This is a genomic window from Desulfovibrio piger (assembly GCF_900116045.1).
Classification (GTDB): domain Bacteria; phylum Desulfobacterota; class Desulfovibrionia; order Desulfovibrionales; family Desulfovibrionaceae; genus Desulfovibrio; species Desulfovibrio piger_A.
Genome location: NZ_LT630450.1, coordinates 273,167 through 388,509, shown reverse-complemented (window position 1 = coordinate 388,509; position 115,343 = coordinate 273,167). Strand labels below are relative to the sequence as shown.

The following is a 115,343-nucleotide window of genomic DNA, read 5'->3' as shown; positions in this document are numbered from 1 at the left end:
CCGTCAGCATGGCCCTGAACCTTTTCATGGCCACGCTCATCGGCTGGAACCCGCCGCTGGAAGTGCTGGCGGCCGTGGACGAATTCTACCAGGAGATGAAGTAGCCCCGCGGAGCCACCTCCGGGGCGGACGATACACGAAAGGCGTGCCGGAACACGGTACGCCTTTCGTGTTTGCCGGGCTCCGCGCTCCCGCGCAGGCTTTTCTCTCCGCCTCTCTTCTTCTGTCTCCCGTGTGGCCATCTCCTCTGCCTGTTGCCCGCAGCGTGCGCACACCGGGCATTTGCGGGACATTTCCACTTTTTTTGCACTGATCTCACGATCTGGAACGATGCGCCTCCATACTGCTGCCAGCAGCGCCTGCATCAAGCCCGGCGCCTGCACAGGAGGATGGATATGACGCCTCAGCACCCCCAAGATTCACGAAATACTGCCGGGATCTGCCCCTGCTGCCCCAGGGAGGAGCCCTGCCGGCGGCAGCATGTGGTGCACTGCCGGGACACCAGCGGAAAAGACAGTGTCCGGCCCGGGATGACGCGTGGCACATCCCTGCGGCGGCGTCCCTATATGAAGCCGCTGTCCTCCTTACTGGAGCAGGCTCCCCCCTCCCTGGTCCTGGACCTGATGGACACCTGCCGGCTGGAGACCAGGCACAGGGACTTTCTCTGGCGGCAGGGCCCCCAGGAGATCCGGCAGGCCCTGCTCGACTGTGACGGTTTCCTCATCGGCCTGACTGAAAGCCAGGCGCGGGATATCCTCACGACCGGGAACGTCCCGCTGCTCTGCCGCCTGGCCACCCTCCTTCCGGGAAGAGCCCAATCCCCCTACCGCCTTTCCCGGGCCACACACGAAAAGCTGTGGCGGCATCTGCGCGGGCACCCCGACATGCGCATCCGTGAAGCGCTGGCCGGCAATGACGCCCTTCCTCCGGCATTTGCCATCTCTTTTGCCGATAGGATACGCCAGCATCTGCCGTTCTGCCGGACGACCTTCCGCGATCTTCGTCAGGAGGACGTGGGCCTTTTGCTCCAGGGCCCCTATCAGCGGCTGGTCGAAGCGCTCCCTTTCGTGCCGTGCATCCGTGACGGGAAGGTGCGCAGGACCTTCATCCAGGGAGTGCTGGACCATAAGGATCCTGTCGTCCGTCTGGAGCTGTCCGGCATGGCACGGCACCGCTCCCATCCCCTGCGCCCGTACGGCCCGATGCTTTTTTCGGATGTCCCGCCGGAAGGATCGGCCGCCAGGCAGGACATATTTGCCATGCCGGTCTGGAGCGATCATGCCGTGAAGGGCGGCGCTTCCTTGCGGCTCGCCACGTCCGGGCAGCATCTTCCGCTCACCTACAGGCAGCTGGCCGCCCTGGCGGCCTCCCTTGCCCCCTGCCAGCGGGAAGTGGCTGATGCGCTGCTGGCGCTGGAGATCCCCTCCCTGACCGAGACCATCATCGCCACCGCCTGCCTGTCCTGCGAGCAGATGGACAGCCTCTGGAGCTCGGGAGGGCTGGAGGTGCGCCGGGCCCTGCTGGGCCAACAGCACTTCATCCAGCACCTGGATGCCGGGCAGGTCCGTGACATCCTGAAAGCCGACGACGTTCCCATGCTGTGGCAGCTTGCCCTGTGCATGAGGGAGGAAGTGCAACCCCTCCTGCCCGAAGCTGACCCCCTATTGGACAGGCTGTGGCGGCACCTGCGCCAGCATCCCGACATGCGTGTCCGGGAGGCGCTGGCCTGCAATCCCCATATATCGCCGGATTACGCCTTTTCCGTGGGCGAGCGATTCCGGCAGGACCTGCCGTTCTGCACGACCGCGTTCAGCCGCTTGCAGCAAAGCGAGCTGGGGCTGCTCTTCAAAGCGGCGCATACCCTGCTGCTCCAGCTCATCGGCGAGATCGGGGGCATCGAAAAGCCCGGCGTACGCAAAAATGTCATCCGCTATCTGGCCCGCCATCCAGATCCCCTTGTCCGTCAGGCGCTGGCCGGGCGTGGCGGTACAGATCTCTGCCTCAGCGAGGACAAACGTCTTTTCCACGCCGTCCTCATGGATCTGTGCGAAGATACGGACCTGCGGGTCTGCGCGGCTGCCCGGGAACGCCTGCTCCTGTGGGAACAGCGTACGCCCCCCGCATGAGCCGGACATGGGGCAGCAGCCCCTCCGGCCGCGGCCCGGTCCGTCCACAGCGGACGATACCTGTCAGCCTGTCCCGCATGGACGGTTCCTGCACGGAAGCGCGGCTCGACCGGCAGCGCCCGGCAGGCCGGAGCCGGCAACCACATGCAGACCAGATACCGTCATGCGTACCGGCACCATGCTGGCTGCCCCTTCTTTCCCCTGTTCCGCAAGACGGCAACACAAAGGAAATCGGCATATTATTTTTACCAACACATATTTTTTCATAGTCTCCATATTATGGAACACTATACCTGCATACTGCCCCTATCAGGAGGTCCGTCTGCCCCCCTGCGACAGAGCGTTCCCGTACGGAACAGGCTCCGGTGGTCTTTTGCCTGCCCCCGCAGGGCCAACCGCGGATGCCCGGATCACCGTGATGCGGCCCCTCCCCGGCACAAAGGGACAAAAACGGCCTGCCGCCGGACATCCAGACAGGCCCCTGCCCATGATCTTAACCAAGGAGAACGACATGATGTATCTGCGTCTGCATGAAAACAGCCCGGAATTCCCCATCGGCCATGACCTTTTGCTCGGTCTGGCCAGAGCCCTGGGACGACGGGGCGGCTACCCGGACCTTGTTTCCGCCCTGCTGGAACTCCATATCCCGTCCCTGGCCATAGAATTGCTCGACGGATCTGCTCTGGAAACGGAGCACAGGGACCGCCTTTGGGCATCCGGTGATCTGGAAGTCCGGCGCGCCTTGGTGGATGGCATGGATTTCATCAGGAATCTGACGGACAAACAGGCAGAAGACATCATCGAGGCCGATGATGTCTTCATGTTGCGCCGTCTGGCGCACTGGATCGAACTGCTGGAAGGCGATCTTTCGGAACAACGCATGTCCCCTGCCAGACGTGATGCCTTATGGCTGCACCTGCGCCAGCATCCCGACATGCGTGTTCTGCAGGCCCTGGCTGCCAACAGCGCCCTGCCTGATGCCATCGCCATCCCGGTGGGCGAACGGCTCCGGCTTGGTCTGACCTTGAACAGCAGCGCCTTCCGGAGCCTGCGGCTGGACGAGATCCCTGCCCTGCTTACGGTCTCCACCTCGGCTCTCATCAACCTTGCCAGGCACGTGGAAGACATCCCCAACCAGGAAGTCCGGCATGCCGTTCTGGAAGCATTGCTTTCCTTCCCTGATCCGGCCGTGCGTATGGAGCTGGCGGGGTATACGACCGAGGATGCCGCCATCCTGACGAGGCTCCTTGCCGACACTGATCCCGGCGTCAGAGCGGCTGCCAGGGAAAACCTGGAAGAACTCCGCAGGATCGAGGAGGAAGAGGACGAGGACGAAGAGGAAAGAGAAGACGACTGATCCCCGTCCCGCATGATGGGCATACTCTGCCGGGAAGGAAAAGGCTCCTTCCCGGCAACAGCGCCTCACCCGAAACGAGGCAAGACAGGCTACAGGAGGCCTTATGGGAAAAAAATGGTCAGAGAGCCGCCCGGCGGAAAAGATGCTCTCGCTCTACACCCTGCTGCTGACATCGTCCCAGCCTGTACGGCTCACGGAGCTTTCCCGGCTCCTCAACTGCGCCAAGCAGTCCGTGACCCGGCTCATCGACCAGCTGGAAAGCTCCCATTTCGGCAAGATCGTCCGGCATCAGCTGGGGCGTCAGGTGGCCTACAGCCTGGACAGACCCAGGCACCGCCCCTGTACGAGCCTCGATGCCGAGGGGCTGCGCCAGCTGGCCCTTTGCCGGGAACTGCTGCTGCACTTCCTGCCGGACGACATGCACCGGGTCATGCGTGACAGTCTGTATCAGGCGGCCGCCCTGCTGCCGGACACGGAAAGCCTGCCGCCCGGCGGTATCGGCGGGCGCTTGAGCAAGGGCCATATCGACTACGGGCCCTTCGCGGCCACGCTGGACTGTCTGACCGGGGCCATGCGGGAACGCCAGATCTGTACCGTGAGCTACCGTGCCGCCCTGCACCGGCAGGAAAAGACCTGGCAGTATGCGCCGCTGCGCCTGCTGGCCTACCGCGAGAGCCTGCTCGTGCAGGGCTATATGGTCACGGATGAAGGGCCGGTGGAACGCCTGTTCCATGACCCCACCCTGCTGGCACTGCATCGCATCACCGCCTGCCGCGTCACCGGACGCAGCTCCGTCGCCCTGCCGGACATCCCCGCACCGTCCGGCGAGGGACTGGGGATCATGGCAACGGAAGAAGAGCCTTTCGCTGTCAGCGTACGCTTTGCCCCTGAGGCCGCCACCTACGCCGCGGAACGCCGCTGGAGCCGGGATCAGCGTTGTGAGCCCCATGACGATGGTTCCGTCACGCTGCATATCAAGGCACACAACGAGGCGGAATGCCTTTCCTGGGTGCTGGGCTTTGGCGACCGGGCCCAGGTGCTGGCTCCTGACTGGCTGCGCAGGGAGGTCAAAAAAACGGTCCATGCCATGACCCGTCTGTACCGCAGCCCGCGCAAGCTGGCGAACATGGCTGAAAGCGGTGGTTCACCCGCTGCGGACTATCCCCTGTGACCGGGGACGCACCACAGGGCAACAGGGCCCGCGCCGCATGGCCTTGCCGTATGATCCTGCGCCGACAGGCCGCTTTCCCCGACCCCTGCGCGGGCATGAGGACGCCAGGCAGCCCGTGCTCTCCTCACATGCCTGTTTGCCGCATGGGAGAACGGCCCCGCCGGGGCCCCATGCGCCGCACCCGGGGGTGATTCCCCCTTCCTATCACGGGCAATGGGAAAAAAGTATTTTGCGGCATCGGCAGTCTGTGGCATAGGTATTGTGGAAATGAAAATAAAATTCTATTCCAAAACGAAGGACGGACTGCATGACCATTCATTCCACATTCGGCAAACTGGCCGTGTCCCTGGCCCTGGCGGGGGCGTTCCTGTTGCCCGGCCTTGATGCCCGGGCCGCGGACGACACCCTGAATTTCGTCAATTACCGGGATGTCCGGGATCTCAATCCTCACCTGTATGCCGGTGAGATGTACGCCCAGGAAATGCTCTTCGAGACCCTGGTGGACATCACGGCCGACGGCTACAAGCCCTGCCTGGCCGAAAGCTGGGATATCTCCGCCGACGGCAAGGTCTACACCTTCCATATCCGCAAGGGGGTCACGTTCACCGACGGGACCCCGTGCGATGCGTTTGCCGTCAAGGCCAACTTCGACGCCATCCTTGAGAACCGCGCCCGCCATACCTGGCTGGAGATGATGCATCTGCTGGAAAAGGTGGATGCCCCCGATGCCCATACATTCCGCATCTTCATGAAAGCCCCCTACTGGCCCATGCTCACGGAACTGGGCGTGACCCGCCCCTTTGCCATCATCTCGCCCAAGGCCATGAAGAACGGCTCCACCAAGGACGGCGTGACAGCCTATGTGGGCACCGGGCCCTACAAGCTGACCAAGGTCGTCACGGACGAATACACCGTGTTCGAGGCCAATGAGACCTACTGGGGCGAACAGCCCAGGATCAAGCGTGTGGTGGTCAAGGTCATCCCTGACAACCAGACGCGCATCCTGGCCCTGGAAAAAGGCGAGATCGACCTGATCTGGGGCAAGAACATGCTGGATGCCGATGCCCTGAACAAATACAGGGACAGCAAGGGATTCGGCGTCGCCCTTTCCGCCCCCACCTCCACCCGGCACATCGTCCTCAACGGCCAGAATCCCGTACTTGCCGACATCCATGTCCGCAAGGCCCTGCAGCATGCCACCAACCGCGTCGCCATCGCCAGGGGCGTGTTCCACAATACCGAACTCCCCGCGGACACGCTGTATGCCCGCAGCGTCCCCTATTGCGACATCGACCTGAAGCCCTATGAATATGACATGGCCAAAGCCGCCAGGATACTGGACGAGGCCGGCTGGAAACCCGGCTCCGACGGCATTCGCCGGAAGGACGGCAAACGCATGGAGCTGGGGCTGCTCTACAACAGCAACAGCGTGACGGAAAAGACCATCGCCGAATACCTGCAGCATGAATACGGCAAGCTCGGCATCAGGGTGAGCCTGCGCGGCGAGGAAGAACAGTCCTATCGCGACAACATGAAGAACGGCCTGTTCGACATGATCTTCAACATATGCTGGGGCATGCCTTACGACCCGCAGTCTTCCATGGCCGCCATGCGCCAGCGCGTCTACGGCGACTATGCCGCCCAGCTCTCCCTGCCCGACAAGGCCCAGATCGATGCGGCCATCACGGAGATCATGTCCTCCACCGACCCGGTCCGCAGGCAGGAGCTTTTCACCTTTGCCCTGACCCATCTGCATGAGGACGCCATCTACATCCCCCTGACCTACGAGACCAACAAGGCGCTCTTCACCAAGCGCCTCAAGGGGGTGGGGTTCAACCAGACCCAGTACGAAGTGCCGTTCACCAGAATGTACTTTGAAGGGAAATAGCGGGACGCAAGTCCCCGCAGGGAAGGGCTATCCCGCCACAGGCCAGCCCTTCCCTGCCTTCCCGCCCGGATCGCCTCATGAAAAACTACATCATCATGCGCCTGCTGGCCACCGTGCCCCTGCTGCTGGGCATCTCCTTCCTGTGCTTCGTCTTCATCAACCTCATCCCTTCCGACCCTGCCGAGGTGGCCCTGCGCATCCGCCAGACCCCCATCATCACGGAAGAACTCATCGCCCAGACCCGTGCGGAACTGGGCCTGGATCAGCCATTTCTGGTGCGCTATGCCCACTGGCTCTGGGACTGCCTGCACTTCGACCTGGGCGTGAGCTACACCAACCCTGCGCGGACGGTGCTGGGCGAGATAGGCCGCTGTCTGCCGGCCACCCTGGAACTGGCCGGGCTTTCGCTGGTCTATGTCATCGTGCTCAGCCTGCCCATCGGTTTTTTGAGCGCCGTCTACAAGGACACGTGGTTCGACCGCATCATGCGCGGCGTGGTCTTTGCCACCACGGCCATGCCTGTCTACTGGGTGGGCCTGCTGCTCATCTGGATCGTCAGCATCAGGCTGGACCTGCTGCCCACCAGCGGCTACGGCGGCTTTTCCAGCCTCATCCTGCCGGCCTTCACCGTGGCGCTGAGCTATATCTCCACCTATATCCGCCTGATCCGCAACAACATGCTGGAAAACATGCGCGAGGATTATGTGCTCTATGCCCGGGCCCGCGGCCTGAAGCAGCGCAGCATCCTTGTGCGCCATATCCTGAAGAACTCCCTGCAATCCTGCGTGACCGCCATCGGCATGAGCATCCCGCAGCTCATCGCCGGTACCATCGTGGTGGAGAACGTGTTCGCCTGGCCGGGGGTGGGGCGCCTGTGCATCGCCTCCATCTTCAACCGGGACTACCCGGTCATCCAGGCCTATGTGCTGCTGGTAGGCGTGCTTTTCGTCTTCTTCAACCTGTTCTTCGACATCCTGCAGTATGTGGCCGACCCGCGCCTGCGCGAAAGGAAAGCGTAAATGTTGCAACAACTTTTCAAGAATCCCATGGCGCTGCTGTGCATGGGGATCGTCCTGGTCACGGCCCTGCTGGGCATCTTTGCCCCGTGGGTGGCACCCAACGATCCCTACGCCAACGACATCCTCAACAAATTCGACAGCCCTTCCTGGCACTATCCCCTGGGCACGGATCATCTGGGACGCTGCGTGTTCTCGCGCATGCTCTTCGGCATACGGCCCACGCTTTTCCTTTCCCTGCTGACCATGCTGGGCACCATCGGGCTGGGCGTGATCATGGGCATCACCGCCGGCTACTTCCGCGGCACGGTGGACGAGGTCATCATGCGCGTGGTGGACGTCATGCTCTCCTTCCCCAGCCAGATCATCATCCTGGCCGTGGTCGCCCTGCTGGGCGTGGACATCCGCAACGTGGTCATTGCCAGCATCTTCATCAAATGGGCCTGGTACGCCCGCATGATCCGCACCGCCACCATCAAGTACACGGGCATGAACTTCGTGCTCTTCTCCCGCAGCATCGGCTCGGGGAACTTCTACATCCTCACGCGGCACATGCTGCCCTGCATCGCCGCGGAACTGGCCGTGCTGGCCTCGCTGGATACGGGCTGGGCCATCCTCAACATCTCCACCCTCTCCTTCCTCGGGCTGGGCGTCCAGGCCCCCGTGCCCGAATGGGGTGCCATGCTCAACGAGGCCAAGAACGTCATGGTCTCCAATCCCGAACAGATGATCGTCCCCGGTATCGCCGTGGTGGTGCTGGTAGGGGCCTTCAACATGCTGGGCGACTGCCTGCGCGATGCCCTTGATCCCAAGGCGGTGCGCCAATGAATGCCATCCTCACCGTCAGGGACCTGTCCGTGCATTTCCGGCAGGGAAAACGTCTGGTGCAGCTGGTGGACCGGGTCTCCTTTTCCGTGGCCAGGGGCGAATGCCTGGGCATCCTGGGAGAATCGGGCAGCGGCAAGAGCATGACCTGCAAGGCCCTGCTGGGCCTGCTGGACGACAACTTCCAGGTCACCGGCAGTTCCCGCTTCGAGGGCAGGCCCCTGCTGAGCCAGACAGCGGAACAGCTGCGCCGCCTGCGGGGGGGCAAGATCAGCATGGTCCTGCAAAATCCCATGTCCTGCTTCGATCCCCTGTACCGCATCGGGGAGCAGATGGCCGAGACCCTGCAGGAGCACACCGCCCTGAACGGCAGGGCCCTGCAAAAAAGGATGGAGGCCATCCTCCGCCTGATGCGCATCCACGACCCCGCGGACGTGTTGCGCAAGTATCCGCACCAGCTTTCGGGCGGCATGCTGCAGCGCGTCATGATCGGACTGGCCATCTGCATGCAGCCTTCGCTAATCATCGCCGACGAACCCACCACAGCCATCGACTCCATCAGCCAGTACGCCATCATGCAGGAATTTCTGCGTATCAAGCGGCGGGGGGAAGTCTCCATGATCTTCATCTCGCACGATCTCGGCGTGCTGTCGCTCATCGCTGACAAGGTCATCGTCATGCATGACGGCAAGGCGGTGGAAAGCGGTACGGCGCAGGAGATCTTCGACAACGCCACGGACACCTATACCCGACACCTCATCAAACAGCACAGGGCCGTCATGCACCGCTTTCTGGATGCGCTGCACGCCCCTGTCCCGGGGAGGATACCCGCATGAACACACTGCTCCACGCAGACGGCATCCATGTCTCCTTCAAAAAAGAGAACCAGAAAAGCCTGTTCGGCCGGGAACGGCAGCAGGTCTTGCGCGGCATATCCCTGAGCCTCCGCGAGGGGGAATGCCTGGGCATCATCGGCGAATCGGGCAGCGGCAAGAGCACTCTGGGACGTGTGCTCGCCGGGCTGCTCAGACCGGAGCGGGGCACGGTGCGCATCGACGGCCTTGATCTGTACGCCAGACGTTCCGCCCGCGAGGCGTCCACCCTGCATCACAGCCTTTCCGTGGTCTTTCAGGACTATACCTCTTCGGCCAATCCCCGCTTCCGGGTAGAGCACATCATCGGAGAATCCCTGCGGGCCCTGGAGCGCGGCACGGGCCGGCGCATGGATCGCCGCGCCCGGACCTGCGAACTGCTGGAGCAGGTGGGGCTGCCGGCCGCCTTCATCTCACGCTATCCCCATGAACTGAGCGGGGGGCAGTTGCAGCGCGTATGCATCGCCCGGGCCCTGGCCATCCGGCCGCGCATCCTCCTTCTGGACGAGGCCATCAGCTCGCTGGACGCCTCCACCCAGGTACAGATCATGGATCTGCTCATCGGCCTGCGCCGGGATCTGGGCCTTTCCTACCTGTTCATCACCCATGACCTGACCAGCATCACCTATCTGTGCGACCGGGTCGTCTTCATCAATGACGGCACCATCGTGGAACAGGTGGACGATATCCGCCGCATCGCCATGATCCGCAACGACTATGCCCGCAAGCTGCTGGAGTCCGTCATGGGCATCGGTGTGGAACACGGCAGCGGTACGGCCCGCACCGGACAGGAACGTTACGCGGCCATCGCCTGAGCAGGAAAGGAGCGACTCCGTGCCTTTTGCCCCCGCGCAGACGGCCGCCACCGTGCCAGGCCCTTCCCGCAAGGAATATGCGGCCATGCTGCTGCCCTTCATCCTTTCCACGGTGACGCAACCGCTCATCGGCGCCGTGGATACGGCCGTCATGGGGCGCCTTTCCGACCCCGCCTATATCGCGGGAGTGGCCGTGGGGGCGGTCATCTTCAACACCCTGTACTGGCTGCTGGGCTTCCTGCGCGTGGGCTCCACGGGGTTCAGCGCGCAGGCCCTGGCCACCGGGGATACGGAGGCCGCCTGGAAGGCCTTTCTTCTGCCGGGCATCATGGCCCTGCTGCTGGGCACCGGCATCCTCCTGTGCCGGGATGCCATCCTTGCCGGTGCCATGCTCCTGTTGCGCCTTGATCCGGCCGCCGGAGAAGTAGCCGGAACCTATTACGATATCCTGATCTGGACGGCTCCCCTCACGCTGCTGAACTACGCCATACTGGGATGGCTCATGGGGCAGGCCCGCATCAGGGCCTCCCTGTTCATGCAGATAGGCGGCAATGCGGTCAACATGCTGCTCGACCTGCTGTTCGTGAGTCTGTTCGGCTGGGGGGTGCCGGGGGTGGCCGCGGCATCGGTGCTGGCCTGCCTGTTCTCCACCATCACCGGGCTGGCCGCCATGCGCAGGGCCCTGCCCCCCCTCCCCGCGCCGCTCCCCAGCCTTGTGCATGCGGGGGAAATGCTGCGCATGGCACGGGTCAACGGCCATCTGTTCCTGCGTACGGTCTGCCTGCTGGCCCAGACCAACATCTTCATGATCACCACGGCGTCTTTCGGGACCCTGACCATCTCGGCCAATGCCGTCATCCTCCAGATCATGCTGATATTCTCCTATGTTTTCGAGGGGATCGCCAATACATCGAGCGTGTTTGCCGGCAAGGCCGCCGGACAGGGCTGTGCCGCCATGCTGGAAAGGACGCGGCGCCATACCCTGCGCTGGTCCCTGGCGCTCCTGCTGGGCATGACCCTAGTCTATGCCCTGGGGCACGCGTCCCTGCTGCGTCTGTTCACCGACCTGCCGGAAGTCCTGGCAGCCGCGGGACGGTACGCGGACTGGGGCATATGCTTCCCGGCATGCGCGGCCCTGGGCCTGACCTATTATGGCCTGTTCACGGGCAGCAGCCTGACCCGCCCGGTCTTCCTCTCCACCCTGCAGGCCCTTGCGGCGTTCGGCCTGGCCTGGCTGGCGTTTGTCCCTTTCTGGGGCAACCACGGCCTGTGGGGCGCGTACCTGATCTTTTACGCCGGCAGGTCGTTCTTCCTGCTGCGCTACTGGCCCCGGCTGCGCAACGCGCCTTTTTTCAGGCATGACAGCGCGGCCCTCCGCTGAACCTTATCCCGACACAGGAGACCCGCATGGATCTTCATCAAGCTTCACGGGCGGAGCCCGCCCCGGGACGGAAAACGACCACCCTGCTCCGCGACCGTGACCTTGCCCTGCCCGTGACCACCATCCACGGCAACAGGCCGGGGCCGCGCGTGCTGCTCACCGCCGGCGTGCACGGGTGCGAATACTGCAGCATACAGGCAGCCATAGAACTGGCTTCCGAGCTGGACGGCGATGTCGTGGCCGGACGGCTGACCATCGTGCCTCTGGCCAATACTTCGGGCTTCACCGAGCGCCTGCCCGAGATCGTGGCGGAAGACGGCAAAAACCTGAACCGGGTCTTCCCGGGCAGGGCTGACGGCAGCCGGGCCGAACGGCTGGCCCACCTTATCACCGGCCTGCAGGACGACGCCGATTTCTATGTCGACATGCACGGCGGGGACCTGCACGAAAGCATGCACCCCCTCGTCTTCATCCCCGGCGTGGCCGGGGAGCAGGTCACAAGCAGGGCAAGAGAGGCTGCCCAGGTCCTGGATGTGGACGTACGCGTCCTCTCGTCGGCCACCACAGGGGCCTACAACTCCGCCGCCCTGCGCGGTGTGCCCTCCCTGCTCATCGAACGGGGCGGCAACGGTGTCTGGTCCCGGGCCGAGGTGGACGCCTACAAGCGGGACATCCGGGCACTGCTGGCCCATCTGCAGCTGCTGGCGCCCCTGGCGGGACTGCCGCACCGGGAACAGCGCGAGATCCGCGATGCCGTCTACCTGACGGCGAAGGACCAGGGGTGCTGGTACCCGGACGTCACCCCCGGCGCCCCTGTCAGCCGGGGAGAGACACTGGGGACCGTATGTGACATCTTCGGGCGTGTCATCGACTGCTACCGGGCCGAAAAGGACGGCATCGTCCTGTACATAACGGTCTCGCTGGCCGTGAAGGCCGGTACGCCCCTGGTGGCTTACGGCTAGGCCGGGAGCTTCCCGGCCCATGCCCCCATGCCCGCTTTCCCGGACGGCGCCCGCGCTCCGGGAGGGCAGGCCACGGGCATGCGGCATGCCCCGCCGCAGCCCTGCCAGCGGCACGAAAAAACGTTGCCGGCGCCTCCCTGCCCGGGCAGGCCGCCCTTTCCACACACCCTACACGCCCTTCCGGCAGGCACCAGCATGGAACTGCGCCAACTCGAACACTTTGTCACCACGGCGGATTTCGGCAGCACACGGCGTGCCGCCGAGACCCTGTACACCTCGCAATCCAGCGTGAGCAAAAATATCAGCATGCTGGAAGAAGAGCTGGGGGTCACGCTGTTCGTCCGCTCCAACCGCGGTGTTTCCCTGACGGAGGCGGGCAGGGAATTCTACGGCCAGGCCCACACCGTGCTGCAGAACGTCCGCCTCATGAAGCAGATGGGACGGCAGAAAAAATACAAGAAGATCAACATATCCTGCTATCCATCCACCATGATCTCACGGCTGTTCTGCTTTTTGTACAACACCATAAACCATGATGAATACAAGATGTCATTTCTGGAAGGGACGGTGGAGGATATCGTGGACAATGTCCATACCGGCATTTCCGATATCGGCATCGTCTACTTTTCCAGGGACCAGCAGAAATGCTTCTCCCATGTCCTTGCCCACAAGGACATCGAGTTCATCGAGATCTCGCAGCACGAGCCCTGCATCTATGTCGGTCCCAAAAATCCCCTGTATGACCGCAAAAGCATCAGTTTCGCGGATCTTGATGACAACAGCTTCATCCAGCCTGTCAATGACTTCTTCTCCATAGAGCATCATCTGGACAGGATCAGCGTCGGCATGGCCAAGGCAGCCGACTTCAAAAGCCTTTTCTCCACCAACAGCGACAACCAGATCATCGAGATGCTGCTGCACACGGACATCTGCAGCTTCGGCATCCGTCTGATGAATGATTCTTTCAGGAAGTATGCCATACGGGACATCCCCATAGACGGTTGCGGGAAATGCCTTTCTTTTGGCTATATCAAAAAACGCAACACGGTCCTTTCCAGGGAATACGAAATCTTCCTTGACCTGGTCAGGAAATATCTTTGCGATCCCCAAAACGGCAAAACAGCATGACAACCCATTGTCAAAGGAGTGAGGAACATGAAAAAACATCTGGCCATCCTTTTTCTTGCGGCCGGTCTGCTTCTGGGGGGAGCGCAGCAGGGCCAGGCCGTGGACTTCAAGGCCAGGGGCGTATGGATCAATATGCTCGAATACGGCGGAGGGGGGAATTTCGTCAAAAATGACCGTAACGGCCATCATGTGACCGGCTGGGGACGCTGGGGAGAGGATGAATTCGAGGCCAAGACACGTGTCCGCCTGCAGCTGGAGGCCATCGCTTCGGAAAGCCTTTCGGGGACAGTCTATTTCGAGATCGGTGCCGCCACCTGGGGCCGCTCCGCCAAGGGCGGCGCTCTGGGTGCCGACGGGAACATCGTCAAGATAAAGCACAGTTATCTGGACTGGGTCGTCCCCGGTACGGCCGTCAAGACCCGCATGGGCATCCAGCGCATCTTCCTGCCGGACTACGCCTCCGAGGCTTCGCAGGTCTTCGATGCCGACGTGGCAGGCATCAACGTCTCCGCCCCTCTCGGTGACCATGCCGCTGTGACGGCGTTCTGGGCACGGCCGTTCAATGACAACTGGAGCGGCGGGACAGACGGGACGAACCGCTACCTGGACAACGTGGACGTGTTCGGCCTGCTGCTGCCCCTGACCTTCGAAGGGGTACGCCTGACCCCCTGGGCCATGCTGGGCATGGTGGGCACCAATGCCTTCCGCTCCGGCGATGATTACTATGGCAGCGGCTACGGTTCGGGCATGGGGCCTTCGTGGTATGCCCTGCCCGCCCGCAAGGCGGACGGGACCTCGGCCAATGCCTACGGAACGGCGTTCTGGGCAGGTCTGACCGGCGAGATCACGGCTGCCGATCCCTTCCGCCTGGCCTGGAGCGTCAACTACGGCAGCTTCAACTCCGGTGAGGAGGCCCTGGACCGCAGCGGCTGGTATGCCTCTCTGCTGGCCGAGTACCGGCTGGCCTGGGGCACGCCCGGCATCTATGCCTGGTACAGCAGCGGTGATGACGACGATCCGACGAACGGTTCCGAGCGGCTGCCGTCCTTCGATTACAACAACGAATGCACCAGCGGATTTTCCGGCTTCGGGACGCTCGGGACCTGGACCATCGGCCGCGATGCCGTGCTGGGCTATACCCTGGCCGGCACATGGGGCTTTGGTGCGCGCATCAGGGACCTGAGCTTCATCGACAAGCTCAGCCACACCATCCGTGTCAACTTCTATAACGGGACCAACGCCCCCAGGATGGCCCGCTACATCAAGGGAGAGCTGGACGTCCCCGGTCATGCGGGCCGCAGCCTGTACGGCACGGCTTCGGATTTCAACAACGTCAACACCAACGGCGGCATCTACCTGACGCAACGGGACTATGCTGCGGAATTCGGCATCATGAGTTCCTACCAGATCTATGACAACCTGCGCCTGCTGGTGGAAGCCAATTATATAGCCCTCTGGCTGGACCAGTCGTCCCGTGTCTGGGGCGGTTTCAGCAAGGACGGCAGCTGGCACCGCGCCAACAGCATCGAGGATGCCTGGAACGTCAACATGAGCTTCATCTACAAGTTCTAGCTCCCGGAAGGCGCAGTCCGGTTCCGGTCGCCGCCGTCACCGGACCGGCCCGTTTCACAGGGCCCCTTCCTGCCGCAGGCGACCCGCCCTTCGGGGCAGTTGCCTGCGGCATCCTGCGCGGACACCCGTCCACAGCCGGGCATAGCCCGCAGCACTGCTGCGCTGGGCGATATACAGCAGGCCCCGCAGGGGGGCAGGCAAAACATGCAGCAGCACGCCCCGGCAAGCCTCCCGCAGACGCAGCGAAAGCTGCTGCTCCAGTACCTGGCACAGTATCCTGTCATTGTCGCTCATATGCTTACCTCCGCATATGCCGACAGTCTGGCTCCCCTTGGCTGTCGGGATGGTGTCGGAAAGCCGACATTTTCCCGACAACCCGGGCGGGCCAGATGATACGCGGCCTTCAGGCCCGGACGGCCGGGATCTCAGGCCGACATGGGACAGAAGCGCTCCGCCCCCAGGATACGCGCCGCCCCGGCGCAGGACGTGCCGAAGAACAGCACGGGCTTGCCGATATCCAGGAAATTGACGAACGAACCATTGCAAAGCGTACTGCCCGTGCACAGCACCAGCTCGGCCCAGTCCCGCACCACGCCCTGATAGGCCGACATGCCGTCTTCCACCAGCACGCCGGAACGCACCGTCCCCACTATCTCGGGATTAAGGTCCAGCACCCGCACATCGAATTCCTTTGCCAGCCGTGCCAGCAGCGCGGGCTGGAACCCCACCAGGGCGATGCGCGGCGTGCCGAAACGCTCCCGCACGAGGGCGGCGTAGCGTTCCGCGCACTGCTCCGGCCCGTCGTCGCGGCAATGGACCGTGTTGCCGATGTCGCCCACGGCCCGCAGGACGGCATTGAGCGTGGCCACCAGCATCCCGCCTGCCTGGGGATCATGCGCCGTGTCCAGTGCCAGCACATCGGCCAGCGAGCCCTCGAAATCCACCGGCGCGCTGGTGAAGGCCTGTCCCAGGGCCCCGCCGAAGCGGGCCTGGAGCATGACTTCCCTGCCGTTGAGGATGGGATAGTCCGTGCGTGCCGTCCGGCCTATGGCCTCTTCCGGGGTGAGGCCGCGGCTTTTCAGGCTGATGCTGCGTTCGTCCAGATGGTGCCGTGCGATGGCATCGCGCAATGCCTCCCTGAGCCGTGCATACAGGGCTTCTTCCGTCATCATGCTCCATACCTCCGAAGGGTGGTGGAAAAGGCGCTAAACGAGGCGACGGGCGGCTTCCTTCCTGAAAGGCGCCCTCCCCAAACATACCGGCATCATGGTCACGGCCGGCGCGCCCCCTCTTCCTGCGTCCGGCATCGTTGCCGGGCAAACTCCGCGCACCGGCCCGGACACCCGCATCCAGGCAGCAGGCAGGTCCGGGCCCCTCTTGCCTGGTGCGTCCGCCGGTGCTCCGCCGGGACAGCGTTTTTTCGTTGCTGCGCATCCGGTCATGCCCGCGGGGCGCTCCGGCCCTCCCGCCCCGCCAGTGAAAAGGGCTGCCCCTTGCCGGGACAGCCCCAGATGCCTCGTTTTCAGGCGCGCGGAGCACGCCCGGATTGCAGGTTGCGTTCCTGCAGACGCTTGCGGGCCCTCAGACTGACCCGGACGATCCACGAAGCCAGGACCACGACGGCGATGCCCACATCGGCCAGAAGGACGCGCGAGGCATTGAAGTGCTGCTCAAAGCCCCACAGGGCGGCCCTGTCCCACGCAGGATGGTAAATGAACCAGCCCAGGCCCATGGCCAGGCCCAGGGCCGCGAAGGCGAGGACCAGCCAGTGCGCGGGGATGGCTTCTTCCCAGAAGAAGGAAGAGCGGTAGAAGCGGCGCCGGGAGAGCCAGACCGTTATCAGCACCACCAGGGCGGCCCCGGCCGCCAGGAAGGACAACCCCTTGAGCAGGGCCCCGGCTATGCCCAGCAGCAGCAGGATCACCGCCATCCAGAAGGCACGGTTCTGGCGCCGCTCCAGTCCATAGGCCACAAAGAGCAGCAGGGCCCCGGAAAGCGCGCAGACCAGATGCCCCCCCATGAGCAGGGGCCGGGGAAGGAAGTCGAGCTGCGCCACCACGGCGGGCAGGGTCGGCAGCATGGCCGAGACCAGCAGGATGCAGCCGCCCACGAAGGTGGTGTAGGCCGCGATGGAATGGGAAAGCACGGAAAGCCAGCGGCCCGCTTCCCGCAGGGTATTGCGGCTCTGCCGGGCCTCGTACACGGCCAGCAGGGCCGCTGCGGCCAGCAGCGGCAGGATGAAGTAGATCAGGCGGAACAGCAGCACCGCCGCGAAAACGGCCTGCTCGCGCGGGGTATGCGTCAGGTGCAGGATGACCAGCTCGAAGACCCCCACGCCACCGGGCACATGGGTCAGCACCACGGCCACCTGCGCCATGAGATAGCTGGGCAAAAAGTCGATGAAACCGATGCCCAGGTCACCGGGCAGCAGCACATACATGCAGGCGGCGGCGGCGATCAGGTCCACCCCGGCCACGACCATCTGGGCCACGGCGATGCGGGGGACGGGGAAGACGAATTCCTTGCCGAAGACATGCACCGGCTTGCGGATGGTGAAGCACAGCACCAGATAGGAAAGGGCGATGGCCAGCAGGATGCCTCCCAGGAAACGCACGTCATGGATGGGCATCTTGGCCAGCAGTTCGTCGGGGATCACGGGCGGCGCCAGCAGGAAGACCACGCCGCACAGGCCCAGGGCGCCCACCCAGAACGTGACGGCCAGCATGAGCACCAGGCGGACGATCTCCGCCAGGGAAAAGCCCCATGCCGAATAGAAGCGGTAACGGACGCTCGTGCCGCCCAGCAGGGCCCCGAAGTTGTAGCTGACGGCCTGCCCCACCAGGGAGACCAGCCCCACGCGGGGCAGGGGCAGGGACTTGTGGATGGCCTTCAGGGCGAGCCAGTCATAGCCCACCAGGATAATGTAGTTGACGATCATCAGGCCGATGGAGAAACAGATGCTGCCCGTGGAGACCTGCTGGATGCTCTCCCTGATCTGGGCGATGCTGTAAGCTTTGAGCTTGTGATACAAAAGATATATGGCCAGCACGAAAAGTGCCGTTATGAGTACAGGCCCCAGGTAACGCAAGTATTTTTTCATGGCGTTCCGGCAAGGTAAGAAGTTGTTCAAATTATCTCCACCATATACGCAGCCGCCTCCCGGTGCAAGCATCAACATGCCCGGCGTCATCCCGGCGGACGGGTGATCCCCTGCCGCACAGGGCTTGACCAATGCCGGAGCAACGGATATAGTCCACAGAACAAATGCAATCTTCACGCGCTCCGCTGCCCGCGCAGCGGACGCTTTTTTTTCATCTGACGAACAGAGGTGGTGTACCATGGCCGTGACCAATATCCCCATTTCCAAGCAGGGCTACAAGCGTCTGGAAGAAGAGCTGGCCCGCCTGAAGAGCGAACGCCCCGCCATCATCCAGGCCATCAAGGAGGCCCGTGAAGAAGGCGACCTGCGTGAAAACGCCGGTTATGATGCCGCCCGCGAACGCCAGGGCATGGCGGAAGCGCGCATCAAGTACATCGAATCCCGCATGGCCCTCTACCAGGTGATAGACCTGGACAAGCTGAGCGGCGACAAGGTCATCTTCGGGTCCACCGTGGAAGTGGAAGACGTGGATACCGAAGAAAGCCGCACCTATACCATCCTCGGCCCCGATGAGGCCGAACCCGCCAAGGGGTCCATCTCCTTCCTCTCGCCCGTGGGCCAGGCCCTGCTGGGCAAGGAAGTGGGCGACGAAGTGAGCGTGGACATCCCGCGTGGCCGCGTCACCTACGAGATCGTGGACATCACCTTCCGCGGCTCCAGCATCTTCGACTAGCCGCCGGCACCGTGACCTGCACAAGCCCTGCTGCACTCCTGCACAGGGCTTTTTTTCGGCTCCTGTCCTGTACTCGTCCCCCTCTCCCCGGGGAGCTTGGCAGCCCAGGCCCCGCGTGCTATCCTTGCCCAGATCATTCTGCCGTCCAAAGGTTCCCGCATGCCCAACATGTTGCCTCGCCTCCTGTACATCCTTGCAGCACTGGCCTGGTTCCTGCTGCTCCGCCCCAACCCTGTCACCATCGTCATGGCCGGATGTTTCGCCTGCCTGACGCTGCCCGTCTACCGCCGCATGCGCTGCGCGATCCGGCACTGGCGCAAGCGGCTGCGCCGCCGCCATCCGGGCAGGCTCGGGCATATCGCGGCCTCCTGCTCCCATCGCCTGCCGCTGTACGGCTACATCGTCATGGTCATCTCCGCCGTGCTCATCCCCATCGGCACGCTGGTGCTGCTGGTGTCGCCCCAGGTGGCCGGCGGCCTGGCCCGGCTCCGGGAACTGCAGGCCAACAATTTCCAGCTGCCGCCGGAATGGGTCATGCGCTTCCAGGAGCTGCGCCACAGCCTGGCGGACTACCCCAAAGTGGACAAGATGATCTCGGACTTCCTCAGCAACCTCGATGCCATGCTGGCGGACACCATGGGCCTGCTCATCAACCGCGGCGTGGACGTGCTGGGCGGCACCATGACCGTCCTCTGGACCCTTTTCCTCTTCGTGACGCTCACGGTCATCTTTGCCGCCTACGCGAGCCGCATCAATCTGGTCACGGCCCGCATCTTCCACATCCCGGCCACCATGCTGCGCCGTTTCGTCCTGGCCATCCGCAAGGCCCTGCAGGGCGTCATGCTGGGCATCGTCCTGGTGGCCATCGCCCAGGGGGTCCTGTGCGGCATGGGCTTTGCCGTGGCGGGCATCAAGCAGCCTGCCTTCTGGGGCCTGCTGGCCACGGTCGTGGCGCCCATCCCCTTTGTGGGCACAGCCCTTGTCTGGGGCCCGCTCTGTCTTTCCCTCTGGTTCTCCGGCGCCACCATGCCCGCCGTGGGCCTGGCCCTCTGGGGCACCCTGGCCGTGACCAGTGTGGACAACATCCTGCGTCCCCTTTTTCTGCAACAGGGCATCAACGCTCCCTTCTTCGTGCTGATCATCGCCATCCTCTGCGGTCTTGGCAGTTTTGGTCCCATGGGGCTCATCATCGGTCCCGTGCTGCTGGCCATCGCCATGCAGGCTGTGGAAGAAGCCCATCAAACCTACCACCATACGGCCTGAACACATGCACCACTCCCCTTCCCTCCCGGGGCGCTGGCTGTGCGTCCTGCTGCTCGTCCTTGCCATGCTCTCGCTGCCCGCCGGTGCCGACGCGGCCCGCAGGGCACGCGCCGCCGTCATGATCAACCTGAACACCGGCAAGGTACTGTACGAGTACAATCCCAACCTCTCCATCCCGCCTGCCTCCCTGACCAAGGTCATGACCATGTATGTGGTCATGGACCGCATCAAGATGGGCCGGCTGAAACGCACCACCAGCATCCGCGTCCATCCCACGGCCCGGGTGGGCGGCTCCAGCATGCGTTTGCGCCCCCGCCAGAAAGTCACCGTGGACCAGCTCCTCACCGGCATGGCCGTGGCTTCGGGCAATGACGCCGCCATGGCCATATCCCAGCATATCAGCGGCAACAGCCGCAACTTCACCCACCTCATGAACCACAAGGCACGCCAGCTCGGCATGACCCGGACCGTCTTCAAGAACCCCACGGGCCTGCCCGCGGCGGGCCAGCGCACCACGGCCCGCGACATGGCCACCCTGGCCCGCGCCTATCTGCGCAGCCATCCCCAGGCCATGCGCTATCACAGCCTGCGCTCCTTCCGCTTCAACGGCCGCACCCTGGGGGCCACCAACACCCTGCTGGGCATCCCCGGCGTCGACGGCCTGAAAACGGGCTGGACCGTGGCCTCGGGCTACAACATCATCGTCACGGCGCGCCGGGGCAAGACCCGCCTTCTGGTGGTGGTCATGGGCGGCAGGAGCCGTGCCGCCCGCGACATGGTCGCCCGCAGCCTCATCGAGGCGGGGTTCAAGTCACCGGCTTCGCCCAAGCAGGTGCGCAGGCTCATGCGGGGAGTCCTTTAGCGCCGCACGTCTTGACCTTGGCACCTTCACGTCGTATGTTTTTCAAATCAATGGCCTGAAAGGCTCAACATTCAAGGGAGGCCCCCATGTTCGGCATCGGCATGCAGGAACTGTTACTTATTTTGATCGTAGTGCTGCTCATATTCGGCGCCAACAAACTGCCGGAGATCGGTGGCGGGCTGGGACGGGCCATCCGAAATTTCCGCCGGGCCTCGTCCGAGCCTGACGAGATCGACATCACCCCCGGCAAGGACAAAAAGCCCACCTCGGGCGACGATGCCCCCAAAGCGTAGAGGATCCTGCCATGAAAGCTGAACAACTTTCCGTTTTTCTGGAAAACCGCGCCGGCCGCCTGGCCGAAGTGACCCACACGCTGGCCGAGGCCGGCGTCAACATCCGCGCTCTTTCCCTGGCTGATACCTCCGATTTCGGTATCCTGCGCCTCATCGTTGATGACCAGGAAAAAGCCAAGTCCGTCCTCAAAGAGCACAGCTTCACCCTGGGCCGCACCAGCGTGGTCGCCGTGCAGGTGCCCGATACGCCGGGCGGGCTGGACAGCGTGCTGCAATTCGTCTCGCAGCACGGCATCAATGTGGAATACATGTATGCCTTCATCACCCGCGAGGCGGACTGTGCCATCATGATCTTCCGCTTCGACAAGACCGACCAGGCCGTGGATCTGCTCAAGGGCAACGGCTTCACCGTCCTGCCGCCGGACCAGCTGTTCGGCAACAAAGACTAGGCTATCTTGCAGATAACTGTTTCAGGCCCCGCCCATGCGGGGCCTTTCTTTTTTCAGCCCGCAGCCATCCCGGCGCTGTCCCCGATGCGCCCGGTATTCCCCGCCTCAGCCCTCCGGCTTGCCTGTGCGGCACGGGGCTGCCGGCAGGCTTGCCGCCACATCCTCCGTTCTTTTCCATCCTGATCCCGCCGCACTTTTCCCGGCCACCTTCACCGCCACCCGGGCAAACAGCTGGGAATAAAAGTTTTTTATTTTTATAATATATTGATATTATTTACTTTTATTCAAAAAAACGACTTTTCTGCAAAAAAAATTCCTTTCTGCCCCTTTTCAAGCGCAAAGAGTGTCTTATCTACTATCCCGTTGCGGGACCGCAGCAATGGTTTACGGCGGTCATGACGCGATAATTTCAGCTCCGCCCCGCGGACGCTGTGCATGCCACCCAAGCGTGGCCATAAAAATTTTTGGAGGATCTGACACCATGAAACTGCAGCCCCTGAACGATCGTGTGCTGGTCAAGCGCCTGGAAACCGAAGAAAAGACCGCCGGCGGTCTGTACATCCCCGATACCGCCAAGGAAAAGCCCTGCAAGGGCCAGGTGATCGCCACCGGTCCCGGCAAGGTCCTGGAAAACGGCACCCGCGTTGAACTGGCCGTCAAGAAGGGTGATCAGGTGCTCTTCAACAAGTACGCCGGCACCGAAGTCAAGCTGGACGGCATCGACCATCTGGTGATGCGCGAAGAAGACATCCTCGCCATCCTGACCGACTAACGCACACGCACCGGTCATACACACTCTCCGCTTTTCGATTATTCCCAGGAGGAAAACATAATGTCCGCTAAAGAAGTTCTCTTCGACGTGAAAGCCCGCGAAAAACTGGCGCGTGGTGTTGATAAGCTGGCCAATGCCGTGAAGGTGACCCTCGGCCCCAAGGGTCGTAACGTCGCCATCGAAAAGTCCTTCGGCGCTCCCGTCATCACCAAGGACGGCGTGACCGTTGCCAAGGAGATCGAACTGGACGACAAGTTCGAGAACATGGGCGCCCAGCTGGTGAAGGAAGTCGCCTCCAAGACCTCCGACGCCGCCGGTGACGGTACCACCACCGCCACCATCCTGGCCCAGGCCATCTATCACGAAGGCGTGAAGCTGGTGGCCGCCGGCCGCAATCCCATGGCCATCAAGCGCGGCATCGACAAGGGCGTGGAAGCCCTGATCGCCGAACTGGCCAATCTGGCCAAGCCTACCCGCGACCAGAAGGAAATCGCCCAGATCGGCACCATCTCTGCCAACTCCGACGCCACCATCGGCAACATCATCGCCGAAGCCATGGCCAAGGTGGGCAAGGAAGGCGTGATCACCGTTGAGGAAGCCAAGGGCCTGGAAACCACCATGGACGTGGTGGAAGGCATGCGCTTCGACCGCGGCTATCTCTCTCCCTACTTCGTGACCAACGCGGAGAAGATGGAATGCGAGATGGACAACCCCTACATCCTGTGCACTGAAAAGAAGATCTCCAGCATGAAGGACATGCTGCCCGTGCTCGAACAGGTCGCCAAGGTCAACCGTCCTCTGGTGATCCTGGCCGAAGACGTGGAAGGCGAAGCCCTGGCTACCCTGGTGGTCAACAAGCTGCGTGGCGCCCTGCAGGTCGTGGCCATCAAGGCCCCCGGCTTCGGCGATCGCCGCAAGGCCATGCTGCAGGATATCGCCATCCTGACCGGCGGCCAGGTGGCTTCTGACGACACCGGCACCAAGCTGGAAAACATGACCCTCAACGACCTGGGCAGCGCCAAGCGCGTGGTGGTCAAGAAGGAAGACACCACCATCGTTGACGGCGCCGGCAAGGCCGACGAAATCAAGGCCCGCGTGAAGCAGATCCGCGCCCAGGTGGAAGAATCCACCTCCGATTACGACCGCGAAAAGCTGCAGGAACGCCTGGCCAAGCTGGTGGGCGGCGTGGCCGTGGTCCATGTGGGTGCCGCTACCGAAGTGGAAATGAAGGAAAAGAAGGACCGCGTGGAAGACGCCCTGAACGCTACCCGCGCTGCTGTGGAAGAAGGCATCGTGCCTGGCGGCGGTACCGCTCTGATCCGCGTGTCCAAGGTGCTCGACAGCATCAAGCCCGCTGACGACGACGAACTGGCCGGCGTGAACATCATCCGCAGCGCCATCGAAGCTCCTCTGCGCCAGATCGCCCACAACGCCGGCTTTGAAGGCTCCATCGTTGTGGAAAAGGTCCGCCAGGGCAAGGACGGCTTCGGCTTCAACGCCGCTACCGGTGAATACGAAGACCTCATCAAGGCCGGCGTCATCGACCCCAAGAAGGTGACCCGTACCGCCCTGCTGAACGCCGCTTCCGTGGCCTCCCTGCTGCTGACCACCGAATGCGCCATCTCCGAAAAGCCCGAACCCAAGAAGGATGCTCCTGCCATGCCTGACGGCATGGGCGGCATGGGTGGCATGGGCGGCATGTACTAAGCCGCCGCGAAGCCCCCGCTTCCGACTGAATAAAAAAGGCCCCGCTTCCGGCGGGGCCTTTTTTTGTATCTGGCGGCTGCCCGGTAGATGGTCAGGGCCGGCAACGCCCTGGAAACAGCAAGGCCGCCTGCTGCCAGCTCGCCCGGAAGGGGGCCGCAAGCATCGTCTGCCCTTGTGGGCCCCCTTCCCGACCGGCCTTTTTTGCAAGGGAACACGCCTCCGAGCCATGCCGCCAGGGGGCTGTCCTCAAATGGCAAGCAGCATTCCTGTCCCGGCCTGGCTGCCGCATGCGGCCTCCTTTCCCTGCGCTGAGGAGAGTAAATAGAGCCTGGACTTTTCCTTCCCTCACCTTGCCGACGAAAGGATACAAAAAAGCGGCCAGCCTGTTACAGCTGACCGCTTGCGTTTTTTGTGGTGCGCCCGAAGAGATTCGAACTCCTGGCCTACAGGTTCGTAGCCTGTTGCTCTATCCAGCTGAGCTACGAGCGCGTTGCGAGGATGTTCTTATAGAAAAGCGGACAGGCTGTCAACGCTTTTCCCCAGTAATAACTTTTTTTTGAAAGAAATACTTTTCAAGATCACCGGACCACTGTGGTCCGCCGTATTTCATGCAGGCCATCACCCTGCCGGGGCCATGCTGTGCCATGCGCCCTGCTGTCTGCCGCTGCGCACCCACATCAGGGAGGCATCAGGACACGGTTCCGGGACCGGCTATCCTTTTGCGGAAAAGACGCCGCAGGAAGGCCGTACTGCCCGAAGTGACCGTGTTCCTGTCCGGCTTTCCCATGCCCAGCAACCATGCCGTCCCCAGCATGAGAGCGGCACCGGCCAGGCAGGGGACCACAGCATACCAGAAGCCCAGTTGTCGTATCTGCTCGCCGCCAGTCACAGCGATAAGGGCCGTGGCCCCTCCCGGCGGATGCAGGGTCCCGCTCAGCAGCATGACGGCGATGGCCGTCGGCACGCAAAGGCAGATGGCCCAGAAAGGCGGCAGCCATTGCGCGCAGGCCACACCGACCAGGGCAGAAAGAAAGTGGCCCCCCAGCAGGTTGCGCGGCCGGGACAAGGGGCTTTCCGGCGCCGCGAACAGCAGGACTGCCGAAGCACCGAAAGAGCCTATCAGCATGGGCACGCCGTAATCCCCTGCGACGAACCTGTCCAGAGCCGCTACCAGCAGGAGGCTGCAGCAGCTCCCCAGCCAGGCCCGCCATACCTTGAGAGCGCTTGTGCCCCTCCATGCCAGCCATTGTTTTCCACGCATCATGATCTCCTTTCCTGTGTGGGAAGGTCGCTGCCTTCGTTCCTCATGGAGATAACCGCATACGGCCTGCGCTACCGTGTGCGGGCGCACGAAAAGGGATTTTTCCCGGAGGATGCTCCCCGCCCCGTGCAGCCGGGCTGTCCCCCCCCTGCGTCCGGCCCCTCTCACGGCACGTCAGTCCCCTGCGACTTTCCTTGCTCCGGGAGGAACGAGCCCGCCCCTGAAAAGGCGCCGAATCATGCCAGCCGGGCAGCCGGCCCGTTGTCCCTGTATGTCGACATCTTGGTATAAATTTAAAAAAAAGTAATAATATTAATATAATATATTTAAATAGATTGTGATTGTATGCTCAATCAGCTTTGGGGACAGCCATTTTCAACATCATGGTAGAAAAATGATTTGTTTGATATATCCCATTGATTTTTAAATGTATCATATTGCATATCCCCTTTGTGCCGCAAAGTACTGGACGGGCGGGTTCCTTTTTTCTACTATTCGGTAGAAACATTCTCTTGAAGATTGGCCTCTGCTCTCTTTGGCGCGGGCTTCCCCCTCTCAGAAAAATATTTTCATTAAATATATCAGTATATTATAAAAAAATAATTGTCTTTCATGCTTTTTTGGCATGGTCCTTGCTTTATTTCGTGGCGTCTGCCGCTGCTCGTTGTCTGAGAAACGGCAATCATGTTTACGCAGTGCTCCAGGATCCGGCTCCTGCTGTACTGCCAGACCACAGGAAGGTTTTCCATGAATCCCGCAGACACCGCGTTCATCCTTATTTGCACAACGTTCGTCATGCTCATGACTCCCGCCCTGGCCTTGTTCTACGGCGGGCTCGTCCGGTCAAAGAACATCCTCTCCACCTGCATGCACAGCTATGCGGCCCTGGGGCTGGTCTCCATCATCTGGGCCCTGGTCGGTTATTCCCTCGCCTTCAGCGGTGATATTTCCGGCATCATCGGCAATCTCAACCATGTGTTCCTCACGGGTGTGGGCGCCGAAGCCAACGGCCCGGCAACCAACCTGCCGCACAACGTCTTCATGGCCTTCCAGTGCATGTTTGCGGCCCTCACCGTGGCGCTCATTTCCGGTGCCTATGCCGAACGCATTCGTTTCTCGGCCATGCTGGTCTTCTCCGCACTGTGGACGATCTTTGCCTACTGCCCCATGGCGCACTGGGTCTGGGGCGGCGGCTGGATGGCCAAGCTCGGTGCCGTGGACTTTGCCGGTGGCGCCGTGGTGCACATGGCTTCCGCTGCGGCGGCCCTGGCCTGCGCCCATGCGGTGGGCCCCCGTACTGATCTCGGCAAGACGCCCATGATCCCCAACAACCTGCCCATGACGCTCTTTGGCGGCGGCCTGCTCTGGTTCGGCTGGTTCGGCTTCAATGCCGGCAGCGCCCTGGCTGCCAACGGCCTTGCGGGCCACGCCCTGGTCACCACGCATCTGGCCACGGCCGGCGGCATCTTCGGCTGGATGATCCTTGAATACCTGCGCTTCGGCAAGGCCACGACCCTGGGTGCCATCTCCGGAGCGCTGGCGGGCCTCGTCTCCATCACGCCCGCGGCCGGTTTCGTGGAAACCATGCCCGCCCTGTTCATCGGCTTTGCCGGCGGCATGATCTGCTACGGCGGCATCCTGCTCAAGAACCGCCTGGGCTATGACGACGCCCTCGACGTGGTGGGCATCCACGGTGTGGGCGGCACCTGGGGCGCCTTCGCCACCGGCCTGTTCGCCTCCGCCAGCATCAACGGCGTCAACGGCCTGTTTTACGGCAACCCGTGGCAGCTCGTGGTGCAGATCATCTCCATCGTCGCCACCTGGGGCTTTGTCTACCTGGTCAGCCGCATCCTGCTGAAGCTGACGGATTCCCTGGTGGGCCTGCGTGTGGATCCCGCTTCCGAAGTCAGTGGCCTGGACCTCAGCCTGCATAACGAACGCGGCTATACCCTGTAACCATCAAGATACCTCCACCTGCCGCTAGGAACATCTGGAGCCCCCTATGAAAAAGCTCGAAATCATCATCCGTCCGTCCAAGTTCGAAGAAGTGAAGCAACAGCTGACTGATATCGGCATCCACGGCATGAACTACAGCGAAGTCCGCGGCTTCGGCCGCCAGCACGGCCATACGGAAGTCTATCGCGGCTCAAGCTACGCCGTGGACTGCCTGCCCAAGGTCAAAATAGAGATCGTGGTCCATGACGAGGCGCTGGAAAAGGTGCTGCAGGCGGTTTCCGCAGCCCGCACCGGAGAGATAGGTGACGGCAAGATCTTCATCTATGACGTGCTGGATGCCATCCGCATCCGTACCGGTGAACGCGGCCCCGCAGCCCTGTAAGGAACAGCTGCCAGAAATTTTACCGTTTTCCTCCCCAATCAGGCCTGCCGCGGAAAGGTCTCACCCTCTTTCCTTTCCCGGCGGGCCTGAAAAAAGCGTATCAAGGAGTCCCCTTATGAATCCCCGCACTGACGCCATCCGGCAGATCGCCCAGAGCCACCCGGATCACCAGCCCCCCGCCGCTGATATCGACGCCATCTTCGGTTGCGACGTTTTCTCTCTCGACATCCTGCAGAAGCGCCTGCCCAAGCCCGTGTTCCGCACGCTGAAGGCCACCATCGCCCGCGGCGAACGCCTTGACCCGGACATCGCGGATACCGTGGCCTGCGCCATGAAAGACTGGGCCATCAGCAAGGGCGCCACGCACTACACCCACTGGTTCCAGCCCATGACCGGCCTGACCGCCGAAAAGCATGACGCCTTCCTGAGCCCCACCGGCGAAGGCCGCGTCATCAACGAATTCTCGGGCAAGATGCTCATCTGCGGTGAGCCCGATGCCTCCTCCTTCCCGTCCGGCGGCCTGCGCTCCACCTTCGAGGCCCGCGGCTACACGGCCTGGGACCCCACTGTCCCCGCCTTCATCATCGGCCGCACGCTGCATGTGCCCACCCTGTTCTACAGCTATTCGGGCGAGGCCCTGGACCGCAAGATCCCCCTCATGCGCTCCATTTCCGCCCTTTCCCGGCAGGCCATGCGCATCCTGCGCCTGTTCGGCAACACCACGGCCACCTTCGTGCGTCCCAGTGTGGGCCCGGAACAGGAGTACTTCCTCGTTGACCGCCGTCTGGCCGCCCTGCGTCCCGACCTGCTGCTGGCGGGCCGCACGCTGATGGGCACCCCGCCCGCCAAGGGCCAGGAGATGGAAGACCATTACTTCGGCTCCATCCCGGCGCGTGTCATGGCCTTCATGCAGGATGTGGAGGACGCCCTGTTCCGCCTCGGCATCCCGGCCAAGACCCGGCATAACGAAGTGGCGCCCGGGCAGTTCGAGATCGCGCCCATCTATGAGGACGCCAATATCGCCACCGACCACAACATGCTCATCATGAACCTGCTGCATGAGATCGCGCCGCGGCATGATTTCATCTGCCTGCTCCATGAAAAGCCCTTCGCCGGCGTCAACGGCAGCGGCAAGCACAACAACTGGTCCATCAGCGATTCCGAGGGCAACAACCTGCTCGATCCCGGCAAGACCCCGCTGGACAATGCCCAGTTCCTCGTTTTCCTGGCCGCCGTGCTGCGTGCCGTGCACAAGCACAGTGCCGCCCTGCGCCTGGGCACGGTGGGTGCGGGCAACGACCATCGTCTGGGTGCCAACGAGGCCCCGCCGGCCATCATCTCCGTCTATCTGGGCGACATGCTGACCGACGTCATCGACACCATCATGAACGGCGTGGCCCACAAGCCCGGCCGCACCAGCATGGAGATCGGCGTCTCCTCGCTGCCGCCCCTGCCCGTGGACCTTTCCGACCGCAACCGCACCAGCCCCTTTGCCTTTACCGGCAACAAGTTCGAGTTCCGGGCCGTCGGCTCTTCCCAGTCCATCGCGCCGGTGAACATCGCCCTGAACACGGCCATGGCCTGCGCCCTGGACGATATCGCCACCGAGCTGGAAGCCGCCACATGCGCCGGCACGAGCCTCAACGCCGCCCTGCAGGAGCTGCTGCCCCGCCTGTTCCGCGAGCATCAGGCCGTGGTCTTCAACGGCAACGGCTATTCCGCCGAATGGCCCGTTGAGGCGGCCCGCCGCGGCCTGCCCAACCTGACCACCACGGTGGATGCCCTGGAACGCTACAACACGCCTGAAGTGATGGACGTGTTCCTGCGCCAGAACGTGCTTTCCGAACGCGAGATGCTGGCCCGGCAGGAGATCCTGCTGGATACCTACGCCAAGACCATCGCCATCGAGGCCTCGCTCATGCTGGACATGGGCCGCACGCAGATCCTGCCCGTCGCCCTGCAGGAACAGGCCACTGCCGCGGATCTGGTGCTCAAGACCCGGGCCGTCAGCGATGAGGCCGCCGTGGAGGAAGAACGCTTCTCCGGCCTGCGCGGTCATGCCGTGGGCCTGAACGCCACCCTGGCTGCTCTGGAACAGCAGCTCGCCGCGCTGCGTGCCGCTGCGGATGCCCACACGGCCGCCCGCATCGCCCGTGACGCCGTGGTCCCTGCCATGCAGGCCTGCCGCGAGCACTGTGACGCCCTGGAACGCATGCTCAATGCCGCCGTCTGGCCGCTGCCCTCTTATGCGGAGATGCTCTGGCTGCATTGATCCTCTCACTGGTTCCTTTGTCTCCCCGGGCCGGGCATGAGCATCCCCGCCCGGGGACTTTTTCCCTCCACTCCCCAGCCTTCCCAGGAGTGACATATGAACGGTCTTTTCGATCCCCGCCGGGAGCACGATGCCTGCGGCGTGGGTTTTGTTGCCTATCTGGACGGCCAGAGCCGTCATGACGTGATGCACATGGCGCTCGGGGCCATGACCCGCATGGCCCATCGCGGCGGCGGTGACGGCAAGAACGGTGACGGCGCCGGCATCCTCTTCCCCCTGCCGCGCGGCTTTTTCCTGCGCCAGTGGCCCGCCCTGTCGGTCTGTGCCACGCCCTGGGCCGTGGCCCAGCTTTTCCTGCCCCGGGATGCGGCCCTGCGGGCGTCGTGCCTGCGACGCTTCCGTGACACCTTCACGGCCTGCGGCCTGCGCGTGGAGGACGAGCGCGACGTCCCTGTCCGTGAAGAGGTGCTGGCCCCCGCCGCCCGCCAGACCATGCCCGATTTTTTGCAGCTGCTCGTCCTGCCGGATACCAGCTCGCCGGAGGCCGCCGAGCTCCATGATCCTGAAGCCCTTGAACGCCGCCTGTTCCTTGCCCGGCACATGGCCGAGAACCTGATCTGGAAGGAACTGCGCCAACAGGGGCAGGACACCCGCCTGTTCTATGTGGCCAGCTGCTCCTGCCGGAGCATCGTCTACAAGGGCATGCTCCCCGGCTCCCGGATGGGAGAGTTCTATACCGACCTGACGGACGGGGACTGCGCCGCGCCCTTTGCCGTGTTCCACGAGCGTTTTTCCACCAATACCCTGCCTTCGTGGCCGCTGGCCCAGCCCTTCCGCCTGGCCGCCCATAACGGCGAGATCAACACCCTGCGCGGCAACGCGGCCCATATGGGCGTGCGCGAGGCCGTGCTCGCCTCGCCCCTGCTGGGGGCGCATCTGAAGGACGCCCTGCCGGTCATCAATCCCGATACCTCGGATTCCGGCACCCTGGACAACGTGCTGGAACTGCTCGTCCGCGCGGGCTACAGCCTGCCCCACGCCCTCATGATGATGATCCCCGAACCTTTCGGGCCGACCTTCGTCATGGGCGACAACAAGCGCGCCTTCTACGAATACCACTCTTCCCTCATGGAGCCCTGGGACGGCCCCACCTGCCTCGTCTTCACCGACGGCTGGCGGCGTGTGGGCGCCATGCTCGACCGCAACGGCCTGCGCCCCTGCCGCTGGAGCGTCTCCCGGGACGGCCTGATGGTGCTCGGCTCGGAAAGCGGCCTTGTGGATACGCCCGAAGAGGACATCATCCAGCGCGGCCAGCTCCAGCCCCGCCGCATGATCCTGGCGGACGTGGAACACCACCGCATCGCGCCTGATGCGGAGATCAAGGGCCAGGTCATCCGTTCCCAGCCCTGGCGCCGCTGGCTCCAGAAGCATGCCGTGCGTCTGGAGACCCTGAACAGCATGGGCGAAGAGGGCGATGCCGCGCATGCCCTGCCCCCGCTGGAGCGCCGTCTGCGCCAGGCCGGCTGCGACAGCGCCTGGCAGCGGCAGGTCCTCGTGCCCATGGCCGAAAATGCCCAGGAGCCCGTCTGCTCCATGGGGACGGACAAGCCCCTGCCCTGTCTCAGCGAGGAACCGCAGTCCCTGTTCCGCTGGTTCAAGCAGCGCTTCGCCCAGGTGACCAACCCGCCCATCGACCCGTACCGCGAACAGCTGTCCATGTCGCTCATGGGCCATGCCGGCCATGCCGGCAACATCCTGGAACCGGGCCCCGAAAGCTGCGCCGTCCTGCGTCTGCCGCATCCCTTCCTCACCACGGACGACATGCGCCGGATCCGGGCCTCCCGGCGTCCCGCTGTCCGGGCCGTCACCCTTGATGCCACCTTCCCGGCCCACGGCGACGGGGAAGCCCTGCGCACGTCCCTCGACCGCCTGTTCGCGGACGCCGAGACGGCCATCGCGCAGGGGGCCACCATCCTTGTGGTGAGCGATACGGCCATGACGGCGGACAGGGCGCCCATCCCCGCCCTGCTGGCCTGCGCGGGCCTGCATCATCACCTCATCCGTGCCGGGCTGCGCCACGCCTGCGGCATCATCGCCGAAAGCGGTGAAGCCTGCGAAGTCATCCACATGGCACAGCTCATCGGCTACGGCGTCAATGCCGTCTGTCCGCACGCCGCCCTGGATGCCGTCCGCCGCATGGCCCGGGAAGGCCGCCTGAGCACGGACGCCGGTCCTCTCGACGAGGAAGACGCCCAGGAACGCTACATCAACGCTCTGAAGAAGGGCCTGCTCAAGGCCTTTGCCCGCCTGGGCATCTCCACCCTGCGCTCTTTCCGCGGCTCGCAGCCCTTCGAGGCCCTGGGGCTGGCGCAGGATGTCATCGACCGCTATTTCACGGGCACGCCCTGTTCCATCACCGGCATCGGTCTGGAGACCCTGGCGCGCGATGCCGCCCTGCGGCACGCACAGGCCTGGGACGATGCCGCCGGGCCCGCTGCCGCCCCTGCGGCACGCCTCTGGGGGCCCCGTACCGTGCGTGCCCTGCACACGGCCGTCAATGAAGACGGCAGCGGCCAGGCTCCCTCCCCGGCCTGGCAGACGTTCACCGAGCTCTGCAACGGGCAGGAAGCCCGGGGCTTCACCCTCCGCTCCCTGCTGGAGATCGCTCCCGGCCAGGCACGCATGCCCGTCCCCCTGGACGACGTGGAGCCGGAAGAGGACATCCTGCGCCATTTCGTCGGCGCGGCCATCTCCTACGGTGCCATCAGTGACGAGGCCCACCGCACCCTGGCCGAAGGCTGCAATGCCTGCGGCGTGCCCTCCAACTGCGGTGAAGGCGGCGAAGACCCGGCCCGCAACCCCCCCTGGACGGATGCGGACGGCCGTCGCCATGACGCGCGCTCCCGCATCCGCCAGATCGCTTCGGGGCGCTTCGGTGTCACGGCGGAATATCTCGTCCATGCGGAAGAGATCCAGATCAAGGCGGCCCAGGGCGCCAAGCCCGGTGAAGGCGGCCAGCTGCCCGCCTACAAGGTCACGGTGGACATCGCCCGCGTCCGGGCCACCATGCCCGGTGTCTCTCTGGTCTCCCCGCCGCCGCATCATGACATCTACTCCATCGAAGACCTGGCGCAGCTCATCTACGACCTGCGTCACCTCAATCCTTCGGCCCGCATCTCCGTCAAGCTGGTGGCCGAAAACGGCGTCGGGACCATCGCCGTGGGCGTGGCCAAGGCCGGCGCGGACTGCGTGGTCATCTCCGGCCATGACGGCGGTACCGGTGCCAGCCCCCATTCCGCCATCCATTATGTGGGCCTGCCGTGGGAATCCGGCCTGTCCGAAGCGCATCAGGCCCTGGTGACCTGCGGCATGCGCCGGCGGGTGTCCCTCCAGACCGACGGCCTGCTGCGCACCGGCCGTGACGTCGTCGTGGCCGCGCTGCTGGGCGCCGAGGAATTCGCCTTCGGGACGGCGCTGATGGTCAGCATGGGCTGCGTCATGTGCCGCAGCTGCATGAAGGGCCGCTGCCCGGCGGGCATCGCCACCCAGGACGAAAAGCTGCGTGCCCGCTTCAAGGGGCGCCCTGAACATGTGATGCGCTTCCTGCGCCTGCTGGCCGGGGACGTGCGCCGCGAACTGGCCGCCCTGGGCTTCCGCTCCCTGAACGAGGCCGTCGGCCATGCCGATCTGCTGGCGCAGCGTACGGACATCACGGGCCGGGCGGCCTCCCTCGACCTCTCGCGCCTGCTCTGGACGCCCGACGCGGTCTGCGGACAACATCATGCCGGGGGCTTCCCCCGTGTCTGCGAGCCCACGGTGCTGGAGCAGGATCTGGATCAGGCCGCCGAACCCGTGCTGGCAGGCCAGTGCGATCATCTGCGTATCGAGCGGACCATCCGCAATGTGGACCGTGCCGTGGGTGCGCGCCTTTCCGGCAGCATCGTCCTGCGCCACGGGGCCGCCGGCCTGCCCCGGGACAGCCTGCATCTCCACTTCCACGGCCAGGCCGGGCAAAGCCTCGGCGCCTTCCTGGCCCCCGGCGTGACCCTTGAGGTGGAAGGCAGCGTCAATGACTACGCGGGCAAGGGCCTTGCCGGCGGCATCATCGTGGTCCGCCCCGATGCCGGGGCCCGCTTCGTGGCGGCGGAACAGGCCGTGGCCGGCAACGTGGCCCTGTACGGCGCCACCGCCGGCGAGGCCTATTTCTGCGGCCAGGCCGGGGAACGCTTTGCCGTACGCAACTCCGGTGCCTGCGCCGTGGTGGAAGGTGTGGGCGACCACGGCTGCGAATACATGACCGGCGGCACCGTCGTCGTCCTGGGACGCACCGGCTACAATTTCGCTGCCGGCATGAGTGGCGGCACGGCCTTCGTCTACGACCTGGACGAGCATTTCCAGAACCGCTGCAACATCGAGAGCGTGGATCTGGAATCCGTCTGGCAGGAAGAGGATCAGGCCCTGCTGCGCCGCCTGGTGGAACAGCACGCGGCCTGCACCGGCAGTGCCAAGGCCGCGTCCCTGCTGGCCAACTGGGATGCCGCCCTGCCGCTCTTCGTCAAGGTCATGCCGCTGGATTACAAGAACGTGCTCCGCCGTCAGGCGGAAGCCGCCCACGACGCGGAGACCGCCTCCGCCACCGAAGAAGTGTTCCACGCACGAGGAGAAAACGAGCATGCGTAAGATCGCCTTCACCAAGATGGAAGGCTGCGGCAACGATTACGTCTATCTTGACGGGTTCTCGAAAGACCTGCGGCTCACGGAAGCGGACATCCCCGCACTGGCCCGCGCCATCAGCGACCGGCATTACGGTGTGGGCTCCGACGGACTGGTGCTCATCCTGCCCCCCGCCTCGCCGGACAGGGCCGACATCCGCATGCGCATGTTCAATGCCGACGGCAGCGAGGCCGAGATGTGCGGCAACGCTTCCCGCTGCGTGGGACGCTTCGCCTGGGAGCACGCCCTGACCGGCAGGCCCGTCATCCGCCTGGAGACCCTGGCCGGGATCAAACTCCTGCAGCGTGTGGACGATGACGGGGGCTGCCCCTCCCGTGTCTGTGTGGACATGGGCACGCCGGAACTGGCCCGGCAGCGCATCCCCGTCCGCCCCGACGCGGCGTCGGATCCCGAAAGTCCGTGCATCGGGCAGCCCATGCGGGTGCTGGATCGTGAATGGGCCGTGACCTGCGTGTCCATGGGCAACCCTCATGCCGTGGTCTTTGTGGACGATGTGGACAGTCTGGACCTGCCTGTGGTGGGCCCGGCCTTCGAGCACCATACCTGGTTCCCCAGCCGCACCAATACCGAATTCGTGCAGCTCCTGGACGCGGGGCATGTGCGCATGCGTGTCTGGGAACGGGGCGCCGGTGAGACCCTGGCCTGCGGCACCGGAGCCTGTGCCGTGGCCGTGGCCTGCCACCTTACCGGCCGTACGGGAAGAGAGGTGGCGGTGCAGCTGCGCGGCGGCACGCTGGATATCCGCTGGGACGAACAGACGGGGCATATCCTGATGACCGGCCCGGCCCGCACCGTGTTTTCTGGAGAATACATCCTTGCCCAGGGGCAGGAGGACTAGTCATGATACGCAGCAACGAGCATTACGCCGGACTGCCCGGCGCCTATCTTTTCGCCACGGTGGCCGCCAGGGTCCGCGCGCACCGGGAGCAGCACCCCGCCCTGCCCGTCATCAGCCTGGGCATCGGCGATGTGACCCGCCCCCTGCCGCCCGCCGTCATCACCGCCCTGCATACCGCGGTGGACGAGATGGCCTCTGCCGCCTCGTTCAAGGGCTACGGCCCGGAACAGGGCTATGATTTCCTGCGCGAGGCCATCGCCGCCCATGACTACCGGGCCCGCGGCGTGCAGATGGACGCCTCGGACATCTTCGTCAGTGACGGATCCAAGTGCGATGTGGCCAACATCCAGGAGCTGTTCTCCCTTTCCTGCCGTGTGGCGGTCACGGATCCGGTCTATCCCGTCTATGTGGATTCCAATGCCATGGCGGGCCGCGCGGGCCGGTGGACGGGCGATCGCTGGAGCGACCTCATCTACCTGCCCTGCACGGAAGCCAACGATTTCGTGCCGGACTTCCCCGCTGCGGTGCCCGACATCATCTATCTCTGCTACCCCAACAATCCCACCGGCACGGTGCTGCACAGGGATGCCCTGGCCGCCTGGGTGGACTATGCCCGCCGCCACGGGGCCCTCATCATCTATGATGCGGCCTACGAGGCCTTCATCAGGGATACGGAAGGCGATGTGCCGCACAGCATCTTCGAGATCCCCGGTGCCGAGGAAGTGGCCGTGGAATGCCGCTCCTTCTCCAAGACAGCGGGCTTCACGGGCCTGCGCTGCGCCTTCACCACCATCCCGGCCGCGGTGACCATCCCCGGCCCGGACGGAGCCCGCATCCGCCTGCAGGACATGTGGAAGCGCCGCCAGAGCACCAAGTACAACGGGTGCCCCTACATCGTGCAGCGTGCCGCCGAAGCCGTCTACAGCCCGGAGGGACAGGAACAGGTCCGTGCCACCATCGCGGCCTACATGGCCAATGCGGCCCGCATCCGTTCCGGTATCGAAGGCATGGGCCTTGCCTGCTATGGCGGCATCCATGCCCCCTACATCTGGGTAAGGACACCTGACGGCATGGGCTCCTGGGAGTTTTTCGACCTTCTGCTGTCGCGCACGTCCCTGGTCTGCACCCCCGGTGCGGGCTTCGGCCCCAGCGGCGAAGGCTATGTGCGCTTCACCGCCTTCGGCAGCGAAGCGGACACCACCGAGGCCCTGGAACGTTTGCAGGAGCTGCGTTTGTAAGGAGCGCTTGGGGGAGGGCCCGGCGGCGTCAGCGGCCGGCGCCCCCCCCAGCGGTCATTTTTTCCACGGGCAGGCACAACGCCCGGCATTTTCCGCTCAAGCATACCGGAGCGCGGGGAAGGCACGAAGCGCTCCTATGCATAAGGCCCGCCGGAGTTTTTTCCAGCGGGCCTTTTTTATGCCGTTCCGTCAAGGGATCTGCGGCCATCAGCCATGTTGTGCGGCCGCATCCTGCCAGAGAAGATCCCCGCATCAATGCTGGCGGAATTCCTTGTAACTGATGCCGTGCTTCTTCATGCGCAGGGCCATGACACGCTCCGTGAGCCCCAGGGCCTGGGCCGCATGGCCCACATGTCCTTTGTGTCGGGCAAGGGCATCCGTGATGCAGGCCCGTTCCAGCTCGTCGAGGCGATCCTGAAGGCTGCCCGGCGCGGCATGGGGATCCGCTGCCGCCTTGTGCGCGGCCGCCCCGAACGGACAGTGCGTGCTGTGCAGTTCACGCGGCAGGTGCTGGGGCAGGATCAGGCCCTCCGGGCCGACCAGGAGCACCGCCCGCTCCATGACGTTTTCCAGCTCGCGGATGTTGCCGGGCCAGGCATAGCGCTGCAGCATGTCCATGACGGCCAGCGAGATGCGGATGCCTGTGCGCCCGTTGGCCGCAGCATATTTGTCCGCAAAGTAGGCGGCCAGCGGCTGGATGTCGTTCTGCCGCTCGCGCAGGGGCGGCATGTGGATGGGAAAAACGTTCAGGCGGTAATACAGGTCGCGGCGGAAGGTGCCCTCCTCCACCATGCGGGACAGATCCCGGTTGGTGGCCGTGATGATGCGCACGTCCACGGTGAGGCTCTCTGTCCCGCCCAGACGCTCGAAGCAGCGCTCCTGCAGGACGCGGAGCAGCTTGGCCTGCGTCAGGAGGGAAAGTTCCCCGACCTCATCAAGAAAGAGCGTCCCGCCGTCCGCCAGTTCGAACCGCCCCTTGCGCATGCCCGAAGCACCGGTGAAGGCCCCTTTCTCATGGCCGAACAATTCGCTTTCGATGAGATTTTCCGGCAGGGCCGCACAGTTCAGCGAAATGAACGGGCCCTTGTTCCGCTTGCCGGCGGAATGGATGGCATGGGCGGCCAGCTCCTTGCCCGTACCGCTCTCACCGTACAGCAGCACCGTCGTGGTGGAAGGCGCCACCTGTGAGATCTGTTCGTAAACAAGGCGCATGGCATCGGAATTGCCGACAAAACCATGCGGACGCAGCGGTGCGGACAGGGCGTTGCGCAGGCGCATGTTCTCTTCGATGGCCGCCACGCGCTCGTCCATGACGTTCTGCCGCGCCCTGGCCACATGCGCGATCATGGATGCGATGATGGTCAGGATGTGTTCATCCTCTTCCAGCGTCACGGCATCCGCGAAGACCCGGTCCACGGAAAGGGCGCCCAGGACCTCGTCCTCGAATTTGATGGGCACACAGATGAAGGCGATGGTATCTTTCTGCAGGTCACGGGAGCGGGTGCGGTTCAAAAAGATGGGACTGGCCGAGACATTGGACACGACCATGGGCTGGCCGCTCTGGATGACGCGCCCCGTGACGCCCTCGCCCAGGGCATAGTGGCCCCGCCGCTGTTCGGCTGGATTCAGACCGTGCGCCACCTCGATGCGTATCTCGCCGGTATGGGGGGACACGAGGGTGATCATGCCCCGCATCATGTGCAGATGTTTCGCCATCAGGGAGAGCGCCGCCTCCAGGCTGTGGCCGATGTCCCGGGAATGGTCGATGACCTGGGAAAGATCGAACAGCAGACGCAGACCGCTGTCCGTTTCGCGCACGCGCTGCCGGTGCGGCGGCGGCACGGGCGCAGCACAGGGAACAGTCCCTTCCCGGTCGGGGGCGTCAGGATCCGTCAGCGGCGTCTCATGGTGTCGTTTCATGGGCAAATCCTTCCCTTTCCGGTTGTCTGCGGGCATGCTGGCCCTTTTCCACGGTCCTCTGGGGGCGGCATCCGGCGCCGCAGGCCGGTGAGCGGCACCGATGCCTGCCGGGGCCCGCGGCCCTCCTGCCACCCGGCGCGGACCCGCAGGACATGCGCAAGGAGCCCGCTGTCCCGTGGACGGCGCGGCAGCACGGACAGGTCCCGACGGATGCCGGCCATGCCAAAGATCCGCAACAGGAGCAATGCAAAAAAGCGGCCGACCATAACAGCCGACCGCTTGTCTTTGTGGTGGTGCGCCCGAAGAGATTCGAACTCCTGGCCTACAGGTTCGTAGCCTGTTGCTCTATCCAGCTGAGCTACGAGCGCATGTTTGAAATATTACGTTACCCGGCCGTGCCCGTCAAGGACAAATAACGGCGACCGGTGCAGCCGTGCTACTGGGCGTCGATGGCGTTGACGGCGCGGGACAGGCGGGACAGCTTGCGGGCGGCCTTCTTCCAGTGCATGGCGCCCTTGCCGGCAGCCTTGGCCAGCACGGAAGCGGCAACAGTCAGAGCGCTGCTGGCCTGTTCCTTGTCGTTGCCGGTGATGGCGGCGCGCACAGCCTTGACGGCGTTCTTCACGCGGGTACGGGCAGCGCGGTTGCGGGCGGCGTGTTTCAGGCTCTGCTTATGACGCTTGATGGCAGACTTATGGTTAGCCACGGTATTCCTCCGATATTTTGGCCTGCAATGCAGGTATAGTGCCTTCGTGTGAAGACGGATTCTTAGCAGAGCATGGCGTATCTGTCAAGCTCTGCGGCCATATTGGCGCATTTTCATGCAAGGGGCGGTGCCCCTTGCCACATTTTAGATCTGCAGGGCGGCAAAATCCGCCAGCCGAGCAAACCGGGTGCCCAGGGCATTGAGCATGGCCAGGCGGTTGGCGCGCAGCGCCGCATCATCGCACATGACCATGACGCCGTCGAAGAAGGCATCCACCACGGGACGGACTTCCAGCAGCGTCTCGAGGGCGGCGGCATGGTCGCCGGCCTCCCACAGGCTGTCCAGACGCGGCAGCAGATCATCCAGCGTGGCGGCCAGGGCCTTTTCGGCATCTTCCTGCAGCAGGTCAGCCTGCCAGGCAGCGGCAAGCTGTTCAGCCGCGCCCTGCTTGCGGACGATGTTGGCCACACGCTTGAAGGTCTGCACGGCCTCGGCATAGCCGGCTTCCCTGCTGAACCGGGCAAGGGCGGCCAGACGGGCCCCGCACTGGCAGACATCAGCCACACCGGCGCCCAGGGCGGCATCCACCAGCAGGCTGTCTTCGCCACGGTTCTGCCAGTAATTGCGCACACGGCCCGCAAAGAAGTCCAGCAGCTTGTCCAAGGCTTCCTGCGGCGCCAGCTTCCACGGGCGGTCACCATAGAGCTCGTGTGCACGGGCGAACAGCTGACGGATGTCGAAGTGCAGGTCGAACTCCAGGGCGATGCGGATGATGCCCAGCGCACAGCGACGCAGGGCATTGGGGTCGGCGGCGCCGGTGGGGATCATGCCCAGGCCGAAGCAGCCCACCAGGGTGTCGGCCTTGTCGGCCATGGACAGCAGGGCACCGCACAGGCTGGCGGGCACGGGGCTGTCGGGACCGGCGGGCAGATACTGTTCGCGCAGGGCCTGGGCCACCACCGGGCTCTCGCCCTTGCGCCCGGCGTAGATGCCGCCCATGATGCCCTGCAGGGTGTCGAATTCGCCCACCATGCCGGTCACCAGGTCGGCCTTGGACAGACGCCCGGCGCGGGCGGCGTCTTCGGCGCTCACCTGGCCCCGGGCCACGTTGCCGGCCAGCCAGCGGCACAGGGCCTCCAGACGGCGGGTCTTCTCGCCCATGGTGCCCAGACGGCCGATGAAGATGACGTGATCCAGCTTTTCCAGCCAGTGGTCGAAATTGTCGCGCAGGTCGGCATGCCAGAAGAAGCGGGCATCTTCCAGGCGGGCACGCAGCACGCGTTCCCAGCCGTGCTTGACCAGGCTCATGTCCTCGGGGGAGATGTTGAGCACGGTCAGGAAGTGCGGCATGAGGCTGCCGTCGGCGGCCTCGATACCGAAGCTTTTCTGATGGCTTTCCATGCTGGTGAGCAGCACTTCGCGGGGGACTTCCAGATAGGACGGATCAAAGTCGGCCAGCAGGGGCACGGGATGCTCGGTCAGGCCCTGCACCTCGTCCAGCAGGCCGTCACGCCACAGCACCTTGCCGCCGATGGCGGCAGCCTGGGCGTCCCCGCCTTCCACGATGATCTTGCGGCGGTCGGCGGCATCGGGCGTCAGGCCGCCCTTTTCCTCCAGGACGGCCAGCAGGTCGTCGGCATGGGCCACGCTGAAGGGGCCATGACCGTGGATGCGGTGGCCCATGGTCTCGCGACCGGAAGCCACGGGCCCCACGGTGAAGGGCACCACGGCATCATCCAGCAGGGCCACGATCCAGCGCAGCGGGCGGGCATAGGCCAGGGTATTGCTGCCCCAGCGCATACGCTTGCCGAACGGCAGGGAGGTGATGACGGCGGGGCAGATCCCGGCCAGCAGGTCCGCCACGGCAGCGCCGCCGATGCGCTTGCGCACGGCCACATATTCGCCCTTTTCGGTGGTGATGCGGTACACATCGTCCACGCTCACGCCGTTGGTGCGGGCAAAGCCTTCCAGGGCTTTGGTGGGCGTGCCGTCAGCGGCAAAGGCCACACGCACCGGCGGGCCGGCCACTTCTTCCTCGCGCTCCTGCTGCACGGGGTTCACGTCCTCGATGATGACGATGGCACGACGCGGCGTGCTCATGGTACGCAGGGCGCCGTGTTCCACACTGGCTTCCTGCAGGGCCGCGGTGAAACGGGCGGCCAGTTCGGCTTCTTCGCCGGCCAAAAAACGGGCAGGCAGTTCTTCGCTGCCAATTTCAAGCACAAAGGTCGCCATGCCTTACCTCGCCTCGGTGTTGAGCATCGGATACCCCAGCTCTTCACGCTGGGCCACATACAGTTTGGCCACGCCTGCAGCCAGAGCGCGCACACGGCCGATATATCCGGCACGCTCCGTGATGGAGATGGCGCCGCGCGCATCCAGCAGGTTGAAGGTGTGGGAACACTTGAGGCAGTAGTCGTAGGCGGGCCAGGGCAGGTTCTGCTCCAGCATGGCCTTGCACTGGCCCTCAAAATCGTTGAAATGGCGCAGCAGCATCTCGGGGTTGCTGACCTCGAAATTGTGCTTGGACTGCTCCACTTCGTTCTGGTGATAGATGTGGCCGTAGGTCACGTTCTTGTTCCACTTCAGGTCATAGACGGATTCCACGCCCTGCAGGTACATGGTCAGACGTTCCAGACCATAGGTCAGTTCCACGCTGACGGGATGCAGGTCGATGCCGCCCACCTGCTGGAAGTAGGTGAACTGGCTCACCTCCATGCCGTTGAGCCACACTTCCCAGCCCAGGCCCCAGGCGCCCAGGGTGGGCGATTCCCAGTCATCTTCCACAAAGCGTATATCGTGCCGGGCAGGATCGATGCCCAGGGCGTTCAGGCTTTCCAGGTACAGTTCCTGCACATTGGCAGGGGAAGGCTTCATGATGACCTGGAACTGGAAATAGCGCTGCAGGCGGTTGGGATTTTCCCCGTAGCGGCCGTCAGTGGGACGACGGCTGGGTTCCACATAGGCCACGCTCCAGGGTTCGGGGCCCAGCACGCGCAGGAAGGTGTTGGGGTTGAACGTCCCCGCCCCGCACTCCACGCCTGAAGGCTGTTCCACGACACAGCCCTGCTCCGCCCAGTAGCGTTGCAGGGTAAGGATGACATCCTGAAAATACATGTGCAGTCCTTTTTTAACACATTTCGGCACGACGCGACGCTCGCGTCAGCTCCGGCGCCGCCAGTCCGACGCGTCCCCTTTTCCGTCTTTTGTCCCGCAGGCAGGACGGGCAGACTCAAACCCGGCGAAAATAGTTCCCCTCCCAGGCCAGCCCCAGATGATACTGGACAAAGCCGTCGATGGCCCGGGCGCAGGCCCGCCGCACAGGTGGCGGCAGCTCGCCGTCCGGCCACCCGGACGGGAAACTTTGCTGTACATGGCGCAGAAGGTCAAGCCCCTGCGCGGGGACCTCCACACCATAACGCTCCAGCTCGAAACGGCTGCTGCGGCAGGACGAGCAGCGCAGCTGGCCTTCATCGACCACGAAGAGCGCATCACCGCCGATGGACCGGCCGCACCGGCCGCACTGGCCCAGGTTGGGGGCAAAGCCCAGGGCCCCGGCCAGACGCAGGCGGAAATACAGGGGCAAAAGCACGGGCGGGGCCTTTTCCGCCTCCAGGACCGCGCGCAGATCCTCCACCAGCAGGAAGGCCTCCTCCGCGGCGTCCTCCCCCACGCCCATGGCTTCCACAAAGCGCAGGCAGTTGGCCGCCAGCCCCATGCGCCGCCAGTTGCGGCGCAGCAGGCGCGGTCCCTGCAGCAGGGCGGCTTCCTCAAGGTTGAGGAAACGGCCGTCCTTTGAAGAGCGCACACGGCACTGCAGGCTGTTCAGCACATCCAGGCAGCCGCAAAAGCGTCGCCTGCTGCGGCTGCCGCCAAAGGCGAACAGCGTCAGCAGGCCATGTTCACGGCACAGCAGCCTGAGCCAGAGGTCCGACTCGCGAAAGGCCCCCATGCGCAGCACGAGGGCCTGGTCGGTCCATTCCATCAGTTGGCGGCGGGCGGGAAGACCAGGGTCTTCACCTGACCGGCCTGACCGGGGGCGGGCAGCTCCGTCCCGTCATACGAGACCTGAACGCCGCCGGCGTTGCCCAGCTTGACTTCCAGGGCCTTGCTGAACTCCAGGGTGATGATGTCGCCCTTGTGCACCGAGAACTGGCGCACTTCGCCATCCACCGTGGCCCGCATCCAGCACTCGCCGGTGCCTGTCACCACCACACGGTGCATGCCCGCAGGCAGGGACGGATCCTGGGCCGCCGCATCCTGGACCGTGGCGGCATTGGCCGTCTGGCCCCAGGTCAGTTCCGCGGGCCGGGTATCCATCATGCCCGTATACACGGGCGCGGCACTGCGCTCGGGTTGCGCGGGAGCGGGCACGACGGGAGCGGCGCTCCCCGCAGGAGCCGCCGCGCCGCCAGCTCCCCGGGGGGCAGGGACGGCCTGTCCGGCGGCCGGAGCGGAGGCTGCCGGTGCCGCAGGTGTCGCGGCGGAAGGCGCCGGGGCCACCGGTTCAGGCACCGGGGCCACGGCCGCGGGCTCCGCGGTCGGCAGGCTTTGTTCCTTGCCGCCGGTCAGGTCCTTGAACACGCCCCGCTGCCACAGCATCCAGCCGCCACCGGCCAGCGCCACCAGCAGGATGAGCAGGATGAAGACGCGCAGCCAGCCGGCGATGCCATGCCGGGCGCCATGACGCAAAATGGCGGGATTGCCGCGCAGGCCCTCGTCGCCCCCCATGACGGTGCATTCCGTCACCGCCGCGGGATGCAAGGCATGCAGCACTTCGGCCACGCCCTCGGAATCCAGCGCCATATACGCGGCATAGGCCCGCAAAAAGCCCTTGGTATAGGCGGGATGGGGCAAGGCGGAAAGATCCCCGCTCTCCAGGGCCTGGATGAGCCGCGTGCTGATCTTCAGGTGCGCGGCCACATCATCAAGGCTCAGGCCGCGGCGTTCGCGTTCCGCGCACAGCGCCGCGCCCAGTTCTTCAAAAGTCATGCAAACCTCGATACGGGGAAAGCGGGTATCTGCCGGCCGGGTCTCCCCGTCTGGTTCCGGCCGGAAGCCTGTGTCCTACAGACGGATATCGATGACGGCCCTGTTGCGCAGCTGCTGGGAATACTCGTCAAAGCGTTCCATGGCCTTGGGCTGGCGCAGGATGTTGTCGATGACGGGCCGGGCTTCCTCGAAGGTCATGGGACGGCCGGGGCCGGTCTGCCCGGGACGGAACAGATGCACCTGGGCCTTGTGCCCCTGCACGGTGAAGATCTCGGTCACATCGCCGGGCTTCATCTTGTTCAGGCGGCCCTCCCACTCGGGATTGAGGCGTCCCCATTCCACCGGGCCCATGTCGCCGCCCTTCTCGCGATTGGGGGCGATGGAATACTTGCGGGCGGCCTCTTCGAACGAGAGGGACCCTGAAGCGATCTGCGCCGCGATGCTCCTGGCATTGACATTGGGATTGTAGACGATCAGGCCCATATGCAGGCCGTTGCGGTCATACAGGGTGTCCTTGTGCTTTTCGTAGTAGGCGCGGATCTCGTCATCGGTCACCACCACGCGGCGGCCCACTTCGGCCCCCATGACGCGCTGGCGCAGCATGTTGGTCTTCAGGGTCTTGCGCAGCTCATCCACGCTCATGCCCTGCTTTTTCAGTTCGGCTTCGAACTGGGCGCGGTTCAGGCGGCGCATCTTCATCATCTTGGTCAGTTCCTGGTCGATCTCGCTGTCGGAGGCCGTGATGCTCAGACGCTTGGCCTCCTGTTCCAGCAGGATGTCCATGATCATGGAATCCAGCACCTTGCGGAAGACCACATTGACCTTGTCGGCCTGCTTGGGGTCATTGGGATTGAGACGGGCACGCCCCAGTTCGGGCAGCGCGGCCTTCTGCAGGTCGAACATGGTGATGACCTGGCCGTTGACCACCGCGGCAATTTTGTTGAGCTGGGCAGCCTGGGCCGTGCAGGCCAGGCAGAGCCATGCCATCAGGATCAGAAGGGCAGATTTTTTCAAGGCAAATTCTCCCGTTATGCGCATAGGCTGTAGTAGCAGCCGAAAATAGCCAATATTTCCCGCTTTGGCAATCGCCGCGGCCTAGGCCGGGCCGCCCTGGGCCTCCGGTACGCGGATGCCTTCCAGGGCCTGGCGCAGCCCCCGCAGCCCCTGGGCAAAATCCTTGTCCGGCGGCAGGGGCAGCATGAGCGCCGCCGGGGGCAGCATCCGGGCCCCCTTCATGGAAGCCACCAGCTGCAGGATGCGCTCCGGCTGCACGGCGGTCTGCCCGTCGCCCCACACCAGCCGGACATGATCCAGATAGATGTCCGCACGCCGGACCTGCAGCCGGCTCAGGAATTGCTTGAAATCGAGCACGGCGATGAAATTGGCCAGCTCCTGCGGGAAACTGCCGAAACGGTCGCGCATGGAAAGGGCCACTTCCTCACGGGCCGCACCGCTGGTGGCCGACGTGAGCGCCTTGTAGCAGCGCAGGCGCTCCCGGCCGTCCTCGATGTAGGACTGGGGGATGTGGGCAGGCAGGCCGAGATTGAGCTCCGTCTCCACATCCTGGGTGACGGGCGTGCCCTTGAGGCGGGCCACGGCCTCTTCCAGCATCTCCAGGTACAGGTCGAGCCCCACCCGGCCCATATGGCCGGACTGCACCTCGCCCAGGATGTTGCCCGCGCCGCGCAGGCGCAAGTCTTCCATGGCCACCTGGAAACCGGCGCCCAGGTAGTCCATGTCCATGATGATGCGCAGCCGCTCCCCGGCCACCTCGCTCAGGTGTTCGGTATCGGGCACCACGAAGAAGGCGTAGGCCTGACGGTCGCTGCGGCCCACCCGGCCCCGCAGCTGATAGAGCTGGCCAAGGCCGAACAGCTGGGCCTGATCCACCACCAGGGTATTGGCACGGGGAAAATCCAGCCCCGACTCGACGATGGCCGTACAGACCAGCACATCCAGCTCGCCGTGCCAGAACTTGTGCATGTTGCTTTCCAGCTCGCTTTCCGACATCTGGCCGTGCGCCATGCCCACCCGGGCGGCGGGCACCAGCTTGCGCACATACTCGGCCACGCGCTCCAGGCCCTGCACCCGGTTGTAGACCCAGAAGACCTGGCCTTCCCGGGCCAGCTCGCGTTCCAGGACCGTGCGCAGGGTGGCGTCGTCACGCCGCAGCACGGCCGTGGCCACAGGCTTGCGGTCCTGCGGGGCGGTCTCGATGACGGAAAGGTCGCGGATGCCGGACATGGAGAGCTGCAGGGTGCGCGGGATGGGCGTGGCCGTCAGGGTCAGCACGTCCACATTCTTTTTCAGGGCCTTGAGCTTTTCCTTGTGCCGCACGCCGAAGCGCTGCTCCTCATCCAGGATGAGCAGGGAAAGATTGGGCAGGGAGACATCCGACGACAGCAGGCGGTGCGTGCCCAGCAGGATGTCGATCTGCCCCTCGGCCGCTGCCTTGAGGACTTCCTTTTGCCGGGCGCGGGGCACGAAGCGGCTCAGCAGGCCCACCGTGACAGGAAAACCGGCCAGACGGGCCCGGAAGGTCTGGTAATGCTGCTCGGCCAGCACCGTGGTGGGGCACAGCAGGGCCACCTGGCGTCCCTCGCTGGCCGCACGGAAAGCCGCCCGCAGGGCCACTTCGGTCTTGCCGAAGCCCACGTCGCCGCAGACCAGGCGGTCCATGGGCTCGGGCTTGTCCATGTCGGCCAGCACGTCCTCGATGGCCCGTGCCTGGTCCGGGGTCTCCTCAAAGCCGAAGGTCGCTTCGAATTCATGGTACAGCTCGCCCGGCGGATCGTAGCGGAACCCCTTGGCCACCTTGCGGTAGGCGTACATCTCCACCAGATCGGCCGCGATCTTTTCGATGGCCTTGCGGACCTTTTCCTTGCCGGAACTCCAGCTGGCGCCGCCCAGGCGGTCCAGTGGCGGTTCCGCGCCCTCGCCGCCCTTGAAACGCTGGATGAGCCCCAGACGGTCCACCGGCACATAGAGCCTGTCCTGCCCGGAGTACTCCACCAGCAGGAAGTCATTGCCCTGTCCTCCCTGCACCAGGTGGTGCAGACCGGCGAAACGGCCGATGCCGTAATCCCGGTGGACGAGCAGATCCCCGGCCTTGAGGTCGTCGAAGCTGTCCAGCCCCTTGAAGGCACGCGAGGAGACACGGGCCTTTTTTTCCGCACGCGGATAGAGGATGTCCTCGCCCAGCACGAGCACATCATCCCAGACCAGCTCCGCACCGGAACGCCAGGGGGAGACCAGGGCGAACAGTCCGCGCTGCTCCGGCGCATAGCGCAAGGCAGGCGTGATGCCTTCCTGCTCGGCCAGCTTGAGGAATTTGGCCCGGCTGCGCTGCGAGGAAAAGCTCAGCACCACCTGGCGGCGCCGGTTCTGCCATTCCTTCAGACCGGCAGCCAGATGCTGCCACGGCCGGTCGGCCGCCCCGGGAATGGGGAAAAGATCCGTGAAGGCATGGAGCGGGCGCTCCTGCACGTCGTCACCCGTGGCATCCACGCCCATGACCAGAGGCTCCAGATAGAAATGGCGGGCCCCTGCCCAGGGCAGCTCCTGCAGGCTGCCGCACAGGCACAGGGCGGACGGCTGCGGCAAGGGCGCATCGTCCTCTTCCAGCTGGTCGCGCAGCTGCATGGCCGTCCCGTGAAGGGCGGCGTCACAGTCAGCCTGTCCGGGCAGGAACCAGAGCGGATCCTCCGGCAGCCAGTCGGCTATGGTGCTGGCCTTTTCGTGCACCACGCCCGGCAGCAGGCCCAGACCGCCGGCATCCAGGGTCTTCTTGAAGGTATAGCAGTCGTTCTCGCTGATGCGCGCCCCGGCGAACAGGGCATCCATGCGTCCGCGGGCCGCGGCCAGGCCCTGCGCGTCCAGCACGAAAGGCAGGGCCGGCAGCAGGGTCATCTCGCCCAGGCCCTGCAGGGAGCGCTGGCTCTCGGCATCGAACAGGCGCAGCTCTTCCAGCGTGTCGCCGAAAAATTCCATGCGTACAGGACGCGGATAGCCGGCCGGGAAGATGTCGAAGATGTCGCCGCGCCGGGCCATCTGCCCCGGCCGGGTGACCAGGGGGACACGCTCGTAGCCCCATTCCACGGCCTGATCGAGGATCAGTTCCGGGGGGTAGTCGCTGCCCCGTGCCAGGTCGAGCGTATGCCCGGCAAAAAAGTCGCGCGGCACATGGCGCAGCAGCAGCGCTTCCGTGCTCAGGATGAGGCAGCGGGGCCCGCCCTGGGCAAGGCTGTACAGGGCCGCCAGCCGTCGTGCCCAGGAATCCCGGTCACGGCGCAGCAGAAGGCCGGCGGGGAGCGCGGCAAAGGGCAGTTGCCAGGCGGGGACATCAGGGGCCATGTCCGCCAGGGAAAGCGAGGGGGAGAAAAGGGTCAGCAGTGCGCGCGCCGCCGTGTACTCCTCACGGTCGCGCACCAGGATGACGCTGCTGCGTCCCCGGGCCAGCGCGGCGCAGGCAAGACGGCAACAGGACGCCATGCCGCTGCGCTGCCAGTGTCGGGCCTCGGCCGGCCCTGAAAGCAGGGAAAGGATATCTGCCATGACTGTCCGCCGGAAAAAGCAAAAACGACGCCACCAACGACGCCGAATCCTGGGAGTGGGTTCAAAAAAGGCGGCCCGAAGGCCGCCTTGCGGGATCTTTCATCTATGCTGTCGGGGGCCATGCTTCAAGCTACCCGGGGGGATGCGTGCACGCGCATCCCGGGCGGAGTGGGAACATTTCCCCGCACGGACAGCCGACGGATCACGATCCGCCTAGTGACTGCCGCAGCTGCTGCCGCAACTGCCGCAGCTGCTGCCGGAAGAGGCCAGCGGCACCTCGGGATCCACGGTGAATCCCATGTAGGTCATATCAATCGCGACGCCCTTGATCTGCGCCACCAGTTCGGTGGCCATGCAGAAGGTGAAACCGTCAACTTCCTCGGTGCTGTCCTGTGCGTTAGGCTCATCCAGAGCCAGGGCGAGACGCGGGCCGCTTCAGCCGCCGGGGGCAAGAAACACGCGGATGGACTGGCGTTCCTTGTCCGCGAAGTAGGCTTCCAGCTCTTTACGAGCGTTTTCAGACAGAGTGATCATTCCTATTCCTCTCTGGGCCGTATCCGCGGAACATCCTGCCCGTCAGGAAACGGGACCGGTGCCCGGGGGCACCCGACCCTCTCCGCCGGTAACGGCAGTTGATGGAAACAGAAGACGGGACCTTCTGTTATGACAAAACCGGCCGGGCCGTGACAGCCGGCCCCACCGGTCAGGGACTACTGATGACTGCCGCAGCTGCCGCAGCAACCGCCGCAGGAACTGCCGCCCGACGAAGGCAGGGGCACTTCGGGGGTCACGGTGAAGCCCAGATAGCTCAAGTCTATGCTGATGCCCTTCACCTGTTGCAGCAATTCGTTGTTGATGCAGAACGCGAAGCCGTCCTGTTCGAACCGGGCGTCCTCGTCACCGGGTTCGTCCAGAGCCAGGACGAGCCGGGGGCCGGAGCAGCCGCCGGGAGCGAGATACACACGGATGGTCTGGCGTTCCTTGTCCGCAAAATAGGCTTCCAGCTCCTTGCGGGCATTCTCGGACAAAACGATCATTCCTTCTCCTTGACGATGCCGCGTCCCGGCCTTCCCGTAATCCCGCAGGGGAAGAGGCGCTGTTTCGGGGCAGCGCCCGACGCCGGTGCGGCAGCTGTTGGCGCAGGAGGTGACAGGTATCGTCAGAGCAGGGATGACACGGGAAGGACAGCGCCTTCCCTCAGAGGCTACTGATGACTGCCGCAGCCGCCGCAGCAGCCGCCGCAGGCACTGCCGCCCGACGAAGGCAGGGGCACCTCGGGGGTCACCAGAAAGCCAAGGTAGTTGGCATCGATACTGACGCTTTTCACCTGCTGCAAAAGTTCATTGTTGATGCAGAAGGCAAAACCGCCCTGTTCGATCCGGGTATCGTTCTCACCGGCTTCGTCCAGCGCCAAGGCAAGGCGCGGGCCGGAGCAGCCGCCGGGGGCAAGGTAGATGCGGACGGTCGCTTTTTCCCTGTCGGCAAAAAAACCTTCCAGTTCCTTCCGGGCGGCATCGGTCAACGTGAGCATGGCACTACCTCCAGTGTTGCCCGTAACATGTAAGGTCAGCCCCAAAGATTGTCAATCGCTCGCGGGGCTTTTCTCCGCCGGTAAAAAGGCGTATGGAAAGACATCACTTCTGGAGGAATTATGCCCACGACATTGCTGCTGGACAAAGAGGAAATGACCCGTATTCTGGAACGTCTTGCCTGCGAAGTGCTGGACCGGCACGGGCAGTGCGAGCGCGTCATGCTGGTGGGCATCGAACGCCGCGGCGCCGACCTGGCCCGCCGCCTGGGCGCCCTGATGCAGCAAAAGCTGCAGCGCCCCCTGCCCCTGGGCACGCTGGACATCAACCTGTACCGTGACGACTGGACGAGCCTGGAGGGCAAGCCCCACATCGGCCAGTCGCGCATCACCGCCCCCGTGGACAACGCGGAGATCATCCTTATAGATGATGTGCTGTTCAGCGGCCGTACCATCCGCGCCGCCCTGGAAGCCCTGCTGGATTACGGCCGCCCCCGCAAGGTGGAGCTGCTGGTGCTCGTGGACCGCGGCCACCGCGAACTGCCCATCCAGGCCGACTACATCGGCCGCAGCGTGGACACCCGCCCGCAGGAGCAGGTGGACGTGCTGCTGGAAGAACGGGACGGACGGGACGAAGTCCTGCTGACCGCCAAAAACTGACCTTCAGGGGCATCCGCCGGATGCCCCTTTTTTCATGCCGGCCCCGCTCCCGCCCTGCCCGCCTGTCCCCTTTTTTCCCGAAAGCACTTGACCCGTCCCTGTTCTTTTCCTAGGCTGCTCTTATCCATCCCGACCTGTCTGACCCAAGGAGAAACGGCCATGCCCATGCACCATACCTGACGCAGCGCCACCGGCTTCACGGTGTGGAGCGCAGCGGGGTGGTCGCGCCGACGGCATGTCCTGATTCCTTGACCTTCGCCATATCCCGGTCCCCCATCCCCTAGGTCCGTCACGGACCTGCGCGCATCTTTCAACTTTTGCCGCATCCCGTCTCTGGGGGGTCGCATGAAAAACAGCTTCAATTTCTTCTCGTCCACCACGGGCATCGTGGTCACGGGCCTTCTCCTGGGCCTGATAGCCGTCTTTTTGCAGTTCTCCGGCAACCCCGGCAACATGGGCATCTGCGTGGTCTGCTTCAACCGCGACATCGCGGGGGCCGTGGGCTTGCACCGCGCGCCCATCGTCCAGTACCTGCGCCCCGAGATCATGGGCATGGTGCTGGGCTCCCTGGCCGCCGCCCTCTGCTTCGGCGAATACCGCGCCCGCGGCGGCTCCGCCCCGGCCGTCCGCTTCCTGCTGGGCGTCATCGCGGCCATCGGTGCCCTGGTCTTCCTGGGCTGCCCCTGGCGCGTCATCATGCGCCTGGCCGGCGGCGACGCCAATGCCCTGTTCGGTCTGGCCGGCCTGGTGGTCGGCATCGGTCTGGGCACGGTCTTCTTCCGCATGGGTTTCTCCCTGGGCCGCAGCCAGAGCCAGAGCAAGGCCTCCGGCCTGATCCTGCCCGGCATCATGCTCGCCCTGGTCGCCGTCTATCTGTTCAACCCGCCCGTGGCAGGACAGGCCCAGAGCGGCGTCCTCTTCTACTCCCTCAAGGGCCCCGGCTCCATGCACGCCCCCTTCCTGCTCTCGCTCGGCGCCGGCCTGCTGGTGGGTTTTCTGGCCCAGCGCAGCCGCTTCTGCACCATGGGCGCCGTGCGTGACGTCCTGCTGTTCAACCAGTGGCATCTGGCCCTGGGCTTCCTGGCCATGCTGGCCGCCGCGCTGGTGGCCAATCTGGCCATCGGCGGCTTCCATCCCGGCTTCGAGGGCCAGCCCGTGGCCCATACCGACGGCCTGTGGAACTTCCTGGGCATGGTGACGGCCGGACTGGCCTTTGCCCTGGCCGGCGGCTGCCCCGGCCGCCAGCTCTTCATGGCCGGTGAAGGCGACAACGACGCGGCCGTGTTCGTGGTCGGCCTCATCGTGGGCGCGGCCTGCGCCCATAACTTCGGCATGGCGTCCAGCACGGCGGGCATCGGCCCCCACGGCATGCTGGGGGCCCTGGGCGGCCTGGCCGTCTGCCTGCTCATCGGTTTCTTCAATTGCAAGCGAGGTGCGTAATGGCGACCCTGATCGACACCTGCGGGCTCTCCTGCCCCCAGCCCGTCCTGATGTTCCTGACCGCTGCCAAAAAGCAGCCCGAAGGCCCCTTTTCCGTGCTGGTGGACAATGACGCCAGCCGCGAGAACGTGACCCGCGCAGCCCGCAACAGCGGCTTCAGCGTGGCGGAAAATGAAGAGAACGGCATCTGGCGGCTGGAGATCAGCCGTCAGGCCTGACAATATCCATGCAGGGGCGGCTCCGGCCGCCCCTTTTCAGGAAACCCATGACCCCGAAGCATTCCCTTTTTTCCTCTCTCGGCCGTCGTCTGGGCGGCCTGTTCAAAAAAGAGACCACCCCCGAGGCAGGCCCCCGCGCCCTTTCCGACCGGGGGCTGCTGGCCTTTTCCCATACGGGCGACGTAATCCGGGCCGAACGCCTGCTGCGGCAGCAGGGCTTCGACGTGGAGGTCAAGGGCCCGCCCCCGCAGATGCGCACCGGCTGTGACATGGTGGTGGTCTTTCCGCTCATCCGGCAGGCCGCGGTGCTGGCCGGGCTGAAAGCGGCCGGGCTGGAGCCGGAACAGGTGGTCAGCGCCCATGACGTGCTGCTGGAGCCCGTGTCCCTGTTCCAGACCAGCCGCCTGGAGCACTGGCTCATGGTACGCGCGGCCAACATGAAGATCACGGTGGACTGCCGTGACCGGCGCATCGTCAACATCTCCGGCGGCGGCTGCCCGGACGTGCCCTGGCTGGCCCACTGCCTGTGCGGCAAAACCCTGGATACGGCCCCCGAACCGCTGAGCCTGGGGCAGACCCTGTGCTGCTACAGCCTGCAAAAAGCCTTTGAGGAGATACGGAGACAGCTCGCATGTGGATCATAGCCGGAACCATCCCCGATCCTGATTTTGCCCTGCTGGCGCCGGAGCGGGAAAGCGCTGCCCCGCGGGCCGCCAGCCTGTCGGAAGCGGGCCTGCACCTGCCCGACGGCCGTGCCGTGCCTGTGGAACGGGGCACCGCGGCCCTGGCCGCCACGGCCCTGCAGACCTGTGCAGCCCTGGGCTGTCCGCCCCCCGCCCTGCTGCTGGCCGGGGATACCGGCTCCGGTTCCGGCAGCCGCCAGCTCTACGCCTGGCTGGAAAAGGCCCTGCCCGGCCTGGCCCCGCGCGGCCTGACCTTCCATTATCTCTTTCCCGATGTGGACTGGCACAACCGCCTGCTGCTGGCTGTCCGGGAGCTGGAGAACGCTCCCCTGATGGTGGCCGATGCGGGTTTCATGTATGTGGCCAAGATGAGCGGCTATGCCGACGCCTACGAACTGTTCACCCCGGACGTGGGCGAGCTGGCCTTCCTGGCGGATGAAAAGGCGCCCCACCCCTTCTATACGCGCGGCTTCCTGCTGGCCGAGGAGCAGAACATCCCCGTGCTGCTGGCCCGGGCACAGGCGCACGGCAACTGCCCGGCCAATCTGATCATCAAGGGCAAGGCCGACCACATCATCCACGAAGGCCGCCTCTACGCCGTGGTGGACAGCCCCTCGGTCCCGGCCATGGAATGCATCGGCGGCACCGGCGACATCGTGACCGGCCTCGTCACCGGTCTGCTGTGCGCCGGTCTGCCCACCGCCACGGCCGCCCTGGCAGCCGCGCGTCTGGCCCGCCTGCTGGCCGCCCACTGCCGGCCCGATCCGTCCACGCCCGTCAGCCGCCTCATTGCCGCCCTGCCCGAGGTCCTGCCCCATAGCAGGGACGGGTTCCTTGCTCTGGGCCGGGCCTGACCCCTTTTCACAGCAGGCCCGTCTGCAGGGGAAAGCGGTCCCTTGCGGCCGTCTTTTCCCGTATCCGGGCATCGTTTCCCCGCTGCCGCAGCGCAAAAAGGGCGGCGGACGCTCCCGGTCAGGAGTATCCGCCGCCCTTGTCCGCAGACCGTTCCATGCCGGGACCGTCCGAAAACGCCCGGGCCGTGCGGTCATGGCCGTCGAACGTGATCTGGCAGCTAGCTCTCGGCGCTTTCCCGCATGCGACGCTCCATGCGTTCCATGAGCAGGGGCGACAGCACGCCCAGCACGCACAGGGCAATCAGGATCCAGCACAGGGACGTGGAGAAGAGGATGGACGGGTCCCCGTCACTGATGAGCAGCGAGCGGCGCAGGCCGCGTTCGCCGATGGGACCGAGGATCAGGCCCAGCACGATGGCGGCGGCATTGAAATCGAACTTGCGCGCCAGATAGCCGATGACACCGAAGATGAGCATGATGACCACCTCCACCACGTTGTTGTGGATGGCGTAGGAACCGACCACGCACAGCAGGAAGATGGACGGGATGAGGATGGCGTCGGACAGGCGGGAGATCTGGGCAAAGCCCTTGCAGCCCAGCATGCCCACGCCCAGCATGAAGAACTGCACCAGCACGAAACCGGCAAAGAAGGTATAGGTCATGCCGGCATAGGTGGTGAACAGCTCCGGCCCGGGCTGCAGGCCGTGGATGATGAGGCCGCCCATGAGCACGGCGGTCACGGATTCACCGGGGATGCCCAGGGTCAGGGTGGGGATGAGCGAGCCGCCGGTCACGGCATTGTTGGCGGCCTCGGAGCCCGCCACGCCCTCGATGGAGCCCTTGCCGAACTCCTCCTTGTGTTTGGAGAAGCGGCGGGCCTCATTGTAGCCCATGAAGCAGGCGATGGAGGCCCCTGCACCGGGCAGGATGCCCACGATGTTGCCGATGAGCCACGAGCGGATGATGGTGGGGGTGATGCGCCTGTATTCCGCCCTGCTCAGGCCGAAGCGGTCGGTCATGGCCGAGGCCCTGGGCCGCTGGACGATGCGCTTTTCCGCCAGGATGAGCACCTGCGACATGGAGAACAGGCCGATGAGGGCGCAGGTGGTGTTGACGCCGTTGTACAGGGTGGTCTGCCCGAACATGAAACGCGGCACCCCTTCCATGGGGTCCATGCCGATGGTGGAGATGAGCAGGCCGATGCCGCCGGAGATGAGGCCCTTGAGGATGGACTTGGACGACACGCCCGCGATGATGGTCAGGCCGAAGAGCGAGAGCCAGAAATATTCCGGGCTCTTGAACTTCATGGCCAGCTGCGCCAGCAGCGGGGAGAAGAAGTACAGCGAGATGCAGCTCAAAAGACCGCCGCAGAAGGAGGCGAAGCAGGCCGTGAACAGGGCCTTGGCCGCCTTGCCGCGCAGGGTGAGCTGATAGCCTTCGATGGCGGTGGCCGCCGAGGCGGGCGTACCGGGCGTATGGATGAGGATGGCGCTGATGGAGCCGCCGAAGATGGCGCCGCAGTAGATGCCGCCCAGCACGATCAGGCCCGTGGCCGGATCCATGCCGAAGGTGACGGGCAGCAGCAGCGCCACGCCCATGGCGGCGGAAAGGCCGGGCAGGCAGCCGATGGTGATGCCCACGATGGTGGACGCCAGCATGGCCAGCAGATTGATGGGCGTGATGGCATGCAGGAAGCCCGCAGCCATGAGAGCCAGAGTATCCGTCATGACGATCCCCTTACTTGAACAGCAGGCCCACAGGCAGCGGGACCTTGAGGAAAAGCGTGAACACCGCGTAGATGAGCGCGGCCATGACAACGACCGTCAGCACGATATGCCAGCGCGGGACACGCAAAAAGGCCAGCGTGCCCACAAGATAGCAGATGCTGGCCACATAAAAGCCCGCCACATGCATGAGCAGCATGTAGACCACGCAGCCCAGGCAGATGAAGGCGAACTGCCCCCACTGGAAACCCGCGAACAGCTCGGGCAGGTCATTGCGGATGCCCGTCCGGCGGCGCAGCTGCCACAGGCAGCGGCCCAGATAGCAGGTGTTGAGGACCAGCAGGCCGGTGATGAGGCAGAGGGGATAGGTCTGCGCGTCCGGCGGCAGCTCCAGGGTCATGTACAGAAAAAAGAGCGTGAAGGCATACACCAGTGCCGTCACGCCGATATCGGATCGTTTCATGCGGACCGCCTGAATCAAAACGGCGGGAAAGGTCGCCCTTCCCCGCCTGGACATGTCGGAAATTACTTCTTGTACAGCTTGGAGACCACGTCGCGGCAGAAGATCTCCTGCGCGGCGATGAGCTCGGCCAGCTGCTTGTTGTCCTTGAAGTCAAGGCTCATGCCGGCCTTGTTGTGGGCCTCGATGCAGGCGGGGTCCTGCATGGTCTTGCGGAAGGCTTCCACATAGAAGTCCACGATCTCCTGCGGGGTGCCCTTGGGCAGCACCAGCGCGCGGGCGGAACCGTACCATTCCTTGTAGTAGCCCAGTTCGCCCAGAGTGGGCACATCGGGATACTCCGGCAGGCGGGCGGTGTTGAACACGCCCAGGATGCGCAGCTCGGGCTTGTCACCGCTGCACAGGGCGGCCACGTCGGCCACCTTGGCGCAGGAGAAGTGCACTTCGCCCTGGCGCAGGGCCAGCAGCTGGTCGGCGGTGCCGCCGTAGGGGATGGCCTTGTAGTTGAAGCCAGCGGAAGTGGCCAGCAGCTGGGCAGCGGTATGGTTGGACGCTTCCACCCCGTTGGTGGAGCAGCGCAGGTTGCCCTTGGCCTTGCAGGCATCCACCAGCTCCTTGAGGCTCTTCCAGGGGCTGTCGGCGCGCACGACCACCACGCCGGTCTCGCTCAGCTGGTTGCAGACGGGCACCACATCGCTGACGGCAAAGGTGGAACCGGGCTGCACGGCCAGGGTGGTGAAGGTGGGCAGGTTGATGAAGCCGATGGTCCGGCCGTCGGGCTTGGCGTTGACCAGCTCGGTCCAGCCGATCTTGCCGTCCCCGCCGGGCAGGTTGTTGATGATGAGGGTCTTGCCCACATATTTCTCGGCCTGGGACGCCAGCAGGCGCGCCCCCGTATCCGTGCCGGAACCGGCCTTGTAAGCCACGATGACGGTCACATCGCCGTCGGGGGTCCACGCAGAAGCCGCCAGCGGCATGGCCAGCAGGGCCACGGCCAGGAAAGCAAGGATCTTTTTCATGTTTCCTCCTCAAGGAATCTTTCGATCTATGGCGCTAAGGAAGGCGGCCGGCCAGACGGGGTGCCCGGCGGCCGTCTTGCCGCAGCATGATCCGGCAGCCCCGGCGCGACTAAACGCACGGGCAGGCGGCTCCGGGCACGTCCGGGCCGCCAGGCGCCACGGGGCCCCGCCCCCGGTGCAGGCCATCGGGACATAGGGTGTGCCGGGCATACCGATGCGGAAAAAGGCATCCTCCCTGTCCGGCCACAGCAAAAAAGCCGGAGGATATCCCTCCGGCTTTCGTTCCAGGAAACCATGACGGCCGCTGCGCGGAGCACCGGCCATCACCGGCCGGCATCGGGCACGGGCGCCGCGGGAAGGCCCAGCTCACGCGCCTGTGCTCGCATGAAGTCCGCCAGACTTTCCTGCCAGCGGGGCATGGGCGGCAGGCCGAGCAGGCGCAGCATGCGTTTTTCCAGACAGGAATTCGCCGGACGCCGGGCCGGCGTGGCATATTCCGCCGAGGTACAGGGCTCCACGCGCTGTGCCATGCCGGCAAGGCGAAAGATCTCGCGGGCAAAGCCATACCAGGTGGTCTCGCCCTCGCAGGTCAGATGGAACGTGCCCACCAGACCGGGGCGAAGCAGTATGTGCCGCAGGGCCGCCGCGACCGCACGGGTGCTGGTGGGGTTGCCGCGCTGGTCGTCCACGACCCGGAGCACCTCGTGCCCCTGCCGGGCCAGGCGCAGCATGGTATGCACGAAGCTGGGCCCGCCGGGGCCGTACAGCCAGGAGATGCGGGCGATGACATGATCCGGGCAATGGGTGCGGACCGCCTGTTCGCCCGCCCATTTGCTCTGCCCGTAGACATTGATGCCCCCATCCGGCACATCGAATTCATGGTACGGTCTTTGCCCCGTACCGGAAAAGACATAGTCCGTGGACAGGGCCACGAGCCGTATGCCGCGCCGGGCACACGCGGCCGCCACATTGGCTGATCCCAGGGCATTGAGGCGATAGGCCAGATCCGGTTCCGCCTCGCATCTGTCCACGGCGGTCATGGCCGCACAGTGGATGACCACATCCGGCGCCGTCCTGTCCAGCTGGCGGGCAAAAGCGTCTTCCTGCAGGATATCCGTCCCGGGAAGGTCCGTGGGGATGACCTCGAACCCTTCCAGTTCACGGCAAAGGGTCCTGCCGAGCATCCCCTTGCCACCGGTAAGCATGACAGTCGTGCGGGACATGGCCCCCTCCTATCCCATAAGGGCGCCACACCCGGCGCAGTATTCCCTGAAACTCATCCCCTGCCTGTCCTTGTCCGAGCAGTGCGGCCCAGCCACAGGCCAGTCCACGGCAAGATCGGGATCATCCCAGCGTATGCAGCCTTCGTCTTCGGGATGGTAGTAGTCGGTGCATTTGTAATGGAAGTGCGCCACATCGCTCAGCACGGCAAAGCCGTGGGCCAGCCCCGGAGCGATCCAGAGCTGGTGCTGGTTGGCCGCGGAAAGTACCGTACCGTACCACTGGCCGAATGTGGGCGAGCCGGGGCGGATGTCCACGGCCACATCAAAGACCTGGCCCAGCGAGACCATGACCAGCTTGCCCTGCGGGTGCTTTTTCTGGAAGTGCAGCCCGCGCAGGCAGCCCCGGCGTGACATGGAGTGGTTGTCCTGCACGAAGGGCAGGGCCACACCTTCTGCCGCGTAGCGCTGACGCTGCCAGGTCTCCACAAAATAGCCGCGCTCGTCGCCCCATACCTTTGGCTTGACCAGCAGCACGCCTTCGATGCCCGTTGCCGTCACTTCCATGCTGTCCCTCCCATGTCCACCAGTTCGTACAGGTATTGCCCGTACTGGTTCTTGTCCATCTCGTGGGCCAGGGCCCGCACATCATCGGCGGAGATGTAGCCCTTGCGCCAGGCGATCTCTTCGGGGCAGGCGATCTTCAGGCCTTGCCGCATCTGGACGGTCTGCACGAAATTGGCGGCAGCCAGCAGGGAGTCGTGGGTGCCGGTATCCAGCCAGGCCATGCCGCGCCCCATGAGCTCCACCTGCAGGAGGCCCTTTTCCAGATACATGTTGTTCAGGTCCGTGATCTCCAGCTCGCCACGGGCCGAGGGCCGCACCTGGCGGGCCATGTCCACCACGTCACCGTCATAGAAGTAAAGCCCGGTCACGGCAAAATTGGAGCGGGGCTCCTCCGGCTTTTCCTCGATGCTGGTGGCCCGTCCCTGCGCATCGAACGCCACGACGCCATAGCGCTGGGGATCGGTCACATGGTAGCCAAAGACCGTGGCCCCCTTTCCCTGTGCCATGGCATGCCGGAGCAGGGCATCCAGCCCGTGGCCGAAAAAGATGTTGTCGCCCAGGACAAGACAGGCCGGATCCCCGGCAAGAAAGTCCTCCGCCAGCAAAAAGGCCTGCGCCAGCCCTTCGGGGCGGGGCTGCTCGATGTAGGAGAAAGCGCAGCCCCAGCGCCTGCCGTCACCCAAAAGATCCTCGAACAGCGGCAGGTGGACGGGGGTGGAGATGATGGCGATATCCCGGATGCCCGCCAGCATGAGGACACTGAGGGGATAATAGATCATGGGCTTGTCATAGACCGGCATGAGCTGTTTGCTGATGCTGCGCGTCAGGGGATACAGGCGCGTGCCCGATCCGCCGGCAAGCAGGATGCCTTTGCGTTGTTGTGTCATGAGGGAGCCTCGCTCGCTAAAAACGGCCCTGCCGGGCCATCGTCAGGGGCGGATGCCGCGTTGTGCCGGGCTGCCGCGCCCCAAAGGCAGGGGGGCCACTCCTCCCCCCTGCCGCCGTGCGGCATGCACGGCCCGGGCACGGTGAGCCCGCGGCGGCTCCGCAGCCCGGAAAACCGGCCTTGCGGCTGGAGTACGGCCCGGTGCCGTGCCCGGGTGCCGCATCACACCGCTGCCGCGGAAGGTGGTACAGCAGACGGCATGGGAGAGACGGACACACCGAGAACATGCCACGCGGCACTCCCCGCGGGGACGGCAGGGAGCATGGCTGCCCCCTGCCTGCGGCATGCGGCATCCCGGCGGACACACGCCTGTGCACGACCGGCACGGCCGGCCGCACTCCGCACCGGGGACCGGGCAACTGACAGGGAGGCCTGCCCGGTCCGCATGCCGCCCCCGGTGCATCATCGCCGGGAAAATCTCATCGGGCCGCGCGCCGGCGGGCCCGCTCCATCCAGCCTTCGTGCTCCAGATACCAGCGCACGGTACGGAGCATGCCTTCCTCCAGCCCCACACGCGGCTGCCAGCCCAGTTCGTCCCGCATGCGTGCGGTATCCATGGCATAGCGCCAGTCATGGCCGGGCCTGTCGGCCACACGGCACACCAGATCCCGGTAGGAGCCGGCCTGCCGGGGGCGCTCGCTGTCCAGCGCGCGGCACAGGCTGTCCACCAGCTCAAGGTTGCTGCGCTCGCAATTGCCGCCGATATTGTAGCTGCGCCCGGGCAGGCCATGCCGCAGCACGCGCTCCAGCGCCTCGCAATGCTCCTCCACATACAGCCAGTCGCGCACGTTCCGCCCCGACCCGTACAGGGGCATGGGCTCCCCGGCCAGGGCGCGGGAGATGAACAGCGGGATGAGCTTTTCCGGGAACTGGCGCGGCCCGTAATTGTTGGAACAGTTGGTCACCAGCACGGGCAGGCCGTAGGTATGGCTAAAGGCCCGCGCCAGATGGTCGCTGGCCGCCTTGCTGGCGGAATAGGGGCTGTTGGGGGCGTAGGGGGTATCCTCCCGGAAAGGCGCGTCATCCGGCCCCAGGGAGCCGAAGACCTCGTCGGTGGAGACATGCAGGAACCGGAAGGCCTGCCTTTCCTGCCCGGCAAGGCCCTGCCAGTAGTCCAGGGCGCAATGCAGCAGGTTGGCGGTCCCCATCACGTTGGTGCGCACAAAGACGCCGGGATCGCTGATGGAACGGTCCACGTGGCTTTCGGCGGCAAAATGGACGATGGCCGAAGGACGGTGCGTGCGCAGCAGGTACGCCACCAGGTCCCTGTTGACTATGTCGCCCTGCACCAGCACATGGCCCGGATCATGATCCAGGGGGGCAAGGTTCTCGGGATTGCCGCAGTAGGTCAGCCTGTCCAGATCGATGACGGGGATGCCGGCGGCACGGGCCCGCAGCACGAAACAGGAACCGATGAAACCACAGCCCCCGGTGACCAGATACAGCACCTGCATGTCGAATGTTCTCCTTCTTCACCTTTCCCGACGGGGCCCCTCCAGCCGGCACAGCCAGGCCGTCAGGGCGCCTTGGCCGGGCCGTTGCGCGTCACATCTTGCGGGACGATGCCGCACCATCCTGCGCCGCGGCCCCGTCCTCTTCCCCGCCGGCCTGTTCCAGCCGCGCAAGGCGTTGCCCCAGGTCGGCGGTGCGCTGCCAGAGGAGCCTGTTCTCGCGGCTCAGGTCGCGGCGTTCCTCCTCCATGGCATCCAGCCGCTGCTGCAGCCAGGCGCAATGACGGCGCAGCAGTTCCCCGGCCTCGCCGCCCGCAGGCTGTGCAGCCAGTCCCGGCGCGCAGCTTGCCGGAGCGGGCTCCTCGGGGCCCGGCGCATCCGCCATGTCGCCTTTGCCGGTCATGAGCCACTCCAGACTGACGTGGCGCAAGCGGGAGATATTCAGGATGACTTCCACATTGGGGCAGTTGACGCCCCGCTCGTAACAGCCCAGTGCCCCCTTGCTGATACCGAGCTGCCGGGCAAAGGCCTCCTGTGACGTGTACCCGCGTACCCGCCGGATACGCTCACCAAGATCCTGCATGGCATCCATCCGTCCACCACCTGTAAGTCATGTGACACAAAAAAGCGTTTTTTCTGCCCCTGCGGTCATTTTTTTGGCCTGCATGCCATATTCTGGAACATGTTTGTGCCCAGAAGATACCACCCGGACGCTGCGGGGGACAGATCCGCGCGGGTGCGTCACCGTGCGCGCCGGCCCAGACGCTCCGCCACCTGCCGCAGGCTCCTGCGCGGGCCCTGGTACATGACCATGCGGCCCAGGCGTACCGCCAGCCGCAGCGGGGCGGGCAGGCGCAGGTACCACAGCCAGCGCCGCCGGCCCCCGGCCGTGAGCTCCGGCCCCAGCAGACGGGCCAGGCCCCGGCCCATGCGGGCGTAATCGTGCAGGTAGCCGCCGCCCACGCCGTGATGCTGGCTGCCCGCATGCAGGCGCCAGCGCACGAGCCTGTGCGGCACAAAGAAAAAGCGGGTGCGGCAGGCCAGCTGGCACCACAGCCACCAGTCCGTCCAGCGCGGCACCGGCGACTGCCAGTCACAGGCACGCAAAAGCTCCGTGCGCACCATGGCGCAGGAAAAGGTGGGGATGACATTTTCCACCAGCATGGGCCCGCACAGGGAAAAGTCCCGCTGCCCTGTCCCGCCCCGGCGGGCATGTCCGGCCATGACGCGCGGCACATAGCCCGTGAACCAGCCTGTGGCCGCGCCGGGCATGGGCCAGAGCTCCACATCGTTGAAGATGACCCCGGCATCCGTGCCGGCCGCGGCGGCCAGCCGCAGGGACAGGGTGTCCGGCAGCCAGACGTCATCGGCTTCCAGAAAGGCCGTCCACTGGCCGCGCGCGGCGGCCAGCCCCAGCGCCAGGGTGGCGGGCAGGCCGTGGTTGCCGCCGTCCGCATGGGTGAGGACGCGCACGCGGGCATCCCGCGCGGCGAACTCCCGCGCCACGGCCGGGGAGCCGTCCGCGGAACCGTCGTCCACAACCAGCAGTTCAAAATCCGCAACGTACTGGTCCAGCGCGCTTTGCAGGGCCTGGGGCAGCCATTGCTCATAGTTGTAGCTGGCCACGATGATGCTGACAGCAGGAGAGGACATATGCACGATCTTGCCAAATATGCCGCGGCGCCGCTCTGCCCCGGCGGGACACAGGGGCGCCGCTTTGTGAAGGCGCCCCCCCGGGGACGGGAGGGCGCCTGTATCCGTCAGTGGGAGGGATGGGGACTAGGAGGCAAAGTTAAAATCTGCCACAGTCATATCAGACAAGTCATGCTCGCCGACCAGCTTGACGACGATATCCCCACTCTGGAAAGTGGCATCTGTAGAGAGATCCTGGACGATGTAGGTATCACCACCGTACTGGAACCAGGAAAGAGCACCATTCACAGAGCCATCACCCGCAGCAGCGGCATTCAAAGCATCTTCCAGCGACTGAGCACCGCTAACGATTGCCTTATCGAAGGTTTCAGTCCCCTTGTCAGCAAAAGCCAGCTTGTCGGTACCTGCAACGAAATCAGTGATGGTCACCATATTATCGCTGCCCTTTGCGGCCGCGACGTTAAAGGTATCCTTGCCATCGCCACCGGTGAACGTGCCACCCTGCGCGGAAGAGGTAATCGTGTCATCGCCTGCGCCGGCATCCACAGTGGCCTTGCCGGCCAAGGTGATGCTATCGGCACCGGAACCGGTCTTCACGGTCAAACCAAGCTTGCTGTCGGCAGTGACACCGTTGGTCTTGATAGTCAGATCGCCAGTAGCGGCAGAACCATCGATGAGGCTAACTCCATCACCCGCAGAGCCGGAGGCACTAAAGCTCAGGGTCAGCTTCTGGCTGCCGGTGATGGTCAGGCTCTGCAGCGCATCGTCTGTTACCTGCAGCGTATTATCGCCATCACCCGCCCCCGTGGCTTCCACGGTCAGGTTCTCGATGCCATTGACGGTAAGCTGTGCGGTAGCCGCCGCATCAGCTGTTTCGTTCAGGGTCACGCTAAAGGCATCGGCATCGCCGCTAGCAGCATCTTTCACATTGATGGTGGTCATCGCCGTATTATTACCGGAAACGCGCAGATCCACTCCAGCAGCCACGTTATTTATGGTTGCTTCACTATTGCTGCCAGAAAGAGTCAGGGCTTCAATGGCGGAATTCGTCAGCAGATCGAAGTCAAACCCAGTCACTTTAGCAGTGATATCCAGGGCTTCAAAATTGTGGAACTGGGCCGCATTACCGGCATTGATCAGAGAGGCAGACACGCTATCGAAGCCATCACCGCCATCGATAACCGTAGTGGCATCCTTGGTAGAGGCCGCAACAGAACCGCTAGCAGACAGCAGAGTGTCATCACCAGCACCCAGATCAATGCTGGAGCCGGCAGCAATAACAGCCCCAAGGGTAACGACGTCATTACCGGCACCGGCATCGACCGTCACTTTATCCGTAGCATTGATGGTGAAGCTATCGTTCCCGCTGCCGGTCTGCACGTCCACAGTCGCCTCGTTCAGGTCGCCGAGGATCAAAGCGCCATTGGCAGCAGAGCCATTGATAGCCTTCAGGGCAGCCAGGTCTTCGGCCTTGAGCGTCAGTGCAGCATCACCCGTGATCGTAAGATTTTCAAGCTTCGTGGAACCGGTAAGAGCCAGGTTGCTCTTTTCACCAGAGGCTTCCACGGTCATGGACGTCGCACTCGCATCCTTGATGACAGTCTGAACCTCAGATTTTCCGTCGGCCTTGTAGCCCGTACCATCCACATGAACAGTCAGGGAATGTTCTTCCGTGCTGTTGGTGATGGTCACAGTATTCGCGTTTTCCGTAGCCCCCTTAACGGTCACGTCGGTCAGGCCATCAGCCTTAATAGTGGTAGTGCCATCGACGCCATCGAGCACCACAGACGTCAGCGTCGTCCCTTTGTCGTCGTCATCAGCATCCTTATCATTGCTGATCGTCGCGGTAGCGCCGCCCTTGATGGTGACGCTTGTCAGACTGTCGCCCGTGACCTTCGTAGTACCGGTACCAGCGGTCACGGACACAGCCTTGCCGCCATCCACAGTCGCCGCAGCCTGCCCAGCCACCGTCAGGGCAACATCCGTATTGCCGGAGGCCGTGACAGTGCTGGCGGCCTCACCACGAGCATCCCCCTTGATGGATACCACGTCAGCATTAGCGGAAAGGTCAATTTCGATCGCTCCCGTAGTGGCAATAGTGACATTTTCCACGCTCTTCATGGAGAAATCGGCAGGGAACGAGAACTTTCCTGCATCAGCAGCCGCCGCCGTATCAGTAATATTCAGCGTATCATTGCCAGCGCCACCGTCGATGGAGTCAAAAGCCCCCAAAACGGGTTTATCAGCATCATCGTTGACTGCGCTGAAAATATCATCGCCAGCAGTGCCAACAAGGTTGTCTACCCCGGCAGTCAAGGTAAAGGTCTCACCGGGCTTGCTCACCACCACCTGCTCGTCTTCGGACACAGGATAGGTGGAACCGGCGGCCACTTCGCCTTCACCGGTACCGGCGTAGGTCAGGTAGTGTTCCAGCACGCTCATGCCGGCATCGTCGATGGCTTTGGCGATCTTTTCGGCGGTCCAGTCGGTACCGTCAGGGGCCTTCTGCCCGGCATTGTTCATGGCTTCGGCCTTGGCGGCGCAGTAGTCGGAAGCATCAAAGGCGTTGGAGGGGTTCACGCCTTCGGCGGAGCCGAACTGCTGGTAGTGGGTCCAGGCGTTGTAACCCGCCGCGTTGATGAGGGTCTTTACAGTGGCGATCTGGTATTCACTGCCGGTGAACTCCTGCTTCAGCTCTTCCTCATAGTACTGTTTGGCCTTGGCGGCATAGTACTCATCGGCGTCGAAGTAGGCATTGGGGGCCACATCTTCGGCAGCGCCAAACTGCACGAAGTGCGCATAGTAGCCTTCGGGACCCACATAACCGGCACCAGCGAACGCCTCAAGCAGATCGCCCCAGCTGTAGTCAGGATCGCTTGCCTGCATCTGGGCCAGCTTGTTTTGCATGTAGACGTCAGCATCAAACCATTTGGGATTAGCCATTGTTATCCTCCGGAGGATAAGAAAAAAGGTTTTGTGCCTGTCGGCACATCCCGCATCCGCCCTGTGCGGATGCGGCCCAGAAGGGACGAACCGCCGGCCGCCCGGGTCCCGGCGGCAGTGTGCGGCCTCGTCACCAGCATGGAGGTACCTAGCCACGTCGGTCCCGGACATGTTGTCCGGCCGCACGTGCGGGGACGTCCCTCCTCCGGTGCACGGCACCGGTACGGATGACACAGGGTATGCCTCCCTCCGCTCCCGCAGCTGCGGCCTTGTGCCGCAAACGGGAGTGCCATCCGCAGATATGGGCAGGTGCGGCAGGTGCTGCCTGTGGCAGCCATGACGCACCCTGAATGCATCACTGCGGAACTGTCTCAGCGGGGTACACCCCATTGAGGCAGGCAGGCGGCGGCAGCATGCCGGAAACACACCATACCCGGCAGACAACAAAGGGATTTACAGCTTTTGAAACGGGTCTCACGTGAACATCGGATATATTCGTGTCAGCAGCTGCGGGCAGCGTACGGACAGGCAGCTGGAAGGGGTGGCGCTGGACAGGGTGTTTATGGACAAGACGAGCGGGAAAGACATGGACAGGCCGGAATTCCAGGCCTGTTTGCGTGCCCTGCAGGCAGGGGACATGCTGCATGTGCACAGCATCGACCGCCTGACACGCAGCCTGCAAGACCTGCTGGCCATACTGGAAGACATGGCGGACAGGAACGTGACTGTTAAATTCTACAAGGAAAATCTGATATTCAGCGGCGAAAGCTCGCCCTTCCAGCGCCTGCACCTGCAGATCATCGGCGCCGTGGCCGAATTCGAGCGGGCCCTCATCCGGGAGCGCCAGCGCGAGGGCATCGCCCTGGCCAAACAGCGCGGCAAATACAAAGGAAGCAAAAAACGCCTTACCGAGGACGAGATCGCCCTGCTGGCAACACGGGCCCTCAAAAACAAAGAGAACATCTTGGGGCTGGCCCGGGAGTTCGGCATCTCGCGCCAGACAGCCTACCGCTATCTGCAATACGCGCGCTGCCGCGGGCTCTCCTGTACGGCAAAAGTGCTGCCGGACATGGATGAGCTCCTGTAACCACCCGGATTGCTGCCACTATTTGGGGGAGTAAAAAAAAATTGACAATCGTTCGCAATGTAGGATAATTGAATCAACTCGTCTGGATTGCCTCAATGGGGTGTACCCCGCTGAGACAACGCTGCCCTGGCAGGCAGCAACGACGGTTTGCACTGCCCGGAATGCTCCGGCAACCTGTTCCAGGAGAGATAAAAAAAGAGATAACCGTATAACTTTTTTAATTTTTTTGATGCCATTATTTTGTTGCGGCCGCAAGCATTTTTCTTGTGGTCTTTTTGGCGTTGGTTTGCCTTCTGGACAATCAGGGGCTTCCTGCGTATAGTGCGCCCTGCAAACCGTCGCCCGGGGGCCTCCCTGCCAGGTCTTCCATGGTCCCCACGCTGCACAACAGGCGTCCTTTCCCGGGGGGCGGCACTACCGCCGGATATGCCCCCACATGCAAGAATTTTTGCGCTCGTGCAGGTATTTTTTCGGATATGCCTTTTTTTTCAGCATGTTCATCAATATCCTGCAACTGACCTTTTCCATCTACATGCTGCAGGTCTATGACAAGGTCCTGACCAGCTACAACCTCTCCACCCTCGCCGTCATCACTCTTGCCGCCGTCATCTGCCTGGTCGTGCTGGCCCTGCTGGAGTGGATACGCTCCCGCCTTCTGGTGCGGGCGGGCATCGCCTTCGACAACATGCTCAGCGCCACCGTGCTCGGCATGAACCTCAGGCATGCCGCCGCCGCTCCGGGCGGGGCCGCCAGCCAGGGCAACCTGCGCGACGTGCAGCAGCTGCGCAATTTTCTTGGCGGCAACGCCGTGTTCGCCTTTTTCGACCTGCCGTGGATGCCCATCTACTTTGCCCTGATCTTCGTGCTGCATCCGGCCCTGGGCTGGGTGGCCGTGGGGGGCGGGGTCATCGTCTTCATCCTGGGCGTGCTGACCGAACGCCTGACCCGCACCCGCCTGGAGAACGCCACCCGCCTCAATGCCATGGCCGCCGGGTTCACCGGCGCGGCCCTGCGCAATGCCAGCATCGTGCGCGCCATGGGCATGGTGGGTCATGTGACCGCGCGCTGGCGCCGCCTCAATGACGCCGTCATCGGCCTGCAGACCCGCGCCAGCCACAAGGCCGGCCTGCTGCGGGCCGTGAGCAAATCCCTGCGCACCGGCCTGCAGGTGGCCATCTATGCCGTGGGCGCCTATCTGACCGTCATGCACGAGTCCACGGCCGGAGTCATGATCGCGGCCTCCATCGTCATGGGCCGCGCCCTGGCGCCCATCGACCAGGCCATGGCCACCTACAAGCAATCGCTGGATGCCCGCAGCTCCTACAGGCATCTGAAAAAGCTGCTGGACACGCCTCCCGCCCCGCCTGTCATGGATCTGCCCGCCCCCGCCGGCGAGCTGACGGCGGAAAACCTGTTCCTGACCATCAACGGCCGCCCCCTTGTCCGGGGGGTCTCGTTCCGCCTGCCTGCCGGGCAGAGCCTGGCCATCATCGGCCCCAGTGCCGCCGGCAAGTCCACCCTGTGCAAGCTGCTGCTCAGCATCTGGGCGCCCACCGCCGGCAAGGTGCGCATCGACCGCGCCGATATCCACAGCTGGGACTCCGAGAAGCTGGGCCCCTACATCGGCTATCTGCCGCAGGATGTGGAACTTTTTGCGGGTTCCGTGGCCGAGAACATCGCTCGCATGGGCGACGTGGACAGCCAGAAAGTCATCGCCGCCGCGCAGATGGCCGGTGTCCACACCATGGTGCTGGGCCTGCCCAAAGGCTATGACACCCAGATAGGCGAACACGGCGCGGCCCTTTCCGGCGGCCAGCGCCAGCGCATCGGGCTGGCCCGCGCTCTGTACGGCGATCCCCGCCTTGTGGTGCTGGACGAGCCCAATTCCAACCTGGACGAAGAGGGCGAGCAGCAGCTGGCCCGCGCCGTGCTGAACCTCAAGCAGCGCAAGGCCACCGTGGTGCTGGTCACCCACAAGCCCAGCATCCTCAACATCGTGGACAACATCATCCTCATGCAGGAGGGCCAGATAGCCCTTTCCGGTCCCCGTCAGGCCGTGCTGGAAAAACTGGCCGCCATGCGCCACCAGCAGGAACAGGCCGCACAGGCCCGCGTGCAGCAGGAAAAGCTCGCCCGGCAGCAGGCATTGCAGAAACAGCAGGAAGCCCTGCAAAAAACGCAGGAGGCCGGCGGCAATGCCTGATACGTCCCCCAACGAAAATACGCCCCTGGAGACCACAGGGCGCACCATCGCCCGCATCACCCCGGCCAAAGTCCCGGCCGGCACGGCCGGCACCGGCCACGGTGAGGACCGCGACCCCGGCAGCAGGAAAAACAGCGCCATCGAGGATCCCCGCAGCATCATACGCCAGGGGCTGGCGGTGATCCTGCTCTTTTTCGGCGTGCTGGGCGCCTGGGCCTTCTGGGGCGAGATCAGCGGCGCCGTGGTCGCCCCCGGCAAGATCAAGGTGGAAAGCGAGCGCAAGACCGTCCAGCATCTGGAAGGCGGCATCGTGGACACCATCCTCGTGCGCGAAGGGCAGGACGTGGCGGAAGGCCAGGTGCTGGTGGAACTGGAATCCGTGCAGGTGGATGCCTCGGAGAACATGCTGCAAAAACAGCTGGTGGCCCAGTGGGCCGCGCACTCCCGTGCCCTGGCCGAAAAATCTTTCAGCGACGAGCTGGTCTGGCCCGATGGCCTGGTGGAGCTGGCCCGCACGGTGAACAGCGCGGACGTGCTGGACAACGAGCAAAAGATCTTCCAGGCCCGCAAAGAGGCCCTGCGCGGCCAGCTTTCCCTGCTGGAGACCCAGATAGCCCAGCTGCAGGCCCAGGTGAGCGGCTTTGAGGACCAGGTCAGGGCCGAGACCACCATCATCGGCACCCTCAACGAGGAGCTGCGGGCCAAGCGCCAGCTTTACAAGGAACGCTATCTGGAAAAATCCCAGATCCTGGAACTGGAACGCAACCTGGCCAGCCATATGGGCGAACGGGGCCGCCTGCGCCAGGCCATCGCCGAAACGAAGCAGCGCGACGCCGAATTGCGCCTGCGCATGGAAGACCTGCGCAACCGCTTTGTGGAAGAAGCCACCAGTGAGGCCGGAAAACTGGAAAACGACATCATCCAGACCCGCGAACGCATCCGCCCCCTGCGCGATGCCAAAAAACGCCTGCAGGTCAAGGCCCCTGTCAGCGGCAAGGTGGTCGACCTCAAGGTCCACTCCCGCGGCGGTGTCGTCCGACCGGGCGAGCCCCTGATGGACATCGTGCCCCACGATACCCCGCTCATCGTGGAGACCCATGTTCCCATCAACAAGATCACCGAAGTCTACATCGGGCAGGACGCCCTGGTGCAGCTGGATGCCTTCGATACGCGCATCGTCCCCCACATCCCGGCCAAGGTGACCTATATCTCGGCCGACCGCCTGGAGGACAAGACCGCCGCAGGGACCACGCCCTACTATCTTTGCTATGTGGTCATCGACCCCCAGGCCCTGAAGGATGCCCAGCTCTACCTTTCGCCCGGCATGCCCGCCACGGTGTTCATCACCACCAGGAAGCGCACGGTGCTTTATTACATGTTCGAGCCCCTGCTCAAAAGCTGGGATCGCGCCCTGCGGGAGTGACGGGACATGCGCTGCCTCCCGGGGGCCCGCTTCAGGGCCCGCCTCTGCCCCTGCCGGCCCGCTGCGGTGCCCCCCGCCTGCCGGCAGGCCTGCGCCCTGCTTGCCCTGTGCTGGTGCGCGCTGCTCCAGGCCCTTTCTCCGGCGCCAGCCGCGGCGGCCGTCCTCTTCCCCACCCTGCAGGCCGGGCAGGTCTACAGGGTGGGGCATCAGGAGCATGACCTGCGCTATACGGCGTGCCTCCGCCTGCTGGACCGGCACTTTTTTGAACTTTCCGAGGACATCCAGATTTCCGGGGAGCCCCGGCTGCGGCGCACGACCACAGGCCGCTGGCTGCAGGTGCGGCAGGGGGGCATGCTGTACCTGCACAATGCCTACGGCATGTCGCGCCTGCTCAGTCTGGGACGCAGCCAGACACTGTACGCGGACATGCCCCTGAAGGGCCAGCGCAGCCTGGGGGTGCGCTTTCGCCTCGATGCGCCCGGCACAGCCCCCGTGAGGGTCATGGGGATCCTGGAGGTTCGGCACGGCGTGCCGACGCTGCGGGAAGGCAGCGCCGGACTGGTCTTCCTTTTGGACAGGGACGCGCCCCTGCTCCGTCCCCTGCTGCAGGGACCGTCGCCTGTGTTCGTGGAGGCCGAATGCCGTCTTCATCCCGGGAAACTGGAGGTCATCCGCGTGCTGTCCGCCTCCTCCCGCCTGCCGCGGGGGGCCATCGAAACAGGGGCGGACCTCCATGCCGCGACGGAAGCGCACCCCTGGCGCCTGGAGCTGGCAGACGGGACGCAGGCCAGCTGCCTGTTCACCGCCACTTCCGGGACCACGGGCAGCCTGGAGATCGCATCCAGGGGGCTCTATCTGCAGGTACCCTATGTGACGGATGCCCGGGGGCTGCGCTTTTCCCCGGGCAGGGAAAACAGGGAGATGCTCGCCATGATCGGCATGCACGCGCTGGCCGCCCTGCTGGACAAGACACGGACCTGGAGCCTGCAGGGCCCTTTCCTGACGCTGGAGGACGGCCGGGACCTGCTGTGCGTGCTTGAGAAGGACGGACGCTGAACCATCAGGCGCCCCTGACCGAAACAGGAGGATCTATGAAACGTTTGGCCATCCTGGTCGCCGCTCTCGTGTGCCTGTGGCCCGGCAGCCCCCATGCTGCCAGCTTTTCCCTGGAACAGGCCGTCAGCCGTGCTCTGGATGTCAACCCCACCATCCAGTCAAAACTGCTGGTGCTGGAACAGGCGCGCATGAATGTCGGCGTGGCCCAGAGCTACTTCTGGCCGCGGGTATCCCTTGTGGGCTCGCACAGCGTGCTCAAGAACAAAAAAGAAGTGCAGACCTACAGCTCCGACGACATGAGCAGCAAGACCTGGACGCAGGGCTGGCGACTGACGCTTTCCCTGTTTGCCGGCTTTGCCCACCTGAACAACGTGCAGAAATCCCTGCTGCAGGTGGATGTGGAAGATGCCAGGCACCGCCAGGCCCGCCTGGAACTCATCACCAACGTCCAGCTGCAGTTCCTGGCGCTGCTGCAGGCCCGTGAAAACCTTTCCACAGCGGAAGAATCGGTAAGGCGCATCCAGAAACAGCTGGAGGCCTCCGAAGCCTTCGTCCGTGTGGACATGGCCCCCTATGCCAACGTGCTGCAAAACCGGGTGGAGCTTTCCCGGGCCCAGCAGGAACTCATCCGCTGCAGGAACGACATCCGCAATGCGGAAGTGCAGCTCAACCGCTATCTCGGATTCCCGCCCAACGAACGGGTCACCTATGCCGGACGCCTCAAGGACTTTGACGGTACCGTCACCTATACCGAGGAACAGGCCATCAAGACGGCTCTCTACAGCCGTCCCGACCTGATCGTGGCCCAGAAAAGCGTGGCCGTGGCTTTCAAGGACGTCCACATCGCCATGGGGGAATTCCTGCCGCGCGTCGATGCCAGCTACGACGACATGCGCTACAGCCGGGACTTCGACGACCGGCGCTACAATGACTATACCCGCAACTACTGGGCCGCGGGCATCAATTTTACCTGGGACGTGTTCAGCGGCGGCAGCGCCGTGTTCAACACACTTGCCGAGCGGAACAGGGCAAAAGCGCTGCAAAAAGATTTTGAGGATGCCATGGCCGGGGCGCGTACCGACGTCATCCGTGCCATGCTGGACATGGACGCCGCCAAGGAGCTCATCACGACGACCCGCTACGGCGTCGACTCGGCCCGGGAAAATTACGCCATGTCCCAAAAACGCTACATGACCAATATCGGGACCATCACGGACCTGGTAGATGCCCAGGTACGCCTGACAGAGGCTGAACGTGATGCCAGCCAGGCACTGGCGGACTATCACAGTGCTCGGGCCAGGTTCTATTTCAACATCGGCCGGGAAAACCCCGGGCTGAAATAACGGTATCCATGACAGGCACCAGCCAAGGCATGCTGTTCCTGCACACAGGATCCCACAGGTAGATCATATGTTCCATCGCATCATGGCGGCCCTTTGTCTTTTGCCCGCCTCCTTCATCGTTTTCGGGCGGAAATGGTTCTCCGCGCTGCGTCTGGGCCCCTGGTATTTTTTCGGCAAGGTCATCAAGGCGGGTCCCCTGCTCGTCAGGAAACGCGGCAGGCTGTTCAACCTGATAGTTTTCTATCCCATGCGGGCAGGCATCGAGACAGCGCACCGCAGGAACCTGAAGTTCGTGGCGCGGTCCGCCTTGCGGATCTGCCTGCGGCCGCTGCAGCGCTGGCTTGGCATCCTCCCCGCTGCCCTGCCCTCTGCCGATCCGGCCTGCGCGCTGCCGCCGGCTCCCCCCCTGCCGCCCCTGAGCCAGGATTCGCTTGTCCGCATGGTGCAGGCCCCCTCCGTGCGGGTCCTGAGCCTCGACATCTTCGATACCCTGCTGACCCGTCCGGTCATCGACGATCCACGGGACATCTTCCATCTCGTCGCCGCCAGGGTCAATGAGGAGCTCCACCTGGATTTCGTGGCCCTGCGCTGGCATGCGGAAAAAGAGCTGGGGGATCCTTACGCCACACTGGACGACATCTATGCCCATATCCAGCGCAGGCACGGCCTTTCCCCCGAAACGGCCGCGCGCCTGAAGCATGAAGAGATGCTGTGCGAGCGTACCCTGTTGCAGCCACGCCCCGGCATGCTCGAGCTGTGTCGCGCAGCCCGGGCTGCCGGCAAGCGCATCATCGCTGTCAGCGATATGTACCTGCCTTCCTCGTTCCTGCTCCAAGTGCTGCATGAAAAAGGTTTTGCGGCTGTGGAGACCGTCTACGTCTCGGCAGAACACAAGGCCCGCAAAAGCGACTCCGGTGCCCTTTTTGACATCATGCTGCGCAAAGAGCAGGTGGATGCGGCCAATGTGCTGCATATGGGCGACGACACCCGCAGTGATGTGGCCATCCCGCTGGGCAGGGGCATGGCTGCCGTGCATATCCCCTCTGTCCGGCAGATGCTGCGCGCACGCGGCGGGGATATGGCCGCCGTGCTGCTCGCGACGGCCCGGCAGGAGCCGCTGTGGGGCCTGCTGCTGGGGCAGGCCATCGACCGCATCTTTGCCAGGCCGGAACGCTCGCCCGAAACGCTGGATCGCTGCCCGGACACTGCGGCCTTCTCCCGCCTTGCCCTGGGCCCGCTGGTGACCGCCCTGTGCCTCAGGGCACGGGACATCGCCATGCGGGAAGGCTGCCCACGCGTCTATTATGCCTCGCGCGACGGCTGGCTGCCTTCCCGTGTCCATGCCGTGCTGCAGGAAAAACTGGGGGGACCGGAAGGGGTCTATTTCCATGCCGGACGCCGGGCGTACTTCCCCTTTCTGGCGGATTCCTTCATTGACTATGCCCGTACGCGCAAGGTGGCCGCTGACATGGACAGCTATACCCTGGCCGACCTGCTGCGCGGGCATTTCGGAGCGGACGCCGCGCCGCTGCTGGCTCTGCTGTCTCCGGCAGAACAGACGCTGCCTTTTTGCAAGCAGCAGGACCAATGCCTTGGCATCCTGAAACGCCTTGAACCGCAGATCACCGGTCTCATGGAAGGGCGCAAGGCACGGGCCAGGCGGTACTACGCCACCGTTTTCCCGAAAGATGCGCAGCGCTTCCTGGTCTTCGATGTGGGGTATTCCGGTTCCGTCGCCACGGCGCTCTCGGCCATCACGGGCAAGCCCTGCGACAAGCTCTACTGCTGGCAAACCACAGCGAACCATACCGCGGACAGGCAGAATGGGACAAAGACCTTTCTCCTCATACCGGAGGAGGACTATTCGCCGTATCACCTTATCCTTGAGGAGATGTTCTCGCCCTGCTGCGGCGGGGTGGTCGATTTTGATGCGCAGGGCCATCCCCGCCATGAGGCCTTTGCACCGTCCCCCGCCATGCGCGGGGCCCTTGACTCCGCGCATGCCAGCTGCCTGGACTATGTCCAGGCAACACTTGACAGATTCGGCCAGTACAGTCCGCTTCTGGCGGGTGCCCGTGCGGATGGCGCACTGGAGATCTTCCGCCAGTGGTTCCAGAAAAAGCCCCTGAGCAACCGCGCGGCGCTCCGCGACATCATCTTCCCCGACCCGGTCTATCTGGAGCGCCCCCTGTCGCTGGAAGACAAGCTGGACAGTCACCTGGCTCACGCCACGGTCTTTACCGCCACGGGGTTCGACGATGCAGCCAATGTCCTGCCTCTGTCCTCCCTTCCCTGCCCCCCATGTCAGGACCCGCCGCGCACAGGCCTGCACATCCACATCTACAATGGCGCTCTTGCCCAGGAATTCTCCCGCTACCTGCAGCAATTTCCGGTTCCTTTCGATGTATTCGTGACGCATGTGAAGGCTGCGGATCGCTGCCATCTTCAAACGTTGTTCAATCAGGATGTCCTGCCGCGGGCCAGGGCTGTCACCATAGTACAGACCCCCAACAGGGGCCGCGATGTGGCTCCCTGGCTGTCAGGGATTGGACAGGCGCTCCAGGAATATGACCTGTGCTGCCATGTCCATGCCAAGGAATCCGTCCAGATGGGATTCGGTCCTTCCTGGCGCACTTATCTGCTGGATAACCTTCTGCGGCCGGAAGCCGTACGAACGACTCTGGCAGCATTTGCCAAGGATCCTTTGCTGGGCTGTATCTTCCCCTCGATATACACCTGCCTACGAGATGTCATGCTGGATGTCGCTGTGCCCCTGTATGGATCTAACGAAGAATACCGCATGATCACGGGACTGCTGGCGCGCATGGAACTGCCGGCGACCTATGGCCGCAGCGAGCAGTTTTTCTCCGGCGGGACCATGTTCTGGTATCGGCCGCAGGCATTGCAGCCCTTGCTGGAATGCGGCCTGCGCTTCGAGGACTTCCCGGAAGAGCCCATAGGCGTCGGGGGGACCCTTGCCCATGCCCTGGAACGTGTCCCGCCGCTGGTCTGTACACGGCGCGGTTACCGCGTCCGCTCACTGACCTGCTTCCCAAGCATCCAGTATCCCCCGGAACGTTTTCAGGACTAAGGCCATGAAGCAGCTCCTGCATATCCCGCCCTTGTGGCACCCGTTCCTTCTCAGCAGGATACTTGCGGGCAATGCGTCCCTGATCCTGCACATGACCCGCCGCCAGCTGGCCCTGCGCTACAAGGGGTCCATCCTCGGCTGGTTCTGGAGCCTGGCACAACCGCTCATGATGCTGCTCGTCTACACGTTCGTGTTCGGCATCATCTTCAAGGCACGCTGGGGCAACATGCCCGAAAGCGGTACTGGCGGTTTCGCCGCGGCCATGTTCTGCGGCATGGCCACATTCAACCTGTTTTCCGAAACGGTGAACGGCGCTGCCCCGTCCGTACTGGCCAATGCCAATCTGGTGAAAAAAGTCGTCTTCCCCCTGGAGATACTGCCCGTCATCCATCTGGCCTCTGCCGTTGTCCTGGGGGCAAGCTGGTTCCTGCTGCTTTTTGCCGGTGCCGCCGTGCTGGACATATCCTTCCACCCATCCGCGCTGCTGCTGCCCCTGCTCCTGCTGCCCGTCCTGCTGCTGGCTCTGGGCGTGGCCTTTTTTGTGGCAGCGTCCACCGTTTTTGTCCGGGACATGCCCCATCTGACGGCGGTGCTCATCCAGATACTCTTCTTCATGACGCCCATCTTCTACTCCATCGACATGATCCCCGCCTCGCTGCGCTGGCTCATGGCCCTCAACCCCCTGGCATCCATGGTGGACCAGGTCCGCAACGCCCTGCTCTTCGGCCAATGGCCGGACTGGGGAACCTTTGCCTGGAATATGGGTCTGGCATTCATCGTCTGCCGTCTGGGGGTGTGCTGGTTCCTCAAGACAAAAAAGGGGTTCGCCGATGTCCTCTGATCCGCAGCTGCTGACGCCCGCCCGCCCTGCGGCCGACGTTCCTTCCGAAGAGGCAGCCATCGTCCTGCAAGATGTGGGCAAGGTCTTCGAGATCTATGATCGTCCCGTCCACCGGCTGCTGCAGATGCTGTTCCGGGGCAGGCGCACCTTCTACCGAAGTTTTGAAGCCCTGCATCATATCGACCTTACCATCCGCCGGGGCGAATGTGTCGGCATCGTAGGGCGCAACGGGGCGGGCAAGAGCACGCTCCTGCAGATCATCGCCGGGACCCTGGCCCCCACCACAGGCAGTGTGCGAACCTGCGGACGGGTGGCCGCCCTGCTGGAGCTGGGCAGCGGCTTCAATCCCGAATTCACCGGGCGCGAGAACGTCTTCCTGAATGCCGCCATCCTGGGGCTGAGCGATGACGAGATCGCCGCCCGCTACGACGCCATCGTGGACTTTGCGGATATCGGCGACTTCATCGACCAGCCGGTGCGCAACTATTCCAGCGGCATGGTCATGCGCCTGGCCTTTGCCGTCATCGCCCATGTGGATGCGGACATCCTTATCGTGGACGAGGCCCTGTCTGTGGGAGACGCTTTTTTCACGCAAAAATGCATGCGATTCCTGCGCCAGTTCATAGCCACAAAGACGCTGTTCTTCGTCAGCCATGACGTGGCCGCCATCAACAGCCTGTGTACCCATGCCGTTTTCCTTGAACATGGCCGCATCAAAAGTGCCGGAGATCCCAAGCAGATCACGGAACTTTATCTTGAAGACATCTTTGAAGCCGCCCAGGGGAAAGCATCCACCGCCGCCTCGCCCTTCAGGCGGGGGCTGGTGCTCCGGCAAGGAGAGGAAGACTTTCGGGATGCCCGGCAGGATTTCCTCAACAGTTCGAGCTTGCGCAACGATATCCAGGTATTCCGTTTTGACCCGGATGCTCCGGCTTTTGGCAAGGGAGGCGCCTGTATCGAGCAGGTGCTGCTGCTGGATGCGCAAAAACGACCGCTCTGCTGGTGTACCGGCGGCGAGGTCGTCACCCTGCGTATCGATTGCCGGGCACGGCAGCCCCTGCACGGTCCCATCATCGGCTTTTATCTCAAGGACAGACTGGGGCAGACCCTGTTTGGTGACAACACCTTCCTGTCCTACATGGACCAGCCCCTGCATGTGGAGGAAGGCGAAAACTTTTGCGCCAGCTTCTGCTTCCGCATGCCGGTCCTGGCCGCGGGCGATTACTCTTTTGCCGTAGCGGTGGCCGAAGGGACGCAGGAAGAACATGTGCAGCACGAGTGGCGCCATGACGCCCTGATCCTGACGTCTGTCGCCTCCAGCGCCTGTGCCGGCATCATGGGGCTGCCCATGCGGTCCATCGAACTTGCCATCAGCAACGATCCCCGGAGGGAATGATATGGAATGTACGGGAGAACGCTATCTGCCGGAATTTGACAGGGACTGGACCTTGGAGCATCTGCACAGGTACCTGCTGGCCTGCGAGCTTGCCGCAGGCAAAACCGTGCTGGATATCGCCTGCGGCGACGGTTACGGCTCGGCCATGCTGGCCAGGCATGCCGCGCAGGTGACGGGGGTCGACATTGATACACCGACGGTGGAACGCGCGCGCGGCAAATATGTTGCGGACAATCTGCGCTTTCTGCAAGGCAGTGCCACAGACATGCCACTGGAAGACGACAGCGTGGACCTGGTCGTCAGCTTTGAAACCATTGAGCATCTGACGGAGCAGGACCGCATGTTGTGCGAGATCCGCCGGGTACTGCGGCCCGAAGGCTTCCTGCTCATCTCCTCACCGGACAAATACGAATACAGCGATGTGCCGGGCTATCATAATGAATTCCACCTCAAGGAGCTGTATTGCCAGGAATTCGAAGAACTCCTGCAAAAGCACTTCAGCCGGCATGTCCTGCTGGGGCAGCGTGTGGTCTTCGGTTCCCTGATAGCGTCCGCGGATGCGCGCCCCTTTCTCAGCTGGAGCAAGGTGGAAGAACAAAGCCGGAGCGAAGGCCTGGCCCATGCCGTCTACCACATCGCCATAGCCGGTGATGAGCCCTTGCCCGGTCTGCCGTCGAGCCTGTTCCGCGCGCCCCTGGAGCACAGCGATCATGTGCGGCAGCTGGATGCGGCGCTGCACTCTGCCCGGGAATGTCTCGGGGCCAGGGAACAGGAGCTGCAGGATGCCCGGGCCATGCTTTCCTCGCTGCTCAACTCCAGATCGTGGAAGATCACCGCGCCTCTGCGGGCGCTGGCGGCATTGCTGCGTAAAAATTAGGCGCTTACAGCCGGGAGCACTGCCATGACATCACCAGACGATATGACACGGACTGACGAACTGCAGCTATTGCGGGCCAGCCTGCTGCAATTGCAACGGGACAGAGAGGAACTCCACCGTTTACTTCATTCCCGTTCCTGGAAACTCACGGCCCCCTTGCGCCGTCTTACGGAATGGGGGCGCCGCTTGCGACCGGCGCGACAGGCCAAAGAGCAAACGCTTCCATCGCCACAGGGCGCGATCGTCAGGCGCGCCCTGCTCTGGCAGCAGCACATCCCTTGCGAGTCTTTGCCGGGGCAGGGACAAAACCTGCAGCTCTGGACAGCGCAGCAGGGCAACGCTTTTTTTCATGAGATCGCCCATCTGCTCAAATGCGGCCTTGAGGATGCCGGGATCCCGTGCACGGCCTTTACTGCCGGCTCCATGGCTGACTGCCTGCGGCAGGATAACGGCAAGGGAGCCATCAGGCTGATCATCGCACCGCATGAATTCTATCATTTTTCTGTGCGGGAGCAGATGCCTTGCCTGTGAGCACTCTCTGGCTGGGCATGTCCAGCCAGAGAACATACCCGGGACGCAGTACAGCAAAATAAAAAAGCCCAAGACTTCCACAGTCCGGGCTTTTTTATGCGCTGATAGCAAGGGAGGGTGCCCCCCGACACTGCAGGGATGGACCGCATGCTCTGACCAACTGAGCTGCCTTGCCCTATCTTGTGCGGCCTGCTGCGCGGCGCACGCATCCATCTACAGAAAGGACACTGCCGTTTGGCAAGCACTTTTTTGCCGCCTGCGGCGCGGCCACAGCCACGAGACGCTCCCTGCGCCGGGACGAGGCCCCAACGCCACAACGGGCAGAGATTGCCGCCACCATCCCTGACAGGCCCGCTCTGGCCTGCCGGCGCTCTTGCTGCGTCAGGGAGGTTTCTGCCCTTTCCGCCAGGCTGCGCGCTTCGCCGCAGCTGCTGCCGCTGGCGCCCACGCGTGACGTGCCCTGCCGCAAAAACGAAGAAGCCCGGGAACTTCCCGGGCTTCCATTATATTCTGGTAGCAAGGGAGGGATTTGAACCCCCGACACTGCGGGTATGAACCGCATGCTCTGACCAACTGAGCTACCTTGCCGTGATGGCGTTTCGTGTCCCACTCAACGCAGGGATGTATCTACAGAAGTTGCTCCCCTTTGGCAAGCGTTTTTTGGGGATTTTTCCAATTTTTTTTAATGCACCATGAAATACCAGATGAAGGGGGCCAGCAGAAGGCGATACACGGCGAAGGGCACCAGGGTCATGTGGCCCACCAGCCTCACGAAGGCCTTGACCGCGATCAGTGCGGAAATGAAGGAGCCGATCATGCCTACGGCAAAGAAGGGGATGTCCGCTGCGGTGAACAGATGCAGGCTCTTGAGCAGGTCAAAGCCCGTGGCCGCCACCATGATGGGAACCGCAGCGATGAAGGAATATTCCGCTGCCAGCGGGCGGCGGGCCCCCAGGATCATGCCGCCCATGATGGTGGCGGCGGAGCGGGAAAAGCCGGGAAACAGGGCCAGGCACTGGAAGCAGCCGATACCGAAGGCCAGGCCCGGCGTCATGTCGTCCAGGGTCTCATAGCGGGGATGGAACTGGCGGCGTTCCACAAAGATCATCAGCAGGGCACCGATGACGAAGGGGATCAGCACCATGCCCGGCGTGAACAGGCTCTTGATCTGCGCATGCAGCAGCAGGCCCAGCACGCAGGCGGGCAGACAGGTGAGGAAGAGCATCCAGATGCCGCGCAGGCCGGCAAAGGGCACGCCCTGCTGCGGCCGCAGCAGGCCCCAGAAACGCTCCCAGTAAAGGACGACCACGGCCATGATGGCCCCCAGCTGGATGACCACCTGGAAGGTCGCAGCCTTTTCGCCGCTGAAATTGAGCAGATCGCCCACCAGCACCAGATGGCCCGAGGACGAGACCGGCAGGTATTCCGTCAGCCCTTCCACGATGCTGAGGATGAACGCAACCCACAAATTATCCATATATGCCGTCCTTTGGATCCGAAGACCCGTTGTTTCCCGAAACGGACTCGGCTAGAATGATCCACAAAAAGGAGCACCTCATGGCCACCATCATGCCCGCTTCGGAACTGGTACGGCGAGCCGCCGCCTGGCTGGCGGAACAGCGCGCCCTGTATCCTGAAAAATCCCTGGCCGCCCTTCTGGACGAAGCCGGGATGCGCTTCAACCTCAACCCTCTGGACGCGGCGGCACTGGGCCGCCTGTTCGACCCTGCGACGGAGGAAAAGAGCGAATAGGTATCGTCTTCCTGAACAGAGGCCGGAGCCTGCACGAGACGGCCTTGCCGCCCTCTCCAGGAACCGCGCCCCACAGGATGCCGCGCTTCCCGGATGACAAACAAGCCCTCCCGGAGGGCGGCCCGGCAGCACCGGTGCCCGCGGCCAGCCTATAGACGGAAATGCCGGGCATTGCAATCCCCGCTGTGCGCATCATGCCGCGAGGCATGAAAAAAGGGAAGGCGGCCTGCTGGTCGTCCTCCCCTTGTTCCAGCCTCCCCCATCCCTTGCGGACGGGGGAGTTTTTTGTCTCTGCCCGAAGGCTCCCCGCTGCTCTCCCCTGTTGCCTTTACGCGGGCGCCGGAGAAGAACGGGGCACGGGGAAGGGAGCGCCTTCCTGCCGCCGGCAAAATGCCCTTCCCCGCCCCTGTCGAGAATCGTTTGTCCTAGGCGATCTGGCTGCCGTTGGGCACGGGCGCGGCAGGCGTCAGGACGGAGAGCTTGCCGTCCTTTTCGGCGGTCAGCACCATACCGTTGGACATGAGGCCGCGAATCTTGCGCGGGGCCAGGTTGAGCACGGCGATGACCTGCTTGCCCACCAGTTCCTCGGGCGTGTAGTAGTCGGCCAGGCCGGACAGGATCTGGCGCGGCTGGCCTTCGTCAAAATCGATCTCCAGGCGCAGGATGCGGTCGGCATTGGGATGCTTTTCCGCCACGACCACGGTCCCGGCGCGCATCTCCACGGCCTTGAACTGGTCGAAGCTGATCTCGCCGTTCCGGCCTTCGGCGGCAGGAGCGGCCTTGGGGGATTCCTGCTTCTTTTCCTTCTTGGCCTTGGGGGCCTTCCCGGCCGGGTCTTCCTGCTGCAGGGCCTTGACGTCGATGCGCGGGAAAAGGTTGGAGCTGGCCGCCACTTCGGTGCCGGGCTGCAGACCGTCGAAGTTGCCGGCCTCGGCTTCCAGCGAGGTGGTCACAGGGCCTTCGCCGGGCTGCTGGCCCAGCTGCTCCAGCAGGGTGCGGGAAGCATCGGGCATGACGGCCCACAGGCACAGGGCCACCTTGCGCATGGCCGACAGCAGCACGTACATGACCGTGCCCAGGCGCGTGGTGTCGCCCTGCTTGAACAGGGTCCACGGCGCCTGCGAGTCCACGTACTTGTTGAGCGCGCGCACCAGCTCCCACAGGGAATCAAGGCCCTGGGCGAACTGGGTGTTGCCGAACAGCTGGATGTAATTGCTCATGGCCGTGGCGCACAGTTCGACGATGGCCTTGTCGTCCTCGCTGAACTCGCCGGGCCGGGGCACCCTGCTTTCAAAATACTTGGCCGTCATGGACAGCACGCGGCTGAACAGGTTGCCCAGGTCGTTGGCCAGGTCGGCGTTGATGCGGCTCACCATGCCTTCCTCGCTGAAGGAGGCGTCGGAACCGAAATGCATCTCGCGCAGCAGGAAATAGCGGAAGGCGTCCAGGCCGTATTTCTGGCGCATCTCCAGCGGTTCCACCACGTTGCCCAGGGACTTGGACATCTTGGTGTCACGCACCAGCCAGTAGCCGTGCACGTTCAGGTGCTGGTACACGGGCAGGCCCGCGGCCTTGAGCATGGTGGGCCAGAACACGGCGTGGGGCTTGAGGATGTCCTTGGCCACCAGATGTTCGCCGGGCCAGAAGGTCTTGTACTTTTCGCCGTCGGGCCAGCCCAGGGCGCTGATGTAGTTCAGCAGGGCGTCGAACCACACATAGCAGACGTAATCCTTGTCGAAGGGCAGCTCGATGCCCCAGGTCAGGCGGGACTTGGGACGGGAGATGCACAGGTCTTCCAGCGCGCCCGATTCCAGCATGGACAGCACTTCGTTACGGTAGCGCTCGGGCCGGATGAAGTCGGGATGGCTCTCGATATATTCCCGCAGCCAGGGCAGGTATTTGGACATGCGGAAGAAGTAGTTCTTCTCGCTGATGAATTCAGGCTTGGTCAGGTGCTGGGGGCACAGGCCGTTCTCCAGTTCCTTTTCCGTATAGAAGCGTTCGCAGCCGTAGCAGTAGTGGCCGCCGAACTCGCCGAAATAGATGTCACCGGCATCATAGACCTGCTGCAAAAAGCGCTGCACGCGGGCCTTGTGGTCCTCGTCGGTGGTGCGCACGAAGGCGTCGTTCTCGATGCCCAGATGCGGCCACAGCTGCTGGAACAGGCCGCTGATGCCGTCCACGAACTCCTTGGGGGAGACGCCCTGCTTTTCGGCGGCCTTGACGATCTTGTCACCGTGTTCGTCCGTACCGGTCAGGAACATGGTGTTGTCGCCCAGGGTCTTGTGGAAGCGCGACAGGGAGTCGGCCACGATGGTGGTATAGGCATGTCCCAGATGGGGCTTGGCATTCACATAGTAGATGGGGGTGGTGATGTAGAAATTCTTCACGTCTGACTCCGTTTATTCGGCAGCACCGTCCTGCCGTTGCTGCGACTTGCGGCGACGGCGGCGGCGACTTTTGCTGTTTTCTGCGGGGGCGGCTTCGGCCTGCGGCCGGGCCTGTGGCGGCCGGGCTTCCGTTCCGGCGGTCAGGGGCGCGTCGGGCGGCAGCACATCGGCGAACAGATTGGGATCGTCCACGTTCTCCGGCGTGGCGGAGACCACCAGCAGACCATCCCCCTGCGCGGCCTTCTGGCCCTGCTGCGCCGGTTTGGGCTGGGCATTGCCGGGATGGGGCTCGGGACGATGCGGGTCCAGGGCCTGCCATTCCTCCAGCGTCAGCTCCTGTTCCTCGTTGTTCTCGTTGAGCACGGACAGCGAATTGCGGAACATGTTGGCCCGCAGCACCTTCATGGTGCCCTGCGTGGTCTGGTATTTCTTGCCCAGGCGCGGGCAGTTGTGGTGGAAGCGGTCATAGTTCTCCTGCTCATAGGAAAGGCAGCAGAGCAGGCGGCCGCAGATGCCCGATATCTTGGCAGGATTGAGGAACAGGTTCTGTTCCTTGGCCATGCGGATGGTCACGGGAGCGAACTTGCGCAGATAGCGGCGGCAGCAGCAGACCATGCCGCAATTGCCCACGGCCCCCACCATCTGGGTCTCGTGACGCACGCCTATCTGGCGCAGCTCGATGCGGGCGCGGTATTCGCGCACCAGATCCTTGACCAGCTCGCGAAAATCGATGCGGGCCGGCGCCGTGAAATAGAAGATGAGCTTGCTGCGGTCAAAAAAGACCTCCACATCCACGAGCTTCATGTCCAGGCGGCGGTCACGGATGCACTGGCGGCAGAATTCCGTGGCCTCGCGGGCCAGCTTCTCGTTGGTGCGGCCCTCGGCCAGGTCTTCTTCCGTGGCCCGGCGCTCGATGGGCGTCAGGCTCTCCGGCTCCACACCGGCCACATGATCATAGGGACCGGAAACCACCTGCGCCAGGGCCTGCCCCTGATCGGCCGCGATCAGTACATGATCGCCCACGGCCAGATCGGCAGGGCCCGTATGGTACAGGGTCTGTCCCAAAGCGCGAAAGCGCAAACCGTATATTGGCATAGTTTCCAATCTTTGTTGCGGGGATTATCTGAATCCCTTTACATCGGGCATATCCGGGCCGCTGTCAACAGGCGGGCCCGGCTGACGGCCACAGCCCCGGGAAAAGCCCTTTCCCCCCTGCCGCACCGCAACGGCCCCCTGCCTTCCGGCCTGCCCGTCCCGCCGCGGTCCCCGCACGGCATCCATAAAAAGCGCACGACGAAAACAGGGCGACGCGGGGCGACCGATCCCTTGCCGCCAGCAACGTCGCGGGAGAACCGGGCTTCCCCTTGCTATGCGGTTCTCCCTGTTTTAGACTTGCGACAAGGAGAACATCAGCATGATTTCACGAGACGAAGCGCTGGCCCTGCTGGCGGAGAACCATGTCCAGGCGGGCCTGTTGCAGCACTCTGTGGCTTCCGAGGCCGTCATGCGGGCCCTGGCCCGTGAACTTGGTGAAGATGAGGAACTGTGGGGCCTGACCGGCCTGCTGCACGATGTGGACTATCCCGCCACGGAGGCCACACCGGAAAAGCACGGTCTGGAAGGCGCCCGCCTGCTGGAAGGCAAACTGCCCGAGGAGGCCCTGGCCGCCATCCGAGCCCACAACGGCGAGATGACCGGCTGTGCGCCCAGGACCCGTTTCGACTACGCCCTGCGCTGCGGCGAGACCATCACCGGCCTCATCAGCGCCGCCGCCCTGATGCGGCCCACGGGCTACGAGGGCATGGAAGTCAAGAGCATCAAGAAAAAGATGAAGGACAAGGCCTTTGCCGCCAGCGTCTGCCGCGACAACATCCGCCAGTGCGAACAGGCGGGCCTGCCGCTGGATGCCTTCCTGGCCCTTTCCATCGCCGCCATGCGGGACTGCTTCTCGCAGCCTGCCTGAACCGAGCATCCCACGACGAGGTGAAGCATGACCGAACCCGGCGCCATCGATACCGGCATCCGTACTCTCGGCACCCCCAAGCTCACGTCCCGGCTGCCCTACCGCACCTGGGTGGATGACGTGCGCCTGCCCATACAGGTGGACAGGGAACTCTGCGACGAGTTCGCCGATCCCGTCCGCCTGGACTTCGAGGCCGCCGGCCCCCGGAAAAAACTCTACTTCGATCCCAGCCGGGCAAAATGCGCCATCGTGACCTGCGGTGGCCTTTGCCCGGGGCTCAACGACGTCATCCGCGCCATCGTCATGGAGGCGCACCACGCCTACCATGTGCCCTCCATCATGGGCATACGCTACGGGCTGGAAGGTTTCATCCCGGCTTACGGGCATCAGCCCGTGGAGCTGACCCCCGAACGCGTGGCCGACATCCACCGCTTCGGCGGCACCATCCTGGGCTCGTCACGCGGGCCCCAGTCCGCGGAAGAGATCGTGGACAGCCTGGAGCGTTCCAACGTCAGCATCCTGTTCGTCATCGGCGGTGACGGCAGCATGAAGGCCGCCCTGAGCATCAGCCGTGAAGTGCAGGCGCGCAACCTCAAGATCGCCGTCATCGGCATCCCCAAGACCATCGACAACGACATCAACTTCATCCCCCAGTCCTTCGGCTTCGAGACCGCCGTCTTCAAGGCCACCGAGGCCATCGAATGCGCCCATACCGAGGCCAAGGGCATGCCCAACGGTATTGGTCTGGTCAAGCTCATGGGCCGGGAATCGGGCTTCATCGCCGCCCAGGCCACGCTGGCCATGAAGGAAGTGAACTTCGTCCTGATCCCGGAAGCGCCCTTCACCCTCGAAGGGGAAGGCGGCCTGCTGCCCGCGCTGGAGGAACGCCTGAAAAGCCGCCACCATGCCGTCATCGTGGCGGCCGAAGGGGCCGGCCAGCATCTGCTGGACCGCTCCGGCGCCACCGACGCCTCGGGCAATCTGCTGCTGGGCGACGTGGCCGACCTGCTGCGCTCGGAGATCAAGCGCTATATGGACGCGCGCGGCATCCCCCATGCGCTCAAGTACATCGACCCCAGCTACATCATCCGTTCCGTGCCGGCCACGGCCAACGACAAGGTCTACTGCGGCTTCCTGGGGCAGTATGCCGTCCATGCGGCCATGGCCGGGCGCACCGACATGGTGGTGGGCAAGATCCAGGACCGCTATGTGCACCTGCCGCTGGAGCTGGTGACGCGCCGCCGCCGCAAGCTCAACATCTACTCCGACCTCTGGCGCGCCGCCCTGGAATCCACGGGACAGGGCATGCTGGCCGGCATGCTGCCCCGGCAAGAGACGCATGGCTAGCCTGTATCAGGTCAAGGCATCCGCCGGGTCGGGCAAGACCTATGACCTGACCCGGCGTTTTTTGTGCCTGCTGGCGGCCTGCGGCGCGCCGGGGCCCGCCGCCGCATCTTCCTGCGGGCTGGGCAGCGGTCCCTCCGGCTGGGACGAGATCCTGGCCATCACCTTCACCAATGCCGCCGCCGGCGAGATGCGCGACCGCGTCATCGGACGGCTCAAGGCCATCGCCCTGGGCACGCCGGAACAGGACATCCCCCTGACGCCCGGCATGGCCGCCCGCTGGCTGGACGTCATCCTGCGGGACCTGGCCAGCCTCAACATCCGCACCATCGACAGCCTGCTCCACGCCATCGTGCGTTCGGCCTCCCTGCAGCTGGACCTGCCCCCGGACTTCCAGCCCGCCTTCGTGAGCATGGACGCCGTGACCCCCTATCTCGAGACCCTGCTCAACCAGGCATCCCAGGGCAACGAGGCCATGGAGAAGCTGTTGCGCGACCTCTACTGGGCCATCGTCCATGTGCAGCAGAGCAAGGGCTTCAATGCCGGGGAAAAGCTGGGCGACATCATCCGCCCCCTGCTGGACGGCATCCTGCGCGGCGAATTCACGGACATCGCGGGCCCGGAAGAGCTGGGCGAACGCCACCGGCAGCACTGGCACAGGACCATCGGTCTGGTCACGGACGTGCTGGAGGCGGAAGAAGGCGCCGGGACCAGACTCCATGCCACGAGCCGCAAGGCCCTGGTGCGCCTCCAGGAGCGGGATGAAGGGGCCTTCAAGCTCAAGTCCATCGCCGAGCCCGGGGTCGACAGATTCCTCACGGCCAAAACGAAACGCACGGAAGCCCTGATGACGGCCCTGGAGGCGCTGGTCGCCTGGTTGCCGGAGTTCAGACGCCGGCATGCCCTGCTGCGTTCGGCCCGCCATTTCGCTCCGGCCGTCCAGCTGGCCACCCTGCTGGTCCACGCCATGCGGGCCAACCAGCAGCAGGAGGGCACGCTGCCCGCCGTCCTGGTGCCGGAGCTGGCCGCTTCGGTGCTCGGCGGCAGCTTCGGCGTCTCCGAGGCCCTGTGCCGTCTGGGCAGCCGCCTGCAATATTTCCTGCTGGACGAGTTCCAGGATACCAGCCGCGAACAGTGGCAGGCCCTGAGCCCGCTGGTGGAAGAGGCCCTTTCCCGGGGCGGTTCCCTGACCTGGGTGGGCGATGTCAAGCAGGCCATCTACGGCTGGCGTGGCGGGGATGCGGCCCTCTTTGACGGCATCGAAGGGCCCTTGCGCCGTCTGGCCCCGGACGTGCGCCACGAGACGCTCACGGCCAACTGGCGCAGCTGCCGCCAGATCATCGCGCACAACAACGCCCTGTTCTCGCCCCTGGAGGATGCCGCCGTGGCCCGGCAGGCCCTTGCCGCCCTGATGCCGCAAGACACGCCGGACGACCTGCTGGACGGCTATGCGGGACGCGTGGCCGCGGGCTATGCCGGGACGGCCCAGGACTTCTCGCCCCGGTCCGCTTCCGGCGGCCTCGTGCGCGTGGAAGCCATCGAAGGCGACAACAGCGAGGGGCTCAATGCCGCCGTGCTGGTGCGCCTGCGCCGCATGATCCTGCACGAACTGGCCCCGCGCCGCTCCTGGCAGGACATGCTGGTGCTGGTGCGCAGCAACGCCCAGGCCGCGCTGGTGGCCGAAGATCTGGCCGCCGCCAGTATCCCCATCGTCACGGAGAACAGCCTGCTGCTGTCCACCCATCCCCTGGTGATCCAAAGCGTGGCCCTGCTGCAGTTCCTGTGCAATGCGGAAGACGAGCTGGCCCTCTGGACCGTGGTCACGGGCAGTCTGGTGCAGCAGGGGCCCCTGCCGGTCCCCGGCCTGCAGGAGCTGCACGATACCTGCGTGGGCCGCGGCAGGACTTCCCTTCTGCCGCACCTGCAGCAGCAGTTCCCGGATTTCTGGGCTTCCGTGCTGGCCCCCTTCCACAATCAGGCGGGGCTCATGACGCCGTATGACACGATCATGGAGTGGTACGACCGTCTGCAGGTCTTCCAGCGCTGTCCCGAAGCGGATGTCTTCCTGCGCTGTTTCCTCGAAGTGCTCAAAAACGCCGAGGATCAGGGGCTGGCCACCCTGCCCGACTTCCTGGCCCACTGGCAGGAAAAGGGCGGCGAAGAAAAAGTCCCCATGCCCGAAGGCATCGACGCCGTGCGCATCATGACCGTCCACAAATCCAAGGGCCTCGAGGCCCCTGTGGTCCTCCTGCCCTGGACCGACGCTTCCCTGAAGGCGAACGATCCGGTGCTCATGGAGGAAGACGGCCTGCGCATGGTCTGCAAAAACGGCCCCCATTGCGGCAGGGTCTATTATGAGGCCCTGCTGCGTCAGGCCACGGAACTGCTCAACCAGTTCTATGTGGCCTTCACCCGGGCACGGGAAGAGCTGTACGTCTTCCGTACCAGTGCCGCCACCGTGCGCAGGGGCTGCGGCAGCCACGCTCTGGATGTGCTCTGGCAGCAGGCCGGGCTCACGGTCCCCTACCAGCTGGAAGGCGGGGACGACGTGCTGCGCCCGGTCCGGCCGCCGGCTGCCGAGGACGGGGAGGAAGAGACGGACACGGCACCGGACGCCGCAACGGCCGATGCCGATCCCGGCCAGCTCCCCCGCGGGCAGGCGGCAGCGCCGTCTGTGCCGGAAGAGGGCTGGCGGCCCATGCAATGGCTGCCCCGGCTCAAGATCTACCGCAACCCGCTGGAGCGGATGCATTTTTCCGCACGGGATCGCGGCACCCTGCTCCATGCCTGTCTGGAGCAGCTGCCCCTGGGCGGCCTCAGTGAGGACAATATCCGGGTCGCCGTGCGGGAAGTCCTTGCCACCATCCCCCTTGCCGACGGGCAGGACGGCCCTGACAGGGAAAATGTCGCCGCCGATATGGAATCCTGCCTGCTCTGGCTGCTGCGCCTTCCCCAGTTCGGCCTGTGGCAGCGGCGCGGCGTCCCGGAGCAATCCATGCTGGAAGCCGACGGCCCCCGCCGGGAGCTTTTGCGTGCCGACCTCATCGTCCCCCTGTCCTGGGGGACCCTGGTGGTGGATTACAAGAGCGGCAGGGTCATGGACGAACATGTACGGCAGGTACGGCGCTATCTGCGCTGCCTGGAACAGGGCGGCACAGCGGTGGCCCGCGGCCTGCTCATCTATCTGGACAGGCAGGCCTTCCGCCTGGTGGAGCCCGGCAGCGCCTCGGAACTGTTTACGGATCTTGGGGCCTATCCCCGCTATTTCTGTGAGGACGAGGCATGAGCAGCCCCTTCCATATCTTTTCCTGGCAGCGGCCCTTCCTGCCTGCCCTGAAACAGGCCACCGACCTCTGGAGCCGCGGGCGGCCCGGCGATGCCGTCATCATCGTCCCCCACAACCGTCCGTGGCGCTACCTTGTGGACATCTATGCCGATGCCGGCACCACCGGCCTGTTGCCCAAGGTTCTTTCCCTGCCGGACATGGTGCGCCTGTGGCGCATGCATGCCAGCCCCGTGCCGCTGCGCACGGCCTGCCTGCTGGACAGGGTGGCCCTGCTGCGGGACTGCGTCCTCGGGCTGGCCGGTGAAGACCACGAGCTGGAGAAGCGCTTCGGCGATCTGGCCCCGGGCGCCTTCCTGCCCTGGGGCATCCGCCTGGCCAACCTGCTGGAAGAGCTGCTGGGCCAGAACATGGTCACCGACGACCTGCCCTTCATCGACGAGGTGAGTCCCCCGGCCGCGGCCCTGCTGGGCGCCCTGGGGCGCATCCGTGATGCCTATGTGGCGGCTCTGGCCCAAAGAGGCTGGACCACACCGGGCCATGATTTCTGGCTGGCCGCCCGCCATGCGGAGGACATCCCCGGCCTGCTGCGCCCGGCGGACGGGCATCCCGTGCTGCTGGCCGGTTTTTCCCTGCTCACCGAGACCGAGGACCTCCTGCTCCGCAGCCTCTGGCAGGCCGGGGCCCGCGTCTGCCTGCATACGGATCCCGCCCTGCTCCGGCATGGCGAGGAAGGAAGGCCGGCCGTGCACTGGGCCTGCCAGGAACACGTCCAGTGGCTGCAGCGCTGGCAGGCCACGGCCCGACTTTGGGAACCGGACGCGCCCGCACCGGCGGACGATGCACAAAAATGGCATTATTTCACGGGCTACGACCTCCACTCCCAGCTCAAGGCCCTGCAACAGGATCTGGAAGCCCCGTCGGAGGCCTCCACAGCCATCCTGCTGACCCACGGCGACCTCCTGCTGCCCGTGCTGCACCACCTGCCGGACAAGGACGTCAACATCTCCATGGGCTATCCCCTGGAGCGCTCGCCCGTCTTCCATCTGCTGGACAGCCTCTTCCGCCTGCATGAAGGCCGGGACAGGGACGGGCTCTTTTACTGGCGGCACCTGCTGGCCTGCCTGCGCCACCCGTATCTGGGCATGCTGCAGGCCGCCCCCGGCGGGGAAGCAGGCACGGGACAGCCCCTGCGGCCCCTGCTGCGCCGCCTGGAGCGCCGCATCCGCAGCGGCAGGCGCCTGGTGGCCTTTGACGACCTGCTGGCCGCCCTGGCCGGCGACGAAGAACACGCGGGCGCCCCGGACGGGCCCCTTCCCGCCCCCGGTCCCGAGCGTGCCCTGCTGGAAGAGCTGCTGCACCTGCTGCTGGAAGATTTCGGTGATGCCGGCACGCTGGCCGCTCTGGCCGGGGCCCTGCTGCGCCTGAGCGACTTCCTGACCCGCCACGGGCAGGCCGTCTGGGAGCGCTTTCCCCTGGATGCCGAGGCCCTGTACCGCCTGGTGCGCCATTGCGTGCCGGAATTGCAGCACAATGCCCTGTCCGGCGAGGAGATGCCCCCCCGCCTCCTGCACGGCCTGGCCCGCCAGCTGCTGCAGCAGCAGCGCATCCCCTTCGAGGCCGACCCCCTGGGCGGCGTGCAGGTGCTGGGCATGCTGGAAAGCCGTCTGCTCCAGTTCGACCGCATCTTCATCGTCGATGCCACCGATGACGTCCTGCCTGGTGCCCCCGGTCAGGACCCCCTGCTGCCGGACAGCCTGCGCCGCATCCTGGGCCTGCCCGATGCCCGCCGCCGGGAACGGGCGGCCTCCCATACCCTCTACCGTCTGTGCGCCTGCGCCCGCGAAGTGCATTTTTACTGGCAGGAGAGCCAGGGGCGCTCCGGCCTCATGGACAGCAAGAAGGCCCGCAGCCGTTTTGTGGAGCAGCTCATCTGGGCGCACGAGCAGCGCACCGGGGCCCTCCTCACCCCCGGGACAGCGCCGCTGGCCGTGGCCGCCTGCGATGTGACCCCCATGCCGCCCCGCGCACTGTCCCTGAAACGCAACCAGGCCTTGCAGGATGCCATGCGGGACTTTCTGGCCGCGCCCATCCCGCCCACGGCCCTGGATACCTATCTGCATTGTCCGCTGGCTTTCGTCTGGAAGCATCTGTGCCGCTTCCGGCCCGTCCAGGAGGTCAACGAAAAGGACGATCCGGCGGAAGTGGGCTCCGTGCTGCACGACGTGCTGCAGCAGCTCTACCGTCCCTACCGCAACACGACGGTGGACGCCGCCAGCATCAGCACGGAAGACATGCGCGCCGAACTGCAGCGTCAGACGGAGCGCCACGGGCTGCGGGCCCTGCTGCCGCCCGACAGCCTGATGATGTTTGCCGTGGCGGCCCCGCGCCGCCTGGAGGAATACCTCCGCCACCAGCCGGAAGCCACCATCCTGGAGCTGGAGTATCCCCTGACCCAGACCATCCGCTGCAACGGCCGGGAATATACCTTCAAGGGGCGCCTGGACAGGCTGGACAGGCGTGAGGACGGCCTTTGCATCGTGGACTACAAGACCGGCATCATCAACAATCCCGCCGGGGATCTCTGGGACGATGCCGCCCTGTTCGAACGTATGGCCCAGGTCCGGGACGAGCGGCTCCCTCTGGAGGACCGCCGCCGGCTGGCCGCCGGGACCTTCGACCAGCTGGCCGAAAAATTGCGCATGATCCAGCTGCCCGCCTACCTGTGCATGCTGCATGCCGCCGGTTTCAGGGAGCTGCACGACGCCGCCCTGGTGGAACTGCGCGACACGGGCCGGGAATACTGGCTGTTCGGCCCCAGCCCGGCCAGGGACAATGACGAACGCATCCGTCAATGCTTCGACGTCCTTTCCCTGCTGCTCTGGCATATGGAGCACGGCCCGGAGTTCACCGGCCGTCCGGGCGAAGGCTGCCGCTGGTGCGATTACCAGGCACTTTGCCACGCCTGATGGCGGCAGCGGCCTTGTGAAAACAGGCTTTTTCTGGTAATACTGTCTGAAAACTGATTTCAATACCGCCCCGTGAGGGCTTTACCTTATAGCGCCATGTTGGAGGTTGCATCATGGCTTTTCCTTCTTTGTCCATTGGAGACCTGACCGCTAAAATGCCCATCGTCCAGGGAGGCATGGGTGTCGGCATTTCCCTTTCCGGCCTCGCCTCCGCTGTCGCCAATCAGGGCGGCATCGGCGTCATCGCCGGAGCCATGATCGGGATGAAAGAGCCCGACGTGGCCAAAAATCCCATCGAAGCCAACCTGCGCGCCCTGCGCCAGGAGCTGAGCAAGGCCCGGGAAAAGACCCAGGGCATCATCGGCGTCAACATCATGGTGGCGCTGACCACCTTCAGCCAGATGGTGCGCACGGCCATCGAGAACCGTGCCGACATCATCTTTTCCGGTGCCGGTCTGCCCCTGGAGATGCCCAAACACCTCCTGCAGGCCTGCGAAGAAAAAAAGGAAGAGTTCAAGACCAAGCTGGTCCCCATCGTCTCTTCCGCCCGCGCGGCGACCCTGATCGCCCGCAAGTGGCTCTCCCGCTTCGACTATCTGCCCGACGCCTTCGTGGTGGAAGGCCCCAAGGCCGGCGGGCACCTCGGTTTCAAGCGTGAAGAGATCGATGACCCCAACTTCGCCCTGGAAGTCCTGGTCCCCCAGGTGGTCGAGGCCGCCAAGCGCCTTGAAGACCAGAAGGGCCGGGCCGTGCCCGTCATCGCCGCCGGCGGCATCTACACCGGTGCAGACATCAAGAAATTCCTCGACCTCGGCGCTGCCGGCGTCCAGATGGGGACGCGCTTCGTGGCCACCAGGGAATGCGATGCCGATGAACGCTTCAAGCAAAGCTACATCGCCGCCCGCGAAGAAGACATCACCATCATCAAGAGCCCTGTGGGCATGCCCGGCCGCGCCCTCCAGAACGACTTCATCGAGTCCGCCCGCCAGGGCAACAAAAAACCTTTCAAATGCGTCTTCCACTGTGTGCATACCTGCGACCAGGAAAAGACGCCCTACTGCATCGCCCAGGCCCTCATCAGCGCCATGAAGGGCAACCTGGAGCGCGGCTTCGCCTTTTGCGGGGCCAACGTGGCCCGGGTCAACAGCATCGTTTCCGTCAAGGAGCTGATGGACTCCCTGCAGCAGGAATTCGACCAGACCATCAGCAAGGGCAGGCAGACCCTGCAGGGCCTGCTGAAGTAGCCTCCGTCACACCGCCATCCCGGGGCCGGCCTGCCGGCCCCTTTTTTGCTTCTGGAGGATCATGGACGATACCCTTCCCCCGGTAGACAGCTCCGCGCTGCCAGCGGCTGAAAACAAGCGCCTGCGGGACAGCCATCCCCTGTACGGCCGCATGAACGGCGAAGTCATCTGGATGGCCTATGAGGAACTGGGGCTCGATGCCGGGGCCTGCGCCACGGCCATGGATGCCGAGCTTGCCCTGCGCCGTCGCATCCTCGACATCATGGCCACCCTGGAACGGTCCCCCGGGGCCTGCTGTGTGCCGGAACTGCCGGATGCCCCCTGCGCTTCCTGTACCGCCTGCCCGGATCTGGCCCACCTGTATGTCGATGCCGCGGCACCACAGTGGCAGCAGTGGCTGCCCCCGTATGCCATCGGCTGCCGGGTCCATGCCCGCCTGCTGTCGCACGAGGAGGCCCGGCAGGCCGGCTTCCGCGCCCCGGAGGGCTCCGATCCCCCCCGGCGCCGGATGCTCTGCCCGTGTCTTGCGCCCGAAACGTAGCCCGCGGCAAAGAATTTTGACCCTTTCCCGGAAAAAAGCTTGCCTTTTGGGCAAAGCTTGGGTAAAGGAACTGCTTGCGCGGCCATGCTGGATGCATGGCTCATTGCCTGCGCAATGCGCGGCCGCTGTTACCCGGCTTTGCCGCATATACGATACACACAGTTTTCTGCATATACGGAGGACATCATGAGCAAAGAATGCGATTTCTGCGGCAAAAAGCCCCAGGTCGGCAATCTTGTCAGCCATTCCAACATCAAGACCAAGCGCCGCTTCAATCCCAACCTGCAGCGTGTGCGTCATCAGTTCGCTGACGGCACCGTGCGCACCCTGACCGTGTGCACCCGCTGCCTGCGTTCCGGTGTGGTGACCAAGCCCGTCGCCCGTGCCAAGCAGGACTAACTTGTTTTTCGCCCGCAAGGCCCCGGTTGCAACTGCAATCGGGGCTTTTTTGCTATGAAGCCCCGCCTTCTGCGCCTGCCCGCCCCTTTTGCGGGATACTGGCACGTCCAGCGTCGCCCGCGTCCCCTGCCGCCCCACTGGCGTTCCCTCACCGGCAGCGGGGGCATCACGTCCTACAGCCAGCGGCAGGAAATGATCCTCGTGCTCAGTGCCTGTGGCCTGCCCCATCAGCTCTGGCGTTTCCGGCAGAAAGAATACCTCTATGTGCCCGCCTTGCTGGAAGGCCTGGCCCGGCAGGAGCTGCAGCACTTCCATGCGGAAAAACAGCGGCCCCCGGCCCCCCGGGACCTGCCGCCCGCGCTCCATGCCCGCTGCTGGCTGGCCGCCCTGCCCCTGCTGCTGCTCATCCTCTGGCACGGCCTGCGGAGCGGCTGGTGGCCGCTGCCCGAAGGGCTGCCACCGCCGGAAAGCTGGGAACAGGCCGGCGCGCTGGACAATGTCCGCCTGCGCGTCTATGGCGAATGGCAGCGCCTGTTCACGGCCCTGACCCTGCATGCCGACGCGGCCCATCTGGCCGGCAATATCCTGCTGGGCGGCATCATGCTGCCCCTGCTGGCCCGGCTGACAGGCCCGGGCCGGGCCCTGCTGCTGACCATGCTGGGCGGCGGGCTCGGCAATCTGCTCACCGTGGTGCTGCGCCGGGAATTCGTCCTCAGCCTGGGCTTTTCCACGGCGGTCTTCGCGGCCATCGGGGCACTGGCAGGCTTCATGGTCCTGCACCATGAGGGCAAACGCCATCTGCCGCTGGTGGCCGGTGTGGGCATCCTGGCCATGTGGGGCATGGGAGAAGGGAACGTGGACTACCTGGCCCATATCTGCGGCCTGGCGGCCGGGACGGCCCTCGGCCTCTGGGAGGCCCTGCGCAGCGCCCGCCGCTGGCCGGGCCTGCCGCAATGGCTGTCCGCCCTGCTGGCCCTGATGTTGCCCGTGCTGGCCTGGATGCGGGCTTTCCAGCAGGGGTGACGGGAGCCTCCGGCGCCGTCCCCCAGGACGGCGACAGAAGAAAAAGCTGCGACCGCATGGCAATGCCGTGCGTGACGCAGCTTTTTTATGCATGATGGCGGCAGGCCGGCTCCCGAAAGAGCCCGGCCCTAAAAGATGTCCAGCCTGGTCACGGCCAGAAAGCCCCAGACCGCCACGAACATTCCCATGAGGCAGGCATAGGCCCGGCGTGTGCGCAGGGAAAGGATGCCGCCCACCATGCTGGCGGCAAAGAGCATGCCCCAGCTCATCCGCCCCTCGAACAGGAATATCCCCTTCCCCAGCAGGTCACAGGCCAGCCATAGGGCCACATAGCACAGCATGTAGTACAGGAACTGCCAGACAGCGCGCACCACGGCCCCCAGGGCCACGGCCCGCCCCGGTGTGCAGCCGTGGCCGGACGATGCCGACGCCGCGACCAGATCCACCAGCGGATTGAGCGCCACCCGCTGGTAACGCTCCGCATAGCTGGCGCCATAGGCCGCGAACACCGCGAACATCAGGGGCGCGAGGAACTGATGGGCCTCCGTCCAGCCCGGAATGACGGACAGGGGAAAAAGCAGCAGGAAGGCCAGGGTCCCGAAGGGCGGGACCACGCTGCCCAGGGCGATGACGTCGAGCCAGAGCAGTTCCACCACGATCCCCAGGGAGAGCGCGGGCTGCCAGCGGCCGGTCAGCCCTCCCAGCAGCAGGGCCCAGAACAGGGGCCTGTCAGCCAGCCTGAAGACAAAGGAGGAGCGGGCCACCCCCGCGAGGACAAAAAAAAAGCGTAGTGCACGCCCAGCCAGAGGGCATCAGAGAAGCTGCTCATAAGCATCCCGGATCTTGTCGGAAGGCACACAGCGAAAATCCAGCTCCACCTGCTGCTGCAGCATGGCCCGCAAATCGTCCCTGTCCTGCGGGGAAAGGGCCACATGCGGAAAAAGCTGGATCTTGCCCGGTGCGTAGTGCAGATTGCCGATATTGAGGGCACGGATGGCGACGCCGCTTTCCAGGGCCCTGCGGGCATCCTGGCAATCGGCAAAGAGCACGAGGCTGCTCTCGCCGCAGCAGGCCAGGGTCTCGGGCAGGGCATCCACCGGCACGAAGTGGACGGCCACCTGTTCCGGCACGGCCAGGGACACGATCTGCTGCTGCAGAAGGTCCGCGGACATGGCGTCATTGGCAACGATCAGGTGCCGGGCGGCCACATAGGGCAGCCAGCCTTCGATGACCTGCCCGTGCACCAGACGATTGTCCACTCTGAACCAGAGCATACGAATCAATCGCCTGTTTTTTCTTTGTTCCGGGAGCGCAGCATGCTGCCGGCCACGACGATGCCCTTGGTACCGGCCTCTCCGGCCAGCCTGGCCAGCTCGGCCAGGGGCTTTTCGCGGCAGGTGAAGACCTTGAGCAGCATGGGCAGGTTGACGCCGGTGACGACTTCCACATGATGGCTCCCCAGCAGGGAGAGGGCCAGGTTGGTGGGGGTGCCGCCGAACATGTCGGTGAGGATGATGACCCCGGCGCCCTTGTCCAGCCGCTGGGCGGCATCATCCAGACGGCGCACGGTCTCGGGCACTTCCTGGGCGATGTCCACGCTGATGGAGGTGCAGTCGCTCAGGGTACCAAGGATGAACTCCGCCGTGCGCAGCATGGCAGAACCATAGTCGGCATGGGCAACGACGATGATGCCGACCTGGGTGGAAGATTGCTGTTCCGACATGACATACCTCGCGCTGGAACTGAAATTTCTGCAAAATGCAGCATGTAATGCCAAGAGTGCCAGCTTTCCTAGCCAAGTTCAAGGTGCCTGTGCTCAAGACTGGCCGGATAATCCGCCTGGCGCAGCATCTGGAACAGGGCCTCGGCCGTGGCCACGGAGCGGTGGCGGCCACCGGTGCAGCCCACGGCTATGGCCACCCGGTAGCGGCCTTCCGCTTCCATCTGCGGCAGCATGAAGCGCACCAGGTCGAAAAGCTTTTTCTCGAATTCCTGCGCTGCCTCGGTGGCAAAGACATAGTCACGGACCGCCTTGTCCTTGCCGCTGAGAGGACGCAATTTCTCTACAAAATAGGGGTTGGGCAGGAAGCGCAGGTCAAAGACGAAATCCGCCTCGCGCGGGACACCATACTTGAAGCCGAACGAGATGACGTTGACACGGATGGCCCGCAGCCTGCCCGGCGTCCTGCTCCAGCGCTTCTGGATGGCACGGCGCAGGTCATGGATGGAAAAACGGCTGGTATCTATGACCAGATCCGCCATCTCGCGCACAGGGGCCAGCCGCGCGCGCTCCTCGCGCAGGGCATCCTCAAGCCCCATGCCCTCGCGTTCCAGCGGGTGCGGCCGGCGGGTCGTGGCGTAACGCCGCATGAGCTCCTGCGGTCCGGCCTCCAGAAAGAGCAGCATGGGCCGGACACCGTGTTCCGCAAGCCGGGCAAGGGCCACGTTGAGCTCTTCCAGAAAATCCTGCTGCCGCATGTCCATGCCCAGGGCCATGCCCCGGAAACGCTCCATGGATTCGCGCCGCATCATGTCCGCCATCTCGGCGGCCAGCCCGGCAGGCAGTCCGTCCACGGTAAAATAGCGCAAGTCCTCAAAGACCTGCAACGCCGTACTCTTACCGGCCCCTGAAAGGCCGGTGACGATGCAGACCTGGACAGGCGTGGCCGCTTCATCGGATGATGTCTGGCTCATGGCACTCTCGAAGGGGCCCCCTTGCGGGGGCCCCGAAGTCTTTACAGGACAGGGTCGATGACGGCATAGCCGCCGATGCGGCGGCGGTACACCACATTGACGCGGTCGGTCTCGGCATTGATGAAGACCAGGAAGTCACTGCCGATGGATTCCAGCTGCATCAGGGCTTCGTCCAGATGCAGGGGCTTGGGCGCAAAGCGCTCGGTGCCCACCACGGCGGGCTCTTCATCGGGATCGGCTTCCAGGTTGTAGGTGAACACGTCCACATTGGCGTTGCGGGCCTGACGGCGCTGTTCCTTGACGCGCGAGACGTGCTTCTTGATCTGGGCCTCGACCTTGTCCACCACAAGGTCGATGGCGGCATACATGTCGGAAGACTGTTCGGAAGCGCTCAGGTGCAGCCCCTCGCCGGCGATGGTCACTTCACAGCGATGCCGGAACTTGTCCACAGTAAGCACAACACCGACTTCCAGTCCGGAAGCCTTGCCAAAAAAGCGCCCCATCTTTTCCATGCGGCGACGGGCATACTTCTTCAGATGATCGGAGGCCTCGAAGTTCTTGAAAGTGAAAGCAATGTTCATAGAACCTCCCGTGGTGCAGGAATCAGAAATGTTCCTTGCGCTTTGAGGATGAGGGGATGTTCAGCGCCGTGCGGTACTTGGCCACCGTGCGCCGTGCGATGTTGACCTTCAACTGTTCCTTGAGCAGCTCGCCGAGCCGCTCATCGCTCAGGGGCGATTTGGGATCTTCAGCAGCGATGAACTTTTTGATCAGGGCCTTGACACTTTCAGAGCCTACCTGACTTCCATCGTCCAGTTCAAGCCCGCTGTTGAAGAAAAATTTGAGCTCGAAGATGCCGTGCGGCGTCGCCACATATTTGTTGGTGGTGATGCGGCTGACCGTGGACTCGTGCATCCCGATATCGTCGGCGATATCCTTGAGGATGAGCGGCGCGAGCTTGGTGACGCCGTCGCGGAAAAAGGGCTGCTGGTGCTTGACGATGCTTTCCACCACTTTATACAGCGTCCGCTGCCGCTGGTACAGACTGCGGATGAGCCAGGAGGCCGAACGTATTTTTTCCGAAACGTAGTCCTTCTCTTTTTCATTACAGGAGGGAACGCCATCACGCAACATGCTGGAGAGCTGCAGATGCGGCAGGCCCTCCTCGTTGAGCAGGATGACGAATTCGTCGCCGACACTGTACACGAAGACGTCGGGGCTCACATAGGTGGGCTCGCTGCTGTCGAAGCTGGCACCGGGCAGGGGCTCCAGGGACTGGATGATGTCCAGGTATTCGCGCAGGCCTTCCATGTCCAGCTTGAACTTGCGCAGCAGGGGCTTGTAGCGGTGGGCCTCCAGGTCTTCCAGATGCGACTGCACCAGTTCCATCAGGATGGGGTCACGGTCATAGCGCAGGTTCTTCAGCTGCACCAGCAGGCATTCGCGGGCATCCCGGGCCGCCACGCCCACCGGATCGAAGAGCTGCACGCGCTCCAGCACCGTCTGCACGGCCTCCGGCGTGGTGGACGCCATCTCGGCGATCTCCTCCACGCTGGCGCGCAGATAGCCCGAAGAACCCAGGTTGCCGATGATGATCTCGCCGATCGCCTTCTGTTCGTCCGTCAGGGTCGAAAGGTGCAGCTGCCAGAGCAGATGCCCTTCCAGCGTGGGCTTGGCCGAATAGCGGGCCTCCAGGGGGGAGATCTCTTCCGCGATCTCCAGCTCCCGGCCCTGCGAGGTACGCGGCGTGCTGGCGAACTCGCCAAGATATTCCTCCCAGTCGGCATTGCGGGACAGATCCGCGTCATAGACTTCGTCCTGGGGCTTCTCATGCCGGGGCTCTTCCTGGTCCTGCTGGGCTACGGGCTCATTGGCCGGGGCCTCTTCCAGGAAAGGATTCTCCAGCAATTCCTGCTGGACGGTCTCCAGAAGTTCGACACGAGAAAGCTGCAACAGCTTGATGGCCTGCTGCAGCTGGGGGGTCATGACCAGCTGCTGCGACAATTTGAGTTGTTGACGAAGTTCCAATGCCATGGGGTGCTATCCTGTCAGTAAAAATTTTCTACTTTTCAAATACCATGCCACATGCTGCACCAATAGGCAAGGGAGGCGGGCTTGCGAGCATAAAAAAGGGAATATTTCAAGTCATTGCATAAAAAAAGGACGCCCCGCGCCGGCGGAGCGTCCTGAACGGCTTTTCGTGCACAAAAGCCCTATTTCCTGTGGTTGTCCTTGGCGGCCTTGATGAATTCACGGAACAGGGGATGCGCCGCCATGGGGCGGGACTTGAATTCGGGGTGGAACTGGCAGCCCAGGAACCAGGGATGGTCGGGCAGCTCCACGATCTCCATCAGGGAGCCGTCGGGAGCGGTACCGCTGAAGACCATGCCCTTCTCTTCCAGCAGATCCTTGAAAGCGTTGTTGAATTCGTAGCGGTGGCGGTGGCGTTCCTCCACCAGCTCCTTGCCGTAGGCCTCAAAGGCGCGGGTACCGGGGATGATCTTGCAGGGGTAGGCGCCCAGACGCATGGTGCCGCCCTTGTCGCTCTCGGCATCGCGCTTTTCCAGGTTCTTGGTGCGGAAGTCGAACCATTCGGTCATCAGGTAGATGACCTTGTGGGCGCTCAGGGGATCGAACTCTTCGGAATTGGCGTCTTCCAGGCCGGCCACATGGCGGGCGAACTCGATGACAGCGCACTGCATGCCCAGACAGATGCCGAAGAAGGGGATGCGGTTTTCGCGGGCATAGCGGATGGCGGCGATCTTGCCCTCCACGCCGCGATAGCCGAAGCCGCCGGGCACCAGGATGCCGTCGCAGCCGGCAAAGGTGGCGGCCACGTTGCTGTCGTCCACGTTCTCGGAATTGACGTAACGCAGGTTCACGGAAACGCGGTTGGCCACACCGCCGTGGATCAGGGCTTCGTGCAGGCTCTTGTAGGCTTCCTTCAGGTCCACATACTTGCCCACGATGGCGATGGTCACGCTGCCCTGGGGATTGGCGCAGTCGTAGACCAGCTTCTTCCAGTCTTCCAGATGGGCGTTACGCGCGGGCAGTCGCAGCATGATGGCCACTTTCTGGTCAAAGCCCTCCTCATAGAAACGCAGGGGCACTTCATAGATGTTGCCCACATCCACGGAGGAGAAGACGGCATCCTGGTCCACGTTGCAGAACAGGGCGATCTTGCGGCGCATCTCCTCGGGGATGCTGTGCTCGCAGCGGCAGAGGATGATGTCGGGCTGGATGCCGATGGAAAGCAGCTCCTTGACGCTGTGCTGGGTGGGCTTGGTCTTGTGCTCACCGGCGGCCTTGAGGTAGGGCACCAGCGTCAGGTGGATGTTCAGGCAGTTGTCACGGCCCAGCTCGGACTTGAGCTGGCGGATGGCCTCCAGGAAAGGCAGGCCCTCGATGTCGCCCACGGTGCCGCCGATCTCGATGATGGCCACGTCAGGGGCATTGTCACCTTCGGCCAGGGAAAGCACGGTATGCTTGATCTCGTCGGTGATGTGGGGGATCACCTGCACGGTGCCGCCCAGGTAGTCGCCCCGGCGTTCCTTGGCGATCACGTGGTTGTAGATGGCGCCGGAAGTGGTGTTGTTCTTGCGCGACATGGGCACGTTGAGGTAACGTTCGTAGTGGCCCAGGTCCAGGTCGGTCTCGGCCCCGTCATCGGTCACGAACACTTCGCCGTGCTGGAAGGGATTCATGGTGCCGGGGTCAACATTGATATACGGATCCAGCTTTTGGATGGTGACGGAAAGTCCCCGGGTCTGCAGCAGGGCGCCCAGCGAAGCCGCGGCAAGGCCCTTGCCCAGGGAAGACAACACACCGCCCGTAACAAAAATGAACTTGGTTTTCATGAACTCCTACCTTTTGATGACATACAGCGGACCGTGGTCCGGACCGCATGTGCTGCACGCGGACGAGCCGCCCTCGCGCAATCGGGAGGTTTTACACCAATCTGGATCATTTTACCAGCATTGACTATTATAAACTTTGCAGGTAGTCTCTTTTTCCATTTCCATAGTGGCCCTTTGTGGCTACCGCTTGCAAGGAGGCTCCTGCCGCATGGGCACAGTCAATACTCTCGTCATCACCGGCTATGGCACCAATTCCCATCTCGAAACAGCCCACGCTGCCCGTCTCGCGGGTGCTGACCGCGCCGATGTCGTGCATTTTTCCGATATCGTGGCCGCCAAAGTCCGCCTGAGCGATTACCACTTCCTTGTGTTCCCCGGCGGGTTCCTGGATGGTGACGACCTGGGCGCCGCCCAGGCCGCCAGCATGCGCTGGCGCTATCTCAAGGACAGCACGGGCACCCCCCTGCTCCAGTCCCTGACCGAATTCATCAACGACGGCAAACTGATCCTGGGCATCTGCAACGGCTTCCAGCTGCTGGTCAAGCTGGGCGTGCTGCCCGCCCTGGACAACAACCGCTTCGAACGCCAGGTCTCCCTGAGCCACAACGACTCCGCCCGTTACGAAGACCGCTGGGTGCATCTGCTGCCCAACCCCAAGAGCCCCTGTGTCTTCACTAGGGACCTGCCCATGATGGCCATGCCCGTGCGTCACGGCGAGGGCAAGCTCATCGCCCGTGACGACGCCACCCTGCAGCGCCTGGCCGATGAAAACCTCATCGCCCTGCAGTATGCCGATCCCGAGACCGGCAAGGCCACCATGGAATACCCGCTCAACCCCAACGGCTCCAGCCTGGCCATCGCCGGCCTGACGGATCCCAGCGGGCGCGTGCTGGGCCTCATGCCCCATCCCGAGGCCTTCCACCATGTGACCAACTACCCCACCTGGACCCGCGGCTCCATTGATGTGCCCCCGGCCACCCAGCTGTTCTCCAACGCCGTGCGCTACCTGCGTGCCCTTTAATATATAAGGAAGGGGACTTCCCGCTTGACAGCGGCCTCAGGGCCGGATAGATTCGCTGAACCGTTTTGCCGGTTACGGCCCCAGTGGTCGCAGACACAGGTGTCGATCATTTGCAGCGAGCCTGCCGCCCTTTGCTTTTGAAAGCACTTTTCTGGTTTCAGGGAAGTGCTTTTTTACTGTGAGGGAGAGAGATGCATATAGCAGAGATCATTTCCACCATCGAACAGATGGCCCCCCTGCAGGGCGCCGCGTCCTGGGACGCTTCGGGCCTGCAGGTGGCCGCCCACAGGACCGACGCCACGCGTCTGGCTGTCTGCCTCGACCCGAGCCCGGCCTCCATCGCGGCCGCGCTCGAGCTCGGTGCGCAGTGCATCCTCAGCCATCATCCGCTGGCGCTCAAACCTTCGCTGCCCAACCGCATCGACCATTATCACGATGTCCTGCGCCTGCTGCTGGGCAACGACGTGCCGCTCTATGCCGCGCACACCTCGCTGGATGTCAACAGCGACGGCCCGGTGTCCTGGCTGGCCCGTGAACTGCACCTGGACAACCTGGCCGTCCTGGAACCCACCGGCCCGGGAACCGGGGATCTGCCGCACGGTTTCGGCCTGGCCGGCGATCTGGCCGAATCCGTGGACCTGCAACAGCTGGCCGGCATGCTGGCCGCGCACATCGACCTGGGCACCGCCACCGTCAGCGGCCCCTGCCCGGGCCGTATCCGGCGCGTGGCCTACTGCACCGGCTCGGGTTCCTCCCTGCTGGAGGAAGCCCGTGCCGCGGGTGCCGACATTTTCATCACCGGCGACGTCAAATACCATACGGCGCTGGATACCCAACTTTGTCTTTTCGACGTGGGCCATCACAGCCTGGAAGAAGAAATGATGCGGCGTGCCGCCATCCATCTGCAGCACGCCTGCCCGGCGCTCGAAGTCGTCTTCGTGCCCTCGGCCTCCCCTTTTCAGCCTGTCCGTCCCCGCGTTCTCTAGGAGGAAACCCATGAGCACCGCTGTCTACCTTGACCAGATCCGCCAGCTTGTCGAGCTGCAGAAAGTGGATGACGCCATCTTTGCCGTGCGTCAGGAACTGGAATCCGCTCCCCGCCAGCTGGACGAGCTGCAGGCCAAATTCGATGCCAGCAACGCCCAGCGCGAACGCATCGTGGAAAAACTGACCCACCTGCAGGAACAGCAGAAGCGCCTCGCCATGGAGATCGACGATGATTCCGCCCGCATCAGGAAGAGCAAGAACAAGCTCATGCAGGTGGAAAACACGCGCGAATACCATGCCATGATGCGCGAAATGGACAGCATGGAAAAGATCAACCGCTCCCGTGAGGAAGAAAAGATGACCCTCATGGAAGAGGTGCAGCGCCAGAACGAAGCCCTGGCCGAGCTCGATCTGACCCACGGTGCCCTCCAGGCCGAACTGGAAGTGCGCCGCGACGGCCTGGAAGAAAAGATCCAGATGGCCCAGGCCAAGCTGGCCGAACTGGAAGAAAAACGCCAGCACGCCGCCGGCGTCATCCCCCAGCCCGTCTTCGTGCGTTACGAATTCATCCGCAAGCGTCTTGAGCATCCCGTCATCGTCGGTGTGCGCGAAGGCATCTGCTCCGGCTGCCACATCGCCATCCCGCCGCAGTCCTTCATCGAACTGCAGCGCGGCCAGCAGATCCTGAGCTGCCCCAACTGCCAGCGCCTGATCTTCTGGAACGAGCACTTCCCGGATATGGAACTGCAGGCCGCTCCGGCCAAACCCAAGACTCTGGTGGACTAAAAATCAACAGGCAGGAGCCGGACAGATCGCCGCTGCGGGCATCGGCCCGGAGAGGAAAGTCCGGGCTCCACAGGGCAGGACGCTGGATAACGTCCAGGAAGGGCGACCTTCGGACAGCGCCACAGAAAGCAAACCGCCCGGCCGGTCCCGTACCGGCCGGGTAAGGGTGAAACGGTGGAGTAAGAGACCACCAGATGCCGTGGTGACACGGCATGCTCGGCATACCCCGTCTGGAGCAAGGCCAAATAGGGAAGGAGGCTGGCCCGGCCATACCTTCCGGGTAGGCTGCTTGAGAGGGCAGGCAACTGCTCTTCTAGAGGAATGGCGATCGCGCACCCCCGGTGCGAACAGAACCCGGCTTATCGTCCGACTCCTGCCTGTTTTTTTTGCGAGTGCAGCATGACACGAATTCCCGTCCGTCCCTGGGCCCTCGTTCTGGCCGCAGGACAGGGCAAACGCCTGTCCGCCGCCACAGGCGGCCGTTCCAAACAGTTCCTGCTCTGGAAAGGGCTTCCCCTTTACTGGCACTCAGCCCGCACGCTGTCCCGTTCCGGGGCCGTGGCGGGCCTTGTTTTTGTCTTCCCCCAGGACTGCCTGGAAGAAGAACAGCGACGCCTGGAACAGCTGGCCCGCGACGAGGACCCCGGCATCCCCTGGCTGGCCGTGGCCGGCGGCGCGGAACGTCAGGACTCCGTGCGCCACGGCCTGGCCGCCCTGCCCCGGGAAGCCGCGCACGTGCTGGTGCATGACAGCGCGCGCCCCTTCATGGGCGCGGCCCTGGTCCACCGTGTCTGCGATGCGCTTGCCGCGGGGGCTGTGGCCGTCATCCCGGGCCTTGCCGTCACGGATACCATAAAGGTCGTCTGCGACGATCTTGTGACGGACACACCGCCCCGTGCCCGGCTGCGCGCCGTGCAGACCCCCCAGGGCTTTGCCCTGCCCCCCCTGCTGGCCGCCCACGCTGCCGCCCGCCACGAAAGCGCCGCCGGACGCGCGGCCACGGACGATGCCGCCCTTATGGAAGCCCACGGGCACCCCGTGCTGGTAGTGCCGGGCGAAGCCGCCAATATCAAGATCACCCATCCCGAGGACCTTGCCTTGCTGGAAGAACGCTCCCCCGTCATGCCGGTGCCGCGCGTGGGCATGGGCTACGACGTCCACCGCTACGGCAGCGGCCGCCCCATGAAGCTGGGCGGCATCATCATCCCCAATGCTCCCGAGGTCATCGCCCATTCCGACGGCGACGTCCTGCTCCATGCCCTGATGGACGCCCTGCTGGGCTGCGCGGCCCTGGGCGACATCGGCCGTCTTTTCCCTGATGCCGACGCCCGTTTCGACAATATTTCCTCTGCCGTCCTTCTGGACGACGTGCTGGAACGCTTCCGGGATGCCGGCCTGACCCTCTGCCATGTGGACCTGACCGTCGTGGCCCAGACCCCCAGGCTGGCGCCCCACCGTGAAGAGATCCGCAAGAACGTGGCCCGCCTGCTGGGCCTGGGCCCGGATGCGGTCAACATCAAGGCCACCACGGAAGAAAAGCTGGGGTTCACCGGTGCCTGTGAAGGCATCAAGGCCTACGCCGTGGCCACGGCGTTCCAGCTTTCACCTCATCTGCGCAACACCAAGGAAATGGCATGACCCCCGAGCTGCACCGTCCCTGGTTCTCCCATTACGAACCGTCCGTTCCCCGTACCGTCAGCGTCTTCGACCAGCCCCTGTACAGCCTGCTGGACGAGGCCGCCGCGCGCTATCCCAAGCGCCCGGCCCTGATCTTCCAGAATACCCGCCTGAGCTACAAGGCCCTGCACGAGGCCGTGGAACGCTTTGCCGGCGCCCTGCGCCGCGCGGGCATCCAGCCGGGCCAGCGCGTGGCCGTCATGCTGCCCAACCTGCCCCAGACCATGATCGCCTTCTGGGGCGTGGTCAAATGCGGGGCCGTGGCCGTGATGGTCAACCCCCTCTACATGGAACGGGAGCTGCTCCAGAACCTCAACGACGCCGGTGCCGAATGCCTCATCCTGCTGGACATGCTCTGGCCCCGCGTGGCACCCCTGCGCGACCGGCTGCCCGTCAGGACCTATGTGGTCACCGGTATCGCCGACGCCCTTTCCTTCCCGCTGAACCTCATCTACCGTTTCACCAAAGGGCGCCAGAAGGCCGTCCCCATCCCCTATGATGACAAGGTCATCGCCTGGAAGGACTTCAGCAGGGGCGCCCAGCCCCTGAGCGAGCCCATCGCCGATCCGCAGCACACCCCCGCACTGCTGCAGTATACCGGCGGCACCACCGGCATCCCCAAGGGCGTGGCCCTGACCCACAGCAATCTGGGCACCAACTGCCGCCAGATCCTGAGCATCATCCAGGAGACCGCCGAGACCGGGCACCGCTTCGTGGGCCTGCTGCCCTTCTTCCATGTCTACGGCCTGACCACCGGCATGACCATCCCGGCCGCCCTGGCCGCCACGGTGCTGCCCCTGCCCCGCTATGTGCCCCAGGACGTGCTGCACCTCATCGGCAAGCACCGTCCCACGGTCTTCCCCGGTGCGCCCGCCATCTACAGCTCCCTGCTGCAGCAAAAGACCCTGGGGCAGTACGACCTGACCTGTATCAAGCTCTGCATTTCCGGTTCCGCGCCCCTGCCCCGGGACACCTTCCGCCGCTTCCAGGAGCTGACCGGTGCCATCATCCTTGAAGGCTACGGCCTGACGGAAGCCTCGCCCATCACCCACATCAATCCCCGCGAGGACAGCAGACAGAAGGAAGGCTCCATCGGCATGCCCCTGCCCGGCACCGATGCCCGCATCGTGGACAGCGAAAGCGGCACCGCGCCCCTGCCCGTGGGCAAACTGGGCGAACTGGTCATCCGCGGCCCGCAGGTCATGCAGGGCTACTGGCACCTGCCCGACGAGACCGCCAGCGCCCTGCGCAACGGCTGGCTCTATACCGGCGACCTGGCCGTCATGGACGAGGAAGGCTATTTCTTCATCATGGACCGCAAGAAGGACATGGTCATCGTGGGCGGTTACAACGTCTATCCCCGCGAAGTGGACGAGGTCCTGCTGGAACACCCCGACGTACTGGAAGGCGTGAGCGTCGGCATCCCCGACGGTGTGCGCGGCGAGGCCCTCAAGGCCTACATCGTGCCCCGTCCCGGCGTGGAACTGACCAAGGCCGACATCGTGGGCTGGTGCCGCCAGCGCCTGGCCTCCTACAAGGTGCCCCGCCTGGTGGAATTCCGCGATGAACTGCCCAAGACCATCGTGGGCAAGGTCCTGCGCCGCGCCCTGCGCGAAGAAGAGATGGCCAGGCAGGCCCAGAAAACTGCCCGCCACGCCGCCCGGCAGGACGCTGCGGCGACCCCCGGGGAGGACCGATGCGACTCCTGATCCAGCGTGTCCTTGAAGCGGCCGTCACTGTGGACGGACAGACCACCGGCGCCATCGGCAAGGGCCTGCTGGTCCTGACCGGCTTTGGCGAGGAGGACGGCCCGGACTTCCATCTCAGCCCTGTTTTCGGGGGCATGGCGCGCAAGCTGCTGGATCTGCGCATCTTTCCCGGTGAAGGAGACCGCAGCGACAAATTCGACCGCTCCGCCCGGGACTGCGGGGCCGATGTCCTGCTGGTGCCCCAGTTCACCCTCTATGCCGACTGCCGCAAGGGCCGCCGTCCTTCCTTCTCCCATGCCGGCGATCCCGCCTGGTCCCGCGGGATGTTCGAGCGCTTCACCCGCAAAGTCAGTGAAGAGAGCGGCCGCCCCGTGCCCGCGGGCGTGTTCGGCGCGGACATGCGCGTCCACCTCGTCAACTGGGGCCCCGTGACCATCTGGCTGGATTCCCGCGAGGTGTTGCCGCATCTGTACCTTTAAGGCGGCAAGGGAATCCCTCTTCCTCGCCTGAAAGTTCTCTCCCAGGGGCAGTACCGCTCTTGCAGCCTGTAACGTCCGCGATGAACGGGGTACAGGCCGACCAGCATCCGGTCGCTCCTCTTCCCCATACGCTTTCCCCAAAGCCATAAAAAAGGACAGCCGTACGGCTGTCCTTTTTTATGGCCTCCCATCCACCTGCCAGCAAAAGAGAAAGAAGAAGAAGAAGAAGAAGAAGAAAGAAAAAAGAAAAAAGAAAAACAAAAAGCCTGACCAGCACAGGCCAAGCTCAACATTTTTTCGGGGGACCATCAGTAGCGGCAACTTTGCCACAGGCAGCCATCCGCCATCCTCCATAGTAAAGCGCGTTTGGGAAGGATGGGGGGAGCTTGAGGGGGGAAGGGAACCTTTTTGTGCGCCAGCCAAAAGGTTCCCTTCCCCCCTCAAAAAACATCCACCCTGCAGCCTATCCCTGCGCATCCAGCGCGCACAGGGCCAGGCGGGCGGCCTCCTGCTCGGCCTTCTTGCAGCTGCTGCCGCAGGCCGTGAACTGCTGCCCCGAGGGCAGGGAGACCTGCACGGTGAAGTGCCGGGCGTGTTCCGGGCCTTCACAGGCCAGGGTCGTATAGACAGGGCGGTCGTGGAAAAGGGCCACCGACCGTTCCTGCAAACTGGTCTTGAAATCCTTGGTCTTGGGCCTGCCCACGCAGACCTCGTCCAGCAGCCCCCCGAAGATGCGGAGCACGACCTTCCGGGCCGCGGCATAGCCGCCGTCTTCGTACACGGAGGCCAGCACGGCTTCGAACACATCGCTGAGCACGGCGTCACGGCTGCGGCCGCCCTGCTGTTCCTCGCCGCGCCCCAGACGCAGCAGCTGGTCGATGCCCGTTTCCCGGGCCCGCTGGGCCAGGCTGGTGGTGCCCACCAGCTGGGAGCGCACACGGGTCATGTCGCCTTCGCGGGCCTGCGGGAAGCGCGTGAACAGCTCCCACGAGATGCACAGTTCAAGGACGGCATCGCCCAGGAACTCCAGACGCTCGTTATGCGCCTGCCCCAGGCCGTGTTCATTGGCCCACGAGCTGTGGGTCAGGGCCAGGGCCACCCGTTCCGGGCGTGAAAAATGGTAGTCCAGGATCTGTTCGATGCGCTCCAGGTCCGCCGCCGAGATGCTGAGGTCGAATTTCTTGCTGTGTTCCATGCGCAGCAGTCTAGCCACTTCAGGGCGCAAGGCAACAGAAATTTTCTTGACACCCGGCCTTTCAGCGCCTACCTATTTGGAGCAAAATTCAGAGACTTCCGCATGTCCGGCCGCCCGACGGCCCCATGCCGGCGAGGAGACATTATGGCTTACGATATCCGCCTCATGAAGCTGGTGACCGGTGAGATGGTCATCGGCAAGTACGACGCCGAAAAAGACTGCCTCAACGAAGTGGCCAGCCTGCAGAGCATCCCCACCCAGCAGGGCATGCAGATGATGCTCCTGCCTTACGGCTATCCTTTCGAGCCCAACTTCACCGGTACCCTGGAAGGCCGTCACTTCCTGTACCGCTACGCCGACACCCCCAAGGAACTGCAGGACAAGTACATCGAGGCCTGCACCAACCTCACCGTGGCCGGCGGCCTGGGCAAGCTGAGCTTCGGGCCTTCCGTGCAGCCCGGCAGCGGCCTCATCAAGTAGCCCGTTTTCCATCAGGTTTCCGGGGCGGCATCTGCCGCCCTTTTTTGTATCCAGCCAACAGGGATGTTTATGCGCGCACTGCTCCCCATTCTGCCCCGCCCCAGCCGCTATGCCGGCATCGAAGAGGGCGCCTGCCACAAAGACCCTGCCCAGGTTCGCCTGCGTGTGGGCCTGGCCTTTCCCGATACCTACGAAGTGGGCATGTCCTATCTTGGGCAGAAGATCCTTTACGGTATCGTCAACAGCCACGCCTCCTGGTGGGCCGAGCGGGTCATGGCCCCGGAACGCGAAGCGGGCGACATCCTGCGGCAACACGGCTGCCCGCTGGGCACGCTGGAATCCGGCACGCCCCTGCGCGACCTGCACTGCCTTTCCTTTTCCATCACCCATGAGCTGTGCTACACCAACGTGCTCTACATGCTGGAGCTGGGCAACATCCCCCTGCGCACGGCCGACAGGCCGCAGGACCTGCGCCGGTGCCCGCTGGTCATCGCCGGTGGCGGCGCCCTGCTGAGCGCCGAACCGCTGGCCCCCTTCATCGACCTGATGGTGCTGGGCGACGGCGAGGAATCCCTGCCCGACGTGCTGCGCCTGCTGGAACAGGCCCTGGACGAAGGCTGGACGCGTGACCGTTGCCTGGAAGAGGCCCGCCACATCCCCGGCGTCTACATCCCCTCTTTCTTCACGCCCGATGCGGAAGGCCGTCTGCAGCCCCGCTTTGCCGACCACGCCAGGCCCGCGCGCCGCATCGTGGCCGATTTCGACAAGGTGGCCTACCCCACCAGCCAGGTGGTGCCCATCGGCGCGGTGCACAACCGCCTGTCGCTGGAGATCGCCCGCGGCTGTACCCGCGGCTGCCGCTTCTGCCATGCGGGCATGGTCTACCGTCCCGTGCGTGAGCGGTCTCTGGACACCATCACCGGCCTGCTGGACGACTGCCTGAAAAAGACGGGCTTTGACGAGATCTCCTTCCTTTCCCTGAGCACGGGCGACTTTTCCGCGCTCAAGACCCTGAGCCACGGCGTGCTGGGCCGCTGCGCCCAGGAACAGATCAGCCTTTCGCTGCCGTCGCTGCGCGTGGGCTCCATCGATGACGAGATCATGCAGCGCATGTCCGACCTGCGCCGCACGGGCTGTACCCTGGCCCCCGAAGCGGGCAGCCAGCGCCTGCGCGACGTCATCAACAAGGGCGTCACCGAGGAGCAGGTGCTGCTGCATGTGCAGAAGCTGCTGGAATACGGCTGGCGCCAGGTCAAACTCTATTTCATGATCGGCCTGCCCACCGAGACCGACGAGGACCTCAGGGCCATCGCCGACCTCTGCCGCAAGGTGCGCGACGCCGCGGGCAAGGGCAATCCCCGCCTGCAGGTCACGGCAGCGCTCTCGCCCTTCGTGCCCAAGCCCTTCACGCCCTTCCAGTGGGTGGAACAGATCAGCCAGGAAGAGATCCAGCGCCGTGTGCAGCTGGTGCGCGACGAATTCAGGGGCCAGAAGTTCCTCAAGCTGCGCTGGCACGAACCGGCCATGAGCCATCTGGAAGGCATCCTTTCCCGTGCTGACCGCCGTCTGGCCGATGTGGTGGAAAAGGTCTACCGCAAGGGCGGCATCTTCACCAGCTGGATCGAAGGTTTCGATCTGGCCCCCTGGCTGGAGGCCCTGGAAGAATGCAGCCTGACCGCCGACGAGTTCACCCGGGCCCGCAGCATGGACGAATACCTGCCCTGGGAGCATCTGGAGGCCGGCATCTCGCCCGAGTTCCTGCGCCGCGAATACGAGCGTGCGCTGGCGGGCAAGGTCACGGAAGACTGCCGCTACCATGCCTGCCGCCAGTGCGGCGCCTGCGACACCAAGGCCGGGCCTTCGCGCATGCCCCACGCCAGCCTGGGCGCGGACGGCCGGCCGCTGGAACACCACAACCGCCTGGTCTTCCCCCAGCGCGACCAGCAGGCCCACCAGCCCGCCCGTGACGAGGAAGGGCGCATCATCTGCCGCACCCACGAGAACAAGCCGCCGCAGATCGCGCCGGAGCTGGCGGTCAAGGCCGTCCAGTACCGCATCTGGCATACCAAGACCGGCGGCAGCTCCTACCTCAGCCAGCTGGAGCTCCAGGCCATCCTCGACCGCGCCCTGCGCCGGGCCGACCTGCCCATGGCCTTCTCGCAGGGATTCCATCCCATGCCGCTGATATCCTTTGGCCGGGCCCTGCCGGTAGGCATGGAAAGCCGGGCCGAATGGTTCGCCATCACCCTGCGCGCCCCCATGTCCGCTGCCGAGGTCCATGCCCGTCTGGCCGCGGCCCTGCCCACGGGCATGGCCGTCATCCGCGTGGAAGAAGTGGACAAGAGCCGCCGCACGGAACAGTCCGTGGCCGAGACCTTCCGCCTGCGTACCGGCAGCGTCGACGGCGAAGGACTCCCCATGACGTCCGTTCGCGACTGCTTCGCGGCCTTTGCCGCCCGGGAAAGCGTCATGCTGACCCGCGAGACCAAGAAGGGCCCGCGCACCAGCGACATCCGCCGCCACCTGCTGCGCTGGAAGGAACTGGAGGACGGCAGCCTGGAGTTCAGCCTGGACTGGAGCGACGGCTACCTTTCGCCCCTGCTGCTCTGCACCAGCATCTGCGCCCCTCTGGGCGATGAGTCCCGCCTGCGGGCGCTGCTGCGCCTGGGCAAGACGGCCCAGCATTTCGCGGACGGCCAGGTCTGCCCGTAAGGGATCATTTCAGGGCCTTTCGTGGATGGATGCTCCATCCGGTACGGAAGGCCCTTTTTGCGGTCCTGCTCCAGCCGTGCCGTCGTGCCGGCAAGCACCCCGCCCAACGTGTTCTGCGCATATCAGGAGGCATCATGGCTCCCCGTTCCACTACGGAAACGTTCTTCTTTTTTGGTGATTCCCTGACCCTGGGCGTCAATGACAACGCCATGCCCGGCGGCTGGATCAGCCGCCTTGTGCTGCTGGGCTCCCGGGCCGGCTGGTACGACATGCCGCCCGCCACCTTCTACAACCTGGGCGTGCGCCGCCACACCTCCACGGACATGGCCGCCCGCTGGCAGGCCGAAGTGGCGGCCCGGCAGATCCCCGGCACCATCAACCATCTGGCCTTCTGCCCGGGCGTGGTGGACATGTCCCCCGCCCGGATGCGGCCGGTGGACGAGGTCTGTGCCACGGTCATGCAGATGCTGGACCAGGCA

At 64.3% G+C, this 115,343-nt stretch carries 97 protein-coding genes, 3 tRNA genes and 1 other RNA gene (2 of these 101 running past the window's edge); 61 read left to right on the top strand and 40 right to left on the bottom strand.

Annotated features, from left to right (window positions below; genetic code table 11):
• The 13 genes from DESPIGER_RS01920 to DESPIGER_RS01860 all read left to right on the top strand — a co-directional run.
• Positions 1–104, top strand: partial view of an ABC transporter substrate binding protein gene (locus DESPIGER_RS01920; RefSeq protein ID WP_231927608.1) — the final stretch only. The gene continues 1,051 nt to the left of window position 1, outside the view; the window shows 104 of its 1,155 coding nt (coding positions 1,052–1,155); the start codon falls outside the window, past its left edge; its stop codon occupies positions 102–104.
• 462 nt (positions 105–566) lie between these two features.
• Entirely contained in the window at positions 567–2,126 is a 1,560-nt protein-coding gene (locus tag DESPIGER_RS01915) for a hypothetical protein (protein ID WP_072332332.1), read from the top strand.
• A gap of 487 nt (positions 2,127–2,613) precedes the next feature.
• Positions 2,614–3,483: a hypothetical protein gene (locus DESPIGER_RS01910; protein WP_231927607.1), complete on the top strand. Its 870-nt coding sequence runs from the start codon at positions 2,614–2,616 to the stop codon at positions 3,481–3,483.
• A 103-nt stretch (positions 3,484–3,586) separates the two neighbouring features.
• Positions 3,587–4,654, top strand: a complete 1,068-nt coding sequence (locus DESPIGER_RS01905; protein WP_072332325.1) for a helix-turn-helix transcriptional regulator — start codon at positions 3,587–3,589, stop codon at positions 4,652–4,654.
• 307 nt (positions 4,655–4,961) lie between these two features.
• Positions 4,962–6,542, top strand: coding sequence for a nickel ABC transporter substrate-binding protein (nikA, locus tag DESPIGER_RS01900; protein ID WP_072332322.1), 1,581 nt, complete (start codon positions 4,962–4,964; stop codon positions 6,540–6,542).
• Between the two features lie 77 nt (positions 6,543–6,619).
• Positions 6,620–7,561: a nickel/cobalt ABC transporter permease gene (gene opp1B, locus DESPIGER_RS01895; protein ID WP_072332319.1), complete on the top strand. Its 942-nt coding sequence runs from the start codon at positions 6,620–6,622 to the stop codon at positions 7,559–7,561.
• The gene (gene opp1C / locus DESPIGER_RS01890) at positions 7,562–8,386 is read left to right on the top strand and encodes a nickel/cobalt ABC transporter permease (protein WP_072332316.1); all 825 of its coding nucleotides are present in this window, start codon (positions 7,562–7,564) and stop codon (positions 8,384–8,386) included.
• Entirely contained in the window at positions 8,383–9,219 is an 837-nt protein-coding gene (locus tag DESPIGER_RS01885) for an ABC transporter ATP-binding protein (RefSeq protein WP_072332313.1), read from the top strand. Before opp1C ends, DESPIGER_RS01885 begins: the two co-directional genes overlap by 4 nt.
• Complete coding sequence (locus DESPIGER_RS01880) at positions 9,216–10,070, top strand: ABC transporter ATP-binding protein (RefSeq protein ID WP_072332309.1); 855 nt, start codon at positions 9,216–9,218, stop codon at positions 10,068–10,070. The genes DESPIGER_RS01885 and DESPIGER_RS01880 overlap by 4 nt, the downstream gene beginning before the upstream one ends.
• Before the next feature lie 19 nt (positions 10,071–10,089).
• Complete coding sequence (locus DESPIGER_RS01875; RefSeq protein ID WP_162273846.1) at positions 10,090–11,451, top strand: MATE family efflux transporter; 1,362 nt, start codon at positions 10,090–10,092, stop codon at positions 11,449–11,451.
• 26 nt (positions 11,452–11,477) lie between these two features.
• On the top strand, positions 11,478–12,413 hold the full coding sequence (locus tag DESPIGER_RS01870) for a M14 family metallopeptidase (protein WP_083575248.1): 936 nt from the start codon (positions 11,478–11,480) through the stop codon (positions 12,411–12,413).
• A 195-nt stretch (positions 12,414–12,608) separates the two neighbouring features.
• Positions 12,609–13,541 (top strand): LysR family transcriptional regulator, encoded by a 933-nt coding sequence (locus DESPIGER_RS01865; RefSeq protein ID WP_072332306.1) that lies wholly within the window; start codon positions 12,609–12,611, stop codon positions 13,539–13,541.
• A gap of 27 nt (positions 13,542–13,568) precedes the next feature.
• Complete coding sequence (locus tag DESPIGER_RS01860) at positions 13,569–15,113, top strand: outer membrane homotrimeric porin (protein ID WP_072332304.1); 1,545 nt, start codon at positions 13,569–13,571, stop codon at positions 15,111–15,113.
• A 54-nt stretch (positions 15,114–15,167) separates the two neighbouring features.
• On the opposite strand, the gene DESPIGER_RS01855 is transcribed toward DESPIGER_RS01860, so the two are convergent.
• From DESPIGER_RS01855 to DESPIGER_RS01845, 3 genes are all read right to left on the bottom strand, one after another.
• Complete coding sequence (locus tag DESPIGER_RS01855) at positions 15,168–15,407, bottom strand: hypothetical protein (protein ID WP_072332301.1); 240 nt, start codon at positions 15,405–15,407, stop codon at positions 15,168–15,170.
• Between the two features lie 131 nt (positions 15,408–15,538).
• Positions 15,539–16,285 (bottom strand): Rossmann-like domain-containing protein, encoded by a 747-nt coding sequence (locus DESPIGER_RS01850; RefSeq protein WP_231927606.1) that lies wholly within the window; start codon positions 16,283–16,285, stop codon positions 15,539–15,541.
• 350 nt (positions 16,286–16,635) lie between these two features.
• On the bottom strand, positions 16,636–18,213 hold the full coding sequence (locus DESPIGER_RS01845) for a lysylphosphatidylglycerol synthase domain-containing protein (protein WP_072332295.1): 1,578 nt from the start codon (positions 18,211–18,213) through the stop codon (positions 16,636–16,638).
• A 244-nt stretch (positions 18,214–18,457) separates the two neighbouring features.
• On the opposite strand from DESPIGER_RS01845, the gene greA reads away from it, so the two are divergent.
• From greA to DESPIGER_RS01820, 5 genes are all read left to right on the top strand, one after another.
• Positions 18,458–18,946: a transcription elongation factor GreA gene (gene greA, locus DESPIGER_RS01840; protein WP_040369181.1), complete on the top strand. Its 489-nt coding sequence runs from the start codon at positions 18,458–18,460 to the stop codon at positions 18,944–18,946.
• A gap of 159 nt (positions 18,947–19,105) precedes the next feature.
• A complete protein-coding gene (locus tag DESPIGER_RS01835; RefSeq protein ID WP_072332292.1) occupies positions 19,106–20,209 on the top strand; it encodes an AI-2E family transporter in 1,104 nt (367 codons plus the stop codon).
• Between the two features lie 4 nt (positions 20,210–20,213).
• Positions 20,214–21,071 carry a D-alanyl-D-alanine carboxypeptidase family protein gene (locus tag DESPIGER_RS01830; protein ID WP_083575246.1) on the top strand — a complete coding sequence of 286 codons (858 nt, stop codon included), beginning with the start codon at positions 20,214–20,216 and terminating at the stop codon, positions 21,069–21,071.
• A gap of 86 nt (positions 21,072–21,157) precedes the next feature.
• Entirely contained in the window at positions 21,158–21,364 is a 207-nt protein-coding gene (locus DESPIGER_RS01825) for a twin-arginine translocase TatA/TatE family subunit (RefSeq protein WP_006004692.1), read from the top strand.
• Positions 21,365–21,375: 11 nt separating this feature from the next.
• Positions 21,376–21,813, top strand: coding sequence for an ACT domain-containing protein (locus DESPIGER_RS01820; protein WP_072332289.1), 438 nt, complete (start codon positions 21,376–21,378; stop codon positions 21,811–21,813).
• 284 nt (positions 21,814–22,097) lie between these two features.
• Here the strand turns inward: DESPIGER_RS01820 and DESPIGER_RS13220 are convergent, their stop codons facing one another.
• The gene (locus tag DESPIGER_RS13220) at positions 22,098–22,250 is read right to left on the bottom strand and encodes a hypothetical protein (protein ID WP_231927605.1); all 153 of its coding nucleotides are present in this window, start codon (positions 22,248–22,250) and stop codon (positions 22,098–22,100) included.
• 44 nt (positions 22,251–22,294) lie between these two features.
• Between DESPIGER_RS13220 and groES the strand changes: the two genes are divergently transcribed.
• Both groES and groL read left to right on the top strand, forming a co-directional pair.
• On the top strand, positions 22,295–22,585 hold the full coding sequence (gene groES, locus DESPIGER_RS01815; protein ID WP_006004684.1) for a co-chaperone GroES: 291 nt from the start codon (positions 22,295–22,297) through the stop codon (positions 22,583–22,585).
• A 60-nt stretch (positions 22,586–22,645) separates the two neighbouring features.
• The gene (gene groL / locus DESPIGER_RS01810) at positions 22,646–24,292 is read left to right on the top strand and encodes a chaperonin GroEL (protein WP_072332286.1); all 1,647 of its coding nucleotides are present in this window, start codon (positions 22,646–22,648) and stop codon (positions 24,290–24,292) included.
• A 412-nt stretch (positions 24,293–24,704) separates the two neighbouring features.
• Here the strand turns inward: groL and DESPIGER_RS01805 are convergent.
• Together DESPIGER_RS01805 and DESPIGER_RS01800 are read right to left on the bottom strand one after the other, a co-directional pair.
• A tRNA-Arg gene (locus DESPIGER_RS01805) sits at positions 24,705–24,781 on the bottom strand.
• A gap of 199 nt (positions 24,782–24,980) precedes the next feature.
• Positions 24,981–25,556, bottom strand: a complete 576-nt coding sequence (locus DESPIGER_RS01800; RefSeq protein ID WP_156831603.1) for an HPP family protein — start codon at positions 25,554–25,556, stop codon at positions 24,981–24,983.
• A gap of 744 nt (positions 25,557–26,300) precedes the next feature.
• Here DESPIGER_RS01800 and DESPIGER_RS01795 point away from each other — a divergent pair.
• The 6 genes from DESPIGER_RS01795 (at position 26,301) to DESPIGER_RS01770 (ending at position 36,973) form a co-directional block, all read left to right on the top strand.
• Positions 26,301–27,509 carry an ammonium transporter gene (locus tag DESPIGER_RS01795; RefSeq protein WP_072332281.1) on the top strand — a complete coding sequence of 403 codons (1,209 nt, stop codon included), beginning with the start codon at positions 26,301–26,303 and terminating at the stop codon, positions 27,507–27,509.
• A gap of 46 nt (positions 27,510–27,555) precedes the next feature.
• Positions 27,556–27,891 (top strand): P-II family nitrogen regulator, encoded by a 336-nt coding sequence (locus DESPIGER_RS01790; RefSeq protein WP_072332278.1) that lies wholly within the window; start codon positions 27,556–27,558, stop codon positions 27,889–27,891.
• 115 nt (positions 27,892–28,006) lie between these two features.
• Positions 28,007–30,163 carry a glutamine synthetase III gene (locus DESPIGER_RS01785; protein ID WP_156831602.1) on the top strand — a complete coding sequence of 719 codons (2,157 nt, stop codon included), beginning with the start codon at positions 28,007–28,009 and terminating at the stop codon, positions 30,161–30,163.
• Between the two features lie 96 nt (positions 30,164–30,259).
• On the top strand, positions 30,260–34,843 hold the full coding sequence (gltB, locus tag DESPIGER_RS01780; RefSeq protein ID WP_072332275.1) for a glutamate synthase large subunit: 4,584 nt from the start codon (positions 30,260–30,262) through the stop codon (positions 34,841–34,843).
• Positions 34,836–35,735, top strand: a complete 900-nt coding sequence (gene dapF / locus DESPIGER_RS01775) for a diaminopimelate epimerase (RefSeq protein WP_072332270.1) — start codon at positions 34,836–34,838, stop codon at positions 35,733–35,735. The genes gltB and dapF overlap by 8 nt, the downstream gene beginning before the upstream one ends.
• Positions 35,736–35,737: 2 nt before the next feature.
• Positions 35,738–36,973 (top strand): LL-diaminopimelate aminotransferase, encoded by a 1,236-nt coding sequence (locus DESPIGER_RS01770; RefSeq protein ID WP_072332267.1) that lies wholly within the window; start codon positions 35,738–35,740, stop codon positions 36,971–36,973.
• Between the two features lie 252 nt (positions 36,974–37,225).
• On the opposite strand, the gene DESPIGER_RS01765 is transcribed toward DESPIGER_RS01770, so the two are convergent.
• The 12 genes from DESPIGER_RS01765 to DESPIGER_RS01710 form a co-directional block, all read right to left on the bottom strand.
• A complete protein-coding gene (locus DESPIGER_RS01765) occupies positions 37,226–38,893 on the bottom strand; it encodes a sigma-54 interaction domain-containing protein (protein WP_231927604.1) in 1,668 nt (555 codons plus the stop codon).
• A 291-nt stretch (positions 38,894–39,184) separates the two neighbouring features.
• Positions 39,185–39,261, bottom strand: a tRNA-Arg gene (locus DESPIGER_RS01760).
• A gap of 68 nt (positions 39,262–39,329) precedes the next feature.
• Positions 39,330–39,599 carry a 30S ribosomal protein S20 gene (gene rpsT / locus DESPIGER_RS01755; RefSeq protein WP_006004646.1) on the bottom strand — a complete coding sequence of 90 codons (270 nt, stop codon included), beginning with the start codon at positions 39,597–39,599 and terminating at the stop codon, positions 39,330–39,332.
• Positions 39,600–39,743: 144 nt separating this feature from the next.
• Complete coding sequence (glyS, locus tag DESPIGER_RS01750) at positions 39,744–41,834, bottom strand: glycine--tRNA ligase subunit beta (protein ID WP_072332264.1); 2,091 nt, start codon at positions 41,832–41,834, stop codon at positions 39,744–39,746.
• A gap of 3 nt (positions 41,835–41,837) precedes the next feature.
• Positions 41,838–42,716: a glycine--tRNA ligase subunit alpha gene (gene glyQ / locus DESPIGER_RS01745; RefSeq protein ID WP_072332261.1), complete on the bottom strand. Its 879-nt coding sequence runs from the start codon at positions 42,714–42,716 to the stop codon at positions 41,838–41,840.
• A 115-nt stretch (positions 42,717–42,831) separates the two neighbouring features.
• Positions 42,832–43,584: a DNA repair protein RecO gene (recO, locus tag DESPIGER_RS01740; protein WP_072332258.1), complete on the bottom strand. Its 753-nt coding sequence runs from the start codon at positions 43,582–43,584 to the stop codon at positions 42,832–42,834.
• Positions 43,584–44,591: a helix-turn-helix domain-containing protein gene (locus tag DESPIGER_RS01735; protein WP_072332255.1), complete on the bottom strand. Its 1,008-nt coding sequence runs from the start codon at positions 44,589–44,591 to the stop codon at positions 43,584–43,586. The genes recO and DESPIGER_RS01735 overlap by 1 nt, the downstream gene beginning before the upstream one ends.
• A gap of 75 nt (positions 44,592–44,666) precedes the next feature.
• On the bottom strand, positions 44,667–45,578 hold the full coding sequence (locus tag DESPIGER_RS01730; RefSeq protein ID WP_231927603.1) for a SurA N-terminal domain-containing protein: 912 nt from the start codon (positions 45,576–45,578) through the stop codon (positions 44,667–44,669).
• Positions 45,579–45,686: 108 nt separating this feature from the next.
• On the bottom strand, positions 45,687–49,145 hold the full coding sequence (gene mfd, locus DESPIGER_RS01725) for a transcription-repair coupling factor (protein WP_072332249.1): 3,459 nt from the start codon (positions 49,143–49,145) through the stop codon (positions 45,687–45,689).
• 213 nt (positions 49,146–49,358) lie between these two features.
• Complete coding sequence (locus DESPIGER_RS01720; protein WP_083575245.1) at positions 49,359–49,679, bottom strand: IscA/HesB family protein; 321 nt, start codon at positions 49,677–49,679, stop codon at positions 49,359–49,361.
• Positions 49,680–49,855: 176 nt separating this feature from the next.
• Positions 49,856–50,182, bottom strand: a complete 327-nt coding sequence (locus DESPIGER_RS01715; RefSeq protein WP_072332246.1) for an IscA/HesB family protein — start codon at positions 50,180–50,182, stop codon at positions 49,856–49,858.
• Positions 50,183–50,349: 167 nt separating this feature from the next.
• A complete protein-coding gene (locus DESPIGER_RS01710) occupies positions 50,350–50,676 on the bottom strand; it encodes an IscA/HesB family protein (RefSeq protein WP_072332243.1) in 327 nt (108 codons plus the stop codon).
• Between the two features lie 120 nt (positions 50,677–50,796).
• Here DESPIGER_RS01710 and pyrR point away from each other — a divergent pair, with 120 nt between their 5' ends.
• From pyrR to DESPIGER_RS01685, 5 genes are all read left to right on the top strand, one after another.
• Positions 50,797–51,333: a bifunctional pyr operon transcriptional regulator/uracil phosphoribosyltransferase PyrR gene (gene pyrR, locus DESPIGER_RS01705; protein ID WP_072332240.1), complete on the top strand. Its 537-nt coding sequence runs from the start codon at positions 50,797–50,799 to the stop codon at positions 51,331–51,333.
• Positions 51,334–51,678: 345 nt separating this feature from the next.
• The gene (gene yedE, locus DESPIGER_RS01700) at positions 51,679–52,773 is read left to right on the top strand and encodes a YedE family putative selenium transporter (RefSeq protein WP_072332237.1); all 1,095 of its coding nucleotides are present in this window, start codon (positions 51,679–51,681) and stop codon (positions 52,771–52,773) included.
• Positions 52,773–52,991, top strand: coding sequence for a sulfurtransferase TusA family protein (locus DESPIGER_RS01695; RefSeq protein ID WP_072332234.1), 219 nt, complete (start codon positions 52,773–52,775; stop codon positions 52,989–52,991). Before yedE ends, DESPIGER_RS01695 begins: the two co-directional genes overlap by 1 nt.
• 47 nt (positions 52,992–53,038) lie before the next feature.
• Positions 53,039–53,635 (top strand): DUF3343 domain-containing protein, encoded by a 597-nt coding sequence (locus DESPIGER_RS01690; RefSeq protein ID WP_156831601.1) that lies wholly within the window; start codon positions 53,039–53,041, stop codon positions 53,633–53,635.
• The gene (locus DESPIGER_RS01685) at positions 53,623–54,528 is read left to right on the top strand and encodes an NAD(P)H-hydrate dehydratase (RefSeq protein ID WP_072332231.1); all 906 of its coding nucleotides are present in this window, start codon (positions 53,623–53,625) and stop codon (positions 54,526–54,528) included. Before DESPIGER_RS01690 ends, DESPIGER_RS01685 begins: the two co-directional genes overlap by 13 nt.
• 218 nt (positions 54,529–54,746) lie before the next feature.
• Here DESPIGER_RS01685 and DESPIGER_RS01680 read toward each other — a convergent pair whose 3' ends face one another.
• The 10 genes from DESPIGER_RS01680 to DESPIGER_RS01635 all read right to left on the bottom strand — a co-directional run bounded on the left by DESPIGER_RS01680 (position 54,747) and on the right by DESPIGER_RS01635 (position 66,511).
• A complete protein-coding gene (locus DESPIGER_RS01680; protein WP_072332228.1) occupies positions 54,747–56,255 on the bottom strand; it encodes a tripartite tricarboxylate transporter permease in 1,509 nt (502 codons plus the stop codon).
• Between the two features lie 10 nt (positions 56,256–56,265).
• Positions 56,266–56,715 carry a tripartite tricarboxylate transporter TctB family protein gene (locus tag DESPIGER_RS01675; RefSeq protein WP_072332225.1) on the bottom strand — a complete coding sequence of 150 codons (450 nt, stop codon included), beginning with the start codon at positions 56,713–56,715 and terminating at the stop codon, positions 56,266–56,268.
• 62 nt (positions 56,716–56,777) lie between these two features.
• Entirely contained in the window at positions 56,778–57,731 is a 954-nt protein-coding gene (locus tag DESPIGER_RS01670) for a tripartite tricarboxylate transporter substrate binding protein (protein ID WP_072332222.1), read from the bottom strand.
• Between the two features lie 323 nt (positions 57,732–58,054).
• Positions 58,055–58,954, bottom strand: coding sequence for a dTDP-4-dehydrorhamnose reductase (gene rfbD, locus DESPIGER_RS01665; RefSeq protein WP_072332220.1), 900 nt, complete (start codon positions 58,952–58,954; stop codon positions 58,055–58,057).
• Between the two features lie 9 nt (positions 58,955–58,963).
• A complete protein-coding gene (rfbC, locus tag DESPIGER_RS01660; RefSeq protein WP_072332217.1) occupies positions 58,964–59,518 on the bottom strand; it encodes a dTDP-4-dehydrorhamnose 3,5-epimerase in 555 nt (184 codons plus the stop codon).
• A complete protein-coding gene (gene rfbA, locus DESPIGER_RS01655; protein WP_072332214.1) occupies positions 59,509–60,405 on the bottom strand; it encodes a glucose-1-phosphate thymidylyltransferase RfbA in 897 nt (298 codons plus the stop codon). Before rfbA ends, rfbC begins: the two co-directional genes overlap by 10 nt.
• 478 nt (positions 60,406–60,883) lie before the next feature.
• Complete coding sequence (rfbB, locus tag DESPIGER_RS01650) at positions 60,884–61,918, bottom strand: dTDP-glucose 4,6-dehydratase (protein ID WP_072332211.1); 1,035 nt, start codon at positions 61,916–61,918, stop codon at positions 60,884–60,886.
• A 91-nt stretch (positions 61,919–62,009) separates the two neighbouring features.
• Complete coding sequence (locus DESPIGER_RS01645) at positions 62,010–62,498, bottom strand: helix-turn-helix domain-containing protein (protein WP_072337463.1); 489 nt, start codon at positions 62,496–62,498, stop codon at positions 62,010–62,012.
• A 158-nt stretch (positions 62,499–62,656) separates the two neighbouring features.
• On the bottom strand, positions 62,657–63,568 hold the full coding sequence (locus tag DESPIGER_RS01640) for a glycosyltransferase family 2 protein (protein ID WP_072332208.1): 912 nt from the start codon (positions 63,566–63,568) through the stop codon (positions 62,657–62,659).
• A gap of 126 nt (positions 63,569–63,694) precedes the next feature.
• On the bottom strand, positions 63,695–66,511 hold the full coding sequence (locus tag DESPIGER_RS01635; RefSeq protein WP_072332205.1) for a beta strand repeat-containing protein: 2,817 nt from the start codon (positions 66,509–66,511) through the stop codon (positions 63,695–63,697).
• A 478-nt stretch (positions 66,512–66,989) separates the two neighbouring features.
• Here DESPIGER_RS01635 and DESPIGER_RS01630 point away from each other — a divergent pair, with 478 nt between their 5' ends.
• From DESPIGER_RS01630 to DESPIGER_RS01585, 10 genes are all read left to right on the top strand, one after another.
• Positions 66,990–67,598: a recombinase family protein gene (locus DESPIGER_RS01630; protein WP_072332202.1), complete on the top strand. Its 609-nt coding sequence runs from the start codon at positions 66,990–66,992 to the stop codon at positions 67,596–67,598.
• A 436-nt stretch (positions 67,599–68,034) separates the two neighbouring features.
• Positions 68,035–69,801 carry a type I secretion system permease/ATPase gene (locus DESPIGER_RS01625; protein WP_072332199.1) on the top strand — a complete coding sequence of 589 codons (1,767 nt, stop codon included), beginning with the start codon at positions 68,035–68,037 and terminating at the stop codon, positions 69,799–69,801.
• A complete protein-coding gene (locus DESPIGER_RS01620; protein ID WP_083575242.1) occupies positions 69,794–71,224 on the top strand; it encodes an HlyD family type I secretion periplasmic adaptor subunit in 1,431 nt (476 codons plus the stop codon). Before DESPIGER_RS01625 ends, DESPIGER_RS01620 begins: the two co-directional genes overlap by 8 nt.
• Positions 71,225–71,230: 6 nt before the next feature.
• The gene (locus DESPIGER_RS01615) at positions 71,231–72,280 is read left to right on the top strand and encodes a hypothetical protein (protein WP_072332196.1); all 1,050 of its coding nucleotides are present in this window, start codon (positions 71,231–71,233) and stop codon (positions 72,278–72,280) included.
• A 35-nt stretch (positions 72,281–72,315) separates the two neighbouring features.
• On the top strand, positions 72,316–73,623 hold the full coding sequence (locus DESPIGER_RS01610) for a TolC family protein (protein ID WP_072332194.1): 1,308 nt from the start codon (positions 72,316–72,318) through the stop codon (positions 73,621–73,623).
• Between the two features lie 67 nt (positions 73,624–73,690).
• Complete coding sequence (locus tag DESPIGER_RS01605) at positions 73,691–76,714, top strand: rhamnan synthesis F family protein (RefSeq protein WP_072332191.1); 3,024 nt, start codon at positions 73,691–73,693, stop codon at positions 76,712–76,714.
• Between the two features lie 4 nt (positions 76,715–76,718).
• Positions 76,719–77,555 (top strand): ABC transporter permease, encoded by an 837-nt coding sequence (locus DESPIGER_RS01600; protein WP_072332188.1) that lies wholly within the window; start codon positions 76,719–76,721, stop codon positions 77,553–77,555.
• Entirely contained in the window at positions 77,545–78,951 is a 1,407-nt protein-coding gene (locus tag DESPIGER_RS01595; RefSeq protein ID WP_072332185.1) for an ABC transporter ATP-binding protein, read from the top strand. The genes DESPIGER_RS01600 and DESPIGER_RS01595 overlap by 11 nt, the downstream gene beginning before the upstream one ends.
• Position 78,952: 1 nt before the next feature.
• Entirely contained in the window at positions 78,953–79,828 is an 876-nt protein-coding gene (locus DESPIGER_RS01590) for a class I SAM-dependent methyltransferase (RefSeq protein ID WP_072332182.1), read from the top strand.
• A 24-nt stretch (positions 79,829–79,852) separates the two neighbouring features.
• Positions 79,853–80,359 carry a hypothetical protein gene (locus DESPIGER_RS01585; protein WP_072332178.1) on the top strand — a complete coding sequence of 169 codons (507 nt, stop codon included), beginning with the start codon at positions 79,853–79,855 and terminating at the stop codon, positions 80,357–80,359.
• A 511-nt stretch (positions 80,360–80,870) separates the two neighbouring features.
• On the opposite strand, the gene DESPIGER_RS01580 is transcribed toward DESPIGER_RS01585, so the two are convergent.
• Both DESPIGER_RS01580 and DESPIGER_RS01575 read right to left on the bottom strand, forming a co-directional pair.
• A tRNA-Met gene (locus tag DESPIGER_RS01580) sits at positions 80,871–80,947 on the bottom strand.
• A gap of 94 nt (positions 80,948–81,041) precedes the next feature.
• Positions 81,042–81,836 (bottom strand): undecaprenyl-diphosphate phosphatase, encoded by a 795-nt coding sequence (locus DESPIGER_RS01575; RefSeq protein WP_072332175.1) that lies wholly within the window; start codon positions 81,834–81,836, stop codon positions 81,042–81,044.
• A 56-nt stretch (positions 81,837–81,892) separates the two neighbouring features.
• Here DESPIGER_RS01575 and DESPIGER_RS01570 point away from each other — a divergent pair, with 56 nt between their 5' ends.
• Positions 81,893–82,111 (top strand): hypothetical protein, encoded by a 219-nt coding sequence (locus DESPIGER_RS01570; protein ID WP_419865649.1) that lies wholly within the window; start codon positions 81,893–81,895, stop codon positions 82,109–82,111.
• Positions 82,112–82,536: 425 nt separating this feature from the next.
• On the opposite strand, the gene metG is transcribed toward DESPIGER_RS01570, so the two are convergent.
• Both metG and DESPIGER_RS01560 read right to left on the bottom strand, forming a co-directional pair.
• Positions 82,537–84,501, bottom strand: a complete 1,965-nt coding sequence (gene metG / locus DESPIGER_RS01565) for a methionine--tRNA ligase (RefSeq protein WP_072332169.1) — start codon at positions 84,499–84,501, stop codon at positions 82,537–82,539.
• A gap of 12 nt (positions 84,502–84,513) precedes the next feature.
• Positions 84,514–85,596 carry a PSP1 domain-containing protein gene (locus tag DESPIGER_RS01560; protein ID WP_072332166.1) on the bottom strand — a complete coding sequence of 361 codons (1,083 nt, stop codon included), beginning with the start codon at positions 85,594–85,596 and terminating at the stop codon, positions 84,514–84,516.
• 319 nt (positions 85,597–85,915) lie between these two features.
• Between DESPIGER_RS01560 and DESPIGER_RS01555 the strand changes: the two genes are divergently transcribed.
• From DESPIGER_RS01555 to DESPIGER_RS01520, 8 genes are all read left to right on the top strand, one after another.
• The gene (locus tag DESPIGER_RS01555) at positions 85,916–86,464 is read left to right on the top strand and encodes an HDIG domain-containing metalloprotein (RefSeq protein WP_072332163.1); all 549 of its coding nucleotides are present in this window, start codon (positions 85,916–85,918) and stop codon (positions 86,462–86,464) included.
• Between the two features lie 27 nt (positions 86,465–86,491).
• A complete protein-coding gene (locus DESPIGER_RS01550; RefSeq protein WP_072332160.1) occupies positions 86,492–87,811 on the top strand; it encodes an ATP-dependent 6-phosphofructokinase in 1,320 nt (439 codons plus the stop codon).
• Positions 87,804–91,094, top strand: a complete 3,291-nt coding sequence (locus tag DESPIGER_RS01545) for a UvrD-helicase domain-containing protein (protein WP_072332157.1) — start codon at positions 87,804–87,806, stop codon at positions 91,092–91,094. The genes DESPIGER_RS01550 and DESPIGER_RS01545 overlap by 8 nt, the downstream gene beginning before the upstream one ends.
• Positions 91,091–94,060, top strand: coding sequence for a PD-(D/E)XK nuclease family protein (locus DESPIGER_RS01540; RefSeq protein WP_072332153.1), 2,970 nt, complete (start codon positions 91,091–91,093; stop codon positions 94,058–94,060). Before DESPIGER_RS01545 ends, DESPIGER_RS01540 begins: the two co-directional genes overlap by 4 nt.
• Positions 94,061–94,173: 113 nt before the next feature.
• Complete coding sequence (locus DESPIGER_RS01535; protein ID WP_072332150.1) at positions 94,174–95,304, top strand: NAD(P)H-dependent flavin oxidoreductase; 1,131 nt, start codon at positions 94,174–94,176, stop codon at positions 95,302–95,304.
• Between the two features lie 61 nt (positions 95,305–95,365).
• Positions 95,366–95,845, top strand: coding sequence for a hypothetical protein (locus DESPIGER_RS01530; protein WP_072332147.1), 480 nt, complete (start codon positions 95,366–95,368; stop codon positions 95,843–95,845).
• Positions 95,846–96,031: 186 nt separating this feature from the next.
• Entirely contained in the window at positions 96,032–96,244 is a 213-nt protein-coding gene (gene rpmB, locus DESPIGER_RS01525; protein ID WP_072332144.1) for a 50S ribosomal protein L28, read from the top strand.
• Between the two features lie 54 nt (positions 96,245–96,298).
• Entirely contained in the window at positions 96,299–97,267 is a 969-nt protein-coding gene (locus DESPIGER_RS01520) for a rhomboid family intramembrane serine protease (protein WP_072332141.1), read from the top strand.
• Between the two features lie 128 nt (positions 97,268–97,395).
• Here the strand turns inward: DESPIGER_RS01520 and DESPIGER_RS01515 are convergent, their stop codons facing one another.
• From DESPIGER_RS01515 to DESPIGER_RS01485, 7 genes are all read right to left on the bottom strand, one after another.
• Positions 97,396–98,031, bottom strand: coding sequence for a hypothetical protein (locus DESPIGER_RS01515; RefSeq protein WP_083575241.1), 636 nt, complete (start codon positions 98,029–98,031; stop codon positions 97,396–97,398).
• A gap of 48 nt (positions 98,032–98,079) precedes the next feature.
• Positions 98,080–98,541 carry a PTS sugar transporter subunit IIB gene (locus tag DESPIGER_RS01510; protein ID WP_072332137.1) on the bottom strand — a complete coding sequence of 154 codons (462 nt, stop codon included), beginning with the start codon at positions 98,539–98,541 and terminating at the stop codon, positions 98,080–98,082.
• Between the two features lie 5 nt (positions 98,542–98,546).
• The gene (locus tag DESPIGER_RS01505; protein ID WP_072332134.1) at positions 98,547–98,990 is read right to left on the bottom strand and encodes a PTS sugar transporter subunit IIA; all 444 of its coding nucleotides are present in this window, start codon (positions 98,988–98,990) and stop codon (positions 98,547–98,549) included.
• 68 nt (positions 98,991–99,058) lie between these two features.
• The gene (gene rapZ / locus DESPIGER_RS01500; protein ID WP_072332131.1) at positions 99,059–99,961 is read right to left on the bottom strand and encodes an RNase adapter RapZ; all 903 of its coding nucleotides are present in this window, start codon (positions 99,959–99,961) and stop codon (positions 99,059–99,061) included.
• Between the two features lie 41 nt (positions 99,962–100,002).
• Entirely contained in the window at positions 100,003–100,542 is a 540-nt protein-coding gene (gene hpf / locus DESPIGER_RS01495; RefSeq protein WP_072332128.1) for a ribosome hibernation-promoting factor, HPF/YfiA family, read from the bottom strand.
• 22 nt (positions 100,543–100,564) lie between these two features.
• Positions 100,565–101,995 (bottom strand): RNA polymerase factor sigma-54, encoded by a 1,431-nt coding sequence (rpoN, locus tag DESPIGER_RS01490; RefSeq protein WP_072332125.1) that lies wholly within the window; start codon positions 101,993–101,995, stop codon positions 100,565–100,567.
• A 179-nt stretch (positions 101,996–102,174) separates the two neighbouring features.
• Positions 102,175–103,818: a CTP synthase gene (locus tag DESPIGER_RS01485; protein ID WP_072332122.1), complete on the bottom strand. Its 1,644-nt coding sequence runs from the start codon at positions 103,816–103,818 to the stop codon at positions 102,175–102,177.
• A gap of 208 nt (positions 103,819–104,026) precedes the next feature.
• Here DESPIGER_RS01485 and DESPIGER_RS01480 point away from each other — a divergent pair, with 208 nt between their 5' ends.
• From DESPIGER_RS01480 to DESPIGER_RS13215, 8 genes are all read left to right on the top strand, one after another.
• Entirely contained in the window at positions 104,027–104,839 is an 813-nt protein-coding gene (locus DESPIGER_RS01480) for a phosphoribosylformylglycinamidine synthase subunit PurQ (protein ID WP_072332119.1), read from the top strand.
• A 191-nt stretch (positions 104,840–105,030) separates the two neighbouring features.
• Positions 105,031–105,825: a Nif3-like dinuclear metal center hexameric protein gene (locus tag DESPIGER_RS01475; RefSeq protein WP_072332116.1), complete on the top strand. Its 795-nt coding sequence runs from the start codon at positions 105,031–105,033 to the stop codon at positions 105,823–105,825.
• 10 nt (positions 105,826–105,835) lie between these two features.
• Entirely contained in the window at positions 105,836–106,612 is a 777-nt protein-coding gene (locus DESPIGER_RS01470) for a zinc ribbon domain-containing protein (RefSeq protein WP_072332113.1), read from the top strand.
• Between the two features lie 13 nt (positions 106,613–106,625).
• Positions 106,626–106,990: RNase P RNA component class A (gene rnpB, locus DESPIGER_RS01465), an RNA gene on the top strand.
• 21 nt (positions 106,991–107,011) lie between these two features.
• Positions 107,012–108,250 (top strand): 2-C-methyl-D-erythritol 4-phosphate cytidylyltransferase, encoded by a 1,239-nt coding sequence (gene ispD / locus DESPIGER_RS12765; RefSeq protein ID WP_156831600.1) that lies wholly within the window; start codon positions 107,012–107,014, stop codon positions 108,248–108,250.
• Positions 108,247–109,998, top strand: a complete 1,752-nt coding sequence (locus DESPIGER_RS01450) for a long-chain-fatty-acid--CoA ligase (protein ID WP_072332110.1) — start codon at positions 108,247–108,249, stop codon at positions 109,996–109,998. Before ispD ends, DESPIGER_RS01450 begins: the two co-directional genes overlap by 4 nt.
• Entirely contained in the window at positions 109,986–110,477 is a 492-nt protein-coding gene (dtd, locus tag DESPIGER_RS01445) for a D-aminoacyl-tRNA deacylase (protein WP_072332107.1), read from the top strand. Before DESPIGER_RS01450 ends, dtd begins: the two co-directional genes overlap by 13 nt.
• A 179-nt stretch (positions 110,478–110,656) precedes the next feature.
• The gene (locus DESPIGER_RS13215; protein WP_231927601.1) at positions 110,657–110,833 is read left to right on the top strand and encodes a hypothetical protein; all 177 of its coding nucleotides are present in this window, start codon (positions 110,657–110,659) and stop codon (positions 110,831–110,833) included.
• Positions 110,834–110,940: 107 nt separating this feature from the next.
• On the opposite strand, the gene rnc is transcribed toward DESPIGER_RS13215, so the two are convergent.
• A complete protein-coding gene (rnc, locus tag DESPIGER_RS01435; RefSeq protein ID WP_072332101.1) occupies positions 110,941–111,672 on the bottom strand; it encodes a ribonuclease III in 732 nt (243 codons plus the stop codon).
• A 144-nt stretch (positions 111,673–111,816) separates the two neighbouring features.
• On the opposite strand from rnc, the gene DESPIGER_RS01430 reads away from it, so the two are divergent.
• The 3 genes from DESPIGER_RS01430 to DESPIGER_RS01420 all read left to right on the top strand — a co-directional run.
• Positions 111,817–112,152 (top strand): hypothetical protein, encoded by a 336-nt coding sequence (locus tag DESPIGER_RS01430; protein WP_072332098.1) that lies wholly within the window; start codon positions 111,817–111,819, stop codon positions 112,150–112,152.
• A gap of 69 nt (positions 112,153–112,221) precedes the next feature.
• Entirely contained in the window at positions 112,222–114,864 is a 2,643-nt protein-coding gene (locus DESPIGER_RS01425; protein WP_072332096.1) for a TIGR03960 family B12-binding radical SAM protein, read from the top strand.
• Positions 114,865–114,998: 134 nt separating this feature from the next.
• Positions 114,999–115,343, top strand: partial view of a GDSL-type esterase/lipase family protein gene (locus DESPIGER_RS01420; protein WP_072332093.1) — the 5' portion only. Its footprint extends 282 nt past the window's final position; only the first 345 of its 627 coding nucleotides appear in the window; it begins with the start codon at positions 114,999–115,001; the stop codon falls past the right edge of the window.

What these genes read in the sequence shown, in the direction of transcription:
- DESPIGER_RS01915 (WP_072332332.1), top strand. Translation starts at nt 567, where the DNA reads ATGAAGCCGCTGTCCTCCTTACTGGAGCAGGCTCCCCCCTCCCTGGTC.
- DESPIGER_RS01910 (WP_231927607.1), top strand. Translation starts at nt 2,614, where the DNA reads ATGATCTTAACCAAGGAGAACGACATGATGTATCTGCGTCTGCATGAA.
- DESPIGER_RS01905 (WP_072332325.1), top strand. Translation starts at nt 3,587, where the DNA reads ATGGGAAAAAAATGGTCAGAGAGCCGCCCGGCGGAAAAGATGCTCTCG.
- nikA (WP_072332322.1), top strand. Translation starts at nt 4,962, where the DNA reads ATGACCATTCATTCCACATTCGGCAAACTGGCCGTGTCCCTGGCCCTG.
- opp1B (WP_072332319.1), top strand. Translation starts at nt 6,620, where the DNA reads ATGAAAAACTACATCATCATGCGCCTGCTGGCCACCGTGCCCCTGCTG.
- opp1C (WP_072332316.1), top strand. Translation starts at nt 7,562, where the DNA reads ATGTTGCAACAACTTTTCAAGAATCCCATGGCGCTGCTGTGCATGGGG.
- DESPIGER_RS01885 (WP_072332313.1), top strand. Translation starts at nt 8,383, where the DNA reads ATGAATGCCATCCTCACCGTCAGGGACCTGTCCGTGCATTTCCGGCAG.
- DESPIGER_RS01880 (WP_072332309.1), top strand. Translation starts at nt 9,216, where the DNA reads ATGAACACACTGCTCCACGCAGACGGCATCCATGTCTCCTTCAAAAAA.
- DESPIGER_RS01870 (WP_083575248.1), top strand. Translation starts at nt 11,478, where the DNA reads ATGGATCTTCATCAAGCTTCACGGGCGGAGCCCGCCCCGGGACGGAAA.
- DESPIGER_RS01865 (WP_072332306.1), top strand. Translation starts at nt 12,609, where the DNA reads ATGGAACTGCGCCAACTCGAACACTTTGTCACCACGGCGGATTTCGGC.
- DESPIGER_RS01860 (WP_072332304.1), top strand. Translation starts at nt 13,569, where the DNA reads ATGAAAAAACATCTGGCCATCCTTTTTCTTGCGGCCGGTCTGCTTCTG.
- DESPIGER_RS01855 (WP_072332301.1), bottom strand. Translation starts at nt 15,407, where the DNA reads ATGAGCGACAATGACAGGATACTGTGCCAGGTACTGGAGCAGCAGCTT.
- DESPIGER_RS01850 (WP_231927606.1), bottom strand. Translation starts at nt 16,285, where the DNA reads ATGATGACGGAAGAAGCCCTGTATGCACGGCTCAGGGAGGCATTGCGC.
- DESPIGER_RS01845 (WP_072332295.1), bottom strand. Translation starts at nt 18,213, where the DNA reads ATGAAAAAATACTTGCGTTACCTGGGGCCTGTACTCATAACGGCACTT.
- DESPIGER_RS01835 (WP_072332292.1), top strand. Translation starts at nt 19,106, where the DNA reads ATGCCCAACATGTTGCCTCGCCTCCTGTACATCCTTGCAGCACTGGCC.
- DESPIGER_RS01830 (WP_083575246.1), top strand. Translation starts at nt 20,214, where the DNA reads ATGCACCACTCCCCTTCCCTCCCGGGGCGCTGGCTGTGCGTCCTGCTG.
- DESPIGER_RS01825 (WP_006004692.1), top strand. Translation starts at nt 21,158, where the DNA reads ATGTTCGGCATCGGCATGCAGGAACTGTTACTTATTTTGATCGTAGTG.
- DESPIGER_RS01820 (WP_072332289.1), top strand. Translation starts at nt 21,376, where the DNA reads ATGAAAGCTGAACAACTTTCCGTTTTTCTGGAAAACCGCGCCGGCCGC.
- DESPIGER_RS13220 (WP_231927605.1), bottom strand. Translation starts at nt 22,250, where the DNA reads ATGCACAGCGTCCGCGGGGCGGAGCTGAAATTATCGCGTCATGACCGC.
- groES (WP_006004684.1), top strand. Translation starts at nt 22,295, where the DNA reads ATGAAACTGCAGCCCCTGAACGATCGTGTGCTGGTCAAGCGCCTGGAA.
- groL (WP_072332286.1), top strand. Translation starts at nt 22,646, where the DNA reads ATGTCCGCTAAAGAAGTTCTCTTCGACGTGAAAGCCCGCGAAAAACTG.
- DESPIGER_RS01800 (WP_156831603.1), bottom strand. Translation starts at nt 25,556, where the DNA reads ATGATGCGTGGAAAACAATGGCTGGCATGGAGGGGCACAAGCGCTCTC.
- DESPIGER_RS01795 (WP_072332281.1), top strand. Translation starts at nt 26,301, where the DNA reads ATGAATCCCGCAGACACCGCGTTCATCCTTATTTGCACAACGTTCGTC.
- DESPIGER_RS01790 (WP_072332278.1), top strand. Translation starts at nt 27,556, where the DNA reads ATGAAAAAGCTCGAAATCATCATCCGTCCGTCCAAGTTCGAAGAAGTG.
- DESPIGER_RS01785 (WP_156831602.1), top strand. Translation starts at nt 28,007, where the DNA reads ATGAATCCCCGCACTGACGCCATCCGGCAGATCGCCCAGAGCCACCCG.
- gltB (WP_072332275.1), top strand. Translation starts at nt 30,260, where the DNA reads ATGAACGGTCTTTTCGATCCCCGCCGGGAGCACGATGCCTGCGGCGTG.
- dapF (WP_072332270.1), top strand. Translation starts at nt 34,836, where the DNA reads ATGCGTAAGATCGCCTTCACCAAGATGGAAGGCTGCGGCAACGATTAC.
- DESPIGER_RS01770 (WP_072332267.1), top strand. Translation starts at nt 35,738, where the DNA reads ATGATACGCAGCAACGAGCATTACGCCGGACTGCCCGGCGCCTATCTT.
- DESPIGER_RS01765 (WP_231927604.1), bottom strand. Translation starts at nt 38,893, where the DNA reads ATGAAACGACACCATGAGACGCCGCTGACGGATCCTGACGCCCCCGAC.
- glyS (WP_072332264.1), bottom strand. Translation starts at nt 41,834, where the DNA reads ATGGCGACCTTTGTGCTTGAAATTGGCAGCGAAGAACTGCCTGCCCGT.
- glyQ (WP_072332261.1), bottom strand. Translation starts at nt 42,716, where the DNA reads ATGTATTTTCAGGATGTCATCCTTACCCTGCAACGCTACTGGGCGGAG.
- recO (WP_072332258.1), bottom strand. Translation starts at nt 43,584, where the DNA reads ATGGAATGGACCGACCAGGCCCTCGTGCTGCGCATGGGGGCCTTTCGC.
- DESPIGER_RS01735 (WP_072332255.1), bottom strand. Translation starts at nt 44,591, where the DNA reads ATGACTTTTGAAGAACTGGGCGCGGCGCTGTGCGCGGAACGCGAACGC.
- DESPIGER_RS01730 (WP_231927603.1), bottom strand. Translation starts at nt 45,578, where the DNA reads ATGGCATGGCTCTGCCTGGCCTGCACGGCCCAGGCTGCCCAGCTCAAC.
- mfd (WP_072332249.1), bottom strand. Translation starts at nt 49,145, where the DNA reads ATGGCAGATATCCTTTCCCTGCTTTCAGGGCCGGCCGAGGCCCGACAC.
- DESPIGER_RS01715 (WP_072332246.1), bottom strand. Translation starts at nt 50,182, where the DNA reads ATGATCGTTTTGTCCGAGAATGCCCGCAAGGAGCTGGAAGCCTATTTT.
- DESPIGER_RS01710 (WP_072332243.1), bottom strand. Translation starts at nt 50,676, where the DNA reads ATGCTCACGTTGACCGATGCCGCCCGGAAGGAACTGGAAGGTTTTTTT.
- pyrR (WP_072332240.1), top strand. Translation starts at nt 50,797, where the DNA reads ATGCCCACGACATTGCTGCTGGACAAAGAGGAAATGACCCGTATTCTG.
- yedE (WP_072332237.1), top strand. Translation starts at nt 51,679, where the DNA reads ATGAAAAACAGCTTCAATTTCTTCTCGTCCACCACGGGCATCGTGGTC.
- DESPIGER_RS01695 (WP_072332234.1), top strand. Translation starts at nt 52,773, where the DNA reads ATGGCGACCCTGATCGACACCTGCGGGCTCTCCTGCCCCCAGCCCGTC.
- DESPIGER_RS01690 (WP_156831601.1), top strand. Translation starts at nt 53,039, where the DNA reads ATGACCCCGAAGCATTCCCTTTTTTCCTCTCTCGGCCGTCGTCTGGGC.
- DESPIGER_RS01685 (WP_072332231.1), top strand. Translation starts at nt 53,623, where the DNA reads ATGTGGATCATAGCCGGAACCATCCCCGATCCTGATTTTGCCCTGCTG.
- DESPIGER_RS01680 (WP_072332228.1), bottom strand. Translation starts at nt 56,255, where the DNA reads ATGACGGATACTCTGGCTCTCATGGCTGCGGGCTTCCTGCATGCCATC.
- DESPIGER_RS01675 (WP_072332225.1), bottom strand. Translation starts at nt 56,715, where the DNA reads ATGAAACGATCCGATATCGGCGTGACGGCACTGGTGTATGCCTTCACG.
- DESPIGER_RS01670 (WP_072332222.1), bottom strand. Translation starts at nt 57,731, where the DNA reads ATGAAAAAGATCCTTGCTTTCCTGGCCGTGGCCCTGCTGGCCATGCCG.
- rfbD (WP_072332220.1), bottom strand. Translation starts at nt 58,954, where the DNA reads ATGTCCCGCACGACTGTCATGCTTACCGGTGGCAAGGGGATGCTCGGC.
- rfbC (WP_072332217.1), bottom strand. Translation starts at nt 59,518, where the DNA reads ATGGAAGTGACGGCAACGGGCATCGAAGGCGTGCTGCTGGTCAAGCCA.
- rfbA (WP_072332214.1), bottom strand. Translation starts at nt 60,405, where the DNA reads ATGACACAACAACGCAAAGGCATCCTGCTTGCCGGCGGATCGGGCACG.
- rfbB (WP_072332211.1), bottom strand. Translation starts at nt 61,918, where the DNA reads ATGCAGGTGCTGTATCTGGTCACCGGGGGCTGTGGTTTCATCGGTTCC.
- DESPIGER_RS01645 (WP_072337463.1), bottom strand. Translation starts at nt 62,498, where the DNA reads ATGCAGGATCTTGGTGAGCGTATCCGGCGGGTACGCGGGTACACGTCA.
- DESPIGER_RS01640 (WP_072332208.1), bottom strand. Translation starts at nt 63,568, where the DNA reads ATGTCCTCTCCTGCTGTCAGCATCATCGTGGCCAGCTACAACTATGAG.
- DESPIGER_RS01635 (WP_072332205.1), bottom strand. Translation starts at nt 66,511, where the DNA reads ATGGCTAATCCCAAATGGTTTGATGCTGACGTCTACATGCAAAACAAG.
- DESPIGER_RS01625 (WP_072332199.1), top strand. Translation starts at nt 68,035, where the DNA reads ATGCAAGAATTTTTGCGCTCGTGCAGGTATTTTTTCGGATATGCCTTT.
- DESPIGER_RS01620 (WP_083575242.1), top strand. Translation starts at nt 69,794, where the DNA reads ATGCCTGATACGTCCCCCAACGAAAATACGCCCCTGGAGACCACAGGG.
- DESPIGER_RS01615 (WP_072332196.1), top strand. Translation starts at nt 71,231, where the DNA reads ATGCGCTGCCTCCCGGGGGCCCGCTTCAGGGCCCGCCTCTGCCCCTGC.
- DESPIGER_RS01610 (WP_072332194.1), top strand. Translation starts at nt 72,316, where the DNA reads ATGAAACGTTTGGCCATCCTGGTCGCCGCTCTCGTGTGCCTGTGGCCC.
- DESPIGER_RS01605 (WP_072332191.1), top strand. Translation starts at nt 73,691, where the DNA reads ATGTTCCATCGCATCATGGCGGCCCTTTGTCTTTTGCCCGCCTCCTTC.
- DESPIGER_RS01600 (WP_072332188.1), top strand. Translation starts at nt 76,719, where the DNA reads ATGAAGCAGCTCCTGCATATCCCGCCCTTGTGGCACCCGTTCCTTCTC.
- DESPIGER_RS01595 (WP_072332185.1), top strand. Translation starts at nt 77,545, where the DNA reads ATGTCCTCTGATCCGCAGCTGCTGACGCCCGCCCGCCCTGCGGCCGAC.
- DESPIGER_RS01590 (WP_072332182.1), top strand. Translation starts at nt 78,953, where the DNA reads ATGGAATGTACGGGAGAACGCTATCTGCCGGAATTTGACAGGGACTGG.
- DESPIGER_RS01585 (WP_072332178.1), top strand. Translation starts at nt 79,853, where the DNA reads ATGACATCACCAGACGATATGACACGGACTGACGAACTGCAGCTATTG.
- DESPIGER_RS01575 (WP_072332175.1), bottom strand. Translation starts at nt 81,836, where the DNA reads ATGGATAATTTGTGGGTTGCGTTCATCCTCAGCATCGTGGAAGGGCTG.
- DESPIGER_RS01570 (WP_419865649.1), top strand. Translation starts at nt 81,893, where the DNA reads ATGATCCACAAAAAGGAGCACCTCATGGCCACCATCATGCCCGCTTCG.
- DESPIGER_RS01560 (WP_072332166.1), bottom strand. Translation starts at nt 85,596, where the DNA reads ATGCCAATATACGGTTTGCGCTTTCGCGCTTTGGGACAGACCCTGTAC.
- DESPIGER_RS01555 (WP_072332163.1), top strand. Translation starts at nt 85,916, where the DNA reads ATGATTTCACGAGACGAAGCGCTGGCCCTGCTGGCGGAGAACCATGTC.
- DESPIGER_RS01550 (WP_072332160.1), top strand. Translation starts at nt 86,492, where the DNA reads ATGACCGAACCCGGCGCCATCGATACCGGCATCCGTACTCTCGGCACC.
- DESPIGER_RS01545 (WP_072332157.1), top strand. Translation starts at nt 87,804, where the DNA reads ATGGCTAGCCTGTATCAGGTCAAGGCATCCGCCGGGTCGGGCAAGACC.
- DESPIGER_RS01540 (WP_072332153.1), top strand. Translation starts at nt 91,091, where the DNA reads ATGAGCAGCCCCTTCCATATCTTTTCCTGGCAGCGGCCCTTCCTGCCT.
- DESPIGER_RS01535 (WP_072332150.1), top strand. Translation starts at nt 94,174, where the DNA reads ATGGCTTTTCCTTCTTTGTCCATTGGAGACCTGACCGCTAAAATGCCC.
- DESPIGER_RS01530 (WP_072332147.1), top strand. Translation starts at nt 95,366, where the DNA reads ATGGACGATACCCTTCCCCCGGTAGACAGCTCCGCGCTGCCAGCGGCT.
- rpmB (WP_072332144.1), top strand. Translation starts at nt 96,032, where the DNA reads ATGAGCAAAGAATGCGATTTCTGCGGCAAAAAGCCCCAGGTCGGCAAT.
- DESPIGER_RS01520 (WP_072332141.1), top strand. Translation starts at nt 96,299, where the DNA reads ATGAAGCCCCGCCTTCTGCGCCTGCCCGCCCCTTTTGCGGGATACTGG.
- DESPIGER_RS01510 (WP_072332137.1), bottom strand. Translation starts at nt 98,541, where the DNA reads ATGCTCTGGTTCAGAGTGGACAATCGTCTGGTGCACGGGCAGGTCATC.
- DESPIGER_RS01505 (WP_072332134.1), bottom strand. Translation starts at nt 98,990, where the DNA reads ATGTCGGAACAGCAATCTTCCACCCAGGTCGGCATCATCGTCGTTGCC.
- rapZ (WP_072332131.1), bottom strand. Translation starts at nt 99,961, where the DNA reads ATGAGCCAGACATCATCCGATGAAGCGGCCACGCCTGTCCAGGTCTGC.
- hpf (WP_072332128.1), bottom strand. Translation starts at nt 100,542, where the DNA reads ATGAACATTGCTTTCACTTTCAAGAACTTCGAGGCCTCCGATCATCTG.
- rpoN (WP_072332125.1), bottom strand. Translation starts at nt 101,995, where the DNA reads ATGGCATTGGAACTTCGTCAACAACTCAAATTGTCGCAGCAGCTGGTC.
- DESPIGER_RS01485 (WP_072332122.1), bottom strand. Translation starts at nt 103,818, where the DNA reads ATGAAAACCAAGTTCATTTTTGTTACGGGCGGTGTGTTGTCTTCCCTG.
- DESPIGER_RS01480 (WP_072332119.1), top strand. Translation starts at nt 104,027, where the DNA reads ATGGGCACAGTCAATACTCTCGTCATCACCGGCTATGGCACCAATTCC.
- DESPIGER_RS01475 (WP_072332116.1), top strand. Translation starts at nt 105,031, where the DNA reads ATGCATATAGCAGAGATCATTTCCACCATCGAACAGATGGCCCCCCTG.
- DESPIGER_RS01470 (WP_072332113.1), top strand. Translation starts at nt 105,836, where the DNA reads ATGAGCACCGCTGTCTACCTTGACCAGATCCGCCAGCTTGTCGAGCTG.
- ispD (WP_156831600.1), top strand. Translation starts at nt 107,012, where the DNA reads ATGACACGAATTCCCGTCCGTCCCTGGGCCCTCGTTCTGGCCGCAGGA.
- DESPIGER_RS01450 (WP_072332110.1), top strand. Translation starts at nt 108,247, where the DNA reads ATGACCCCCGAGCTGCACCGTCCCTGGTTCTCCCATTACGAACCGTCC.
- dtd (WP_072332107.1), top strand. Translation starts at nt 109,986, where the DNA reads ATGCGACTCCTGATCCAGCGTGTCCTTGAAGCGGCCGTCACTGTGGAC.
- DESPIGER_RS13215 (WP_231927601.1), top strand. Translation starts at nt 110,657, where the DNA reads ATGGCCTCCCATCCACCTGCCAGCAAAAGAGAAAGAAGAAGAAGAAGA.
- rnc (WP_072332101.1), bottom strand. Translation starts at nt 111,672, where the DNA reads ATGGAACACAGCAAGAAATTCGACCTCAGCATCTCGGCGGCGGACCTG.
- DESPIGER_RS01430 (WP_072332098.1), top strand. Translation starts at nt 111,817, where the DNA reads ATGGCTTACGATATCCGCCTCATGAAGCTGGTGACCGGTGAGATGGTC.
- DESPIGER_RS01425 (WP_072332096.1), top strand. Translation starts at nt 112,222, where the DNA reads ATGCGCGCACTGCTCCCCATTCTGCCCCGCCCCAGCCGCTATGCCGGC.